The sequence below is a fragment of the Desulfitobacterium dichloroeliminans LMG P-21439 genome, from assembly GCF_000243135.2.
Lineage (GTDB): Bacteria > Bacillota > Desulfitobacteriia > Desulfitobacteriales > Desulfitobacteriaceae > Desulfitobacterium > Desulfitobacterium dichloroeliminans.
The window spans coordinates 388,358-502,719 of sequence record NC_019903.1 but is presented as its reverse complement, the minus strand read 5'-3'; the positions used below and the strand labels follow the sequence as shown (position 1 = coordinate 502,719).

At 45.7% G+C, this 114,362-nt stretch carries 128 protein-coding genes, 2 tRNA genes and 2 other annotated features (1 of these 132 cut by a window edge); of the genes, 21 read left to right on the top strand and 109 right to left on the bottom strand.

The genetic code is table 11. The features are described from left to right. Positions 1-225 precede the first annotated feature (225 nt). The 6 genes from DESDI_RS02360 to truA form a co-directional block, all read right to left on the bottom strand. Complete coding sequence (locus DESDI_RS02360; RefSeq protein WP_015261037.1) at positions 226-1,080, bottom strand: dimethyl sulfoxide reductase anchor subunit family protein; 855 nt, start codon at positions 1,078-1,080, stop codon at positions 226-228. Further along, positions 1,080-1,649 (bottom strand): 4Fe-4S dicluster domain-containing protein, encoded by a 570-nt coding sequence (locus tag DESDI_RS02355; protein ID WP_015261036.1) that lies wholly within the window; start codon positions 1,647-1,649, stop codon positions 1,080-1,082. The genes DESDI_RS02360 and DESDI_RS02355 overlap by 1 nt, the downstream gene beginning before the upstream one ends. Before the next feature lie 14 nt (positions 1,650-1,663). Beyond that, positions 1,664-3,862, bottom strand: coding sequence for a molybdopterin-dependent oxidoreductase (locus tag DESDI_RS02350; RefSeq protein WP_015261035.1), 2,199 nt, complete (start codon positions 3,860-3,862; stop codon positions 1,664-1,666). Positions 3,863-3,934: 72 nt separating this feature from the next. Then, positions 3,935-4,588: a TorD/DmsD family molecular chaperone gene (locus DESDI_RS02345; protein ID WP_015261034.1), complete on the bottom strand. Its 654-nt coding sequence runs from the start codon at positions 4,586-4,588 to the stop codon at positions 3,935-3,937. Between the two features lie 200 nt (positions 4,589-4,788). Beyond that, on the bottom strand, positions 4,789-6,426 hold the full coding sequence (locus DESDI_RS02340; protein ID WP_015261033.1) for a PucR family transcriptional regulator: 1,638 nt from the start codon (positions 6,424-6,426) through the stop codon (positions 4,789-4,791). Between the two features lie 31 nt (positions 6,427-6,457). Continuing rightward, complete coding sequence (gene truA / locus DESDI_RS02335) at positions 6,458-7,267, bottom strand: tRNA pseudouridine(38-40) synthase TruA (RefSeq protein ID WP_015261032.1); 810 nt, start codon at positions 7,265-7,267, stop codon at positions 6,458-6,460. A 422-nt stretch (positions 7,268-7,689) separates the two neighbouring features. On the opposite strand from truA, the gene acs reads away from it, so the two are divergent. From acs to DESDI_RS02310, 5 genes are all read left to right on the top strand, one after another. After that, the gene (gene acs / locus DESDI_RS02330; protein ID WP_015261030.1) at positions 7,690-9,624 is read left to right on the top strand and encodes an acetate--CoA ligase; all 1,935 of its coding nucleotides are present in this window, start codon (positions 7,690-7,692) and stop codon (positions 9,622-9,624) included. A 249-nt stretch (positions 9,625-9,873) separates the two neighbouring features. After that, the gene (locus DESDI_RS02325; protein ID WP_015261029.1) at positions 9,874-11,163 is read left to right on the top strand and encodes an L-lactate MFS transporter; all 1,290 of its coding nucleotides are present in this window, start codon (positions 9,874-9,876) and stop codon (positions 11,161-11,163) included. A 174-nt stretch (positions 11,164-11,337) separates the two neighbouring features. Beyond that, entirely contained in the window at positions 11,338-11,991 is a 654-nt protein-coding gene (locus DESDI_RS02320; RefSeq protein WP_015261028.1) for a hypothetical protein, read from the top strand. Between the two features lie 263 nt (positions 11,992-12,254). Continuing rightward, a complete protein-coding gene (locus tag DESDI_RS02315) occupies positions 12,255-13,544 on the top strand; it encodes an HD-GYP domain-containing protein (RefSeq protein WP_015261027.1) in 1,290 nt (429 codons plus the stop codon). Positions 13,545-13,572: 28 nt separating this feature from the next. Continuing rightward, the gene (locus DESDI_RS02310; protein WP_015261026.1) at positions 13,573-14,166 is read left to right on the top strand and encodes a DUF5317 domain-containing protein; all 594 of its coding nucleotides are present in this window, start codon (positions 13,573-13,575) and stop codon (positions 14,164-14,166) included. Positions 14,167-14,240: 74 nt separating this feature from the next. On the opposite strand, the gene DESDI_RS02305 is transcribed toward DESDI_RS02310, so the two are convergent. The 7 genes from DESDI_RS02305 to DESDI_RS02275 all read right to left on the bottom strand — a co-directional run bounded on the left by DESDI_RS02305 (position 14,241) and on the right by DESDI_RS02275 (position 22,783). Next, positions 14,241-14,477, bottom strand: coding sequence for an acyl carrier protein (locus DESDI_RS02305; protein WP_015261025.1), 237 nt, complete (start codon positions 14,475-14,477; stop codon positions 14,241-14,243). A gap of 115 nt (positions 14,478-14,592) precedes the next feature. Next, positions 14,593-16,845 carry a HelD family protein gene (locus DESDI_RS02300; protein WP_015261024.1) on the bottom strand — a complete coding sequence of 751 codons (2,253 nt, stop codon included), beginning with the start codon at positions 16,843-16,845 and terminating at the stop codon, positions 14,593-14,595. 325 nt (positions 16,846-17,170) lie between these two features. Then, positions 17,171-18,139: an ABC transporter ATP-binding protein gene (locus DESDI_RS02295; RefSeq protein WP_015261023.1), complete on the bottom strand. Its 969-nt coding sequence runs from the start codon at positions 18,137-18,139 to the stop codon at positions 17,171-17,173. After that, on the bottom strand, positions 18,136-19,122 hold the full coding sequence (locus tag DESDI_RS02290) for an ABC transporter ATP-binding protein (RefSeq protein WP_015261022.1): 987 nt from the start codon (positions 19,120-19,122) through the stop codon (positions 18,136-18,138). Before DESDI_RS02290 ends, DESDI_RS02295 begins: the two co-directional genes overlap by 4 nt. Positions 19,123-19,134: 12 nt before the next feature. Next, a complete protein-coding gene (nikC, locus tag DESDI_RS02285; protein WP_015261021.1) occupies positions 19,135-20,067 on the bottom strand; it encodes a nickel transporter permease in 933 nt (310 codons plus the stop codon). A 12-nt stretch (positions 20,068-20,079) separates the two neighbouring features. After that, positions 20,080-21,087, bottom strand: a complete 1,008-nt coding sequence (locus DESDI_RS02280) for an ABC transporter permease (protein ID WP_041219647.1) — start codon at positions 21,085-21,087, stop codon at positions 20,080-20,082. 121 nt (positions 21,088-21,208) lie between these two features. Beyond that, positions 21,209-22,783: an ABC transporter substrate-binding protein gene (locus tag DESDI_RS02275; protein ID WP_015261019.1), complete on the bottom strand. Its 1,575-nt coding sequence runs from the start codon at positions 22,781-22,783 to the stop codon at positions 21,209-21,211. A gap of 353 nt (positions 22,784-23,136) precedes the next feature. Here DESDI_RS02275 and DESDI_RS02270 point away from each other — a divergent pair, with 353 nt between their 5' ends. Then, positions 23,137-23,814, top strand: coding sequence for a helix-turn-helix domain-containing protein (locus tag DESDI_RS02270; protein ID WP_015261018.1), 678 nt, complete (start codon positions 23,137-23,139; stop codon positions 23,812-23,814). Then, positions 23,811-24,782, top strand: coding sequence for an IS3 family transposase (locus tag DESDI_RS02265; RefSeq protein ID WP_041219222.1), 972 nt, complete (start codon positions 23,811-23,813; stop codon positions 24,780-24,782). The genes DESDI_RS02270 and DESDI_RS02265 overlap by 4 nt, the downstream gene beginning before the upstream one ends. A gap of 86 nt (positions 24,783-24,868) precedes the next feature. On the opposite strand, the gene DESDI_RS02260 is transcribed toward DESDI_RS02265, so the two are convergent. The 34 genes from DESDI_RS02260 to tuf form a co-directional block, all read right to left on the bottom strand. Then, positions 24,869-25,309 (bottom strand): hypothetical protein, encoded by a 441-nt coding sequence (locus DESDI_RS02260; protein ID WP_041219220.1) that lies wholly within the window; start codon positions 25,307-25,309, stop codon positions 24,869-24,871. Next, positions 25,272-25,595 (bottom strand): hypothetical protein, encoded by a 324-nt coding sequence (locus DESDI_RS02255; RefSeq protein ID WP_041219219.1) that lies wholly within the window; start codon positions 25,593-25,595, stop codon positions 25,272-25,274. Before DESDI_RS02255 ends, DESDI_RS02260 begins: the two co-directional genes overlap by 38 nt. A gap of 385 nt (positions 25,596-25,980) precedes the next feature. Continuing rightward, positions 25,981-26,319 carry a 50S ribosomal protein L17 gene (gene rplQ, locus DESDI_RS02250; protein ID WP_015261013.1) on the bottom strand — a complete coding sequence of 113 codons (339 nt, stop codon included), beginning with the start codon at positions 26,317-26,319 and terminating at the stop codon, positions 25,981-25,983. Between the two features lie 26 nt (positions 26,320-26,345). Then, complete coding sequence (locus DESDI_RS02245; protein WP_015261012.1) at positions 26,346-27,293, bottom strand: DNA-directed RNA polymerase subunit alpha; 948 nt, start codon at positions 27,291-27,293, stop codon at positions 26,346-26,348. 57 nt (positions 27,294-27,350) lie between these two features. Continuing rightward, complete coding sequence (gene rpsD, locus DESDI_RS02240) at positions 27,351-27,977, bottom strand: 30S ribosomal protein S4 (protein ID WP_015261011.1); 627 nt, start codon at positions 27,975-27,977, stop codon at positions 27,351-27,353. A gap of 15 nt (positions 27,978-27,992) precedes the next feature. After that, the gene (gene rpsK, locus DESDI_RS02235) at positions 27,993-28,382 is read right to left on the bottom strand and encodes a 30S ribosomal protein S11 (RefSeq protein WP_015261010.1); all 390 of its coding nucleotides are present in this window, start codon (positions 28,380-28,382) and stop codon (positions 27,993-27,995) included. Positions 28,383-28,400: 18 nt separating this feature from the next. Continuing rightward, positions 28,401-28,772: a 30S ribosomal protein S13 gene (gene rpsM, locus DESDI_RS02230; RefSeq protein ID WP_015261009.1), complete on the bottom strand. Its 372-nt coding sequence runs from the start codon at positions 28,770-28,772 to the stop codon at positions 28,401-28,403. A gap of 174 nt (positions 28,773-28,946) precedes the next feature. Then, positions 28,947-29,060, bottom strand: coding sequence for a 50S ribosomal protein L36 (rpmJ, locus tag DESDI_RS02225; RefSeq protein ID WP_005810119.1), 114 nt, complete (start codon positions 29,058-29,060; stop codon positions 28,947-28,949). Between the two features lie 22 nt (positions 29,061-29,082). Beyond that, entirely contained in the window at positions 29,083-29,301 is a 219-nt protein-coding gene (gene infA / locus DESDI_RS02220; RefSeq protein ID WP_005810121.1) for a translation initiation factor IF-1, read from the bottom strand. A gap of 34 nt (positions 29,302-29,335) precedes the next feature. Further along, positions 29,336-30,082, bottom strand: a complete 747-nt coding sequence (gene map / locus DESDI_RS02215; protein WP_015261007.1) for a type I methionyl aminopeptidase — start codon at positions 30,080-30,082, stop codon at positions 29,336-29,338. Then, positions 30,075-30,728 (bottom strand): adenylate kinase, encoded by a 654-nt coding sequence (locus DESDI_RS02210; protein WP_015261006.1) that lies wholly within the window; start codon positions 30,726-30,728, stop codon positions 30,075-30,077. The genes map and DESDI_RS02210 overlap by 8 nt, the downstream gene beginning before the upstream one ends. Positions 30,729-30,739: 11 nt before the next feature. Beyond that, complete coding sequence (gene secY / locus DESDI_RS02205) at positions 30,740-32,029, bottom strand: preprotein translocase subunit SecY (protein WP_015261005.1); 1,290 nt, start codon at positions 32,027-32,029, stop codon at positions 30,740-30,742. A gap of 1 nt (position 32,030) precedes the next feature. Then, on the bottom strand, positions 32,031-32,471 hold the full coding sequence (gene rplO, locus DESDI_RS02200) for a 50S ribosomal protein L15 (RefSeq protein WP_015261004.1): 441 nt from the start codon (positions 32,469-32,471) through the stop codon (positions 32,031-32,033). 18 nt (positions 32,472-32,489) lie between these two features. Continuing rightward, a complete protein-coding gene (gene rpmD / locus DESDI_RS02195) occupies positions 32,490-32,672 on the bottom strand; it encodes a 50S ribosomal protein L30 (RefSeq protein ID WP_015261003.1) in 183 nt (60 codons plus the stop codon). Positions 32,673-32,684: 12 nt separating this feature from the next. After that, positions 32,685-33,182 carry a 30S ribosomal protein S5 gene (rpsE, locus tag DESDI_RS02190; RefSeq protein ID WP_015261002.1) on the bottom strand — a complete coding sequence of 166 codons (498 nt, stop codon included), beginning with the start codon at positions 33,180-33,182 and terminating at the stop codon, positions 32,685-32,687. A 24-nt stretch (positions 33,183-33,206) separates the two neighbouring features. Further along, positions 33,207-33,575: a 50S ribosomal protein L18 gene (gene rplR / locus DESDI_RS02185; protein WP_015261001.1), complete on the bottom strand. Its 369-nt coding sequence runs from the start codon at positions 33,573-33,575 to the stop codon at positions 33,207-33,209. A 52-nt stretch (positions 33,576-33,627) separates the two neighbouring features. After that, on the bottom strand, positions 33,628-34,173 hold the full coding sequence (rplF, locus tag DESDI_RS02180; RefSeq protein WP_015261000.1) for a 50S ribosomal protein L6: 546 nt from the start codon (positions 34,171-34,173) through the stop codon (positions 33,628-33,630). A 24-nt stretch (positions 34,174-34,197) separates the two neighbouring features. Next, positions 34,198-34,596 carry a 30S ribosomal protein S8 gene (rpsH, locus tag DESDI_RS02175; protein WP_015260999.1) on the bottom strand — a complete coding sequence of 133 codons (399 nt, stop codon included), beginning with the start codon at positions 34,594-34,596 and terminating at the stop codon, positions 34,198-34,200. A gap of 25 nt (positions 34,597-34,621) precedes the next feature. Next, positions 34,622-34,807 (bottom strand): type Z 30S ribosomal protein S14, encoded by a 186-nt coding sequence (locus tag DESDI_RS02170; RefSeq protein ID WP_015260998.1) that lies wholly within the window; start codon positions 34,805-34,807, stop codon positions 34,622-34,624. Between the two features lie 20 nt (positions 34,808-34,827). Beyond that, positions 34,828-35,367, bottom strand: a complete 540-nt coding sequence (rplE, locus tag DESDI_RS02165; protein ID WP_015260997.1) for a 50S ribosomal protein L5 — start codon at positions 35,365-35,367, stop codon at positions 34,828-34,830. A gap of 21 nt (positions 35,368-35,388) precedes the next feature. After that, the gene (rplX, locus tag DESDI_RS02160) at positions 35,389-35,727 is read right to left on the bottom strand and encodes a 50S ribosomal protein L24 (protein WP_015260996.1); all 339 of its coding nucleotides are present in this window, start codon (positions 35,725-35,727) and stop codon (positions 35,389-35,391) included. Positions 35,728-35,754: 27 nt separating this feature from the next. After that, positions 35,755-36,123, bottom strand: coding sequence for a 50S ribosomal protein L14 (gene rplN, locus DESDI_RS02155; RefSeq protein WP_015260995.1), 369 nt, complete (start codon positions 36,121-36,123; stop codon positions 35,755-35,757). A gap of 34 nt (positions 36,124-36,157) precedes the next feature. Then, positions 36,158-36,418, bottom strand: a complete 261-nt coding sequence (gene rpsQ, locus DESDI_RS02150; RefSeq protein WP_015260994.1) for a 30S ribosomal protein S17 — start codon at positions 36,416-36,418, stop codon at positions 36,158-36,160. Between the two features lie 23 nt (positions 36,419-36,441). After that, complete coding sequence (gene rpmC / locus DESDI_RS02145) at positions 36,442-36,645, bottom strand: 50S ribosomal protein L29 (protein ID WP_015260993.1); 204 nt, start codon at positions 36,643-36,645, stop codon at positions 36,442-36,444. Continuing rightward, positions 36,635-37,072 carry a 50S ribosomal protein L16 gene (gene rplP / locus DESDI_RS02140; RefSeq protein WP_015260992.1) on the bottom strand — a complete coding sequence of 146 codons (438 nt, stop codon included), beginning with the start codon at positions 37,070-37,072 and terminating at the stop codon, positions 36,635-36,637. The genes rpmC and rplP overlap by 11 nt, the downstream gene beginning before the upstream one ends. Beyond that, positions 37,073-37,732, bottom strand: a complete 660-nt coding sequence (rpsC, locus tag DESDI_RS02135; RefSeq protein WP_015260991.1) for a 30S ribosomal protein S3 — start codon at positions 37,730-37,732, stop codon at positions 37,073-37,075. Between the two features lie 3 nt (positions 37,733-37,735). Next, positions 37,736-38,080 (bottom strand): 50S ribosomal protein L22, encoded by a 345-nt coding sequence (rplV, locus tag DESDI_RS02130; RefSeq protein ID WP_015260990.1) that lies wholly within the window; start codon positions 38,078-38,080, stop codon positions 37,736-37,738. A 17-nt stretch (positions 38,081-38,097) separates the two neighbouring features. Next, a complete protein-coding gene (gene rpsS, locus DESDI_RS02125; RefSeq protein WP_015260989.1) occupies positions 38,098-38,379 on the bottom strand; it encodes a 30S ribosomal protein S19 in 282 nt (93 codons plus the stop codon). 19 nt (positions 38,380-38,398) lie between these two features. Then, positions 38,399-39,229 carry a 50S ribosomal protein L2 gene (gene rplB / locus DESDI_RS02120; protein WP_015260988.1) on the bottom strand — a complete coding sequence of 277 codons (831 nt, stop codon included), beginning with the start codon at positions 39,227-39,229 and terminating at the stop codon, positions 38,399-38,401. A gap of 24 nt (positions 39,230-39,253) precedes the next feature. Beyond that, on the bottom strand, positions 39,254-39,541 hold the full coding sequence (gene rplW / locus DESDI_RS02115) for a 50S ribosomal protein L23 (RefSeq protein ID WP_015260987.1): 288 nt from the start codon (positions 39,539-39,541) through the stop codon (positions 39,254-39,256). Then, positions 39,541-40,164, bottom strand: coding sequence for a 50S ribosomal protein L4 (gene rplD / locus DESDI_RS02110; RefSeq protein ID WP_015260986.1), 624 nt, complete (start codon positions 40,162-40,164; stop codon positions 39,541-39,543). The genes rplW and rplD overlap by 1 nt, the downstream gene beginning before the upstream one ends. 23 nt (positions 40,165-40,187) lie before the next feature. After that, entirely contained in the window at positions 40,188-40,817 is a 630-nt protein-coding gene (gene rplC, locus DESDI_RS02105; protein WP_015260985.1) for a 50S ribosomal protein L3, read from the bottom strand. 274 nt (positions 40,818-41,091) lie between these two features. After that, positions 41,092-41,400 carry a 30S ribosomal protein S10 gene (gene rpsJ / locus DESDI_RS02100; RefSeq protein WP_015260984.1) on the bottom strand — a complete coding sequence of 103 codons (309 nt, stop codon included), beginning with the start codon at positions 41,398-41,400 and terminating at the stop codon, positions 41,092-41,094. Positions 41,401-41,632: 232 nt separating this feature from the next. Next, positions 41,633-42,784, bottom strand: coding sequence for an elongation factor Tu (gene tuf, locus DESDI_RS02095; RefSeq protein WP_242825458.1), 1,152 nt, complete (start codon positions 42,782-42,784; stop codon positions 41,633-41,635). On the opposite strand from tuf, the gene DESDI_RS18205 reads away from it, so the two are divergent. Beyond that, positions 42,689-42,904: a hypothetical protein gene (locus tag DESDI_RS18205; RefSeq protein ID WP_242825489.1), complete on the top strand. Its 216-nt coding sequence runs from the start codon at positions 42,689-42,691 to the stop codon at positions 42,902-42,904. The two genes, tuf and DESDI_RS18205, sit on opposite strands and share 96 nt — an antisense overlap. 59 nt (positions 42,905-42,963) lie before the next feature. On the opposite strand, the gene fusA is transcribed toward DESDI_RS18205, so the two are convergent. The 27 genes from fusA to DESDI_RS01955 all read right to left on the bottom strand — a co-directional run bounded on the left by fusA (position 42,964) and on the right by DESDI_RS01955 (position 69,609). Beyond that, on the bottom strand, positions 42,964-45,042 hold the full coding sequence (gene fusA, locus DESDI_RS02090; RefSeq protein WP_015260982.1) for an elongation factor G: 2,079 nt from the start codon (positions 45,040-45,042) through the stop codon (positions 42,964-42,966). A 67-nt stretch (positions 45,043-45,109) separates the two neighbouring features. Then, positions 45,110-45,580 carry a 30S ribosomal protein S7 gene (gene rpsG, locus DESDI_RS02085; RefSeq protein ID WP_015260981.1) on the bottom strand — a complete coding sequence of 157 codons (471 nt, stop codon included), beginning with the start codon at positions 45,578-45,580 and terminating at the stop codon, positions 45,110-45,112. Positions 45,581-45,631: 51 nt separating this feature from the next. Then, complete coding sequence (rpsL, locus tag DESDI_RS02080; RefSeq protein WP_015260980.1) at positions 45,632-46,054, bottom strand: 30S ribosomal protein S12; 423 nt, start codon at positions 46,052-46,054, stop codon at positions 45,632-45,634. Positions 46,055-46,158: 104 nt separating this feature from the next. Beyond that, positions 46,159-46,410 carry a ribosomal L7Ae/L30e/S12e/Gadd45 family protein gene (locus DESDI_RS02075; RefSeq protein WP_015260979.1) on the bottom strand — a complete coding sequence of 84 codons (252 nt, stop codon included), beginning with the start codon at positions 46,408-46,410 and terminating at the stop codon, positions 46,159-46,161. Between the two features lie 91 nt (positions 46,411-46,501). Next, positions 46,502-49,969: a DNA-directed RNA polymerase subunit beta' gene (gene rpoC, locus DESDI_RS02070; RefSeq protein ID WP_015260978.1), complete on the bottom strand. Its 3,468-nt coding sequence runs from the start codon at positions 49,967-49,969 to the stop codon at positions 46,502-46,504. Positions 49,970-49,993: 24 nt separating this feature from the next. After that, a complete protein-coding gene (gene rpoB, locus DESDI_RS02065; RefSeq protein WP_041219212.1) occupies positions 49,994-53,341 on the bottom strand; it encodes a DNA-directed RNA polymerase subunit beta in 3,348 nt (1,115 codons plus the stop codon). Positions 53,342-53,928: 587 nt separating this feature from the next. Further along, on the bottom strand, positions 53,929-54,303 hold the full coding sequence (gene rplL / locus DESDI_RS02060) for a 50S ribosomal protein L7/L12 (RefSeq protein WP_015260976.1): 375 nt from the start codon (positions 54,301-54,303) through the stop codon (positions 53,929-53,931). Between the two features lie 173 nt (positions 54,304-54,476). Continuing rightward, positions 54,477-55,007: a 50S ribosomal protein L10 gene (gene rplJ, locus DESDI_RS02055; RefSeq protein WP_015260975.1), complete on the bottom strand. Its 531-nt coding sequence runs from the start codon at positions 55,005-55,007 to the stop codon at positions 54,477-54,479. A gap of 32 nt (positions 55,008-55,039) precedes the next feature. Continuing rightward, positions 55,040-55,171 (bottom strand) — a sequence feature (ribosomal protein L10 leader region). 66 nt (positions 55,172-55,237) lie between these two features. Next, complete coding sequence (gene rplA / locus DESDI_RS02050; RefSeq protein WP_015260974.1) at positions 55,238-55,930, bottom strand: 50S ribosomal protein L1; 693 nt, start codon at positions 55,928-55,930, stop codon at positions 55,238-55,240. Between the two features lie 49 nt (positions 55,931-55,979). Beyond that, on the bottom strand, positions 55,980-56,408 hold the full coding sequence (gene rplK / locus DESDI_RS02045) for a 50S ribosomal protein L11 (RefSeq protein WP_015260973.1): 429 nt from the start codon (positions 56,406-56,408) through the stop codon (positions 55,980-55,982). A gap of 31 nt (positions 56,409-56,439) precedes the next feature. Further along, entirely contained in the window at positions 56,440-56,967 is a 528-nt protein-coding gene (gene nusG, locus DESDI_RS02040) for a transcription termination/antitermination protein NusG (RefSeq protein WP_015260972.1), read from the bottom strand. 74 nt (positions 56,968-57,041) lie between these two features. Continuing rightward, positions 57,042-57,260 (bottom strand): preprotein translocase subunit SecE, encoded by a 219-nt coding sequence (secE, locus tag DESDI_RS02035; protein WP_015260971.1) that lies wholly within the window; start codon positions 57,258-57,260, stop codon positions 57,042-57,044. Between the two features lie 154 nt (positions 57,261-57,414). After that, entirely contained in the window at positions 57,415-57,564 is a 150-nt protein-coding gene (gene rpmG, locus DESDI_RS02030) for a 50S ribosomal protein L33 (protein ID WP_015260970.1), read from the bottom strand. A 90-nt stretch (positions 57,565-57,654) separates the two neighbouring features. Next, positions 57,655-58,158 carry a thermonuclease family protein gene (locus DESDI_RS02025; RefSeq protein ID WP_015260969.1) on the bottom strand — a complete coding sequence of 168 codons (504 nt, stop codon included), beginning with the start codon at positions 58,156-58,158 and terminating at the stop codon, positions 57,655-57,657. A gap of 102 nt (positions 58,159-58,260) precedes the next feature. Continuing rightward, a tRNA-Met gene (locus DESDI_RS02020) sits at positions 58,261-58,335 on the bottom strand. Positions 58,336-58,377: 42 nt separating this feature from the next. Continuing rightward, positions 58,378-58,461: transfer RNA gene (locus DESDI_RS02015), tRNA-Tyr, on the bottom strand. A 102-nt stretch (positions 58,462-58,563) separates the two neighbouring features. Then, the gene (sigH, locus tag DESDI_RS02010) at positions 58,564-59,217 is read right to left on the bottom strand and encodes an RNA polymerase sporulation sigma factor SigH (protein ID WP_015260968.1); all 654 of its coding nucleotides are present in this window, start codon (positions 59,215-59,217) and stop codon (positions 58,564-58,566) included. Between the two features lie 272 nt (positions 59,218-59,489). After that, positions 59,490-60,227, bottom strand: coding sequence for a 23S rRNA (guanosine(2251)-2'-O)-methyltransferase RlmB (gene rlmB, locus DESDI_RS02005; protein ID WP_015260967.1), 738 nt, complete (start codon positions 60,225-60,227; stop codon positions 59,490-59,492). Between the two features lie 864 nt (positions 60,228-61,091). Next, on the bottom strand, positions 61,092-61,763 hold the full coding sequence (gene thyX / locus DESDI_RS01995; protein ID WP_015260966.1) for an FAD-dependent thymidylate synthase: 672 nt from the start codon (positions 61,761-61,763) through the stop codon (positions 61,092-61,094). A 154-nt stretch (positions 61,764-61,917) separates the two neighbouring features. Continuing rightward, complete coding sequence (locus DESDI_RS01990) at positions 61,918-62,400, bottom strand: Mini-ribonuclease 3 (RefSeq protein ID WP_041219209.1); 483 nt, start codon at positions 62,398-62,400, stop codon at positions 61,918-61,920. Positions 62,401-62,495: 95 nt separating this feature from the next. Further along, positions 62,496-63,929, bottom strand: a complete 1,434-nt coding sequence (gene cysS / locus DESDI_RS01985) for a cysteine--tRNA ligase (RefSeq protein WP_015260964.1) — start codon at positions 63,927-63,929, stop codon at positions 62,496-62,498. 4 nt (positions 63,930-63,933) lie between these two features. After that, on the bottom strand, positions 63,934-64,602 hold the full coding sequence (cysE, locus tag DESDI_RS01980) for a serine O-acetyltransferase (RefSeq protein WP_015260963.1): 669 nt from the start codon (positions 64,600-64,602) through the stop codon (positions 63,934-63,936). A 62-nt stretch (positions 64,603-64,664) separates the two neighbouring features. Beyond that, positions 64,665-64,872, bottom strand: a binding site (T-box leader). 172 nt (positions 64,873-65,044) lie between these two features. After that, complete coding sequence (gene gltX / locus DESDI_RS01975) at positions 65,045-66,502, bottom strand: glutamate--tRNA ligase (RefSeq protein ID WP_015260962.1); 1,458 nt, start codon at positions 66,500-66,502, stop codon at positions 65,045-65,047. A 15-nt stretch (positions 66,503-66,517) separates the two neighbouring features. Beyond that, on the bottom strand, positions 66,518-66,997 hold the full coding sequence (gene ispF / locus DESDI_RS01970) for a 2-C-methyl-D-erythritol 2,4-cyclodiphosphate synthase (protein ID WP_015260961.1): 480 nt from the start codon (positions 66,995-66,997) through the stop codon (positions 66,518-66,520). A gap of 204 nt (positions 66,998-67,201) precedes the next feature. After that, positions 67,202-67,888, bottom strand: a complete 687-nt coding sequence (gene ispD, locus DESDI_RS01965; protein WP_015260960.1) for a 2-C-methyl-D-erythritol 4-phosphate cytidylyltransferase — start codon at positions 67,886-67,888, stop codon at positions 67,202-67,204. Further along, positions 67,881-69,050 (bottom strand): PIN/TRAM domain-containing protein, encoded by a 1,170-nt coding sequence (locus tag DESDI_RS01960; RefSeq protein WP_015260959.1) that lies wholly within the window; start codon positions 69,048-69,050, stop codon positions 67,881-67,883. The genes ispD and DESDI_RS01960 overlap by 8 nt, the downstream gene beginning before the upstream one ends. An 82-nt stretch (positions 69,051-69,132) precedes the next feature. Continuing rightward, positions 69,133-69,609, bottom strand: a complete 477-nt coding sequence (locus tag DESDI_RS01955) for a CarD family transcriptional regulator (protein ID WP_015260958.1) — start codon at positions 69,607-69,609, stop codon at positions 69,133-69,135. 182 nt (positions 69,610-69,791) lie between these two features. On the opposite strand from DESDI_RS01955, the gene DESDI_RS01950 reads away from it, so the two are divergent. Further along, positions 69,792-70,184 (top strand): nucleoside triphosphate pyrophosphohydrolase family protein, encoded by a 393-nt coding sequence (locus DESDI_RS01950; protein WP_015260957.1) that lies wholly within the window; start codon positions 69,792-69,794, stop codon positions 70,182-70,184. Positions 70,185-70,279: 95 nt separating this feature from the next. Here the strand turns inward: DESDI_RS01950 and radA are convergent, their stop codons facing one another. The 7 genes from radA to DESDI_RS01915 all read right to left on the bottom strand — a co-directional run bounded on the left by radA (position 70,280) and on the right by DESDI_RS01915 (position 77,539). Continuing rightward, positions 70,280-71,629, bottom strand: a complete 1,350-nt coding sequence (gene radA, locus DESDI_RS01945) for a DNA repair protein RadA (RefSeq protein ID WP_015260956.1) — start codon at positions 71,627-71,629, stop codon at positions 70,280-70,282. A 247-nt stretch (positions 71,630-71,876) separates the two neighbouring features. Further along, entirely contained in the window at positions 71,877-74,360 is a 2,484-nt protein-coding gene (locus DESDI_RS01940; protein ID WP_015260955.1) for an ATP-dependent Clp protease ATP-binding subunit, read from the bottom strand. Then, entirely contained in the window at positions 74,353-75,438 is a 1,086-nt protein-coding gene (locus DESDI_RS01935) for a protein arginine kinase (RefSeq protein ID WP_015260954.1), read from the bottom strand. Before DESDI_RS01935 ends, DESDI_RS01940 begins: the two co-directional genes overlap by 8 nt. A gap of 4 nt (positions 75,439-75,442) precedes the next feature. After that, entirely contained in the window at positions 75,443-75,940 is a 498-nt protein-coding gene (locus DESDI_RS01930) for a UvrB/UvrC motif-containing protein (protein ID WP_015260953.1), read from the bottom strand. A 17-nt stretch (positions 75,941-75,957) separates the two neighbouring features. Next, positions 75,958-76,428 (bottom strand): CtsR family transcriptional regulator, encoded by a 471-nt coding sequence (locus DESDI_RS01925; RefSeq protein WP_015260952.1) that lies wholly within the window; start codon positions 76,426-76,428, stop codon positions 75,958-75,960. A 253-nt stretch (positions 76,429-76,681) separates the two neighbouring features. Beyond that, the gene (locus DESDI_RS01920; RefSeq protein WP_015260951.1) at positions 76,682-77,014 is read right to left on the bottom strand and encodes a hypothetical protein; all 333 of its coding nucleotides are present in this window, start codon (positions 77,012-77,014) and stop codon (positions 76,682-76,684) included. 96 nt (positions 77,015-77,110) lie between these two features. Further along, a complete protein-coding gene (locus tag DESDI_RS01915) occupies positions 77,111-77,539 on the bottom strand; it encodes a universal stress protein (RefSeq protein WP_015260950.1) in 429 nt (142 codons plus the stop codon). A 175-nt stretch (positions 77,540-77,714) separates the two neighbouring features. Here DESDI_RS01915 and DESDI_RS01910 point away from each other — a divergent pair, with 175 nt between their 5' ends. After that, a complete protein-coding gene (locus DESDI_RS01910; protein WP_015260949.1) occupies positions 77,715-79,022 on the top strand; it encodes an MFS transporter in 1,308 nt (435 codons plus the stop codon). 92 nt (positions 79,023-79,114) lie between these two features. On the opposite strand, the gene DESDI_RS01905 is transcribed toward DESDI_RS01910, so the two are convergent. Next, positions 79,115-79,342: a hypothetical protein gene (locus DESDI_RS01905; RefSeq protein WP_015260948.1), complete on the bottom strand. Its 228-nt coding sequence runs from the start codon at positions 79,340-79,342 to the stop codon at positions 79,115-79,117. A gap of 270 nt (positions 79,343-79,612) precedes the next feature. Continuing rightward, complete coding sequence (rbr, locus tag DESDI_RS01900; RefSeq protein WP_015260947.1) at positions 79,613-80,197, bottom strand: rubrerythrin; 585 nt, start codon at positions 80,195-80,197, stop codon at positions 79,613-79,615. Between the two features lie 291 nt (positions 80,198-80,488). Here rbr and DESDI_RS01895 point away from each other — a divergent pair, with 291 nt between their 5' ends. Both DESDI_RS01895 and DESDI_RS01890 read left to right on the top strand, forming a co-directional pair. Beyond that, positions 80,489-81,712, top strand: coding sequence for an MFS transporter (locus DESDI_RS01895; RefSeq protein WP_015260946.1), 1,224 nt, complete (start codon positions 80,489-80,491; stop codon positions 81,710-81,712). 492 nt (positions 81,713-82,204) lie between these two features. Further along, the gene (locus tag DESDI_RS01890) at positions 82,205-84,346 is read left to right on the top strand and encodes a transglycosylase domain-containing protein (protein ID WP_015260945.1); all 2,142 of its coding nucleotides are present in this window, start codon (positions 82,205-82,207) and stop codon (positions 84,344-84,346) included. Between the two features lie 20 nt (positions 84,347-84,366). On the opposite strand, the gene DESDI_RS01885 is transcribed toward DESDI_RS01890, so the two are convergent. The 8 genes from DESDI_RS01885 to DESDI_RS01855 all read right to left on the bottom strand — a co-directional run bounded on the left by DESDI_RS01885 (position 84,367) and on the right by DESDI_RS01855 (position 92,286). Then, the gene (locus DESDI_RS01885; RefSeq protein WP_015260944.1) at positions 84,367-85,782 is read right to left on the bottom strand and encodes a chloride channel protein; all 1,416 of its coding nucleotides are present in this window, start codon (positions 85,780-85,782) and stop codon (positions 84,367-84,369) included. Between the two features lie 169 nt (positions 85,783-85,951). Next, on the bottom strand, positions 85,952-86,632 hold the full coding sequence (locus DESDI_RS01880; protein WP_015260943.1) for an ABC transporter ATP-binding protein: 681 nt from the start codon (positions 86,630-86,632) through the stop codon (positions 85,952-85,954). Further along, entirely contained in the window at positions 86,632-87,513 is an 882-nt protein-coding gene (locus tag DESDI_RS01875) for an efflux RND transporter periplasmic adaptor subunit (RefSeq protein WP_015260942.1), read from the bottom strand. The genes DESDI_RS01880 and DESDI_RS01875 overlap by 1 nt, the downstream gene beginning before the upstream one ends. A 189-nt stretch (positions 87,514-87,702) precedes the next feature. Next, entirely contained in the window at positions 87,703-88,476 is a 774-nt protein-coding gene (locus DESDI_RS01870; RefSeq protein ID WP_015260941.1) for a YdcF family protein, read from the bottom strand. A gap of 203 nt (positions 88,477-88,679) precedes the next feature. After that, positions 88,680-90,569 (bottom strand): aryl-sulfate sulfotransferase, encoded by a 1,890-nt coding sequence (locus DESDI_RS01865; protein ID WP_015260940.1) that lies wholly within the window; start codon positions 90,567-90,569, stop codon positions 88,680-88,682. Positions 90,570-90,685: 116 nt separating this feature from the next. After that, positions 90,686-90,820: a hypothetical protein gene (locus DESDI_RS18365; RefSeq protein ID WP_282432550.1), complete on the bottom strand. Its 135-nt coding sequence runs from the start codon at positions 90,818-90,820 to the stop codon at positions 90,686-90,688. Between the two features lie 153 nt (positions 90,821-90,973). Next, complete coding sequence (locus tag DESDI_RS01860) at positions 90,974-91,699, bottom strand: M48 family metallopeptidase (protein ID WP_015260939.1); 726 nt, start codon at positions 91,697-91,699, stop codon at positions 90,974-90,976. 50 nt (positions 91,700-91,749) lie between these two features. Then, positions 91,750-92,286 carry a nitroreductase family protein gene (locus tag DESDI_RS01855; RefSeq protein ID WP_015260938.1) on the bottom strand — a complete coding sequence of 179 codons (537 nt, stop codon included), beginning with the start codon at positions 92,284-92,286 and terminating at the stop codon, positions 91,750-91,752. A gap of 240 nt (positions 92,287-92,526) precedes the next feature. On the opposite strand from DESDI_RS01855, the gene DESDI_RS18515 reads away from it, so the two are divergent. After that, positions 92,527-92,841 (top strand): DMT family transporter, encoded by a 315-nt coding sequence (locus DESDI_RS18515; protein WP_083879829.1) that lies wholly within the window; start codon positions 92,527-92,529, stop codon positions 92,839-92,841. 13 nt (positions 92,842-92,854) lie between these two features. Further along, a complete protein-coding gene (locus tag DESDI_RS01845; RefSeq protein WP_015260936.1) occupies positions 92,855-93,214 on the top strand; it encodes a DMT family transporter in 360 nt (119 codons plus the stop codon). 6 nt (positions 93,215-93,220) lie between these two features. On the opposite strand, the gene DESDI_RS01840 is transcribed toward DESDI_RS01845, so the two are convergent. Continuing rightward, positions 93,221-94,474: a DNA polymerase Y family protein gene (locus DESDI_RS01840; protein ID WP_015260935.1), complete on the bottom strand. Its 1,254-nt coding sequence runs from the start codon at positions 94,472-94,474 to the stop codon at positions 93,221-93,223. Between the two features lie 50 nt (positions 94,475-94,524). Then, on the bottom strand, positions 94,525-95,046 hold the full coding sequence (locus DESDI_RS01835) for a YcxB family protein (protein ID WP_015260934.1): 522 nt from the start codon (positions 95,044-95,046) through the stop codon (positions 94,525-94,527). 229 nt (positions 95,047-95,275) lie between these two features. On the opposite strand from DESDI_RS01835, the gene DESDI_RS18000 reads away from it, so the two are divergent. Continuing rightward, on the top strand, positions 95,276-95,428 hold the full coding sequence (locus DESDI_RS18000) for a hypothetical protein (RefSeq protein WP_015260933.1): 153 nt from the start codon (positions 95,276-95,278) through the stop codon (positions 95,426-95,428). A gap of 120 nt (positions 95,429-95,548) precedes the next feature. Here the strand turns inward: DESDI_RS18000 and DESDI_RS01830 are convergent, their stop codons facing one another. Continuing rightward, positions 95,549-96,181, bottom strand: coding sequence for a DUF2680 domain-containing protein (locus tag DESDI_RS01830; protein WP_015260932.1), 633 nt, complete (start codon positions 96,179-96,181; stop codon positions 95,549-95,551). 197 nt (positions 96,182-96,378) lie between these two features. Then, positions 96,379-97,293: a hypothetical protein gene (locus tag DESDI_RS01825; RefSeq protein WP_015260931.1), complete on the bottom strand. Its 915-nt coding sequence runs from the start codon at positions 97,291-97,293 to the stop codon at positions 96,379-96,381. Between the two features lie 168 nt (positions 97,294-97,461). Between DESDI_RS01825 and DESDI_RS01820 the strand changes: the two genes are divergently transcribed. Continuing rightward, positions 97,462-98,304: a homocysteine S-methyltransferase family protein gene (locus DESDI_RS01820; protein ID WP_015260930.1), complete on the top strand. Its 843-nt coding sequence runs from the start codon at positions 97,462-97,464 to the stop codon at positions 98,302-98,304. On the opposite strand, the gene DESDI_RS01815 is transcribed toward DESDI_RS01820, so the two are convergent. Next, positions 98,299-98,655 (bottom strand): hypothetical protein, encoded by a 357-nt coding sequence (locus DESDI_RS01815; protein ID WP_015260929.1) that lies wholly within the window; start codon positions 98,653-98,655, stop codon positions 98,299-98,301. The two genes, DESDI_RS01820 and DESDI_RS01815, sit on opposite strands and share 6 nt — an antisense overlap. 29 nt (positions 98,656-98,684) lie before the next feature. Further along, a complete protein-coding gene (locus tag DESDI_RS01810) occupies positions 98,685-99,251 on the bottom strand; it encodes a DUF4256 domain-containing protein (protein WP_015260928.1) in 567 nt (188 codons plus the stop codon). A 137-nt stretch (positions 99,252-99,388) separates the two neighbouring features. Here DESDI_RS01810 and DESDI_RS01805 point away from each other — a divergent pair, with 137 nt between their 5' ends. Continuing rightward, a complete protein-coding gene (locus DESDI_RS01805) occupies positions 99,389-99,721 on the top strand; it encodes a CGGC domain-containing protein (protein ID WP_015260927.1) in 333 nt (110 codons plus the stop codon). Positions 99,722-99,737: 16 nt separating this feature from the next. Here DESDI_RS01805 and DESDI_RS01800 read toward each other — a convergent pair whose 3' ends face one another. The 7 genes from DESDI_RS01800 to DESDI_RS01770 form a co-directional block, all read right to left on the bottom strand. Further along, positions 99,738-100,499, bottom strand: coding sequence for an AAA family ATPase (locus DESDI_RS01800; RefSeq protein WP_015260926.1), 762 nt, complete (start codon positions 100,497-100,499; stop codon positions 99,738-99,740). Positions 100,500-100,595: 96 nt separating this feature from the next. Further along, positions 100,596-101,330, bottom strand: a complete 735-nt coding sequence (locus DESDI_RS01795; protein WP_015260925.1) for a 4Fe-4S binding protein — start codon at positions 101,328-101,330, stop codon at positions 100,596-100,598. A 90-nt stretch (positions 101,331-101,420) separates the two neighbouring features. After that, the gene (locus tag DESDI_RS01790) at positions 101,421-102,665 is read right to left on the bottom strand and encodes an MFS transporter (RefSeq protein WP_172635873.1); all 1,245 of its coding nucleotides are present in this window, start codon (positions 102,663-102,665) and stop codon (positions 101,421-101,423) included. Between the two features lie 112 nt (positions 102,666-102,777). Continuing rightward, a complete protein-coding gene (locus DESDI_RS01785; protein WP_041219641.1) occupies positions 102,778-103,542 on the bottom strand; it encodes an ABC transporter ATP-binding protein in 765 nt (254 codons plus the stop codon). Between the two features lie 128 nt (positions 103,543-103,670). Next, positions 103,671-106,025 carry an ABC transporter permease gene (locus DESDI_RS01780; protein WP_015260922.1) on the bottom strand — a complete coding sequence of 785 codons (2,355 nt, stop codon included), beginning with the start codon at positions 106,023-106,025 and terminating at the stop codon, positions 103,671-103,673. Continuing rightward, positions 106,006-107,286: an MFS transporter gene (locus tag DESDI_RS01775; RefSeq protein WP_015260921.1), complete on the bottom strand. Its 1,281-nt coding sequence runs from the start codon at positions 107,284-107,286 to the stop codon at positions 106,006-106,008. Before DESDI_RS01775 ends, DESDI_RS01780 begins: the two co-directional genes overlap by 20 nt. Positions 107,287-107,306: 20 nt before the next feature. Next, positions 107,307-107,936: a TetR/AcrR family transcriptional regulator gene (locus DESDI_RS01770; RefSeq protein WP_015260920.1), complete on the bottom strand. Its 630-nt coding sequence runs from the start codon at positions 107,934-107,936 to the stop codon at positions 107,307-107,309. A 229-nt stretch (positions 107,937-108,165) separates the two neighbouring features. Between DESDI_RS01770 and DESDI_RS18175 the strand changes: the two genes are divergently transcribed. Both DESDI_RS18175 and DESDI_RS18170 read left to right on the top strand, forming a co-directional pair. Next, on the top strand, positions 108,166-108,708 hold the full coding sequence (locus DESDI_RS18175) for a PadR family transcriptional regulator (protein ID WP_015260919.1): 543 nt from the start codon (positions 108,166-108,168) through the stop codon (positions 108,706-108,708). A gap of 13 nt (positions 108,709-108,721) precedes the next feature. Then, on the top strand, positions 108,722-109,081 hold the full coding sequence (locus DESDI_RS18170) for a DUF4180 domain-containing protein (protein WP_015260918.1): 360 nt from the start codon (positions 108,722-108,724) through the stop codon (positions 109,079-109,081). A 344-nt stretch (positions 109,082-109,425) separates the two neighbouring features. Here DESDI_RS18170 and DESDI_RS01755 read toward each other — a convergent pair whose 3' ends face one another. Then, positions 109,426-109,842, bottom strand: a complete 417-nt coding sequence (locus DESDI_RS01755) for a hypothetical protein (RefSeq protein ID WP_015260917.1) — start codon at positions 109,840-109,842, stop codon at positions 109,426-109,428. A gap of 491 nt (positions 109,843-110,333) precedes the next feature. Here DESDI_RS01755 and DESDI_RS01750 point away from each other — a divergent pair, with 491 nt between their 5' ends. Further along, the gene (locus DESDI_RS01750; protein ID WP_015260916.1) at positions 110,334-110,561 is read left to right on the top strand and encodes a hypothetical protein; all 228 of its coding nucleotides are present in this window, start codon (positions 110,334-110,336) and stop codon (positions 110,559-110,561) included. Further along, positions 110,558-110,893, top strand: coding sequence for a type II toxin-antitoxin system PemK/MazF family toxin (locus DESDI_RS01745; protein ID WP_015260915.1), 336 nt, complete (start codon positions 110,558-110,560; stop codon positions 110,891-110,893). The genes DESDI_RS01750 and DESDI_RS01745 overlap by 4 nt, the downstream gene beginning before the upstream one ends. 231 nt (positions 110,894-111,124) lie before the next feature. On the opposite strand, the gene DESDI_RS01740 is transcribed toward DESDI_RS01745, so the two are convergent. The 4 genes from DESDI_RS01740 to DESDI_RS01725 form a co-directional block, all read right to left on the bottom strand. Beyond that, entirely contained in the window at positions 111,125-111,610 is a 486-nt protein-coding gene (locus tag DESDI_RS01740) for a cytochrome c biogenesis protein CcdC (RefSeq protein WP_015260914.1), read from the bottom strand. Positions 111,611-111,776: 166 nt separating this feature from the next. Then, positions 111,777-112,619, bottom strand: coding sequence for an ABC transporter permease subunit (locus DESDI_RS01735; protein ID WP_282432555.1), 843 nt, complete (start codon positions 112,617-112,619; stop codon positions 111,777-111,779). 15 nt (positions 112,620-112,634) lie between these two features. Further along, positions 112,635-113,528 carry an ABC transporter ATP-binding protein gene (locus tag DESDI_RS01730; RefSeq protein ID WP_015260912.1) on the bottom strand — a complete coding sequence of 298 codons (894 nt, stop codon included), beginning with the start codon at positions 113,526-113,528 and terminating at the stop codon, positions 112,635-112,637. Beyond that, positions 113,529-114,362: the 3' portion of a hypothetical protein gene (locus tag DESDI_RS01725; RefSeq protein WP_015260911.1), read on the bottom strand. Its footprint extends 234 nt past the window's final position; only the last 834 of its 1,068 coding nucleotides appear in the window; the start codon falls outside the window, past its right edge; the stop codon is at positions 113,529-113,531. It lies immediately after the preceding gene.

The following is a 114,362-nucleotide window of genomic DNA, read 5'->3' as shown; positions in this document are numbered from 1 at the left end:
CGACACAACATTATACACCCTTTTCAGAGACAAGTTATACTTGCATTTTTTCCCTTTAGGTGTTTTGTCTGCCCTTTACTTAAGAATACTATTCTTAAAGCTTGTAGTCATAGATAGGGGCTTACAAAAACGCACCAAGGTCATTGCCTCGGTGCATTTTTGTAAGCTTTTTAATATCGTTAGTGTTTAGTTAGTGTTTAGTTACTCTTTTGCTCTTTTATCCTTTTACATCAAAGCTGTAATATGCATTCCCACAGCACTCACATAGAAGAGTCCTCTCCCCAAGAGTTCTCCCGCTACACCGCAGGTGAGGGCGAAAAGAATCATTTGGGGTTGAGGTGTTTCCTTTTTGCGTACTGCATTCATGATTAGAAAAATGGGAATTACCCAGCCAACTGTTGCTCTGAGCCAAAAGACGGGGCTTGCTAGGAGGTACTGGGCTGTAGCCGCACCTTCCGGTGTAACCTGCAGAAGAGAGAAATACAGGAGCGAGAGGATAGCACTGCCGATTACACTACCTAAGGCGATATTGAGCAGTTGCTTTATTTCACCAGAGGACAAGACCTTGCGACCTAAGAAGACAGTAAACAGTGTACCTAAGATGACGCTGGTCATCAGGAAGAAGATTACCGGTCCTAAGTTGTTCCAAGCGGGAACCCGGGGAAGGGTATAGATCAAAGCACTGCTGATAATCCCGAGGAAGCCTAGGCCTGAAGTCAGAGCCATGATTCCAGTCATTTTGCTACCTGGTCTTCGGGAGAGGAGTGCTAGGTAAGCCCAGGCACCAAAGGTAAAGATGAAGAGGAGAATTTCCCGACTTAACCAAGAGGTACCCAAGTGAGTTAAGGCCCGATAAGCCTCAAGAGGATGCCCTAAGTGGAAGAGGGAGGCGATCATAGCTACCGCTAGGAGTACACCGGAGACCAGAACCGACCTTTTAATAAAGCTCTGATACTCAGTGGTGGCCGTCGTTGCCAGCTTGCTTTGTTTTCTTTCCAGTAGCCACAGACAGAAAATGATACCTACCGAGGTTTGACCGAGAACGGTAAAAATAACTAATGGCCATTCCCATTGTCCCATTATACATCCCTCCTTATTTGCCTGCCTTGTTTCGGCCCGATAAATCGTATAGATGGATTCGTTACTGAAGGGTTGGGCATTCCAGGTAAGGTTTTCAGAACACCAACCTTTAGATCTAATTCTTCGTTAACCTCTACAAGCTCTAGGGCTTCTGGCACACAAGCGGCCACACAAGCTGGCTGTTGTCCTTGATCTAGGCGCTCATAGCACAGATTGCATTTTTCTACCTTTTTTAGTACAGCATTGAACTGCGGACGATCATAGGGGCAAGCCATTGTACAGAGTTTACAGCCGATACAGCGCTCCTGATCATGAATAACGATACCATCCTCACGTTTGGTATAGGCCTTTACCGGGCAAACCCGCAAACATTCCGGGTTCTCACAATGATTGCAGGCTACCGAGATAAACATCCGCGTGGGTAGTGAGAAATCCTTTTCCCGTAACTGATAAACTTGACGCCAACGAACCGAGGCATCGCTTTGATATTCATTTTTGCAGGCCATTTCACAGCCTCTGCAACCGATACATTTTTCCGAATTATGCAAGAAACCTAATTGCTTACTCATGATTTATCCCCTCCTTACGCCTTTTCTATCGCCACAAAGTTATCGTGGAAGGCAATCCCGTCCATGCCTGTAGCTTGTTTACCCATATCCGCAGGAATGGCTTTCACGGTGAAGTTCACATTGAACTTAGAATCCTTATACCATGCCTCATAGCTAACAACGACATCGGGTGAGGTTGTCTGGGTTAGGTGGGCCTTAATGGTTACTTCTCCTAAGTCATTGTAGACTCGGACCATATCCCCTTCGCCAATACCATGTTTAACGGCTAGCTCGGGATGAATTTCTAAGAAAGGCTCCGGATTAGCGGCCATCATCCAATCAAGGTTTTGGAATTGAGAGTGGAGGCCGTGTTGGGGGTGAGGTGTCATAAAGCGTATGGGATATTGGGTGGGCGCCTTCATCTCTTCGACCCAGATGGGGATAGCAGGGAGGCCATTTTGGGCAGCCCGTTCGCTATGGACTTCAAATTTCTTTGAAGGAGTACGGAAGTTGCCATCGGCCCAGGCTGCTGGGGAGAACTTCGCCTTGCGAGGTCCATCCAGTAATTCTTTGTAATCGGAAATTCCCAACATGTTAAAGACCCCATCGTTAAACTCTTTGGCTGTCCATTCTTCGGGATCACCCTCAGTAGGATAGGTGCAGGATCCAGGTTCTAAAGTGTTCATGGCTTTGGATAGGGCCATGGCGATCTCCACATCGCTCTTCGATTCGTACATGGGGTTGATGGCTCGTTGATTGATGCCGACCCAGTAATGCCAGTAGCTAGCCATGACATCCCAATCTTCAAAGTGAGTGGTCGCAGGAAGGACAATATCGGATAACTCTACTGTCTTGTTGAAGAAGGAATCCACGGTGACGACTAATTCCATGGAGTTAAACATCTTAATGATGTCGTTGGTATCAGGGTCTTGGGATACCGGATTCCGTGCAGCGAGCCAGAGCATTTTTACCGGCGGATCTGTTAAGGCTTGGACATCAGCAGCAAAGTTATTCATATTGACGGCGCGATCCGTAAAGGTACCGTTAGCCCCCGGCATTCCTACCGAGCCCTCAGGAGCGGGCATGACCATAGCGTGGTAGTTAAAGCCCCAAGTCTCCAGATGAGCGTAGTTCACCCCTCCTCCAGATTTGCCGATATTTCCGGTCATTAATCCCAAGGCATCAATGATGCGGACATTTTGTCCTCCGTTGGTGTGGCGCTGCATTCCATAGCCCACCCAGATGGAGGCCGGTTTGGCAGTAGCATACTCGTGAGCCAGTTGAATAATCACGTCTTGGGGGATTCCGGATTTTTCGGCAGCCCACTCGAGTGTAATATTCTTTTTTACATAGTCCGCCCATTCCTCAAAGCCGATGCTGTTGGCATTTACATAATCCCAATCCACCAGATCCTTATCCAAAATGTAGCGGGCCATACCAAGAGCCAGAGCCCCATCGGTACTGTTTTTAATCTGAATAAAGAGATCGGCCTTGGAGGCTGTAGAAGTTAGAATCGGGTCGATAACCACTAATTTAGCTCCCCGCTCCTTCGCCTTCATAATAAAGGGAAGGCTATGGATTCCGGTCCAGGCACAGTTTGATCCCCAAAGGATAATATAATTGGCATTAGCAAAGTCTTCAGGGTCATTATTGATAATGGTTCCAAAATCATAGGTCTGAGAATCGATACCGGCCGGCCAACAGGGGGTTCCTACCGCTCTCGTGGTGTAGCCAATACTAGACAGGGTTCCTTCAATACCGTAGTGGGTGATCCCAAAGTTGCCGGAGTATTTATCCAAACAGACGGGAAGAGTAGAACCGTAACGTTTTTTTAGACTCAGGATTTTCTCTGCAATGGTATTCATGGCTTCGTCCCAGCTAATGCGCTCCCAATTGCCCGAGCCACGAGGGGTTTGCTTCATGGGATATTTAATACGATCCGGACTGTAGACACGGCGGGTGTAGTTATATCCCTTCAGACAAAGCTTGCCATTGGTATAGGTACTCTTGGGATCCCCTTCGACCTTTTTTAGCACCCCATCTTCCACATACGAAATCTGCGCACAGGTGTCATAGCAGTTACGTGGACAGACATTACGGAATGTCTTGACTCCCGCCTGGTTGCTTTCCGCATGAACGAAATCTGATTTGGCAAGCATGTTAAAGCTAAACAACCCAGCTCCGGCGGTGACTGCTGCAGTACCACCGATAAATTGACGACGCGTGATCTTCATAATTGACCTCCTTCTTTGTAATGAAATCCCCTGGAACCTACATAGATCATGGGTGACTGTTAATGAATCACCCTAAACAGGTTTGACAACTCTCTGGATAATCTTTCCCAAGGTAATATAGAACTGTTCTCGAGTTGATGCGGATAAAGTCTGAACAAAGCTGGGGAGCCAAACAGCCAAGTGCTCATGACAAAATGCGTTATATCTATCTTTATAGACCTTTGCCTTTTGGGGTTGGTCTTTCCGATACTGCTCGATGGCATTGGACAAGAGATAAGCAGCAAATTCCAATTCTGTAGCGATGTAATCATCGGGTTCATTGCTTCGACCTGCTAAGGATAAGCCTTCCGATCGGTACCACTGACGAACATCTAGGGTGGATTTTTGCATGACCTGACGCTCTCCATAGCGGTAGACTGACTCATAAGGGGGGGCCGGTGGAGATTGCGGTCCCACGAACAGCCGATTGAATTCGTAGACCAACCTCTTTTCCCCTTCTCTTTCTTGACCCTCCTTCAGCTGATAAAGCAGCTCTTGATCTCCTGGCAGATCGCCTAACCTCGCTTCAAGCCACGACCCATAAGCTTGAGTTAACCTAGCCAGGGTCTGATCAAGGTTCTCCCCACCTGCTGAGAAAACCCGACTGAGAGCGTTCAGCATTTCGATTTGGACGGCAAGACCCAACGGCTGTGCCGTGTTCTCTGGTGAACTCTTGAGCTCTATCATAAATTCCCTCCTTTGCTTGCCTGATGTCGTGAATTATTTCTTTTATCTGACTTCACTTTACTTGTTTCCTTTTATAAAGCTTCACGAATTTTTCAAACTTCTGTTGTAATAAAAAACAAAACCCTTGCACTCCATAGGGTGCAAGGGTTTTGTTTTGTCATACTCTTTTGACTTTTGAAATTTAATGGTTCTTAGAGGGTTCACTCTTGCCACAAAGACTTAAGACGACCAATTTTTAAAGCGATAAACAAATTCATACGGTTTTCCAAGCTACCTAGATCTCGATCTAGAACCTCGGCAACCTTTTTCAAACGATAGCGCAAGGTATTAGGATGGAGATACAGCCGATCTCCTGCCAAATTCAAATCCCCATCCGAAGCGAGATAGGCTAACAAGGTCTCCTCCAGGTGCAGATTATTTTGTTGATCAAATTTGAGCAAAGGACCTAACACCTCATTGCGAAAATCCTCCAGCTCTTGTTGCTCGAGCTTGAGCAACAGTCGCATAACCCCAAGCTCCTGAAACAAAATGACTCGCTCTTGGAGATTAAACAATTGCCCCAGCTCCAAAGCGGACTTGGCCTCTTGAAAACTGCGATGGATATAGCGCGCGGATTCATAAAGAGTACCCACTCCAAACATCATCGCCCGCTCCTCATTCAGGCCCCCGGGCAATTTCAAAAGAGGACTAAGAAGTCTTTTAGCTGTAGCTTCCCATTGCCTTAAGGGTATCATACCTTCCAATGGGTAGAGGAGCACAATCTGATCATTTCGTTCTAAGAAGATGGTCCGTGGCTGGTTCCGAAGAATCATAGCCACTGTATCTAAACGCTCCTGAAAAGCCACCCTATCGGCCGAGTCAGGATCATAGCCCGGAATCTCACCAACAATCACCATGTGGGGTTTGGTCAGATCCATTCCCCAAAGCTTGCCCCGTGACTGCACCACTTCCAGTGAATCAAAGTTATTGTAAAGAAGATCAAAAAGAAAGTCCCGGTAATGCTGGCGTTCCGTATCCTCGACGGATTGAGCTTTAGCCAGTTCAAAGTAAAGCAGGACCGCTGTCTTATAGAGGAATAACCTACCCACAGGATTAAGCTCCTCATGGTCTATCCCCAAACCTATATATCCCAAAACCCCTTGCTGACCTGCCAAAGGATACCAGCTGAGAGGGACGTCCTTATACTGAGCGTCATTCCATTTTCCTAGACTAAGGGGGGTTTCCGGCATTAAATCCATGGTTTTAAAGCTGGACAGCTTCGGTGTCACGAAGGCAATGGGATTAAAGGGAAGATGCTCTCCACCTTCCCAAGCCAGTACCTTAAAGTGTTTATCCAAAAGAAAAACATCTCTACCTAGATATTTTTTAAGCTCGGTCAGAATGCTCAACCCATATCCCCTAGTGATCTGCTCTGTTAAATGCCTAGTGAAATCTTCACAGGCGCCAAGGATTCTTCCCTTTTCCCGCTCTACCCAGTCAGTCACTTGAGCACAAAAATCCTCCCAATCCATCGGAAGTGGGCACATAAAGCTCCCTTGGGTAGCGTCAGCCCGATTCTTTAGATCAAGCTGGTTAAGATAGGCTTGACCCTTCCCCTGATCATCTCTTAAGCGAAAACGAAGGAGTTTCCCCTCACATTCCAGGTTTAAATGTTTACCAACCAATGGCAACCTTAATGTCCTATCTATCGACGTGCCTTTTGGGTCACCAAAGGATAGGGTCTGTAGTGGTAATGCCAACAGCTCCTCCTGAAAGAGCGCATCTTTCCGAAGAGGTTCAAGCTTCTGCTCTTCAAGAAAACGCTGCAGGGTCACTGCCTCGGGCAACCTATGATCCAAGCTGCTCACCTCCCAATGATGCATCTTACGTTCAGTGATAAAACTCCGGAAAAATATCCTTAGGTAACTCTTCCCCATAGTGGACATAACTTAGCGTAAGGCCTCGGGGAGCTGCCGTGGGCCCTCCACGTTTCCGTTCCCCACGTTCGAGAATACCGGGAATCGCTTCCGGTGGAATGCGTTTTCTCCCCACATAAATGAGGGTGCCGGCAATAATGCGCACCATATTATAAAGAAACCCATCGCCGATACAGGTAATCCGGATCTGTCCTTGATGTTCCGTCACTTGGCAAACATAAAGCGTGCGCTCAAAGGTCTTACTATTCCCACCCACTGAGGAGAAGGCCTTAAAATTATGCCGACCCACCATCAGCTGAGCCGCCTGCTGCATCCGTTGCCAATCCAAGGGAACCGGCACATGCACAGAGTAGAGCCGTTTAAAGACATCCGCTATCGTATGGTTATCGATCTCATAATCATAACGTTTCCAACGGGCTGAAAAACGAGCATGAAAGCTATCGGCTACTTCCTGGGCATCGACGACCCGAATATCTCGGGGTAACAAGCTATTCATAGCCTTGGGGATCTTGGCTGCTGGGATGCGGGCAGCGGTGCGAAAATTAACGACTTGCCCCGTTGCATGGACCCCTCTGTCAGTCCGACCTGCCGTATTCAACGTGACTACTTCTTCCACTAGCTTAGCCCATACCGACTCCAAAGACCCTTGCACGGTCGGGCCATGAAACTCCGGCTGGCGTTGAAATCCGTGATAATGGGTTCCATCATAGGCTATTTTCAAGGCGATATTGCGTTGGGTTGATTCTGTAGTTATTTCACTCAAAGAAGTACTCCTTCATCTATTACCATTATAGTTACAGTTACTCTGCCTCTAAACTATACTATCCATACTTAGCGACAAGACTCTAGAAATCATTCGTTCTCCTCGACTTAAATGCCGATTATTAGCGTTTTTGCTTGTCTTGCTCCTCTCGTACATATTAAAACGACCGTTCAATCGCGTCAAGACACCTTTGACTCCGCAAATTTCCACCGTTCCCATTACCCTGTAAAAATCGACCATTCACCCGCCCTTAATTTCCATCTTGCCACTTGTGAAGCGGATAACCTGTCAGAATTCTCCGTTAATCTCCATTCTTTGGTTTTTTACCCTGATTCCGTGTTCTTCCCCCTGTTCCTTTGATAGAATGCAGTAAATTAAAGAACTAGAGAGATAGTTGCGGGACGATAGAGGGAGGAATACGTATGTTGGAAAGTAATTTAGAAGCTTTGCTCAATGAGAATCGAGAGTTCGCACCTCAGGAAACGTTTCGAAAAAGTGCTGTGATTCAAAGCGATGCAATATATGACCAAGGTCATAATCATTTAGCTTTTTGGGAAGAACAAGCGAATACCCTTAATTGGTTTAGCCCTTGGGAAAAAACTCTCGAGTGGAATGCTCCCCATGCCAAGTGGTTTGTCGATGGTAAGCTCAACGCCTCCTATAACTGTCTGGATCGCCATCTTAGTGATTGGCATCGCAATAAGGCAGCCCTTGTTTTCGAAGGAGAAAACGGGGATAGCCGCGTTCTCACCTATCAGGACCTCCATCGGGAAGTCTGCAAATTTGCTAATGTTTTGAAGGCAAATGGCGTTGAAAAGGGCGACCGCGTCACAATTTATCTACCGATGATCCCCGAAGCCGTGATTTCCATGCTGGCCTGTGCCCGCATCGGAGCACCCCACAGTGTGGTCTTTGGCGGTTTTAGCTACGATTCCCTACGCGATCGCGTTATTGATGCCCAAGCTAAAGCCATCATCACCTCAGACGGTAGCTTCCGCCGGGGCAACACGATTCCCCTCAAGGACAATGCGGACGCAGCACTGGAAGGGGTGGATTGTGTCAATCACGTCTTCGTTATCCAGCGCACTCATCAACCCGTCCAGATGAAAGAGGGTCGGGATCTCTGGTACCATGAGGAAATGCAAAAGGCCTCCTCGGTCTGCCCGGCGGAGCCTATGGATGCAGAAGATATGCTGTTTATCCTTTACACCAGCGGAACCACCGGCAAACCCAAAGGAGTCGTTCATACAACTGGCGGCTACATGGTCGGTGTATCCTCCACCCATCGTATGGTTTTTGACCTGAAAGAGGAGGATGTTTACTGGTGTACGGCGGACGTAGGCTGGGTCACCGGGCACTCCTATATTGTCTACGGCCCTCTTGCTAATGGTGCCACTGTCGTTATGTATGAAGGAAGTCCTGATTATCCACAGCGAGATCGTTTCTGGGAAATCGTTGAAAAATACCGGGTTTCCATTCTCTATACTGCGCCTACCGCCATTCGAACCTTTATGAAATGGGGACCCCAGTATCCCCAAAGTCGAGATCTTTCCAGTCTGCGCCTCCTTGGTACGGTGGGCGAGCCTATCAACCCCGAAGCATGGATGTGGTATTACAAATATATTGGTGGGGAAAGATGTCCTATCGTGGACACCTGGTGGCAAACCGAAACCGGGATGATCATGATGACTCCCCTTCCCGGTATTACCTCCCTAAAGCCCGGCTCCTGTACGACGCCCTTCCCCGGTGTCAAAATCGAGGTGGTGGATAGCAATGGTCAATCGGTTCCTAAGGGGAGTGGGGGCTACTTGGCCATCAAAGAACCATGGCCTGCTATGCTCCGCGGTGTTTACGGAGACAATGAGCGCTTTGAGAAGACCTACTTTGGCAACTGGCCGGGAGTCTATTTCCCCGGTGACGGCGCCAAATGGGATAAAGACGGCTACTTCTGGATTATGGGCCGAGTAGACGATGTTATCAATGTCTCAGGACACCGGATTGGTACTATGGAAGTGGAGAGCGCCTTGGTCGATCATCCCTCCGTAGCAGAAGCTGCTTGTATCGGCAAACACCATGAAATCAAAGGGCAAGCCCTTGCTGCTTTTGTCACTTTAAAGGAGGGCATCGAAGTTAGCCCGCATTTTGTCAATATCCTTAAAAAGCATGTGGCCCAAAAAATCGGAGCTTTAGCTCGTCCTGATGATATCTTTTTCACGGCTGAACTACCCAAGACACGAAGCGGTAAAATCATGCGCCGCCTCTTAAGAGATATTGCGGAGGGTCGGGCCATAGGTGATACCACCACCTTATCGGATGTTTCTGTCATCAATATGCTCAAAGCCAGCTATCAAGAGTAATCCGGACCCATAGTAAGGGCTTTGAATGGGCTTTACAAACAAAAGGCTAGGGTTTTCCCCTGGCCTTTCTCTGACTCTATTGCACATCGCTTCCTTAGAGTTTCAAAGTCTAATCTTAAAGTCTCTTGCTAAATAAGCCGGTAGCAATATCACTTAAGTCATAAATAATTCCATTTTGCTTTGGGCCTAAGCCTTTCATAATTACCGCTATAATTCACATTATTCCCTTCTAAGGAAAGGAGATAGACTATGAATAAGACGACCCGCGGGTGGACTGTGACACTAGCCGGCACGGGCATCAATCTAGCCCTAGGAGTCCTCTATACCTGGAGTGTTTTTGCTGCTGCTTTAACTGAGCAGTTTGACTGGTCTAAGACGGCTGCCTCCCTTCCCTACACCGTGGCCTGTGCAGTCTTTGCTCTGATGATGGTACCCGGCGGTCGTTTACAAGATCGCTTTGGCCCACGCTGGGTCGCTACAGCAGGTGGTGTTTTAGCCGGTAGTGGACTGATCCTGAGTAGCTTTACAGATTCTCTCTTTATCCTCATCCTAACCTTTGGCTTGCTTGCGGGCATGGGTATTGGACTTGGGTATTCAGCCGCTACCCCGGCCGCTGTAAAATGGTTTCCTCCCCAAAAGAAAGGCCTGATCTCAGGAATCGTTGTGGCTGGGTTTGGCCTCGCTTCCCTCTATATCGCCCCCCTAACTAACGTTCTCATCGGCAACTTTGGTGTCAAGGGTGCCTTCCGCATCGAAGGCTTGATTTTCCTCTTCACCATCGTTGCTCTCTCTCAGATTCTTGCGGTTCCCCTCAGCCCGGCTATCAAAAGTTCAATATCATCTCGGCAATCCACACCTTCTTCCCCAAACTCTATTCCCACCTCCACTTCCGCATCTTCAAGTGCCACTTTCCCATCCCTTGGACCTGCTGCAAATGCTGATTTTACCTGGCAAGAAATGCTAAAGGATTCCCGTTTCTATCTTCTTTGGATAATGTTTGCCGCCGGTGCCACAGCAGGTCTCATGATCATCGGTCAGCTCTCTACCATTACCAAACTTCAGACCGGAGTCTCTTGGGGTTTTGCAATGGTGGCTTTATTAGCTATCTTCAACGCCGGAGGTCGCGTATTGGCAGGCTGGCTCTCAGATCGAATCGGCAGAGGCTGGACCATGCGCATCTTCTTTACCCTGCAAGGACTTAATATGCTCGCCTTCGCTTACTATAGCAGCCCCGTCCTGATTGCCTTTGGTGCTATCATGACTGGATTAAGCTATGGCTCACTCCTTTCCCTCTTCCCATCAGCCACGTATGATTTTTTCGGCACAAAAAATGGCGGTGTCAACTACGGACTAGTCTTTACCGCTTGGGGGGTGGGTGGAGTCTTCGGCCCCCTCATGGCGGGAACCGTTGTCGATCTCACCAATAGTTATTTCTATGCTTATCTGATTGCTGCTTCACTTTGCTTAATCGCAGCTTTCCTCACGATCTTTTTAAAGAGCGAGCCCTTTGTGTATAAGAAGTGCGTAACTTCATCCTAGCCCAAGTCATATTCACAGGCGAAACCAGGTCATTCTAAGACCTGGTTTCTTTGATTGGCTAGCTTATTCTTCTTTTTAGGAAAATCAGGTCAATAGAAGAAGGGAAGTTGACGCCTAGTGTCGAAATAAGCAAACTGGAAAATGGAAAAACATCACAGTTTAGGGAGGAACTTTATGTCAGAAATGATCTGGGCACCTTGTGAGCAAGCAGTCAGAAAGGTTCGCTCCGTAATATCTACTAGCATCAAAGGCAATGCAGCTAATGAAATTGTCGAAATTCATATCCTTGCAAATTCAGATCGAAACCCAAAGCAAATCGTCCGTGATGTGGAATCTATGTTGGCTGCTCAATTCGGCATAGAAATTGACCATAAAATTATAAGTGTTGTGCAACTGGAGCAGCAAGAGGGTGAAACAGAGGTTTCTCGTCCACCTCTAAAGGGTACACAACTCCGACCAAGGCTCGCTAGTGTATCCCTCCGTACCGTCAACACGAAGGCTGAAATAAAGGTAGAGCTCTCGATTGACGAAAAAATATACGAAGGTGTTGCCTCAGGAACCTCCACAACCTACACCAAGCTCCGTCTTTTGGCGGATGCCACCATCAATGCTTTACACACATCTCTAATGAATAAGCTGGTTTTTGCCACAGAAGATGTAGTGATTTCACATCTAGGCAAGCATAAAGTGGCACTGGTGGAACTTAGCTTAATCACACCTATTGGTGAGCAAAGTTTAGTCGGTTGTGCTCTAATAAAAAATGACGAAAGAGAAGCTGTGGTCAAAGCCACTTTGGATGCTGTGAACCGCAAATTGTGGTTCTTCTAAGGGCCAAAATTGATATTTAACTTCCGTTATTTTTGGTCGGCAAAAGTAACAATTAAATGCGCTTTTTCCTAATTAGCGAAGCGGAAAATGAGCGAAGCGGTTAAACCTGATCTATTTGTAGATAAAGGGGGTAACCGTAATGAGCAAACTATACAAGGTACTTGCTATTCTTGTAACTCTTGTTCTCGCTGGTGGCGCTAACTACAAGATTTAATGTACTCTTGCCGGCCAATCTATAAATTTTGTGATTGTAGAGGATGAAAATGAAAGAACTACCTTCCAGTTTTAAAAAACTATTTTATGTCGTGGTAACTCTCGGCCTAGGGCTTTCATATTGGTTTATCTCTAACCATTCCTGGCAACGTGCCGATTTATTAGGTTTATTAGCCTTTGCTCTTTTAGCAGTGATTAGCGAATCCCTTCCTGTCTCGCTTCCGAAGGGAGGATATGTCACAGTCGGCTATGCAATTTTTATGACCTGCCTAATTCTTTTCCCTATAGGGGTAACGATCCCTATTGTTTTAGCAGCCGGTATCTTGATTTTTGGTAAGGCTGGAAAAGAACAATTGCTTTACAAAAGGATTTTTAATGCGTCACAATATGTCATTTCCATCTCGTTTGCCTACTTGATTTTTAATCTTTTTAATGCTCAGCACGCGCGATTCGATATAGTGAATCTGATCAGCTATTTTGTTGCTGCTTTTTCCTATAGTCTTCTGAATGTAACCATTGTCTCTATTACTCTTGGCGCACTGTTTGATAAGTCTCCATGGTACATGTGGAGAATCAATATTCGTTGGTCTATACCTAACTTTTTAGCCCTTGCCCCCTTGGCAATCCTTACTTCCATGATCTATCGAGAGTTTGGGGTATTAGCCTTATTCCTCTTATTCATTCCTCTACTCCTTGCCCGCCATTCTTTCCAACTTTATATGGATATGCGCAAAAATTACCTCAATACGGTCGAAGCACTTGTCACTGCCTTAGAAGCGAAGGACTCCTATACCAGCGGTCATTCCAGCCGGGTTGCCGAGTGGTCGGCCAAAATTGCAGAGGAATTAAAACTAGCTGAGGATCGCGTCGAGTTTATCAAGTATGCGGGGGTCTTACATGATGTAGGAAAAATCGGGGTCAGCGAGGACATTCTCAATAAAAAGGGGCAACTCACCGAATCAGAGTGGACGATTATTCGCAATCACTCGGCCATTGGGGAGCAAATTGTCCACAGCATTGACTTTCTCTTCGATGTAAGCTCCACGGTGCGATCTCATCATGAGCGTTTTGATGGTAATGGCTATCCTGACCGCATAAAAGGCAAGGACATACCCCTGGAAAGCCGGATTATTGCTTTGGCTGATGCCTATGACGCCATGACTTCAAGCCGAAGTTACCGAGAGTCTCTTTCCCCTGCCGAAGCTTTAATCGAATTACGGCGTGTCTCAGGTAGTCAGTTGGATCCAGATGTTGTAGTTGCTTTTGATAATATTATGCAAAGAGAAAATCCTCAAGAGCAACAATCGCCACGGAAAGACGTACAAATAGTTAAATGTTGAATGAATAAGCGAGAGAGGAAAGAAGTAAATGCTGCTTGAATCGATGATTTTAGCTGTACTCATCGGCTTTCTATCCGGCGGTAGCTTTAATTCCCTTGTAAATATTGAGGTTAAACGATTAGAGCTCTTATTTTTAGGAGCTCTTTTGCAAATCTTTGCCTTTTGGTCAGTAAAGTTCAATCTTGGCTGGTCAAGCCACTGGGTTATTCCTCTTACCCACTCGCTCTCTTACTTTTTCTTGATGAGCTTTACATGGATGAATCGATCCTTCCAGGGCTTTAGTTTGGTTACTCTGGGAATCGCTTTAAATGCCGCAGTGATTAGTTTCAATGGAGGGCTAATGCCCGTCGATCCTACCTTACTCCCAGAAGCAAGCCGACAGCTTCTCCTAGTTGGTACGGGTACCCATGGAATCCTCACAGAAACCACCCAGTTAAGCTTTCTAGCTGATATTTTCTATGCCAATATCCCTATTTTCGGAAAGCAGCTCTTTAGCTTAGGGGATGTTCTTATTGACCTAGGCATGGTCGTTTTTATAGTTAAGCAAATGCGCCGACCAACAGCATGTAATGCTGTGAAGGAGGGCGATGCTCATGTTAAATCAGAAGTTTTCAAGCCATAATTATGACAAAAGCGCGACAGTTATATGACCGTCGCGCTTTGTCATTTCGTTAATTAACAAATAGCAAGCTCTGATTACTCCTCTTCTTTTATCCGCCTGATATACTCCATAAGATCATGGACGTATCTGAAGCGATAGACATCTTCATCATGAATGGTAATTTGGAATGTCCGCTCACATTCAATAATCAGTTTGGCAAGATCCACCGGCTTGATTCCGTATTCGCGGTTCAACTCTGTGTCCGGGGTAATATCTTCATCGTCAATACCAATTATCTCAGCCAAAATCGAGGCTATCTTTTGGAAAGCCAAGCACCTCACTCCTTAACGCAAACTTCCGTAGTCGCTGTCTTACGTTGTCAATCGATCAATATATTTAGTCTTTTCTTCAGAAATAAGCTTCGCATTATACTATCAGTTGCGCAAGTTACTCGGCTGATAGCAAGGGGCTGATATCCCCGGTGTAAAACAAATTGAGGCGATGTAGCGCTCTGGTACAGGCGATGTATAAGAGATTCCTATCATCATCACTGTGATAATGTTCTGCATCCACATCGCAGATGAGTACCCCATCAAATTCTAGGCCTTTGGACAGGTACACAGGGATGATGAGTACACCTATTAAATCGACGACCGTATCACTGTTGATCAGTTGAAGGGGTATCTTATCCTTCAGTCGCTCATAGATAGCAATAGCGTCTTTCTCTGCTTTGCAGATTATCCCGATGGATTGATAATTCTTTTCCTGACAGGTATTAACCTCGTTGAGGATTAGCTGATCGAAAGCCGCTTGGTTTGGAGCTGTGAAGACCTCCGGTACATCTCCCTTTCTGCTAAAACTGTTGAGGGTAGAACCCGGGCTAAGAAACTGAGCGCTGTATTCCAATATGTCTTGTGTACAGCGAAAACTCTTAGCCAAGGTGACTAGGGTCGATTTTTCTTTGTCTAAGATTTGAGCGACCCGGGCATATAGATCCATACTTTCCTGTTTACCAATGGTTTGATGGATATCACCTAATACGGTATAGCGGGCTTTGGGAAACAATTCTTTTAGAATTTCGAAATGAATGGGATAGTAATCCTGAGTTTCATCGATGACCACCTGTTTTATAGCTTTAGAATCAGCGTTACCCTTAGTTTTTAATTGCAGGAAAGTCAGAGCTAGAGCGTCATCATGCTGCAATTCTTTCTTTTGCAGGTTTTTACGCGTCAGGTTCAGGATATCCTCGATGCAATCCGGCAATTCGAGACCTTTGGCTAAACTATAAAAATAGTTTTTATCACTGAAAAGCTTCCTATAGAGTTCAAAACAATCCAACTCTGTAAACTTACGAATGCTCTTAATCAGGACTGTGCTTTCCTGAATGGATAACATCCGGGCCACTTCTTCCACTTCAAACTCATGCTCAGGTTTTTGAGCAATGATGTTTCTTAGCTTTTCCATGCGCTCTTTGCGCTCTTTATGAACGGACTTCAAAATCGATTTTTCCAAGCGCCGCAAACGGAGGCTTAAAAGAACCTCTGGGTTGCTTTGTAGAAGTTGGGATTTTAGTAGCTGCCAGCTGACCAAAACTCTTCCGTCATAATAGATATCCGTAAACTGGAGCCAGCGCATCGGTAGATCCGCGGTGAAACGGTTTAATATTTCTACAAACTGGCTGGACCCTTTGAATTTCATGGCTTCTTTGGCTATTGTTCCCTCTGCCTGCCTGTCGGAGGTAAGCACATATTCCAAAAATTGATTCTTGGTCTGGATATCCTCTCTCTGCAAAAGGTTACTAAGTATATCATCGAACAAAAGGGAATTGACTTGGTTCTCCCCCAGCTCGGGCAAGACATTGGCGATGTACCGTTCAAAAAGCCTGTTGGGTGAGATCACCACGATATTGTTGTGAGTTAATTTCTCGGTCAGCCCCTGATACATTAGATAGGCTGCTCGGTGCAAGGCCACTGAGGTTTTGCCGCTTCCGGCCGCCCCTTGGACCATCATCAAATCTACTTCCATGTCCCTGATGATCATATCCTGTTCTTTCTGAATGGTTTCGACGATGGTTTTCATTTGAGAGGAAGCATTTTGGGAGAGGAGTTTCCTAAGAAATTCATCTATAATCTGAACATCGGCATCAAAATAGTATTCCAGTTGGCCCCGCTTGATTTCATACTGGCGTTTTAAATTCACCTGCCCGGTGATCCTGCCGCCAGGTGAATCATAAAAAGCTTCTCCTAGGGTAAAGCGATAAAAGACGCTGGAGATTGGAGAACGCCAGTCATAGACAGCCATTTCATAGCTTTGCTCTTCATGAAGTGATGACCGCCCAATATAAAATTTTTCGAAGTCTGCCACACCGTCGAACTTAAAATCAATCCGGGCAAAATAGGGTGAATCGATCAATTTCTCTAAGGCCTGGATTTTCCTGGCTTGTTGGTCATACTCTGAGAGTTTATCTGACACTTGGTTAGCATATTGGCTAAAGTTGACAAGGTCGGAAAAACTGTCCTTGGACCAAAGGTTCGCTATCGCATGTGAGGTATCTTCCCTCAGTTCCTTCTTGGCCGCCATAATGGCTGCCTTGCTTTCTTCGTTTTCCCGTCTGATGACAGCTAACTGCTCTTCAGCTATGGCTATTGTATGCTCTAGATTCTTCACTTCAAAAACTTGCTCCGACTGACTCTTCTCCAATATTCAAACCCCCTCCAGCATTACCATGTACCTTCTGGTAAGTATCATACACACTCTAGGCAGGAATTATAAGGCTAATATTTTCGATAAAAAAGTGGTATAATATAAGTGAGGAAAAGATCCTTAGCAAGTGATATTTCATTTCGTAAATATAAGGAGTTGTCTCTCTACTTTGTGTAGATTGACAACTCCTTTTTTTGCTTATCAGAGAGTATCACTGTCACGGTGCACCAACGACTGCGCCCCCGCGGTATATCTGAAGGACTGGGACTGGGCGATGCCGGGTTTGGCTTGGATGGGTGCCGTAAAAATCCGGTATTCCTCCCTAGTCAAACAGATGACAGGCGACCCAGTGTCCGGGCGAAATCTCTTTCAGCTCCGGTGTTAGGCTCTTACACTGCTCCATTTCCTTAAAGCAACGAGAGCAGAAGCGGCAGCCATCAGGTGGGTTAATAGGGCTAGGCACATCTCCCTCTAAGATAATCCGTTGCTTTTTCTTCTCTGGATCAATGATGGGTATGGCAGATAGTAACGCCTGGGTATAGGGGTGGAGAGGATTAGCATACAACTCCTTCTTAGGGGCGATTTCTACTAACTTTCCTAGGTACATTACCCCGACTCGGTCGCTGATGTGCTTAACCACGTTCAAACCATGGGCGATGAAGAGATAGGTCAGTCCAAATTCATCCTTTAAATCGGCCAAGAGATTCAACACTTGGGCCTGAATGGATACGTCCAAAGCAGAGACCGGCTCATCACAGACGATCAGCTTGGGCTCCACCGCTAGGGCTCGGGCAATCCCAACCCGTTGGCGCTGACCTCCGGAGAATTCGTGGGGATAGCGATTTCTTTGGTGCTGGGCTAGGCCCACACAGTTCAATAAATAGGTAACTCGTTCCTCCACTTTATTAGCCGGAAGCAGATTATTAATGATAATCGGCTCGGCAATAATGTCCCCCACGGTCATGCGTGGATTGAGCGAGGCATAGGGATCCTGAAAAATCATCTGGATATCTTTACAATAAGCTCTCCGCTCGTTTTCCTTCAGGGCGGTGAGATCTTTTCCCTCAAAAATCATTTTTCCGCTGGTTGGACTATGGAGATTGACAATAACTTTTCCCAGGGTGGTTTTGCCACACCCGGATTCACCCACTAAACCAAAGGCCTCACCCTTTTGGATGGTGAAAGAAACTTCATCTACAGCCTTAAGCAATGACACGGTTTTGCCAAAAAAATTGCTTCCCACAGAAAAGTGCTTGGAAAGGTTTTGAATATCTAATAATACTTCGCTCATTGGGCATTCAATTCCCCTTCCTTAGTATCTTCATACAAAAAGCAGCGTACCTTATGCCCGTCGATCTCTTGAAGTCTCGGCATTTCTTTAGTGCAACGCTCCATCGAGCGGTCACAACGATCTGAAAAAGAGCAACCGGGGGGCATGTTCAAGGGATTGGGAACCATGCCTTTAATCATATACAAACGATCATCACTGTCATCATCAATCTGAGGTATGGAGTTGAGCAATCCGACTGTATAGGGATGGAGAGGGTTTTTGAACAGGGTTTTGACGTCAGCCTCCTCAACAATTTTGCCACAGTACATGACGATGACCCGGTCGGCTGCTTCCGAAACGACACCGAGGTCGTGGGTAATCAACAGGACCGCCATATTGAACTTTTCGCGCATGTGATAGAGCAAATCAAGAATCTGGGCCTGAATCGTCACGTCAAGTGCTGTAGTCGGCTCGTCAGCAATTAAAAGCTGTGGCTCGCAGGACAAAGCCATGGCAATCATAACCCGCTGGCGCATTCCACCGCTCATTTGGTGAGGATAGTCATTGGCTCGATCGGCTGCCGAGGGTATGCCCACCATGTCCAACAACTCTATAGCTCTTGCCAAAGCTTGCTTTTTGTCCAACTTTTTATGGATCATGAGACTTTCCATGATCTGGTCCTTGATGCGCCAGACCGGATTCAAAGAAGTCATCGGCTCTTGAAAGATCATAGAGATTTTGTTGCCCCGGATAGCTCGCAACTCTTTTTGGCTCATCTGGGCCAAATTCTGCCCTTCAAACATAATTTCGCCACCGGCGATGCGACCAGGTTTCTGTAAGAGTCCCATAACTGAAAGAGAAGTGACGCTTTTACCCGAGCCGGATTCGCCAACAATAGCGAGTATCTCACCTTCATCGACTGAAAAACTAATATCATCGACCGCTCTAACGGTACCACGTTTCAGTTTAAATTCTGTTTTTAAGTTTTTTACTTCCAATAACATTGTCTCATACCCCTACTTTATTCTGGATTTCGGATCAAGAGCATCGCGAAGCCCGTCGCCCAGTAAGTTGAAGGCCAAAACGGTAGTCGTAATCGCAACACCTGGGAAAATCAAGGTATAGGGTGCGGTAAAAATAAAACCTCTTGCCCTTCCTAACATATCGCCCCACTCAGCAAAAGGCGGTTGGACACCTAAGCCTAAAAAGCCAAGAGCTGCTGTATCAAGTACTGCGGTGGAAATTCCCAAAGTGGCCCGTACAACAATTAAGGAGATGATATTCGGTAAAATATGCTTAAAGATAATACGGCTGTCTTTGTTACCGATGACTTTAGCCGCTTGCACATAATCGCTTTCTTTAATGGATAAAATGCTGCCCCTGACGATACGGGCATACTCCGGAATGGAAACCAACCCGATTGCAATGACCGCCTTATCTATGCCCTTACCTAGGGCAGCCATGAAGGCAATCGCCAACAGGATGGAAGGGATAGCTAAAATCATATCCATAAACCGCATAATGATCGTATCTGTTCGGCCGCCGCGATACCCAGCTATGGCACCTAGGATGACACCGATGGTGAGAGAAATGGAGACCGCCGCTACCCCAACAGAGAGAGAAATCTTCGTTCCATCAAGAACCCTGCTAAACATGTCTCTTCCTAATTGGTCTGTGCCAAACCAATGTTCTGAGTTCGGTGGGGTGAAACTTTTCGACATATCCGAATAATTGGGATCATAAGGCAAAACTTGAATCCCTAAAAGTTCACTGGCCCAGACCACGAGGGCGATGAGAACCAATATGATTATGATACACAAGCCAACGACCGCGGCCTTATTCTGCTTGAGTGTATACCACATTTCCTTGAGCTGCGACTCTGGTTTTTCCACGTATTCAGCAGCCTGCATCAGATGAACATCTGAACCTGAACTCGTATCCTTTTTCATACAAGCAACCTCCTACTTGGAATATTTAATACGTGGATCTAAAAAGGCATAGATCACGTCAACTAGCAAATTCATAAGCACAAATATTGTGGCAATAAGCAGGACAACTCCCTGCACTACCGGAAAATCGGACTTCAGAATGCAGGCAACCGTATAAGAGCCAATACCCGGCCAGGAGAAGACTGTTTCCGTCAAAACTGCTCCACCGAGCAGACTCCCCAACTGGAGGCCAATCACCGTCACAATCGGAATCAAGCCATTGCGAAAGGCGTGCTTACGAACGACATTCACCTCGGAAACCCCTTTAGCTCGTGCTGTCCGAATGTAATCCTGCTGCAAGGTCTCTAGCATGCTGGAGCGAGTCATCCGTGTAATAATGGCCATAGAATACATGGCTAGAGCGACTCCCGGCAAGATCAGATGCTGAAGTGCATCCGTAAATGCCTCCATATCTCCGGCGATCAAACTGTCAATGAGATAAAACCCAGTAACATCCATAGGCCTTAACAAAGGATCGATTCTCCCGCTGGAGGGAAGCCAATAGAGTGTACCTGAGAAAAAAATAATCAGCAAAATACCCAACCAAAAGATGGGCATTGATACCCCAACTAAGGCCAGAAACATACCCGCGTTATCAAATAAGGAATTCTTTTTTACCGCGGAAATAATTCCGATTATAATTCCAACTACAGAAGCCAAAACAATAGCAACCATTGCTAATTCGATGGTGGCCGGAAAGCGTGCCATAATTTCTTCAATGACAGGCGCCTTTGTATAATAGGAAGTTCCCAGATCGCCTTGGACAGCGCCTACAATAAAGTTTAGATATTGAAGAGGGATGGGATCATTTAACCCGTTAGCCTGTCTCCAAACATCAACTGATTCTTGAGTCGCATGCTGACCTAACACAATCGGGGCCGGATCAGGTGATAAAACGCGCATAATAAAGAAAACAATAATGGATACACCAATTAGTACAGGAATCAACATCAAGATTCTATTAACGATATACTTTAACATCTCCAACACCCTTCGGCTCTTAAGATATAGAAAACTCGGCGGAAGATTCTGATGAAAAAGCAAAACCGGGAACCGGCACAAAGACCGGTCCTCGGCAGCCAACTTCTTTCCTTTTACCTTATTATTCTTTGGATACCCCAGCAAATGGAGTAACACCAGTCATATGGTACAAGAAGTTTTGAACTTTAGGGCTATAAGCTGCAAGGGTCTGTGCATGGGAAAGGGGGAGCCAAGCAGCATCTTCAGCGGCGATTTTCTCGAGATTGGTATAGATAGCGTTGCGATCAGCGCCTGCAGGAGCTTTGATACCTTCTTCAATTAAGGCATTGAATTCTGGGTTATTATAACGAGCCACATTCATCGTAGGATCTTCATGAGCTAACAGATACATAAAGTTGTCCGGGTCTCCGTTGTCACCGATCCAACCATAGAAGCAGATGTCATAGTCACCAGCTTTTACTTTTTCTTTATAAGTTGTCCAGTCATAGGAGTCGATGGTAGCGGTTACGCCAACTTTAGAGAGGTAGCCTTGAATAGCCTCGGCAAGGGCTTGGCCAGTAGCCGCATTATAAGGTCTTGGATTAGTATAAGTAATGATGTGGACATTAGTTAAGCCAGCTGCTTTGAGAGCCTCTGTAGCAGCGGCGGGATCATAAGCGGCTTGCGCAATACTTGCGTCATAGCCTTCCATAAAGGTGGGTAATACGGAAGTTGCAGTTTCAGAATAACCTTGATAGAGGCTTTCTACTAACTCAGGAACATTGATAGCCTGAGAAACAGCTTTGCGGACCTTAGCATCATTAAAAGGTGCTTTGGAGGTGTTATAAGCCATGTAGTTGATATTCATACCAGGAGCTTGGAATACTTTATTTCCTGCGCTAGTGATTTGATCAACGACAGTAGCATCGATACCATCAATCATATCGGCCTCACCGTTGTTTAAGGCAACCACTCGAGCTGAGTTATCTTTGATGAATTTAAAGATAACATTTTTGGTCAGAGCCTTTTCGCCCCAATATTCTTCATACCGTTCTAAAACGATGTTCTCATCTTTTGCCCAACTAACGAACTTGTAGGGGCCTGTTCCCACGGGAGCTTGGTTAAGATTGTTACTTTTTTCTTGTAAAGCCTTAGGACTAACCATAGGAGCAGCCATAACCATAGCCAGGTTATTGAGGAAAGGGGTGCTAGGAGCTGTCAGATTGATTTTAACAGTATTCGCATCGACAACTTCTACATCCTTAACTGATCCATAAACGAAAGAGCCATAAGCCATATCCGGGGTAGCTTGAGGTGGAATTTGGCGATCGATATTGATCTTCACTGCTTCAGCGTTGAAATCAGTACCGTCATGGAACTTGACGCCCTCTTGGAGCTTGAAGGTATAGCTAAGTCCATCTGGACTTACTTCCCAACTTTTCGCCAGTGAAGGTTCAACTTTGGTTGAATCATCAGCATACTTTAAGAGTCCCTCATAGAGGTTGATCATGACCTTAGCGGACTCACCATCGTCCACAAGGGCTGGATCGAGCCCTCTTGGCTCGGCGCCTTGAGCGTAGATTAAGGTCTCTTTAGCCTTATCTACTTTGTCCCCTGTGTTTGTGCTACCTGCATTGCTTGCTCCGCAGCCTGCTAATGATACGCCGACCAAAAGCATGCTTAAGGCAAGAGCTATAAACCGTTTCCCTTTTTTCACATTCTTCTCTCCTTTTTTATATAATAGACAACCTACGTTTTATTTTATCACTCCATGGTTCCATGTCAATGATTCTGAGCAAGAAATTAAGCACACTTGTCCTTCTGGCGCACACAAGGGATAGGGGCAGTGACGGGGGAGTACAGACAAAGGAACCGATCACTTATGTAGTCGGTTCCTTTGTCTGGTTATCTTTGATTCGCCATCTTTGTTGATTTCTTATCGTTCTTTATAGGCTCCCCTGGGGAAGCGAGCACCCCTTAAAGGGCAGGAAGATGACGTTCCCGTGTTTTGATATGCTCCTCCTAAAGTAGACCATGGAAATATCCAAAACTACTTTAGGAGGATTTTTTATGGCTAAATCACCGCATAATGCCGAATGGAAGCTGAGAATTGTTGAAGAGTATCTATCTGGACAAGGTTCTTATGAATCACTTGCAAAAACATATGGAATAGGTGAAACAACGCTTAAAGATTGGATTCGCAAATACAGAGAGCAAGGTGCAGTATGCTTTGTGAAAGGAGAGGGTAACGCTCATTACAACAAAGAATTCAAGACAATGTGCGTCGAAGCTGTTCTTCGAGGAGATGGCTACGTAGATGACATCGTAGCAAAATTTAATATTTCAAACAGAAGCGTTCTCTGGCAATGGATTAAGCGTTATAATGCCAATAAAGAGCTCAAGGACTATGCTCCGAATAGGGAGGTCTATATGGCATACGCAAGAAGAAAAACAACTCTGGAAGAAAGAAGAGAAATTACTGAGTACTGTATCTCTCATGGTAAAGATTATAAAGGTACAGCTGCCCTTTATGATGTTTCCTACAGTCAGGTCTACACCTGGGTAAAGAAATATCTCGAAACTGGTGAAGATGGACTCACAGACAAGCGTGGCAAGCACAAGACAGATGATGAAGTCGGTGAGTTGGAGCGTTTACGCCGAGAAAACTTTCGCCTAAAGCGCCAGCTGGAAGAAAGGGATATGGTTGTAGAGCTGTTAAAAAAAGTGAAGGAATTCGAAGGGATGTGAGGTTGGGGAGGCTACGTTTTGAATCCAAATATCTTGCAATACAGCATTTTCATAGGGAAAAGAAGTGGAGTATTCGCTGGATGTGCCGACAACTGAATCTTGCTAAGGCTGCATATTACAAATGGACTCACCGTGCTGTGCCAAAAGCCGAGCAAGAGAATATCCAGTTAGCTGAGTTGGTTAGAGAGTATGACGACAAATTCAACCATATTCTCGGATACCGCCGTATGACAGCCTGGATAAACCATTTTAACGGAACATTCTACAGCAAGAATAGGATTCACCGCATCATGAAAGTCCTCAACATCCATTCTGTGATTCGAAGAAAGCAGAGAAAATACTCTTATGCTTCTCCCGAAACTACTGCGGAGAATATCTTAAAGCGGGATTTCAATGCAACCAAACCAAACGAGAAATGGGTAACGGATGTAACCGAGTTCAAATGGTATGAAGGAGCGATTGTGCACAAGTTGTACCTCAGTGCTATTGTGGATCTGCACGATCGCTCTGTGGTGGCATATGTATTAAACAAGCGCAATGACAACAGGTTGGTATTTGATACCTTTGACCGTGCAGTGGCTGCAAATCCGGATGCAAAGCCCTTGTTTCATAGTGACAGGGGCTTTCAATACACCAGTAAAGTTTTTCAGATGAAGCTCAGAGAACAGCAGATGGAGCAATCGATGTCACGTGTCGGTCACTGCCTCGACAACTGTCCCACTGAGGGCTTCTGGGGAATCATAAAAGCAGAAATGTTCAATCTAAATAAGTTTGAAGACGAAGCAACTCTTAGAACAGCAATTGATCAATACATACATTTCTATAACTACGAACGGCTTCAGGAGCGATTCGGAAACCGCACTCCTATGGAAGTACGGGCTGCTGCACTTGGAACAGATTCTCCAGTACAATATCCTATTTCCGAGAACAAACGAATTTTGAAGTACAAGGAAAAGTATGCTGCATAAAAGAATAAGCTACCACCTTATTTGGTAGTAGCTTGTCTCATAAACCTTGTTTATTTATTTCCCTGGTCCACCTTGACAAGGGCAGATCATTTCTCATAGGTAAAACGCGTCGTGCGTTTTGTATAACTTGACTTGGGAGGAGTTGAACTCGGTAAATAACTTTGCGTCTTCGGATACTGCGGGGACTGCGAATACAATGGTAACGGTCGCGAATGTAACGATTGTGGTGCCTGTAAAGACTGTGGTGCTCGTAGGGGCTCTGGACGCACTATAGCTCTTACAGGGACGGTGAATTCCTTTAGGTTCATTGCCTGCTTTGTTATTTCTACTGTGATATCAGCGTGTAGTTGATGACCAAAGAAATAGTTATTTAATGTCTCCTCACTCATTGCTGCCAGACTTTGCGAGATATGCTTTTCAGTCACTTCAATGATTTCCTTGCGAAATTCCTGGTAACTTGGATAAAAACGCAAAAAACCATCGAACACTTCATTGACTTTCTGGCCCAGGCTCGCATAAGGCATCATTAGCCCTGCCCCTTTCTCTATCCGTTATCCTTAAACATAATGGGAGATCAGCCTCTGCTGAAGGTTTTATCTGCATTGCAGCCTTGGTTAGCTCAACTGTAATATCCACATCGAGCTGATACTTTACAGCTTGGTGTCCAAAGCCGCACCTATCCATTGAGTATTTACTCTGCGCCATTCGTTCTTCAGTAAGCTCAAATATCTCTTTTTGGTATTCACAATACATCGGATAGAGTTGCAAAAAATTCGTCATGGAATCTCTTATTTTTTGGCTTAAGCTAAACATAATACATCATTAGCCCTTACCTCCAATAACTTTAGCCCAAACTATGCGAATTTTAATCACCATTTCATACATCTTACAGATAGTATACTTTTGAAACCCATATTCTACAACCATTATTTTCCATTTGCATTCGTCATTATTCAAATTTACTGAGCATCAAGCCCCACATAGAAGTAGATTTCTCCTAAATATATCTAACGCAGAGAGCCTTACCTAAAATTAACAAACTATCCTAGTTTATTCGCTTTCTTTCTACATGAGTATATATGCTTCGCAAGTCAAACTATGCCTATAATTGTGGCTTATAAATAAAAAAAGCCAGGCTGCTTATAACAACCTGACTTCACTTCTTATCTGACCAAGAATGTGTTACGAACGTGTGTAATTAGACGAGTTCAATAAGAACCATTTCTGCAGCGTCTCCGCGGCGATACCCGACCTTCATAATCCGGGTATATCCACCTTGGCGATCAGCATACTTTGGAGCGATGGTTTCAAATAATTTGGTGACCACATCTTCTTCCATCAGATAGCTCATAGCATGACGACGTGCTGCGAGATCGCCTTGTTTACCGAGAGTAATCATCTTCTCAGCAATAGCATTTACCTCTTTGGCACGGGCCTCTGTGGTTTCAATGCGCTCGTGTTTTAAAAGGGAAGTTGCTAGGTTGCGAAGCATTGCGCCTCTGTGACCCATGTTTCTTCCCAATTTACGGTAAGCCAATGTTGTTCCCCTCCTTTTGCACCGAATTAGTCCTCAGCTTTGCGGAACCCCAAGCCGAGGTCTTTCAACTTAGTCTCCACTTCTTCCAAGGACTTGCGACCGAGGTTACGCACCTTGATCATGTCCTCTTCCGTCTTTTGGGTCAGTTCCTCTACTGAGTTAATACCGGCCCGTTTCAGACAATTGTAAGAGCGGACTGAAAGGTCAAGATCTTCAATCGTCATCTCCAGAATTTTGTCCTTCGCTTCTTCTTCTTTCTCGACCATGATCTCAACATTGTTGAGCTTATCGGTGAGTCCAATGAAGAGACGCAGATGCTCACTGAGAATCTTCGCAGCCAAACTGGTCGCTTCTTCTGGAGTGATACTGCCGTTAGACCAGACTTCAAGGGTTAGCTTGTCATAGTCTGTGACCATGCCGACACGAGTATCTTCAACAGTGTAATTGACCTTATAGATGGGTGCAAAGATGGAGTCAATGGGAATGATTCCGATGGCTTGGTCAGGCTTCTTGTTTTTATCAGCCGGAACATAGCCCCGTCCTCTTTCGGCAGTCATCTCCATGAAGAGACGACCATCCTTATCCAAAGTTGCGATCTTCAAGTCCGGGTTGAGGACTTCAACGTCAGCATCGGTGATGATATCACCGGCCTTGATGACTCCCTCTCCTTCGGCTTCGAGACGCAGAACTTTGATTTCATCCGTATGCCCTTTTAAAGCAAGGCTCTTGAGATTCAGAATAATGTCTGTGACATCTTCTAAAACCCCCGGTACTGTAGAAAACTCGTGGAGTACCCCTTCGATCTTTACAGATGTGACTGCAGTCCCAGGAAGAGAGGATAGGAGAATTCTTCTCAAGGAGTTGCCTAGAGTAATCCCATACCCTCTTTCGAGAGGCTCAACGACAAATTTAGCGTATGAATTATCGTCAGTACGTTCGACACATTCAATCTTGGGCTTCTCGATTTCTAACATCGGAATGCACCTTCTTTCTCGGGAACTTGATATCAACAAGCCATCCTAAGCTCATGATTAACGGGAGTATTTCTCAACAATAAGATGTTCCTGGATGGGCATTTGAATATCGTCTCGAGCAGGTAGTTCAATGATAGTTCCTGTAGCAGCTGTAGCATCCAAGCTCATCCATTTCGGTGGAGTCCGATCCAAATTGGATAGGATTTCCTTCAAACGCGGTGAAGATTTGCTGGCCTCTTTAACGCCAACCACATCCCCTACGCGTACAAGGAAGGAAGGAATATCTACACGGCGGCCATTCACTGTATAGTGACCATGGCGAACCAGTTGGCGAGCTTCCGGACGAGACGTTGCAAAGCCAAGTTGGAATACAACGTTGTCAAGACGACGCTCTAAGAGACGAAGGAGATTTTCCCCGACGACCCCTTTTTGGCGATTAGCCTTATCATAGTAGCTGCGGAATTGTTTTTCCATAACGCCATAGATACGGCGAACTTTTTGTTTTTCACGCAACTGAATACCATATTCAGTTGGCTTTTTGCCACGGCTTTGACCGTGTTGACCAGGAGCATAAGCACGACGATCAATCGCGCATTTGCCTGTATAACAACGATCTCCTTTAAGGAAGAGCTTCATACCCTCCCGACGACATAAACGACAAACTGGGCCTGTATATCTTGCCATGATGACACCTCCTTCTTATACTCTTCTACGTTTCGGAGGCCGACAACCGTTATGCGGAATCGGCGTCACGTCTTTAATCATATTAACCTCTAAACCTGCGGCTTGGAGGGCACGGATAGCAGCCTCACGGCCAGCTCCCGGTCCTTTGACGAAGCATTCGACTTCTTTCAAGCCATGTTCCATAGCAGCTTTGGCAGCGGTCTCAGCAGCCATCTGAGCAGCATAAGGAGTGCTCTTACGAGATCCTTTGAAGCCAAGTGCGCCTGCACTAGACCAAGAAATCACATTACCATTAGTATCGGCAATCGTGACCATGCTATTGTTAAACGTTGACTTAATATGGGCAACGCCTGTAGCAATGTTTTTGCGCTCCCGACGTTTTGTGCGTACAACTTTACGCGCCATCTCAGTAATCCCCCCTTACTACTTTTTGCGTTTTGCTCCAATAGCTCTGATTGGACCTTTACGGGTACGAGCATTCGTCTTCGTACGTTGTCCACGTACAGGAAGCCCACGACGATGACGTAATCCACGATAGCAACCGATTTCCATCAGACGCTTAATATTAAGGGATACTTCCCGACGCAAGTCACCTTCAACTTTAATCTCTTTATCGATAACTTCCCGGAGGCTATTCACTTCCTCTTCGGACAAGTCACGAATACGAGTATCCGGGTTGACGCCGGTCTTGGCAAGGATTTTGTGTGCGGTGGGAAGACCTATTCCATAGATATAGGTGAGGCCCACTTCAACACGCTTTTCCCGCGGTAAATCTACTCCAGCGATACGTGCCATCTAAACTTTACACCCCCATAAGCTGTTACACCAATAGGACTCAAATCCCATGGTTGTTATTATTAACCAAACAAACCATCCGCAACAAACTCTAGTTAAGCAAGTAGACAGCTCCCGCTACATTGGATCTAGTGCTAGTTCCAACCAGCCGCGCAACGGTGAGTCTCCTACGTCTTATCCTTGCCTTTGTTTGTGTTTCGGGTTTTCACAAATCACCATGACTTTGCCATGGCGCTTAATGACCTTGCATTTTTCACAGATCTTTTTCACAGAAGGCCTTACTTTCACCGTAATCCCCTCCCTTTGGTCCTTACTTAAACCGATATACAATCCGCCCGCGAGACAAGTCATAGGGAGAAAGCTCCACAGTAACCCGGTCTCCCGGCAGAATGCGTATAAAATTCATCCGGATCTTCCCAGATACATGTGCTAACACTTTGTGTCCATTGGACAACTCCACTAAAAACATAGCATTTGGCAGCGGTTCCAGGACCTTTCCTTCAACTTCAATAACGTCTTCTTTTGACATGTTCAGCCCTCCTCCGGCACTCCATCGGGTGTATTTAACTCCGAGTTAATATCTCAGGGCCATTTTCCGTAATGGCTACAGTGTGTTCGAAATGGGCAGATGCTTTACCGTCCTTCGTCACGACAGTCCAATGGTCACTTAGGACTTTCACTTCGTAAGCTCCCAAGTTAACCATGGGTTCGATAGCCAAAACCATCCCGATTTCGAGTCGTGGCCCTCGGCCTGGCTTACCGTAGTTAGGAATCTGCGGATCCTCATGCATCGCCCGGCCAATTCCATGACCGACATAGTCTCGTACAACGGATAAGCCGTGGGCTTCTACATGGGTTTGTATAGCATGCGATATATCCTGGAGGCGATTGCCTTTGATTGCTTGGGGAATTCCAAGCATTAAGGCTTCTTCAGTAACTCGCAACAGCATCTGCCGTTCTTCAGATATCTCGCCTACCGGCAAGGTGATCGCTGAGTCGCCCACATATCCATCAAAAACCGCACCACAGTCAATACTGATAATATCTCCAGATTGCAAAGTCCTTAAACCGGGGAAACCGTGAACCACTTGCTCATTTACGGAAGTACAAAGGGATGAGGGAAATCCATTATAGCCTTTGAAGGCAGGTATCGCACCGCATTTTCGGATATACTCCTCGGCGATTCGATCTAACTCCCCTGTGGTGATCCCTGGCTGTACGTTTTCACGCATCAGCTGGAGAGTATCTGCCACAATCTTCCCTGCTTTTTTCATCCGTTCGATCTGAGAAGGGTTTTTCAGCTCAATCATGATTGTGCTCCAAGGTCTCAACAATGTCTTGCAATACTAGCGCAATGTCTTGGTCCCCGTTAATCTCCCGCAAAAGTCCCTTGCCTCGATAGTAGTCAATGAGAGGTTGCGTTTGATCGTTATAGACCTGCAATCGGTTTTTCGCGGTTTCCAAGGAGTCATCGCTTCTTTGGTAGAGTTCTCCACCGCATTTGTCGCAAACTGCTGCATTAGCGGATGGATTAAATACCATATGATAGGTTGCTCCACACTGCCGGCAAATCCGGCGTCCCGTCAGACGCTCAAGAAGCTTAGCTTCAGGAACTTCGATATTGATAACGCCATCGAGGTTCAGCTTCAGATCATTGATGATCTTATCTAAGGCATCTGCTTGAGCGACTGTCCGTGGAAAACCATCTAACAAAAATCCTTTGCTACAATCGGGTTCGGCTAATCGCTCAGCGACAATCCCGATGGTTACCTCGTCTGGAACGAGGGAACCGGCATCCATATACTCTTTTGCTTTGATGCCTAGGGCAGTTCCTGCTTTTATAGCAGCTCGGAACATATCCCCGGTAGAAATATGAGGAATTTGATACCTCGTAATTAAATCGGCAGCTTGTGTTCCTTTTCCGGCCCCAGGCGGTCCCATGAGGATTACTCTCATAGTTTACCTCCTTACTTCATGAAACCTTGGTAGTGCCGCTGCATAAGCATGGACTCCAGTTGCTTCATGGTCTCAAGTGCTACACTCACGACGATTAGGAGTGAGGTACCACCTAATGAAATGTTTTGAATTCCAGTCAGTCCGATGATTAAACTCGGAAGAACTGCAATCAAGGCGAGAAAGGTTCCGCCAGCCAGAGTGAGGCGGCTTAAAATCTTAGTAAGATAATCGGCCGTAGCACGACCGGGGCGAAGTCCAGGTATAAACCCGCCATACTTCTTCAGATTATCTGCCACATCCACCGGATTAAAGGATACCGCGGTGTAGAAGTAGGTGAAGAAGATGATCAGCACTGCATACGTGAATAAATATGGGATCGAGGTCAGTGAGCCATTCATAACAAACCACTTGTTAACGAACTGAACATAACCAGAGGTTGCCGGCATCCAGGTTGCAATCGTACTCGGAAATGCGAGCAAGGAGATTGCAAAGATGATGGGGATAACCCCGGCTTGGTTGACCTTCATAGGAATATGTGAGGATTGACCTCCATATGTCCGACGTCCGACCACACGCTTCGCGTATTGAACTTGAATTCTCCGTTGTCCTTCTTGGATGAAAACAACTCCAGCGATAATCGCTGCGCCGATGACAACCAGTCCGAGAACGGAAAGAGCATTGATTTCGCCAACTTTGAGGAGTCCGGCAATGTACTTAATCGCATCAGGTACTCCAGCCACAATCCCAGCGAAGATGATCAAGGATATCCCGTTACCGATCCCATTCTCCGTAATTCGTTCTCCCAACCACATTAGGAAGGCTGTTCCAGCGGTAAGGATTAAAGCTACTAGGAGATAGATGGCCCATTCCATTCCTGGTTGAGGAATGACGAGGGCTCCCCGAAGACCGAAGGTCATACCGAAACCTTGGACAAAGCCAAGAATAACAGTTCCATAACGGGTATACTGAGTGATTTTCTTCCGACCGTATTCCCCCTCTTTAGCTAAACGCTCTAGATAGGGAATGACAATCGTCAAGAGCTGAAGAATAATCGAGGCTGTAATATAGGGCGTAATACTTAGAGCGAAGACCGAAAACCTTCTAAACGATCCACCAGAAAAAGTATCTAAGAAATCATATAAAGTACCCGTTCCCAACATCTGTGACAGAACGTCATGGTTGATGTAGGGAATCGGAATGTGAGCGCCAATTCGGAAGACAAGGAACATCATTAAGGTGAATCCGATTTTTTTCCTGAGTTCTGGAACATTCCAGGCGTTTTTCAGGGAATCGACAATCATCTTATTCCACCTCGACTTTTCCACCAGCAGCTACAATCTTCTCTGCTGCGGATGGGCTGACTTTGTCAACTTGTACAGTCAGGGCTTTGGTCAGTTCTCCTGTTCCCAGTATCTTCACACCATCTTTGACTGCCTTGATGAGTCCCACTTCGAAAAGGCTTTCGTAATTTACGACTGCCCCATTTTCAAAACGCTCCAAATCGCGGACATTCAATACAATAAACTCTTTTTTGAAGATATTTGTAAAGCCACGCTTTGGCATCCGGCGGGCTAGAGGCTGTTGGCCGCCTTCGAATCCAGGGCGTACTCCGCCACCAGAACGAGCCTTTTGACCTTTATGACCCTTACCAGAGGTTTTACCTGTGCCGGAACCGATTCCGCGACCCAAACGTTTAGGCGCTTTTGTTGAACCTTGCGCAGGCTTAAGTTCATGCAATTTCATGCTCGTCAACACCTCCTTCTATTCTGCGACGTTTTCCACCGCAACCAAGTGTGCGCATTTGCGAACCATCCCTAGGATACTCGGTGTATCGTCATGAACTACACTAGAACCCATTTTCCCTAAGCCGAGGGCTTTGAGGACTTTGTGTTGGTTCTCTGAATACCCTATTGGGCTTTTTACAAGTGTTACTATAATTTTCACTGCTAACCCTCCCTAACCCAGAATTTCTTCTACGGTTTTTCCGCGGAGTTTAGCAACATCTTCCGCCCGCTTCAGAGATTTTAAGGCAGTCATTGTAGCATTCACCATGTTATGTGGATTTGCTGATCCTAAAGACTTGGTGAGAATATCCTTTACGCCTGCCGCTTCAAGTACAGCACGAACTGCACCGCCGGCGATAACGCCGGTACCTTTGTGTGCCGGTTTCAGAAGTACTGAACCTGCTCCATAGTTGCCGACGATTGGATGAGGAATTGTTGTGTTAATCATAGGCACTGAAACCATATTCTTTTTGGCATCTTCAATGCCTTTGCGAATGGCTTCAGGTACCTCTCCGGCTTTACCGAGTCCAGCTCCGACATTGCCGTGGCCATCGCCGACGACGACGAGTGCGCTGAAGCTGAAACGGCGTCCCCCTTTGACAACTTTTGCCACGCGGGCAATGTGAACGACTTTTTCAGTCAACTCTTTACTTGCATCGATATTCGCCAATGAATTTCCCTCCTTTACCGTGTCTTAGAAGTCTAGACCGGCCTCACGAGCTGCTTGTGCCAGAGCCGCGATCCGTCCGTGATAGATGTTTCCGCCACGGTCGAAAACCACTTTGGAAACTCCTTTTTCTTGTGCTCGTTTGCCAACCAATTCGCCAACTTTTTGCGCTCCTTCAATGTTGCCTCCTGCAAGATTTGCAGCTTTAAACTCTGGGTCTAAAGAAGAAGCAGCCACTAAAGTCACTCCTAGTTCATCATTGATAACTTGAGCGTAAATATGGTTCAGGCTCCGGAATATGGCCAAGCGCGGACGTGACGCTGTGCCGAATATGCTTTTCCGAACGCGCATATGCTTGTTCATCCGAATTGCTTTACGGTTAATTTGCTTGATCAAAGGAAACTCACTCCTTTCATTGTTGCAAGAGTTTTTGCCCTTGCCTTACGTCTTATTTCTTTTTAGCGCCAGCTTTACCAGCTTTACGACGGACGATTTCGTCAGAATACTTGATTCCTTTACCTTTGTAAGGCTCGGGAGGACGTTCTTTACGAATCTCAGCGGCAAAATCACCGACAAGCTCTTTATCCATACCCTTAACAATAATTTTGTTTTGGGCAGGAACTTCGAAGTCGATTCCATCAAAAGGAATCAGCTCAACCGGATGAGATTTACCGACTGAAAGAACTAATTTATTACCTTGCTTCGCAGCACGGTAGCCAACTCCAACCATGTCCAAGCTCTTGGAAAAACCATTCGTAACTCCTTCAACCATATTAGCGATCAGAGTACGGGTTAAACCATGCAGGGAGCGGCTGAGTGGCTCATCGTCAGGACGAGTCACGACGATTTGTTGATCTTCTAGAGCAATGTTGATATGCGAATGCATTTCTTTTGTTAAAGTTCCCTTAGGTCCTTTAACGGTGACAACACTGCCTTCTATTTTGACGTCGACGCCACCAGGAATACCAATGGGCCGCTTGCCAATTCTAGACATTCTCTGCACCTCCGTAGTATGTGATTACCAAATGTAGCAGAGCACTTCTCCGCCAAGGCCTTCTTGACGAGCCCGTTTATCGGTCATTAGACCTTTGGATGTGGAGATAATAGCCACACCCAGGCCACCTAAGACCTTCGGTACCTCATCTTTTTTAGCATATACGCGCAGTCCGGGACGGCTGATCCGTTTCAATCCGGTGATCACGCGCTCACGATTCTGGCCGTATTTCAGATAACAACGGATTACTCCCTGCTTATTATCGGAAATGTATTCAAAATCTTTGATGAAACCCTCTTCTTTTAGGATTTCAGCAATCGCTTTCTTGACATTGGAAGCAGGAACTTCAACTTTATCATGATAAACCGTACCTGCATTTCTAATGCGGGTCAAGAAATCTGCAATTGGATCTGACATTGCCACTAGAGTCTTCCCCCTTCCTTACGCCTTACCAACTGGCCTTCTTCACGCCAGGAAGTTCGCCTTTGTAAGCTAATTCCCTGAAGCAAATCCTGCATATTCCGAACTTGCGGAGATATGCGTGGGGACGGCCACAGAGTTTGCAACGGTTATGGTAGCGAACTGTATATTTTTGTTCACGCTCATTGCGCACGATCATTGACTTTTTAGCCACGCTCTAGGACCCTCCTTTTTCTACTTACGGAATGGCATTCCGAGCATTCCGAGTAATTCACGAGCTTCCTCATCGGTTCCCGCCGTTGTGACGAAAATGATATCCATACCACGGAGCTTATCGATCTTATCATACTCGATTTCCGGGAAGATAAGCTGCTCTTTAACTCCGAGAGTATAGTTACCGCGTCCATCAAATGCTTTATCGGATACACCATGGAAGTCACGAACACGAGGTAACGCAACATTCATTAAACGATCAACAAACTCATACATACGATCGCCGCGTAAAGTTACTTTCGTTCCGATCGGCATTCCTTCACGAAGTTTGAAAGCAGCGATGGACTTTTTCGCCTTGGTTACAACAGGCTTTTGTCCGGTGATCTTCATCAAATCGCCGACGGCAGCGTCGATTGCTTTAGAGTTTTGGATGGCTTCACCCACGCCCACATTGATAACTACTTTTTCGAGTTTGGGAATTTCCATCACATTCTTATAGTTGAACTTCTGCTGTAAAGCAGGAGCTATTTCACTGGTGAACTTATCTTTTAGACGAGCCAACTAAGGTCCCTCCCTTCTCGATTACTTTTTATCGGGCAGGTTCACGCCGCATTTTTTACAAACGCGGACTTTTCCAGCCTCAGTTTCCTTCACGCTGACCCGAGTTACGCTATTGCACTCGGTGCAGTACAGCATGACATTTGAGCTGGCGATCGGTGCTTCTTTCTCAAAGATTCCACCTTGAGGCATGCTTTGAGTGGGTTTGGTGTGGCGCTTTACGATATTAACCTTCTCAACGACCACGCGACCCTTTTTCGGTAAAACTTCCAAGACTTTGCCTTTAGATCCGGCATCTTTTCCAGTGATCACCATAACCATATCGCCTTTTTTAACGTGTATCTTTTGCTTTACAGCAGCCACTTCATTCACCTCCACTGGTATGGGGTCTTAGATTACTTCCGGTGCGAGAGAAATGATTTTCATGAAATCTTTATCGCGCAATTCCCGGGCTACGGGTCCGAAAATACGAGTTCCCCGCGGGCTTCTATCATCCTTAATAACTACTGCAGCGTTTTCACTGAAACGGATATAGCTGCCGTCTTTGCGTTTGATCTCTTTTTTTGTGCGAACCACAACTGCTTTGACGACATCTCCCTTTTTGACAACGCCGCCTGGTGTTGCTTCTTTAACTGAAGCAACAATAATATCTCCAATTGATGCATAACGGCGCATTGAGCCACCGAGCACCTTGATGCACATCAGTTCTTTAGCTCCTGAATTGTCTCCAACTCTGAGGCGAGTTTGAACTTGGATCATCTGTTGACCCTCCTTCCGAATTAAAAGTCAGTTCTTAGAGAGCGATGGCTCTTTGTGTAATTTCAATTACACGCCAGCGTTTGTCCTTACTAAGAGGGCGAGTCTCCATGATGACAACGGTATCGCCAGTCTTGGCTTCGTTATTTTCATCATGAGCTTTAAATTTCTTGGTTTGAGTAATCGTTCTATGGTACAGCGGATGGCGAACTTTCATTTCGACAGCAACTACGACTGTTTTTTCCATCTTATCGCTGACAACTTTACCGGTTCTAACTTTACGTTGGGCTCTTTCCATGTTAAAAAGTCTCCTTTCCAACCTTAAGCACGGTTAATTTTTAATTCGCGCTCACGGAGAATGGTCTTGCCGCGGGCAATCCCTTTCCTAACTTCCCGGATTCTGGAAGGATTGTCCAGTTGTCCGGTAGCCAGTTGGAAACGCAAATTGAACAGTTCCGTTTTGAAGCCATCAATCTCCTTAAGGAGTTCTTCATCGGTCATATCACGGAAATTCTTAGTTTTCATTTGCGTCACCTCCTTCTACTTCTTCGCGACGAACAATCTTACAACGAATCGGAAGCTTATGCATAGCGAGTCGAAGTGCTTCTTTAGCAATATCTTCAGGCACACCAGCCAATTCAAACATCACGCGACCGGGTTTAACAACGGCAACCCAGTATTCCGGGGAACCTTTACCGCTACCCATACGGGTTTCAGCAGGTTTCGCCGTAATCGGCTTATCCGGGAAAATCTTAATCCAAACCTTACCGCCACGTTTAATGTAACGTGTCATTGCAATACGGGCAGCTTCAATTTGGCGATTTGTAATCCATGATGGCTCCAAAGCCACTAATCCAAACTCGCCAAAGGTAATTGTGTTACCGCGAGTTGCTTTTCCATGCATCCGGCCACGGTGTTGTTTCCGGTGCTTTACTCGTGTTGGGACTAGCATTTATTTTCCTCCTTCCACCTGAGCGACCTTCTTGGCGGGAAGAACCTCTCCTTTATATATCCAAACTTTTACGCCAATCTTTCCATAGGTGGTATTTGCTTCAGCAAATCCATAGTCAATGTCAGCACGAAGAGTATGGAGGGGAACTTTCCCTTCGCTATACCATTCGGTCCGTGCAATTTCAGCGCCGCCTAAACGTCCGCCACAGGAAATCTTGATTCCTTGAGCACCTTGACGCATAGAACGCTGAACAGTTTGTTTCATAGCTCGACGGAAGGATACCCGTTTTTCCAGCTGTTGAGCAATACTCTCAGCAACGAGTTGGGCATCTTGTTCAGGCTTTTTCACTTCAACGATGTTGACAGCTACTTGCTTTCCGGTCATAGCTTCTAATTGTTTGCGGAGATTTTCTACTTCGGTACCACCACGACCGATTACGATTCCCGGCTTAGCCGCATGAATCGAAACCTTTACACGGTTAGCAGCCCGTTCAATCTCCACTTTAGGGACACCTGCTTGGTGTAATTTGTTCTTCACAAATTTACGGACCTTCAAATCTTCATGAAGGAGTTCCGAGTAGTTTTTATCTGCAAACCAACGGCCTTCCCAGTCAAGAATGACTCCAACTCGGAGACCTTTAGGATTTACCTTTTGACCCACGTTTTAACCCTCCTTCTTTTCTCCAACAACTACGGTGATGTGACTGGACCGCTTATGAATCTGATCAGCACGTCCCATAGCCCGAGGTTTAATGCGCTTCAAGGTCGGTCCTTCATCCACATAGATTTCTTTGACATATAGAGCATCTGTATCCATTTCGTAGTTATGTTCTGCGTTAGCAACTGCAGATTTCAGAACTTTGGTTACAGACTCTGTAGAACCCTTGGGGGTGAATTGAAGAATCGCGAGAGCATCTTTAACGGCCTTACCGCGAATAAGATCGACTACTTGGCGCACCTTACGAGGAGAGATCCGTACGTATCTTGCGATCGCTTTGGCTTGTTGCATTTTTTCAACTCCTCCTTTTAGCGTAGGCCGCTGGATTTTTCACTACCAGCATGCCCTTTGTAGGTGCGTGTAGGAGCAAACTCACCGAGTTTATGTCCTACCATGTCTTCCGTAATATAGACGGGAACATGTTTCCGTCCATCATGAACCGCGATGGTATGTCCAACCATTTGCGGAAATATTGTTGAACTTCTGGACCATGTTTTCAGGACCCGCTTCTCACCGGAGGCATTCATTCCTTCCACACGTGCGAACAAGCGTCCTTCTACATAAGGCCCTTTTTTCAGAGATCGACTCATTTAATTGGCCTCCTTTCGATTACTTCTTGCCGCGTCGTTTCACGATGAAGCGATTAGAAGGATTTTTCTTCTTACGGGTCTTCGCTCCAAGGGCCGGTTTACCCCAAGGTGTAACAGGGTTCCGTCCGATAGGGTTCCGTCCTTCACCACCACCATGTGGGTGATCATTCGGGTTCATTACGGCACCACGTACGGTAGGACGAATTCCTAACCAGCGTGTACGACCAGCTTTACCGATGTTAATGTTCTCATGTTCAAGATTGCCGACTTGACCAATGGTAGCTCGGCAGTCGATATGAACCATCCGCATTTCACCGGAAGGAAGTCTCAAGGTTGCATAACTACCTTCTTTAGCCATGAGCTGAGCAGAACCACCCGCTGAACGGACAAGTTGAGCTCCTTTGCCAGGCTTCATTTCGATATTATGAAGCAAGGTACCCACAGGAATGTTCTTGATAGGCAGTGCATTTCCAACTTTAATATCGGAATCCGGTCCGGAGACAATCATTTGACCAACTTTTAGGCCATTAGGAGCTAAGATATAAGCTTTATGACCATCCAAGTAATGGAGCAGAGCAATATTTGACGAACGGTTTGGATCATATTCAATAGCTGCTACTTTAGCTGGCACGTTATCCTTAATGCGCTTAAAGTCGATCAAGCGATATTTACGTTTGTGACCGCCGCCTTGGTGACGAACAGTGATCTTACCTTGATTATTACGGCCGGCTTTGACTGTCAGCGGCGCGAGTAAAGAGCGCTCTGGTGTTGTTTTTGTAATTTCTTCAAAAGTCGATACCGTCATTTGACGACGACCAGGAGTATACGGTCTAAATCCTCTTAATGGCATGGTTTTCCCTCCTTTGCTTCAAGCTTACAGGCCAGCAAAGCCTTCAATGCGATCTCCAGCTTTAAGCGTAACAATCGCCTTTTTACGGTCTGCTGTTTTACCTACATATTTACCAACACGTTTCTTTTTACCATCAACGTTGAGTGTCCGAACATCAAGGACTTTCACCTTAAACATCTTTTCCACAGCTGCTTTAATCTCAATCTTGTTGGCAGCTTTGTCCACCAAGAAGGAGTACTTGTTTTCCTCAATAAGTCCAACAGACTTCTCGGAAACTACTGGACGCTTGAGTACATCACGAGCATCGCGCATTACGCTAACACCTCCTCCGTTTTCATTACCGCTGCCTTCGTCATCACGATGACATCGGCATTGAGAAGATCGTATACATTCATACCTTCAACCGGAGTGGTCTTGACCCCTTCGATATTACGGGCAGTACGATCGATAGCTTCAATAAATTCGTCAGTGACAAGTAAAGCCTTTTTGCTAACATTTAAAGCTTTAAGAACCTTAACCATTTCACGGGTCTTTGCTTCGCTCAAGCTCAAATCTTCCAATACGATCAATTGCTGTTCGTTAACCTTGGAAGAAAGGGCTGACCGCAAAGCCAAGCGGCGTACCTTCTTAGGAAGGCTAAAACCATATTTGCGTGGTTTAGGTCCGAAGAGGATTGCACCACCTCTCCATAGCGGAGAACGAATGCTACCGGCACGGGCGCGACCTGTGCCTTTTTGACGCCAGGGTTTACGACCGCCTCCGCGAACTTCACCACGGAGTAATGTAGAGTGGGTACCACGTCTTTGACTAGCTAGTTGACCTACAACGGCTTGGTGAAGGACATGGACATTGGGTTCAATCCCAAATACATATTCATTCAGCTCGAGCTCTCCAACAGGAGAACCTTGCATATTAACTACTTGAACCTTTGGCATTGCTATTCCTCCTTTCTTACAAGTTACTTCGCCTTAACAGAAGGCTTCAGAATAAGCAATGATTTTTTAGCACCGGGTACAGCACCTTTAACAAGAATCATATTCTTATCCGCATCCACCCGAACGATCTTCAGGTTTTGAACAGTAACCCGTTCTCCGCCCATACGTCCTGGCAGGTTGCGGCCCTTAAATACACGAGCCGGGCCTTTCGCGCCGAGGGAACCAGTGCGGCGATGATACTTAGAACCATGCTTCATGGGTCCGCGACTTGCGCCGTGACGTTTGATCATCCCTGCGAAGCCTTTACCTTTTGAGATTCCGACGACATCTACTGCATCTCCTGCAGCAAACACATCTGCTGTGATTTCTTGACCGATTTCGTAAGCATCCACATTGTCCACACGGAACTCACGAATCCAGCGCATTGGCTTCACAGAAGCCTTTGCAACATGTCCTTTTTTCGGCTTGTTTGCGAGTCTTTCCCGCAAAGCGCCAAATCCAACTTGAATTGCGTTGTAACCATCTGTTGCAACGGTTTTCTTTTGGACGACAAAGCAAGGACCTGCTTCGACCACAGTTACAGGAATCAGATGTCCATCTTCCTCAAATACCTGGGTCATTCCAACTTTTTTACCCAAAATTCCTTTCGACACGATTGCCACCTCCTGAACACTTTGAAGTGCGCCAGCCCTAAGCCGGAGCACGAGAGTGTCCCAAATTTAGATTGTTTATTTTGAAGCTTGAACCCCCGGATTTCCGGTCCACACCGCCGGGTGTTTCGCGCTACAAACAAAAAGTATTATACCATAAACTCTAAACGAACGCTAGTTTTTTTGGATGTCTGAATCTTTAAACTTTCAAATACATCCTACTTAACCAGCGTTTCTTATGAAGAGCTTATGACAAACATGATTGTTTCGATTATAATCAGGTTTTAATCTCGATATCAACGCCCGCAGGCAGATCAAGACGCATTAAAGCATCAACAGTCTTAGAAGTAGGCTCGAGAATATCGATCAGACGTTTATGAGTCCGCATTTCAAACTGTTCACGAGAATCCTTATTGACGTGGGGAGAACGAAGAATGGTATAAATGCTTTTATCAGTGGGAAGGGGAATAGGTCCACTGACACGGGCGCCAGTTCTCTTGGCCGTTTCAACAATCTTCTCAGCGGATTGATCTAGAATCTTATGATCGAACGCTTTAAGACGGATACGAATTTTTTGACTACTCATATAAAAACCTCCTAAATTTTGTCCCGTTGCACGGGTATTGGGTCTTGAAATTCCCCGATGATCAGCGGAGTACCTCTCAACGGCAACCTTCAAGATCAGTGAGTTATGTCATACCAAACAGAAAGAAGGATGACACAACTTGTTCAGACATGAGTCAGGATGCCACAGTCAACTGTGGCATCCCTTATCACTAGACTTAAAGTCTATGCCTGCACTAACTAACGAATTATAACTATTCGACGATGCTTACTACAACTCCAGCACCAACGGTACGTCCACCTTCGCGGATAGCGAAGCGAAGTCCTTCTTCCATAGCGATGGGAGTGATCAGTTCGCAAGAGATAGTCACACGGTCACCAGGCATAACCATTTCAGTTCCTTCAGGAAGGGTTACAACGCCGGTAACGTCGGTTGTACGAAAATAGAATTGTGGGCGATAGTTGTTGAAGAATGGAGTATGACGTCCACCTTCTTCTTTACTGAGGATGAATACCTCGCCAGTAAATTTGGTGTGAGGTTTGATAGAACCGGGTTTAGCAAGTACTTGACCGCGTTCGATATCTTTACGATCCACACCACGAAGAAGAGCTCCTATGTTGTCCCCAGCTTGAGCTTGGTCAAGAAGCTTACGGAACATTTCAACACCAGTACAAACGCTCTTACGAGGAGCTTCAGTCAAACCAACGATTTCAACTTCGTCACCGACTTTAATAACTCCGCGCTCTACACGACCAGTAGCAACCGTTCCACGACCGGTAATCGTGAACACGTCCTCTACGGGCATGAGGAAAGGCTTGTCAGTAGCACGTTCTGGATTAGGAATATAGGAATCAACAGCATCCATGAGGTTCCAGATCTTACCACACCATTCGCAATCGCGTTGTCCGCAACCGCATTGGAGAGCTTTGAGGCCTGAACCAGGAACGATGGGGATATCGTCGCCAGGGAATTCATACTCACTAAGGAGTTCACGAATTTCCATTTCAACGAGTTCCATAAGTTCCGGATCATCAACCATGTCAGCTTTATTAAGCCATACAACGATATAAGGAACACCTACTTGACGAGCAAGCAGGATGTGCTCACGAGTTTGTGGCATAGGGCCATCAGCAGCAGACACTACGAGGATAGCTCCGTCCATTTGCGCAGCACCAGTGATCATGTTTTTAACATAGTCGGCGTGGCCTGGGCAGTCAACGTGTGCATAGTGACGATTAGCAGTTTCATACTCAACGTGAGAAGTAGAGATGGTGATACCACGTTCTCTTTCTTCAGGAGCCTTGTCGATTTGATCGAAGGCTTGAGCAACTGCGCCGCCAGCTTTGGAAAGAACAGAGGTGATTGCGGCGGTAGTGGTGGTTTTACCATGGTCAACGTGACCGATGGTTCCAACGTTAACGTGGGGTTTATTACGTTCGTATTTTTGCTTTGCCATTTTGAATTTTCACTCCTTCTAATAATAGAATACTTTTTTATTTGGGCGAGGCTCTCCATCTTCAGTTAAAAACCGAAGCACTTGAACCTCGCATCTCGAACAATCGTCTTTCGAATCCCGAATTTCGATTAAGCGCCAGCGCGTTTAGCAACAATGCCTTCTGCGATATTCTTGGGCACTTCTTCGTAGTGGTCGAACATCATGACGTAAACTCCACGGCCTTGAGTCTTGGAGCGAAGGTCGGTGGCATAGCCAAACATCTCTGAAAGCGGGACGAATCCACGCACGATTTGAGCGTTTCCTGTAGCTTCCATTCCTTCAATCCGTCCGCGGCGAGAGTTAATATCGCCGATGACATCACCCATATACTCTTCAGGCACCGTGACTTCAACCTTCATGACTGGTTCGATAATTGCAGGATCTGCTTTGGCTGCTCCAGCTTTGAAGGCCATGGATCCAGCAATCTTAAACGCCATTTCGGAGGAGTCGACATCATGGTAGGAACCGTCATAGACTGTAGCTCGGATATCCATAACAGGGTAGCCCGCTTGGATACCGTTCTGCAGAGCTTCTTCGATCCCTTGTCCGATTGGGGCAATGTATTCCTTCGGAATTACGCCACCCACAATCTTATTAACGAATTCGAAACCTGTGCCTTGCTCCATAGGTTCGAACTCAACCCAGCAGTGTCCGTATTGTCCACGTCCACCGGATTGACGTACGAATTTACCTTCGGCTTTAACAGCACGACGAATCGTTTCTTTATAAGCAACTTGAGGACGTCCCACATTGCACTCGACTTTGAATTCACGTTGCAAACGATCCACGATGATCTCAAGGTGAAGCTCACCCATTCCTTCGATGATCGTTTGTCCGCTATCTTGGTCGGTATGCATTCTGAAGGTAGGATCCTCTTCAGCCAAACGAGCTAGAGCTGTACCCATCTTCTCCTGGTCTTGTTTCGTCTTAGGCTCAATAGCCACGTTGATAACAGGATCAGGGAAAGTCATAGATTCAAGAATAATCGGAGATTTATCATCACAGAGGGTATCCCCTGTGCTGGTATCTTTTAAGCCGACTGCTGCCGCAATATCTCCCGCATAAACCTCGGCAATTTCTTCCCGATGATTCGCATGCATTTGGAGAATCCGACCGATTCTCTCTCTCTTACCCTTGGTTGAATTATAAACATAGGATCCTGAACCCAGGACTCCCGAGTATACCCGGAAAAATGCCAATTTGCCCACGTAAGGGTCAGCCATAATCTTAAAGGCCAAGGCTGAGAATGGTTCCGCATCATTGGAGTGACGCTCATCAGGCTCGCCGGTCTCTGGATGTACCCCTTTAATAGCAGGCACATCAAGAGGGGATGGCATGTAGTCTACAACCGCATCAAGCAGCGGTTGTACCCCTTTGTTCTTGAATGAAGACCCACAGACCACAGGGATGAACTTTAATCCGAGGGTTCCTTTACGGATTCCAGTCCGAACCTCTTGTTCTGTCAGTTCTTCACCTTCGAGATATTTCATCATGAGCACTTCATCCGTATCAGCAACTGCTTCAAGGAGTATCTCACGATATTCGTTGGCTTTGTCGACTAAGTCTCCGGGGATATCGGCAACGTCACTGGTGGTGCCTAAATCGTCCGTATAAATCATAGCCTTCATGGTTACGAGATCAATAATTCCTTTGAATTTATCCTCTGCACCAATCGGAATTTGAATCGGAACTGGGTTAGCACCTAACCGGTCAGCAATCATTTTTACTCCCCGGAAGAAATCTGCACCCATACGGTCCATTTTGTTGATATACGCCATACGGGGTACTCCGTATTTATCCGCTTGGCGCCAAACCGTTTCAGATTGAGGCTCAACACCGCCGACAGAACAGAATACTGCCACAGCACCGTCGAGTACACGCAGCGAACGTTCTACCTCTACTGTGAAGTCCACGTGCCCTGGTGTATCAATGATGTTAATGCGATGATTTTTCCAATGGGCAGTGGTCGCCGCAGAAGTAATGGTAATCCCACGCTCCTGTTCTTGAACCATCCAGTCCATGGTTGCTGCGCCATCATGAACTTCCCCAATCTTATGCACACGTCCAGTATAGAACAATATGCGCTCAGTCGTGGTTGTTTTGCCCGCGTCAATATGGGCCATAATCCCGATATTCCGGGTTCTTTCTAATGGTACTTGCCTTGCCACTGATAATCCCCCTTTCTGCCATAGTCATTCCCAGATGTGATGATTTTAAGCATATGCTTTGATCATCCTACCAACGGAAATGCGCAAAAGCCTTATTGGCTTCGGCCATCTTATGAGTGTCTTCTTTTTTCTTAATAGAACCGCCAGTATTATTAGCAGCATCCATCAGTTCACCGGCAACCTTCTCTTCCATAGTCTTTTCACTGCGTTTGCGGGCATAAGCCACAAGCCAGCGTAGTCCTAAGGTTTGACGACGATCAGTGCGAACTTCGATGGGCACCTGGTAGTTAGCTCCACCCACTCGGCGTGCTTTTACCTCTAGTACCGGCATTACATTCTTGAGAGCGGTTTCGAACACTTCAATAGGATCTTTACCGGTCTTCTCTTGAATAATATCGAATGCATTATAGCAAATGGACTCTGCAGTACCTTTTTTGCCATCCAACATAATTTGGTTAACAAATTTGGTCAGTGTCCGGTTCTTATAAATCGGATCAGGCAGAATCTCACGCTTAGCAATATATCCTTTACGTGGCAAATCATTTCCCTCCTTTACTACGCGATTCGTATTTTCCTCGTTTTAGACGGCTTACTTCCCTTTTTTAGGACGTTTAGCACCGTACTTCGAACGAGCTTGCATCCGTTTTTGAACACCTTGTGTATCAAGAGCTCCACGAACGATATGGTAACGAACACCCGGAAGGTCTTTCACACGACCACCACGAACAAGGACAACACTATGCTCTTGCAGGTTGTGTCCAATGCCTGGGATGTATGAAGACACTTCAATCGCATTGGTTAAACGTACACGGGCAACTTTACGAAGAGCAGAGTTCGGCTTCTTCGGAGTTGTGGTGTAAACCCTAGTACAAACCCCACGTTTTTGTGGAGATCCTCCAGATGCGAATTGCTTGCGTTGTAAAGAGTTATAGCCCCATTGCATAGCAGGAGCTGTTGATTTCTTCGCTAACTTGGAACGACCATGACGAATCAATTGATTAATCGTCGGCATAACTACACCTCCTTCCTAACATGAGAACATATCAAAGGAATTGCTTGCTTCAGCATAAAGCAAGCAATCCCCAAAACTAACGTAAGATTTCGGAGCTTCCTCGTCTATTCGGTCAGTAGTGCTGCTACTGCGGCACCTACTTCAATCCCGCAGGCCTTACCTAAGTCAACCATAGTCTGGACATCTTGTACGTCAATTCCATGATTTCGACATTGGTCGAGGATGGGACGAACCACATGGCCCTCGGCATCCTTAGCCACATAAACGCGGAGTGCACTCCCTTTTTCCAGAGCCCGTTGAGTTTGCTTGACTCCAACGGTTCTTCGATTGGAATTTTTTAAGGCTTCATCAAGCATGAAAATGCTTTCCTCCTTATGTTTAACGAAAGTTCAACAGAAAAATATCTGCATTTCCTCAAATCGTTAAATCACACACAGTATTTTATCATTAGGTGTTCACAGTGTCAAGATTTTCAGTCTCTTTCTCATCCATATCCAAAACTTTTACATTACGATAACGAGACATACCTGTACCCGCTGGAATGAGCTTGCCGATAATGACATTTTCTTTGAGCCCCAGAAGCGGATCCACTTTTCCTTTAATAGCTGCTTCTGTAAGCACACGGGTCGTCTCCTGGAAGGATGCTGCAGAGAGGAAGGAATCGGTAGCCAAGGAGGCTTTGGTGATTCCGAGAAGTACCGGACGTGCTACGGCTGGTTCTCCGCCAGCTTCGATCACCTTGGTATTTTGTTCCTCAAAGTCAAAGACATCAATGAGACCGCCGGGTAAGAGAGTAGTATCCCCAGCTTCCTCCACTTTAACCTTGCGGAGCATTTGTCTAACCATGACCTCGATGTGTTTATCGTTAATATCCACCCCTTGGAGGCGGTAAACGCGTTGAACTTCTCCTAAGAGATAGACTTGAACCCCACGAATTCCTTTAACCTTAAGCATATCATGAGGATTGATACTTCCTTCAGTCAGCTCATCCCCAGCTTCGATACGATCGCCTTCGCGAACTTTTAACCGGGAGCCATAGGGAATAGTGTAAGACATGCGCTCTTCATTGTCGCTCACAACTTCCACTTCACGACGTCCTTTGACCTCGCGAATGGTCACTGCCCCTGCATTTTCAGAGATAATAGCTTGACCTTTGGGTTTACGAGCTTCGAAGAGTTCCTCAACACGCGGCAAACCTTGAGTAATATCATCCCCTGCCACACCACCGGTATGGAAGGTACGCATAGTCAACTGTGTCCCCGGCTCACCGATGGATTGAGCAGCGATAATACCAACGGCTTCTCCCATCTCCACGTGATGACCGGTTGCCAGGTTACGTCCATAACACTTGCGACAGACACCATAACGTGTCTTACAGGTGAGCACAGAGCGAATGATGACTTTATCGTAAACTTCGGCAATCTCATGAGCTTGTTCTTCAGTAATCTCTTCGTCAGCCGTGGCCAAGATTTCTCCTGTCTCAGGATGCTTCATATCTTCTAGTAAGAAGCGGCCCACTAAGCGTTCTTCCAGCTTTTCGATGACCTCTGGGCCGTCTTTGACATCATCCACCATAATACCTACGGTGGTGCCACAGTCTTCATCCCGAACGATTACATCTTGAGATACGTCGACGAGACGACGGGTTAGATAACCTGAGTCAGCGGTCCGTAGTGCGGTATCAGCCAAACCTTTCCGAGCTCCGTGGGAGGAGATGAAGTACTCCAAAACTGTCAAGCCTTCACGGAAGTTAGCTTTAATCGGCAACTCAATGGTCCGGCCGGAAGGATCAGCCATAAGTCCCCGCATACCGGCCAACTGGCGGAGCTGTTGGATATTACCCCGAGCACCAGAGGTTGCCATCATATAGACTGGATTAAACTTATCCAGAGTGTTCATCAGGGCCTTCGTTACGGTGTCGGTCGCTTTCGTCCAAATCTCAATAACCTTTTCGTAGCGTTCTTCATCCGTAATCAGACCACGACGGAATTGCTGCTCTGTCTTATTGACAAGGCCATCCGCATCCGCCAGAATCTGTCTCTTCTCATCGGGCACGGTAATATCGGCAAGACCAACGGTCATTCCGGCCCGCGTGGAGTATTTAAAGCCTAAGCTTTTAATACCATCGAGCAAATCAGCCGTTGCCTTATAGCCGCCGACACGGTAGCATTTGGCAACGATGTTGTTCAAAGTCTTTTTCCCAGCTACTTCATTGATGTAGCCTACTTCAGGGGGAATAACCGAGTTAAAGATCAAGCGACCAATGGTAGTTTCCAGGAGTTCTCCATTGGGCTGGCGAACCTTTATCTGCGCCTGCAGATTGACTTCTTTCATTTCATAAGCCAGCACCCCTTCATCCCGATCCTTGAAGATCTTTCCTTCGCCAAGAGCTCCCGGACGTTCCATGGTCAAGTAGTAAGAACCTAAGACCATATCCTGAGTAGGCGAAGCAACGGGACGACCATCTTTGGGATTCAAGATATTGTGAGCAGAAAGCATTAAGAGTCGCGCTTCTGCTTGAGCTTCAGCAGATAGGGGAACGTGTACAGCCATTTGGTCACCATCGAAGTCCGCGTTGTAGGCGGTACAAACAAGAGGGTGAATCTGCAAGGCACGTCCTTCCACAAGTACGGGTTCGAAGGCCTGAATACCTAAACGGTGAAGAGTCGGAGCCCGGTTGAGAAGAACAGGATGTTCTGTGATGACTTCTTCCAAGACATCCCAAACCTCAGAGCGTACCCGTTCCACCATGCGTTTCGCGCTCTTGATATTGTGAGCATGACCTTCTTTAACCAGCTTCTTCATAACAAAGGGCTTGAAAAGCTCCAAGGCCATTTCCTTTGGAAGACCACATTGATGAAGTCGCAAATTTGGTCCTACTACGATAACCGAACGGCCTGAGTAGTCAACCCGTTTTCCTAAGAGGTTCTGGCGAAAGCGTCCTTGCTTTCCTTTCAGCATATCGCTTAAAGACTTTAAAGGGCGATTTCCCGGTCCGGTCACAGGGCGACCCCGACGACCATTATCAATCAACGCATCTACGGCTTCTTGTAGCATCCGTTTTTCATTGCGAACAATGATATCCGGTGCTCCTAGATCCAGAAGACGCTTAAGGCGATTATTCCGGTTGATGACCCGACGATAGAGGTCATTGAGATCAGAGGTGGCAAAACGTCCACCATCAAGCTGAACCATCGGACGGAGCTCTGGGGGAATGACCGGGACAACATCCATAATCATCCAGCTGGGATGATTACCTGATTCCTTGAAGGCTTCCACCACTTCTAAACGACGAATGGCACGAATTTTCCGTTGGCCGGATACTTCCTTCAGTTCGGTTCTCAATTCCTCATTGAGCTTATCCAAGTCCATCTCGACAAGAAGGGATTTAATGGCCTCTGCCCCCATACCCGCTTTGAAGTCATCGCCGTATTTGTCACGGTACTCCCGATATTCGGTCTCCGTGAGGAGTTGCTTTTTCATTAGGGAAGTGTTACCCGCATCTGTAACGATATAGGAAACAAAGTAGAGAACTTTCTCCAGCGATCGAGGAGACATATCTAAGAGAAGTCCCATCCGGCTGGGGATACCTTTGAAGTACCAGATATGGGAGACGGGAGCTGCTAATTTAATGTGGCCCATCCGTTCTCTCCGTACCTTGGAACGGGTGACTTCTACCCCACAGCGGTCACAGATAATTCCTTTATAGCGAACTCGTTTGTATTTTCCACAATGGCACTCCCAGTCACGGGTTGGCCCAAAGATTTTTTCACAAAAAAGCCCTTCACGTTCCGGTTTTAGGGTTCGATAATTGATTGTTTCAGGTTTCTTAACTTCACCATGAGACCACTCTTCGATCATCTCCGGCGAAGCAAGACCAATACGCATCCGGTCAAAGTTGTTGACGTCTAGCACGGTTCTCTCTCCTTTCACCCGGGTCTATTCCAAGTCGTCCTCATCAAAGCTAGGAGCTTCCTCTTCGATCACTTCGTCCTCTTCATCAGAGAACTCCTCCGCTTCTCCTTCACGAGCACTATGAGCTATAGGAGCTGGTAGTTCCTCGTGAAGATCGATGCCTAGCTCTTTCGCTGTCTCAGTGACATCTTCTTCGATCTCGCGGATTTCAATCTCTTCATCATCTTCGGAGAGAACACGAACATCCAAGCATAAGCTTTGCAATTCTTTAATGAGAACTTTAAAGGATTCCGGAACACCCGGTTCAGGGATATTCTCACCTTTGACGATGGCCTCATAGGTCTTAACCCGACCGACCACGTCATCGGACTTGACAGTAAGAATTTCTTGTAGGGTATAGGCCGCCCCATAAGCTTCCAGAGCCCAAACCTCCATCTCCCCGAAACGCTGACCGCCGAATTGAGCTTTACCGCCCAAAGGCTGCTGCGTAACCAAGCTGTAAGGTCCTGTGGAACGAGCATGGATCTTATCGTCTACCAAATGGTGCAGTTTCAAGAAGTACATATATCCGACAGTAATTTTATTGTCGAAGGGTTCTCCTGTCCTACCGTCATAAAGAACGGATTTACCGTCTTCAGGCAGTCCGGCTTTTTTCAACGTCTCAAATACATCGGCTTCCGTAGCTCCGTCAAAGACCGGGGTAGCAACACGAATTCCGAGAGCTTTAGCCGCCCGACCAAGGTGAGTTTCCATAACCTGCCCGATGTTCATCCGGGAGGGAACACCCAACGGGTTCAAGACGATTTCTACTGGGGTACCGTCCGGTAGGAAGGGCATATCCTCTTGCTTCATGATGCGTGAGATAACCCCTTTGTTTCCGTGACGTCCGGCCATTTTATCCCCCACGGAGATTTTCCGTTTTTGAGCGATATAAACACGAACCAATTCATTGACCCCAGGAGCCAGTTCGTCTCCGTTTTCACGGGTAAAGACTTTAACATCGACGATCTTACCGGCCTCACCGTGAGGTACCCGGAGGGAAGTATCACGAACTTCACGGGCTTTTTCACCGAAGATGGCTCTCAGGAGGCGCTCTTCGGCAGTTAGCTCAGTTTCACCCTTCGGTGTAACCTTACCAACTAGAATATCCCCAGGGCGAACCTCCGCACCAATGCGGATAATACCTCGTTCGTCCAAGTCTTTCAGAACATCTTCTCCCACATTAGGAATATCGCGAGTGATTTCCTCAGGTCCTAGTTTGGTATCCCGAGCATCGGCTTCGTATTCTTCAATATGAATGGAAGTATAATAATCTTCCTTAACCAGCTTTTCGCTGATCAAGATAGCATCCTCGTAGTTATAGCCTTCCCAGGTCATAAAGGCAATCAGCACGTTGCGACCGAGAGCCAGTTCACCATGATCCGTAGAAGGGCCATCTGCAACGATTTGGCTAGCCTCTACCCGCTCACCCTTTAGAACGATAGGGCGTTGATTGATACAGGTTCCTTGGTTGGAGCGCAGGTATTTCAACAATTTATGCTTTTCTAAGGTTCCGCCATCGTGACGAATTATGACCTCCTCGGCAGTGGCACGCTCAATGGTACCTGCCTTGGTGGCTAAGACACAGACTCCGGAATCCTTGGCTGCCTTGTACTCCATTCCCGTTCCCACATAAGGAGCATCGGTGCGCAAAAGAGGTACCGCCTGCCGCTGCATGTTGGCACCCATCAGGGCACGGTTGGCATCATCATGCTCTAAGAAGGGAATCAAAGCGGTCCCGATGGAAACCATTTGCTTCGGAGAAACGTCCATATAGTCAATTCGTTCGGGTGCCACTAGGACGAAGTCAGGACCATGACGACCATCAATCTTATCGTCAATAAAGGTGCCGTCCTCTGTTAAGGGCGCATTGGCCTGTGCCACAACGAATTTCTCTTCCTCATCAGCCGTCAGATAGTCAATCTGATCAGTCACTCGACTATTGACCACCTTGCGATAGGGTGCTTCGACAAATCCATAAGGGTTAATCCGACCATAGGTACTCAAGGAACCAATCAAGCCGATATTAGGACCTTCAGGGGTCTCAATCGGACACATCCGTCCATAGTGCGAGAAGTGAACGTCACGAACTTCAAAACCGGCCCGCTCACGACTCAAACCACCAGGTCCCAAGGCACTGAGACGACGCTTATGGGTCAGCTCAGCCAATGGGTTGGTCTGATCCATAAACTGGGACAACTGGCTGCTGCCGAAGAATTCTTTAATAGCGGCGACAACCGGACGAATGTTGATGAGAACCTGCGGGGTGATGACATCCACGTCTTGAATTGTCATCCGTTCCCGAACCACCCGCTCCATACGGGATAAGCCAATCCTGAATTGATTCTGGAGTAGCTCACCAACTGAGCGGAGTCGACGATTGCCGAGATGATCGATATCATCCTTATGACCTTCCCCAGCCATCAGATTCAGCATGCGACGCAAGGAAGCGATAATGTCTTCCTTAGTCAAATGATGGACCTCTTTGGGAATGTCAAGGTTTAATTTCTTATTTAATTTATAGCGACCAACCTTCGCTAGGTCATAACGTTTGGCATCAAAGAATAAAGCTTCTAAGAGAGAGCGCGCACTATCCACGGTCGGAGGTTCGCCCGGACGCAGACGTTTGTAAATCTCAACTAGTGCTTCCTCGGTGGATTCCGTATTATCCCTTTCTAGAGTAATTCGGATATGCTCATTATCATCAAACAGCTCAGTGATCTGACCATTGGTAGCATAGCCCAAGGCCCGAATTAAGACGGTGGCCGGAAGTTTACGGGTTCTGTCCACACGAACAAAGATATTATCATTGACGTCGGTCTCAAATTCTAACCAAGCCCCGCGGTTGGGAATGACAGTGGCACCATAGATCTTCTTACCGCTGGGATCAATACTTTCAGCATAATAAACTCCGGGAGAACGAACCAGCTGGCTAACGATAACCCGCTCTGCTCCGTTAATGATGAAGGTTCCCTTGGTGGTCATCAAAGGAAAATCTCCCATGAAGACCTCTTGCTCCTTCACTTCTCCTGTCTCCTTATTAATGAGACGAACTTTGACACGCAGTGGTGCAGCATAGGTTACGTCGCGTTCTTTACACTCTTCCACTTCGTATTTGGGCTCTCCTAAGCTATAGTCAATAAATTCCAATACGAGATTTCCCGTGAAATCTTGAATGGGAGAAATGTCCCGAAACATCTCTCTTAAGCCCTCATCGAGAAACCACTGATAAGAGTTTTGTTGAATTTCGATTAAATTTGGCATGTCGAGAACTTCTCGAATTCTGGAATAGCTCCAGCGTTCCCGCGTCCCTACCTTAACAGGATAGAACATGTACGCTTCACCCCTCAAGTGTGATGTCCTCGCCCGAGGATATAGGAAACTTACTTCTGACGGAGTAGTATGACTCCCTCAGACAATATAGTGACACAAACAGCCAAAAGCAAGGCCTCATTTGTAAAACCTCGCTTCACTGTCTATGGAGATCCCTTTTGCGTGATAGTCTCAATCAAATGACAATCTCCCCATCGTCACCTTTATTTAGTATCCAATGAAATCTTTCCATTGAAATGTTACTGTCTGGAAGTGTATGGATAAATAGACCATTTTATGTACAGTAACAATTATTAAGGATATCAATATTATTCCTCAATGTCAAGGGGAATTGATTCTTTCTTTGCTATATTTTGGTCCGTAATCCGTATTTATTCTTCCATTATACCTATATCTATTGAGAAATTCAATCTAATAGCCGGTTCCGCTTCCTCCTTCGACGTTTTCAGCGGGAAGATTTAAGTGACACTATTCGTTTCGTGTAACACTTCTCGTGTCAAGAGTATTACAAGAGCAATCAGAGCGTTTACTGAAATAAAAAAGAAGCCCTCCACAGTGGAGAGCTCCTTTTTTTGTCTATGGTTAAATTATTTAACTTCGACAGTTGCACCAGCTTCGGTGAGCTTAGCTTTGACAGCTTCAGCATCGTCTTTGCCGACTTTTTCTTTAACAGGCTTTGGAGCTCCGTCAACGAGTTCTTTAGCTTCTTTCAAGCCAAGACCGGTGATTTCACGAACAACTTTGATGACGTTGATTTTGGCAGCGCCAGCATTCATGAGGATAACATCGAATTCTGTTTGCTCTTCAGCAGCGGCAGGAGCAGCAGCACCAGGAGCAGCAGCTACAGCAACAGGAGCAGCAGCACTTACACCAAATTCTTCTTCGAAAGCTTTGACGAGCTCAGCAAGCTCGAGTACAGTTAAGCCTTTTACGGCTTCGAGAATTTCAGCAGTTTTAGACATTGAAATTTTCCTCCCTAATATCACTTCAAATTATTTTTTTGAATCATCTTAGAATCCATTATTTATTCAGCTACGATACCATCTGGGCAGTGCCCGGCATCCTAACCAGAACATCGTACCTCAAAACACGCACATCGATGGTCAAACATCGATTCTCGTACTTCGAATCTTGCTTATGCTTGGGCCTCTTTAAGCTTACGCACTTCTTCCAAGGCATAACCCATTTTGCGGATCGGTCCTTGAAGTACATTGGCCATGCCAACGAGGGGTGCTTGCATTCCTCGTAGGACTTGGGCAAGCAGAACTTCGCGAGAAGGCAGTTCAGCTAAAGCTTTCACACCTGCTTCATCAATGACTTTTCCTTCAACCACACCCGCTTTAATAGCGAATGTCTTAACCTTTGTCGCCTTAAGAAATTCAGCTAATACTTTAGCAGGAGCCACCGGATCAGCACTGAACGCAACGGCTGTAGGTCCTTCAAGATATCCATCTAAACCTTCAATACCGACTTCATGAGCTGCACGGCGCACCATGGTGTTTTTTAAGACGCGGTAGTCTACACCAGCTTCACGCAATTGAGCACGTAATTGTGTGACTTGGGCAACGGTCAAACCGCGATAATCGGCGAGAACAACCCCTGTTGAGTTTTGGAACTTTTCCTTAATCTCAGCAACCACCAGTGCTTTTTCTTCGATATTTGGCATTTAAGTCCACCTCCTTCCGAACGATACGACTCACACTCATTAAAAAACCTCCGCTTGACTGCAGAGGTTAAGAAGGCCCAATAATTTAAGGCTATCTCTTCAACCTCGGCAGGATATTAAGCTACAAGAGCCCCTGCTGTCTACAGTGGAAGGCTATTCAATTCGTTTAGAGTATATCTCATCTATGCAAACCTGTCAAGAAACATTCCAAACATTATGTGGAATGCAAATTACAGTGCTTTGACTGGGCTAATCCGAACTCCAGGTCCCATGGTAGAGGACACTGTTGCGCTACGGACATATTGACCCTTCGCAGCAGCCGGCTTTGCTTTAAGCAAGGTCTCTGCCAGAACTTTATAGTTCTCAAAGAGTTGCTCTTCGCTAAAGGATACTTTGCCGATTGGAGCATGAATGATACCGGCTTTGTCAGCACGATATTCAATCTTACCAGCTTTGATCTCTTTGACAGCCTTTTCAACATCAAATGTTACAGTACCGGTTTTAGGGTTTGGCATAAGTCCTTTAGGACCGAGCACACGACCCAGTTTACCGACCATACCCATCATATCTGGTGTTGCCACAACGACATCAAAATCAAACCAACCTTGCTCAATTTTGGCGATCATGTCTTCAGCACCAACAAAATCTGCACCAGCAACCTCTGCTTCCTTAGCTTTTTCGCCTTTAGCGAAAACTAAGACGCTACGAGTTTTACCGGTTCCATGGGGAAGCACAATAGCTCCACGGATTTGTTGATCGGCATGACGTGTATCAATACCGAGCTTAATTGCTACTTCGACAGTCTCGTCAAACTTTGCTTTAGCAACCTTTTTAACGATAGCTAACGCTTCAGCTGGCTCATAAAGAGCAGCACGGTCATAAGCTTTAACCGCTTCTTGATAGTTTTTTCCTACTTTGGCCATTCTTTAACCTCCTAGTGGTTCTTCGGGACTAGCCCTCCCACTTAAATATTTAACCTTCGACGATAGTGATTCCCATACTGCGTGCAGTGCCTTCAATCATGCTCATAGCTGCTTCAACACTTGCTGCATTGAGATCCTTCATCTTGGTTTCAGCGATTTCGCGAACCTTGGTTTTGCTGACTTGAGCCACTTTTTTACGGTTAGGCTCTGCAGAACCCGACTCAATGTTGGCTGCCTTCTTTAATAAGATAGATGCCGGGGGAGTTTTGGTAATAAAGGTAAAGGATCGGTCTTCATAAACGGTAATTTCAACCGGAATAATCAGTCCCGCTTGATCCTTAGTGCGCTCGTTGTATTCTTTGCAGAAGGCCATAATGTTGACCCCGTGCTGACCAAGAGCTGGACCAACCGGAGGTGCCGGATTTGCTTTACCTGCGTTGATAGCTAGTTTTACCAAACCAACGACTTTCTTTGCCATAGTTACACCTCCTTAATAGGGTAATTACTAGTTAGTCGACTTTTTCGACCTGTGCAAAATCAAGTTCTACCGGTGTTTCCCGTCCAAACATCGAGACAGAAACCCGGAGCTTTCCTTTATCTCCAAGGATTTCACCAACAATAGCGATAAAATCCTTAAAAGGACCAGAGGTAACACGCACGCTTTGACCTACCGAATAATCCACCCGCGTACGGACTTCTTCTACACCCATTTGGCGCAAGATGGCTTGAACTTCATGGTCTAATAGGGGTATTGGTTTCGCACCGGTTCCGACAAAGCCAGTCACACCCGGAGTATTGCGCACCACATACCACGAATCGTCCGTCATATCCATTTCCACCAGGACATAGCCTGGGAAAACCTTACGCTTGGCGATTTTCTTTTTCCCATTTTTGATTTCAATCTCATCTTCCATAGGAACAAGAACACGGAAGATCTTATCCTCCATATTCATAGACTCTACGCGTTTTTCAAGATTAGTCTTCACCTTATTCTCGTAGCCAGAATAAGTGTGAATAACATACCAGTTCTTAGTCATATTTCGAACAGGAACCTCCAATACAAGGCCCCAAAACAACTTGCCAAAAGTATTTGGGCAACCTGTTTGAGTACCTATCCGAGAATCTTAGTTACAAAAATACTAAATCCACTGTCTACAATCCATAGCAAAACAGCTACGAAAGCAACAGCGATGAGGACCACTCCTGTGTAAGTCAAAAGCTGTTTACGGTCTGGCCAGTGTACTTTCTTAAGTTCACTCCATACTCCTTTGAAGTACTCTAACTGCTTCTCTTTTCCAGGAGCATTCGTTTGCTTTTTAACTGCGCCCATCCAATCACTTCCTTACAACTCTGAGTCACCAATACTGACAACGCAGCCCGGCGTACAGACATTTGGCAAATACAATCAACAATACTTAGCGATTGCCTTAGTTGCTTTAATCTTTCAGACAGTACAAAGAAATTAACCCCTGCAAAGCACTTGCTTACTTGGTTTCTTTGTGAGATGTGTGGGACTTGCAAAACTTACAATACTTTTTAACTTCTAAACGGTCCGGATTGTTTTTCTTATTCTTTATAGAAGCATAATTCCGGTTTTTACATTCGGTACAAGCTAAAGTAATGCCAACACGCATTTACGAACACCTCCCTGGGCACGACTAAAAAATCCGCATTCAATCCATGCTCATAATACATTATCACATGAAAATTAGCATGTCAAGATTTTATTCCCAGATCCCTTTCCGCTGCCTTTGAGCCTCTTTCTGCAGCGCCATAAAATCTTCAACATATTTCACATTGGGTGGATAAGTAGCTACAGTAGCATGCCCTTCGCGAAGAAGAAGTTTGTTAACCATTTCTCCGTTGAGGTAGACATAGGCGAGAAGTCTATCATACTTATCCCGCTCTTCCACATCCAGTTCAAGCTCCACTTTTTTATCATCCAGTAAATTCCGAGTAAACTCTGCAGCTACTTTTCCATAGGGTACAACACGATCAGGATTGTTGGGAACGGATTCAGGGGTATCGATACCGATGAGCCGTACTCTTTCTATTTGCCCTTCCATCCTCAGTATGATTGTATCCCCGTCAACAACCCGTTCTACTGTATAGGGTCCTGTTACTAGCGTTTCCGCATCTTTTTCCGGATTCCCATCAAGATCAGCGATTGCCACGAACAAGGCGATCAAGCAAACAAGTCCCACAGACAGTATTTTTCTACTACTCATATCAACTCACCACAATCCATTGTTTCTTTTAAACAGGCATTAATATCTATGTTCGCCATCTAAAAATGGCTTCCGGAATTCTCCGAAAGCCCTTAGTTTACTTGGTTGCGGGAGCCGGATTTGAACCGACGACCTTCGGGTTATGAGCCCGACGAGCTACCGCTGCTCCATCCCGCGACGATAATCAATAGTGGAGGCATGAATTTCAAAATTAGAGTTTGGTGGGTAGGGATGGATTCGAACCACCGTACCTTTCGGAACAGATTTACAGTCTGCCGCCTTTAACCACTCGGCCACCTACCCTAAATCGAAGCACTTATTTATTATATACTATTTACTCGAAAAAATACACCTTTATTTAAATAAAATAAAAAACCGACTAAATCAGTCGGTCAACTATTCCATTTAGCCATCGCGACGTTCTAAATAGCGCTCAAGTTTCCTTTTAACTCTTTGAAGAGCATTATCAATGGATTTTACGTGTCTATGTAGATCTACAGCAATTTCTTGATATGATTTTCCTTCCAAGTAAGCCATAAGTACTTTCCACTCTAAGGAACTGAGAATTTCGCCCATCTTTTCTTCGATATCATCGAATTCTTCTTGGCTAATGATTAATTCCTCAGGATCGGTTATTTTTGTGCCCGAAATTACATCCAGCAAGGTTCTATCCGAATCTTCGTCATAAATTGGCTTATTTAGGGACACATAAGAATTCAAAGGGATATGCTTTTGTCTGGTTGCAGTCTTAATCGCTGTGATAATCTGGCGAGTTATGCACAGCTCCGCAAAAGCTCGAAAAGAGGAGAGCTTGTCACCACGGAAATCTCGAATTGCTTTGTAGAGCCCAATCATTCCCTCTTGGATAATATCTTCACGATCTGCCCCAATGAGGAAGTATGATCTTGCTTTTGCTCTGACAAAGTTCTTGTACTTATTAATTAAATATTCCTGTGCTAAACAATCACCGTTTTTGGCCAGCTCTACGACTTCTTCATCCACTATGACTTCAATCGTGTCGCACTCTACCAACACTTCAAGTTGGGCGTTTACTGTCAAAGCGTTCCCTCCCGTATCATGGTGATGAAGATATTTCATTAAGTATCGCTATTGCTCTTGTCCGCATGAACATTACTATTATACCTTGGGAAATTCAGAAGCGTCAAGGCGAAGTTTTAGATGTTCTGTCGTCTCATGTACTCTACAAGCTGAGTCTGGGTTAATTGGACTAGGGCCTTTGTATTATAGGACCCATTTTACCCTGTCCTATGTCTCAATTCGGTAACTATTGGTATGGCCCTGATGCAATTATGAAATAAACGATTTAATCCCTATTTTCCGCTCCGCTGACGGACAACTTCATATAATAAAATGGATCCGGCGACACTGGCATTTAAAGAATTAATCTGACCCCTCATGGGAAGGCTTATTATTTCATCACAGGTTTCCTTGACCAGTCGGCTCAAGCCCTTTCCTTCACTGCCTACAACAATCACTCTAGGGCCTGTAAGATCTGAGCGATAAACCTCAGTTCCACCTGCTTCGGCTCCAGACACCCAACAACCAGCCTTTTGGAGGTCCTTTAAGGTCTGGACTAAGTTCCCTACCCGAGCTACCAAGACATGCTCTATGGCACCTGCAGAAGTCTTAGCTACGGTTGAGGTAAGCGATACGCTACGGCGCTTCGGGATAATCACCCCGTGGACTCCAGCTGCATCGGCAGTCCGAATGAGAGCACCTAGATTATGAGGATCTTCTACTTCATCCAGAACAAGGATAAAGAGATCTTCTTCCTTTTCTTTTGCCAAAGCTAGGATGTCCTCCACCTCAGCATATTCTCGAGGAGAGGCGTAAGCTAAAACACCTTGATGCTTGGCTTTCTCTGTCAAGCGGTCCAAGGCGACTTTGTCGACAAATTGGAAGGGAATTTGCTGCCCTCGAGCATGGCTAACCATGTCTTGGAAGCGACCGCCAGTGCCTTCTGATTGGAAGAGCAGTTTGTTGACGGGCTTACCTGATTGGAGGAGTTCCCAGACGGCGTTACGGCCGTATACGATTTCTTCGTTCATGCGTTAGGGTCAGTCCTTTCATTAGCCTCCGTTTGAGGCGTTTGGGTAGAAGAGCATTTTGTCGTAATTCTCCAGGATTTTGTTTTACCCCGCTCACTCCGTAAGCTGCGCGCACCCGTTCTAATCGCTCAACCTATCCACTGCGTCTGGTTCCACGCTAAATCGCCATCCCGAAAAGCGGGCGAGCTTTTCGCACTTGTTTGGCTCTCTAGCGTGTTGGAAACGTCCTGTTTCCAACCAGACTCCGTGGTTAGATTTTCGCGAAGAACGGGTAGCTGCTCGCTTAAAGCCGTTCTCTCCGCTAAAACAAAATCCTTGGGTTTGCTCACACGGTATAGAACTTGCAACGAAGCAACTCAAAATACTGCAGATAGACTAAGAGCCAAAGGCGATTTTAGTACCCGAGCAGATAAGGAAACTTGTCATTCTAGTAAGGGATACCTTTGCCGTTCATGCGTTCGTTTAGTAAGAATATGTAACTTGTTTAGTGTCTTACAAAGAATTACTTAAAGCCTTGAAAGCCTACCTAGATAACCTTCAGAGATAACCCAAGGATTTTGATTTACAAGAGTGAGCGACTTTTAAGCGAGCGGAAACAAAACTTCGCGAAAAGCATGCAGCGGAATCGGGTTGGAAACAGGACGTTTCCAACCGGCTACGAGAACAAGTGCGAAAGCAGTGCTTTCGAGGAGCCGATTTAGCCGGGACGAAAGCCGGATGAGGCTTTCGCCCAAGCCGCAACGCCACAGACGAAAACTTAGCGGCGCAGGTACCGATGGAGCGGAGAGCTTGAGCGATTAGTTTTGTCCGCGCAGCTTACCGAGTGAGCGGGGTAAAACAAAATCCTGGAGACCCCTCACGAAGCTACTTCCTAAGCCCCTTTATCCGCCCACAACTCATAGCCCCTTCGTGACAAACGCCTTGAGTAACGCAAGTCGGGCCGGCTTGCCCAAAGACATTAGGAGCCACTTCCCGTGCGAGCTCGAGCATTCTTTCAGCGAGGATGCGAATCTCCCATTGGGCGCGCATGCAGGTTCTATGTTCGAAGAAGTTCATTAAGGAGCGTGCATTAAAGGTTGCCATTAAAGAGGTGGTGCAGGCGTTGGGCAGGATATAGCGCGCATCTTCTGCCGGAGCTACGTCCAGTAAGGCCTGGTATTCCTCTTGGAGAGTGTTCATAACCTTTTCAAAACGCTCTAGAGCTTGGGGATTTCTACGAATGCTAGGGGGAGTGACAAATTCAAAGCCACTTTCTTTAACATATCGCTGGGAGCGTTGTGAATAGCTAGCGATCCGATGGCGAACCAATTGATGGGACAAAGCCCGGGATACACCATCGATGGAGAATTGAAAGCTAATGTGCTCAAAGGGTGAAAGATGGCCCATGGAGCGCAATTTTTGGACAAAGTCGGCCACCTTTTCATCATCTAATCGTTCCAGTAACTCGGGAACAGGATCAGGCGAGTAACATAAACGAGCTGCCGCCGCAATGACTTTCTCCGGGTCCGGGGTGTATTGAATCAGTTCAACGTTCAATTCTCTCTCCTCCTAACTTCCTCTCTAAATCTCTCAAATCTCTCTAAGTCCCTCGAAGTCTATCTATGTACCTCGAAATCTCTCTAAGTTCCTCGATAACCTCTTAAAACCTTTCCCAATAGTATTAAGGGTTTACACTTTATTCCGTATCATTTTAACAATCCATCTCATCCATCACGGATTGCCCACTTTGGACCGGTTCATCGCTGGCAGCATCATCATCTTTGAGGCTATTACCGCTTGGCTTTTCCTCATCACCTTCAATAATGAGCTCGTCCACCTGTTCAAAAGCCCAAAGCATTCGTTCCGTCCTGTCTGTGAGCTGCCAGAAGCCTACAAGGGCCTCAAAGGCAGTGGCATGGCGGTAGGTCACTACATCTGTGCTTTTCGGATGACCTCCTTTAGCATTTCTCCCGCGATGGACTACGGATGTTTCCTGCTCGTCCAAGTGAGGAAGTATTTGATGAAGGAGCTTGGCTTGGGTTGCAGCACGAACATATTTGGTAGCGAAGTGATGGAGATCATTTACCTTTTCATGACCACTGTTGAGGAGATGTGTCCTAACCCAAAGTTCATAGACAGCATCCCCCAGATAGGCTAGGGTAAGGGCATTCATTTCCTGCCAGGATCTTGGCATGGGTTCGGGCAGAACGCCCTCCCTCCTTTCTATACTCACCATTGTTTTTCAATCTATAATCTATCGAATTCTGTCGACTCGGCTACTTATCCACCCTATTTGATTGTCCAGCGCGCACCTTGGGGGGTATCCTCGAGGACAATTCCTAGATCTTTTAGGCGATCCCGAATGAGGTCGGACATCTCCCAGTCTTTCTTCTTCCGTGCGATAGCCCGCACTTCTAAGAGCAGGTCCATGACCTGATCCAGTTTTTCATTTCCGGCTTCCGCGCTGTTGGCAGGATGAGCGAGGTCAAAGCCCAGAACATCAGCTAACTCCCAAAGGGTAGCTCGGGCTTTTTGGAGGCCAGCCGAGCCGTATGGATAAGCTTGAACATGGGCGTTAATGACTTTGCCAAGCTCAAATAGGCTCGCATAAGCTAAAGCGGAGTTAAAGTCGTCGTCCATGGCACTCTCAAACTCGCGCTGCGCTTCTTCTGCGGCAGCAATTAGCTTCTGGTCATTCGCTTCATCTGCAGGTTTTTCCCCATGGCGCCCAAGAGCCTCATCGGCCAGGCGAATGCTGGTTTGCAAACGTTCCAGACCTTTCTGGGCCATCTGCAGGTTCTCATCATCAAAATCCAACGGACTGCGATAATGGGTGCCCAAAAGATAGAAACGGATAACTTCCCCAGAGAAATGTTCTAAGATTTCCCGGACCGTAAAGAAATTACCTAAGGATTTAGACATTTTCTGCTGATTGATAGTTAGGAAGGCATTATGCATCCAGTAACGAGCGAAGGTCTCCCCGTGAAGGTAGCCTTCCGATTGAGCGATTTCATTCTCATGATGAGGAAACACTAAATCACCGCCGCCGCCATGGATATCAAAGCCCGCCCCCAGATATTTGAGGGACATGGCGGTGCACTCTATATGCCAACCCGGACGACCTTTTCCCCAAGGACTTTCCCAAAAGGGTTCCCCCGGTTTAGCACTCTTCCACAGGGCAAAATCCATCGGATTGTGCTTACGTTCCTCTACTTCTACTCGAGCTCCAGCTTGCATATCCTCAAAGTTCCGTCCCGAGAGCTTTCCGTAATCAGGGAGCTTATCCACAGCGAAATACACGTCACCCTCCACAGCGTAGGCTAAGCCAGACTCTTCCAGACCTTTGATAATCTCAATCATCTCCGGTATATGATCCGTAGCCTTAGGGTGAATGGTTGCGGTCATTAAATTCAGGGCCTTGGCGTCTTTAAAGTACTCTTCAATATATTTTTGGGCCAACTCTAAGGGATCTATACCCTCTTCGTTACCCCGGTTAATGATTTTATCATCAATATCCGTAAAGTTCTGCACAAAGGTGACATCATAACCCTTATACATCAGATAACGACGAATCATATCAAAGACAACGAGCATCCGTCCATTCCCGACATGGAAGTAGTTGTACACAGTGGGGCCACAGGTGTACATGGCCACCTTGCCTTTCTCCCGGGGTTTAAACTCTTCTTTCTGGTGGCTCATTGTATTAAATAGTCTCAGTGGCATGAATTCAACTCTCCTTTTCTGCTAGTTTCTTCTCCAACATCTCCACACGTCGAACTAAATAGAGAAGGGTTTCTTGATCGGGATCTGGCATTTCTTCGACCCGAATCTCTTTGTTACAGATGTTTTTCGTGCGCAATTGCAGTTCTTTCATGGGGACCCCGTGCTGAACGACTACTTTGCCAGGTATGCCAACCACCGTCGTGTTACCGGGTACAGGTTTTGTAACCACCGAACCCGCACCTATTTTAACATTATCACCAATTTTCACGGAGCCTAGTATTTTTGCACCAGATCCTATAAATACATTATTCCCAATGGTGGGGTGTCTTTTGCCTTTTTCTTTACCGGTTCCACCTAAGGTTACCCCTTGGTAGATCGTCACATTATTCCCTATCTCTGCTGTCTCACCAATGACCACACCCATGCCGTGATCGATGAAGAGTCCCTGTCCGATTTTGGCACCGGGATGAATCTCAATCCCCGTAAAAAAACGCGAAGTTTGGGAGATTAAGCGCGGCAACAGGACCATTTTCTTTTTGAATAAATAATGGGCAAACCGGTGGGCTATCAAGGCATGCAGGCCAGGATAGCAAAAAATAATCTCCACTATGCTTTTGGCTGCCGGATCACGTTCGCTTATCGCTTGGATGTCTTGCTTCACTTGGCGGAACATTATTAATCACCTTCAATCAAAAAATCGGATAGGATATAAAGATATAAAAAAGAAACCCTTCGTCCAGAGACGAAAGGTTTCCGCGGTTCCACTCTGATTGAACAGTTTCCCGTTCCACTCATGGCCTTAACGCAGCCTTACGGAGAATGGCCTAGCCATTCATCTCACGCTCCGGGATGCACTTCAAAAGATCCTTGGGGATGGTTTCCACCTGCTCCATCCTCTCTTGAGCAAAGGACTCTTCTTACTCTTTCCCTTCATCACGCTACCTACATATAATCGTTGCACAAAATGCAGATCTCTGTTTTCCAAATTATAAACGTTGCATTATATGCAATGAGGTTCCTGTTGTAAGTATAGAGAATCAAAAGAATGGTGTCAATATACGAAACATACCTTAAAGGATGAAATTGTTGAGATGATTTATTCAAGGCCTGGTGCGTTATCCCAACAGCTTCTTCGACCCTTCTAAACGACTCATTACATTGTCCAGCCCTAAGAGAGGTACGATATCGTAAAGCTCTGGTCCATGCATTTGCCCGGTCAAAGCAATTCGAATCGGCATAAAGACTTGCTTTCCACCTAATTTTAACTCTTTTGTCACCTGCTTGAACAAGGGCTTGACCGTATCCACCGTGATTTCATCTAAGCTTTTTAACTTCTCTACAAAAAGGTCTAAGACAGAGGTCACTTGTTCCCCTTGGAGAATTTCTAAGGCTTCACCTTCCGGAGCAGGAGCCTCTCCACCTCGGACATAGTGAATATAATCCTTGACTTGAGCCAGGTAATCCAGATGATTGATGATGGCTTGAACATAGCGGGTCGCCCAAGCTCGATCCGTGTCCGAGATTTCTTCGCGAGGGATGATTCCTACCTCTTGCAAATACGGTAGGGCGAGATCCGTCAAGCGCTCAGGATCAGCCTTTTTGATATAATGAGCGTTCATATAATTTAATTTATTAAGATCAAAAACCGCCGGGCTCTTGGAGACCCGATCGAGAGAGAAGGCCTGAATCATTTCTTCAAGGGTGAAAAACTCTTCCTCTCCAGCAGGAGACCATCCCATCAGAGCAATGAAGTTCGCGACCGCTTCTGGCAAATATCCTTTTCCCTGATAATCGATAACAGCTGTATCCCCATCCCGTTTGCTCATTTTTTTCCCTTCAGTGTTGAGGATCAAGGAGACATGAGCAAATTCTGGTGGGGTAAGCCCTAAGGCCTGGTAGATAAGAATTTGCCGAGGAGTATTGGAAAGATGCTCTTCCCCGCGAATAACATGGGTCACCTTCATGGTCATATCGTCAATGACCACCGCAAAATTATAGGTAGGAATACCGTCGGATTTTACAATGACATAATCCCCGATTCCGTCACTTTCAAAAATGACCTCGCCCCGGACCCGATCGCGGATCACAATCTGCTGCCCTTCAGGCACCCGGAAACGAACCACCGGCTTACGGCCAGCCGCTTCGTATTTCTGACGATCTTCGTCTGTAAGATGTCGGCATTTACCTAGATAACGAGGGGTATCCCCTTTGGCGATTAATTCCTGACGCTCTTGCTCCAGCTCTTCTTCCGAACAATAGCAATGATAAGCATCGCCACTGGCCATGAGCTTGTCCGTGTATTCGTGATAAAGGGCTAGGCGCTCGGTTTGTCGATACGGTCCGTTGTCGCCACCCACTTCGATTCCTTCATCCCACTGGATATTCAACCAGCGTAAGGCTTCGAGGATATTATGTTCCGATTCCCGACTGGATCGCTCTAAGTCTGTATCTTCACTGCGCACGATAAATACCCCATTTTCCTTACGGGACAACAAATAGTTAAAAAGAGCGGAACGTGCACCGCCGATATGTAAGGGCCCCGTTGGGCTGGGGGCAAAACGAACTTTAAGCATAGATATCCTTCCTCCTTAGACATTCTTAACTAGAAGCACCACAGCCTGAGAACTCATTCCTTCTTCTCTACCTTCGAAGCCTAGGTGTTCTGTGGTGGTGGCTTTTACTGAGACACTCCCCAGATCCATCTTAAGAGCGCGAGCTAAATTCTCGCGCATTTGTGGTATATGGGGAGCGAGTTTTGGGCGTTGGGCCGCGATGATGCAATCTATATTACCGATTTTATAGCCACTTTCCGCCATTAGTCCCATGACTAGTTCGAGTAGCTTTATACTGGAGATCCCCCGATATTGCTCATCAGTATCTGGGAAATGTTTTCCCAAGTCACCCAAGGCCAAGGCTCCGAGAAGCGCATCCATGATAGCATGTGTGAGAACATCGGCATCAGAATGACCCTGCAACCCCTTTTCATGAGGAATCTCGATTCCACCCAATATCAGCGGACGGCCTTCCATCAGAGCATGAACATCGTAACCAATCCCTACTCTAAGCATCAATCAGACTCCTTAACCTTATTTAATATGATTTAGTACATTTAATATTTTGGCCTTATTCGCTTATTTGCTGCGATTCTCGAACCAAGTGTTTTTAGTATGTTTCTTTTACTCTAACTGAAGCATCACTAAAATGATTCAAGGTGAATGCAAGCGAATCAAGGGACCTGTCCCCGTTATTCACGTATTCATGTTATTCACTTTTCAGCGCTTGGCTAGGATGCTTTCGGCTAAGTCCAAATCCTCTGGGGTCGTGACCTTAATATTCTCTAATGATCCCATAAGAGTTTGAACGGGGTGACCCAGCCATTCTACTAAGGCTGCATCATCCGTTGCCATATATCCTGACTCGACAGCCCTTTGATGGGCTTCTTCAAGAAGAACCCGATCAAAGACTTGCGGGGTCTGGACGGCCCTGAGGGTGTCACGAGGAGGGGTCTCGAGGACTTTGCCCTGAGAATCCACCTTCTTGATCGTATCCTTGACCGGAATCGCCATAATTGCCGCCCTAAATTTTTCCGCCTCTGTCAAAAAACGGTTTAATTCTTGACATGTCAAAAGGGGGCGAGCCCCATCATGGACCGCCACCCTTTGGATTAACGGGCTGAGAGCCTTTAGCCCCGCAGATACTGATTCTTGACGTTCTTTGCCACCGATAACGATGGAAGAAACCTTTTGCAATCCCTCGGCTTCAACTAACTCACCGATAGTTTGCAGATCCTCTCGGGAGGCGACAATAACTATTTCACTGATTAGCTCAGATTGTTCAAAGAGAGCTAGGGTATGTGCGAGAAGCGGTCGTCCCCGTAAAGGAATGAATTGCTTATGGATTGATGCTCCCATGCGCTTTCCTTGACCTGCAGCAGGGATTACAACACCCAGCTTAACCAAGGGCATCCACCTCATTCGTCGCTGACAGGCCAATCGACTTTTTTTCATGGAGGGCTTTCGGTTTAGCGAAAATCATGCGTCCTGCAGCAGTCTGCAAAACACTGGTGACTAACACAGTTATAGTTTGTCCCATATATCTGCGACCGGTATCAACCACGATCATGGTGCCATCATCCAAGTAGGCTACCCCTTGGCCGGGTTCCTTGCCCTCCTTCATCACTTGAACTTCCATCTCTTCTCCAGGAAGTACGATGGGCTTGACCGCATTGGCCAGTTCATTGATATTGAGGACCTTTACCCCTTGTAACTCCGCCACCTTATTGAGGTTATAGTCATTGGTGAGAATCGGCGCGCCAAGATTTTGCCCTAAGCGAACCAATTTACTATCCACTTCCGCGATATCCTCAAAATCCACTTCCATGATTTCCACATTGTTGGCTAACCTTTCTTTGGAAATCTGGTTCAGGATATCCAGCCCTCGGCGACCACGATTGCGCTTTAAGAGATCTGATGAGTCTGCGATATGCTGCAGTTCTTCAAGAACAAAGCCTGGGATGAGAAGCGTACCCTCAAGAAAGCCGGTCTGGACGATGTCCGCGATGCGCCCATCGATAATCACACTCGTGTCCAAGATTTTATAATTGAGGGCAGAAGCATCTGAGCCTTGCCTTAGATGCCCATCTTTACCTTTACCCTTATCCCCTTTGTCCCCCTTAAATCTCGGAAGAAAATTGAAAAAGCCAAATATTTCTTCTTTGCGTTTAACTCCAATAATCAAGCCTAAGTAACCTAATGAAGCACTTAGAATTATGGATATCACACTACCAATAATAGGGATGCCATTTAAGGCATTGCTTAATAAACTAGCAATTATAAGTCCGATGATAATACCAAGAGCACCACCAATTAACTCATGGGTGGGAACTTTGTTCATGCGAGCGTCAAACCATGTCATCATCTTTAAGAAACCTCGCATACTTGATGGAGCAATCAGGAACCCAACACCAGCGAAAATTACCGCCATCGCCACAAAGGACCAGATGGGAGAAATCGGCCATCCCAATGATTGCAATACATTAAGCCTCAATAGAATAGCATTAAGATAAAAACCTAACGCTCCAGCTAAAACCGTGATGATACCGCGTACAATTTTGCGAATCATCATTTCACCTCCTTTATTATTATTTTGGCTGAATTCTTTTTCCATTATACTCGCAATTACCATATATTTTCAATTCTAAAATTTAGGCAAGAAGTCCCTTTATTCGCTGCGTCATCTCGTCAGCTTTTACACCCTCGGCCAAAACCAATTCACTGACCATGATTTGACAGGCATTGTCATACATTTTTTTCTCTCCAGTCGAGAGACCTTTTTCATGATCCCTCTGAGAAAGACTGCGCACCACCTCCGCTATTGAATAAATATCGCCGCTCTTGATTCGATCCATATTGGCTCGATAGCGTCTATTCCAGGCTAAAACAGGAAGGGTGCTTTCATTCTCAAGAATCTTAAGCACCTGAGGTACCTCATCAGATGAAATCACTTCCCGAATACCTAGCTGGTTCACATTACTTAAAGGAATAAAAACCTTCATATTCCCGATCGGAATATTCATGACATAATAGTGATGGGACTCTCCAAGTACCTCTCTCTCTTCGATGGCTTCGATCACACCTGCTCCGTGCATAGGGTAAACTACTCTATCTCCGATACAAAACATTGAGATCCCCCCTTATACTCATTATAGCAACAATTGAATAAGGGGTCAAAAATTTTTTAATTATATCATAGACAAGCATCCCTGTCAATTTTTTGTTTTCCCTGGCAAGTATGTAGAAAATTGACAACTCTACCAACCGCTCGTTATAATTAAGGGGTCAGAAAGGAGTGAGGAAACTACTTATGGATAATCTCACAGATCGCTATCAAACTCTCGTGCAAACCCTCCTGATTCGTCACCAAAGCATCTTAGATATCATTACCAAAGGGCAGGAAACCTCCTCTCGAGTCAATCGAGCTGTGGTAAAGGCAGTGACCGATTGCGGCTGCTTAGGTATTGACGCCCATAAAAAGCCGATCCCGGAAGAGGCGAATATGAGTGACTTGAAGGATTTGCTCGACAGCCAAATTGATGGGAAGCTTTGCGAAAACTGCCAAGACATCATCGAGGCAGAACTAGGGGAACAATTCTTTTATATAGCTGCTTTAGCCAACACCTTGGATATATCCCTAAGCGAGGTCCTTGCGAAGCAAGAAAAGAAGCTCTCCACCCTGACCATCTTTAACCTCACCTAAGCCCACTCAATTCTGACGTACCTTTCCACACCCGACAATCAAGAACGAATATGAATTTTTACCGTATCTTTTTAAAGGTACGGTATTTGTTTTTTCTAAGGCTCAAACATTTCCTGAACTGCTTCTTCGACAGTTTTTACGGGAATAATCGTAAAACTTTGGGTGCCTTTTACAGCGGAAATATTGACTTGCGGGAGGATGCAGCCTTCAAAGCCTAATTTCATCGCCTCTTTCACCCGATTCTCAATCTGAGCAATTCCTCTCACTTCACCCGTAAGTCCTACTTCACCAATGAAGGCATAGCGCTTCAGAGGCCGATCTCGCATACTGGAGGCAATCGCTGCAATGCAGGCTAAATCAACTCCTGGCTCATCGATGCGTATCCCACCGGCAATATTGATGAACACATCCTGAGCTCCCAGATGGAAACCCACTTTTTTATCAAGCACCGCCAAAAGCATCAAGACCCGGTTGTAATCAATTCCCGTGGCCGTGCGACGAGGTGGTCCGTAGGTCGTTGGGGTGACCAAGGCTTGAATTTCTACTAACAGTGGTCGAGAGCCTTCCATGACCACCGCCACGGAGGATCCCGGTGCAGTGGAAGAGTTCTCTCCTAAAAAAACCCGAGAGGGATTGGGAACTTCAATCAAGCCATCTTCATGCATCTCAAATACCCCAATCTCATTGGTAGAACCAAAGCGATTTTTCACAGCCCTCAACAAACGGTACACATGATGGCGATCCCCTTCAAAATAGAGAACCGTATCTACAATATGCTCCAAGACCCGAGGTCCGGCAATGGCTCCTTCTTTTGTTACATGACCCACCAAAAAGATGGGGATTTCCTCCTCTTTGGCTAAGCGCATGAGGAAGGCAGCACCCTCACGGACCTGACTCACACTCCCTGCTGCTGCCTGCAGTTCTTCCAAGACCATGGTCTGAATAGAATCCACAATCAAGAGCCCCGGCTTCATAGCTATAGCTACATCCCTAATTACATCGAGTCGGGTCTCCGTCAGAATATGCAAGTGGGATTCAGTAATTCCTAAACGTTCTGCTCGCAGTTTGATCTGCTTTTCCGATTCTTCTCCGGAAATATAGAGGACATCCATCTTTTTTGCCAACAACCCGGCTGTTTGCAGAAGTAGGGTAGATTTACCAATCCCCGGTTCCCCACCTAAAAGAACGAAGGAACCCGGCACAATGCCTCCTCCTAAGACTCTGTTCAGCTCTTGGCAACCGGAGCTTACTCTTTCTTCTTCCTGAAGCTTAATCTCGGTCAACGGCGTCGCCCTAACCCCTGTGGAAGTGCGTTTAGAGGGGGAACGCTCCAAAATCTCCTCCACTAAGGTATTCCATTCCCCACAGCCTGGACATTTACCTAACCAACGAGCGCTTTCTTGCCCGCAGGCTTGACAAAAAAACCGCGTCTTTATCTTCGCCAAATGAGCGTCCGCCTTTCTCTAGCCACCGATCACCTCAGCCTTGCCTTCATAGGTCAATACGTTTGGTCATCGAGTTTTAAGTCCAAGTACCAATTTTAACTAAGTATTCGATAGTTCATCAGCAGAAAGTTCTAGGCTAACCCTGAAATTAGGCTAGCCTAGAATAGCATATTTTTATTTTACCATAACTCTTATCCAGTACCAAAATTTAAGTGCTAATAATTGAAGTGATAAATTTCATGGAGAATTATTTTTCAGAAGTCACAGCCTTCTTGCTTTTGCGAGCCTTTACGCCGGAGAATTTAATTTTATCCTCTTCAGCCGTCACCTTGATCTTGTCTCCGGGTTTAAACTCGCCGAGGAGGATTTTTTCTGACAAACCGTCTTCAATCAAGCGTTGAATAGCTCGACGGAGAGGACGGGCACCGTAGGTTGGGTCATTGCCCTCCTTAGCGATAAGCTCAAGAGCACTCTTCTCCACTTGCAGATCATAGTCCTGTTCCTTCAGGCGGGTGCTGACTTGCTTCATCAGGATCTCGGTAATCTTCAACAAGCCTTCACTTTGCAGTGAGTGGAAGACCACAGTCTCATCAACCCGGTTAAGGAATTCCGGACGGAAGGTCTTTTTCAAATCTTCCATGACCCGCGCACTCATATTCTTATATTCTGTCGTTTCATCGCGGCGGTTAGCAAAGCCCATAGCTTCCTTCTTCATCATGGAAGCACCCACATTGGAGGTCATAATAATGACTGCATTGCGGAAATCTACGGTTCTGCCCTTGGTATCGGTCAGACGGCCATCCTCTAAGACTTGCAGTAAGATATTGAAAACCTCAGGGTGAGCCTTTTCAATCTCATCCAATAAAATGACACTATAGGGTTTACGGCGGATTGCTTCAGTGAGCTGACCCCCTTCATCATGGCCGATATAGCCGGGAGGCGCTCCCACCAGGCGGGATACTGCATGCTTTTCCATATACTCGGACATATCGATGCGTACCAGTGCATCTTCCTCACCAAATAACGCTTCAGCCAAGGCACGAGCAAGCTCGGTCTTCCCTACCCCAGTCGGTCCTAAGAAGATAAAGGAGCCCACGGGACGTTTGGGGTCTTTCAGGCCTGCTCTGGCCCGACGTACAGCCCGGGACACAGCTTTTACAGCGTCCTCTTGTCCGACCACCCGTTGATGGAGGGTGTCTTCAAGGCGAAGAAGTCGTTCACTTTCTTCTTGAGCCAGCTTCTTTACGGGAATTCCTGTCCAGCTTGCGACGATCTGAGCGATGTCATCGGCAACCACTTGGCTTTCGCTAACATCCCGCTTACTTTCCCAAGAATTGCGCAGTTGGGCAAGCTCTTCCCGAAGCTTGTGTTCTTCATCGCGGAATTTCGCAGCCTTTTCAAATTCCTGACTGGATACCGCCGCTTCCTTTTCACTCTTGAGAGCTTCAATCTTTTCTTCTAAGGATTGGAGATCCGGAGGCGCTGTAAAGGCTGTCAAACGCACCCGAGAAGCCGCTTCATCCATCAAGTCAATGGCCTTATCCGGCAGGAAACGATCAGAGATATAGCGATCGGACATCTTCACCGCAGCTTCAATCGCTTCATCGGTAATCTTCGTCCGGTGATGGGCTTCATAGCGATCCCGCAGACCATAGAGGATTTGAATCGCCTGCTCAACAGTAGGTTCACCCACCTTAATAGGTTGGAACCGCCGCTCGAGGGCCGGATCCTTTTCAATATATTTTCGGTATTCATCTAAGGTTGTGGCGCCGATGCATTGCAGTTCGCCACGAGCTAACGCCGGTTTCAGGATATTAGCGGCATCGATAGCCCCCTCCGCTGCTCCGGCACCGATTAGGGTATGGAGCTCATCAATGAAGACGATAATCTTGCCATCCACCCGGATTTCTTCCATGACTTTCTTGAGGCGTTCTTCAAATTCTCCACGATATTTACTGCCGGCGACCACAGCGGAAAGATCCAGAGTGACCACCCGTTTGCCCGCTAAGGTCTCAGGTACTTTATTAGAGATGATCCGTTGGGCCAAGCCTTCCGCAATGGCAGTTTTACCCACCCCCGGTTCACCGATCAAAACCGGGTTATTTTTGGTCCGACGACTGAGCACTTGAACTACCCGCTCAATCTCATCCTCGCGGCCAACCACCGGATCCAACTTCCCATCCCGAGCCTGTTGAGTCAGGTCGCGGCCGAACTCGTTCAAGGCCGGTGTGTTCGAGGGTCCGGGATTCTTTGCATTAACATTTGCAGGGGCACCGTTCGGCATCGGCGTATCATCAGGCTGTCCGCCCAACAGCTGAACCACTTGCTTCCAAATTCTCTCCGGGCTCACCCCAAGATTACGGAGGACTCGTGCGGCGACTCCTTCACCTTCCATTAAGAGGCCGAGCAGGAGATGCTCTGTACCTACATAAGTCACCCCATGACGGCGAGCTTCTTCGTTAGCTAATTCTAAAATCCGTTTCACCCGGGGAGTGAGACTAACCTCGCCGGCATATGGCTCTCCAATACCGGTTAAATTTCCAATTTGCTCCCGAATCTTTTCCGGCGTTACCCCTATTCCCAGCAGCGACTTAGCTGCAATTCCTTCACCTTCATCGACTAAGCCGAGTAGAAGGTGCTCTGTCCCAATGACATTAGAGCCCATGCGTTGAGCCTCATCTGCAGCAAGCTGCAGAGCTTTTAATGCCTTTTCGGTAAATTTTTCATTCATTTTGGTTTCCACCTTCCTTATTGGTCTCTTTCACTTCACTCATGGCCATGCGCACAAAGTTGGCCCGCTGCTCATCCCGTTGCTCCGGGGTGAGTTCTTTTTCTAAAATATATTGCAAGGAAGCAGGCAGGGTCTCGACTAGCAAGGTGCTAAAGCTACGCTGGTGGGGAGGAAGTATACCCATGTCTACCCCCAGCCGATCTAGGGATAAGCTTTGTAGAGCATCCTCCGATTTGAGTAGTCTGGCATTTTCTAGCGTACCCCTTGCTCTCCAGACTTTATCTTCAAGAGTGAGTCGAGCCTCTCGGCCCAAGCCCTCCCGAGCATGAACTTCTTGCTCAACGATCTGACGAGTCACAGCTTCCAGATGGGTCAGGGTATCCTCTTCACTCTTGCCCAACGTTATCTGATTGGATACCTGATAGATATGCCCAAAGGCTTGAGAACCTTCTCCGTAAAGCCCCCGCACCGCTAAACCCAGATGATTAAGGGCTCCCAGTAATTGCTGGACCCGATGGGTCATGACAAGTGCTGGTATATGGACCATCACCGAGGCCCGCATGCCTGTTCCGACATTCGTGGGGCAAGCGGTCAGATACCCTTGGTTTTCTCGATAAGCCAGATCTAAGCGATGTTCCAACTCATCATCTAGGGTATTCGCCATGCGAAAGGCCTCTTCTAACTGATTCCCCGGAAGGAGGATCTGAATTCTGAGATGATCCTCTTCATTCACCATCACCGAAACTCGATGATCGGGATTTATGGCTACCCCCCGAGCTCCTCTTGCACTCACAAGGGCCGGACTGATTAAATGCTTTTCGATAAGGACATATTGCTCAATCGCGGTCAAATCCTTAATCGAATAATAGGTAAGCTTCTGACCATCAATCGCCAACTTTTCTAGTTGCTGAGAAAGCTTCTCCTCAATCTCTTGAGAGGCTTCCTGAGAAAGTCCCAAAGGGAAAGGAACTCCCTCCAGATTACGGGCTAGACGAATTCGGCTGCTCAAGACCACAGGCATATCCGGCCTTTCCTTCATCCATTCACTGTGTTTTAACAAGTGTTCTTTTCTCTCCATCGTCTCACTCCCCCAGCTTCTGCTCGAGTTCACGGATTTGATCGCGAACCGTCGCAGCTGCTTCAAATTCTTCATTGCGAATGAGTTGCTGAAGCTTTTCCTTAAGTTTTTTGACCTCCATTTTTTCCCGGAGGGACGCTCCTTTGCGAGCAGGAATCTTACCTACATGGTAGCCACCCCCGTGGATTTTCCTCAGGATGGGCTCCAGCTCCGACTGGAATTTATCATAGCAGCCACTGCAACCCAGCTTACCGGCTTGGGTGATTTCAGAAAGCCGACGTCCACATTGCGGACAGGCTTCTTCCTGCAAGGCTTTAGAGTTGGTCGTCACACTAAAGAGCGACTGCAAAAAATCTGGAATGATTCCCGGGTTGAAGACGAAGCTTACTTCCGGGGCGTTTTTGGCGCATTGATCACATATAAAAAGTTTGACCATCTCTCCATTGTCTATTTTGGTGATTTGGACATTTGCCTCTCTTTGCTGACAATGTTGACATAGCATGTGGTTCCCTCCTGTTCTCAGTGCAAATCCTCGCGACCTAAGGTCAGCAGGATTCTCTTCATGATATGGGCCCGAAGACTATTGGTTTTGATATTTTCCGCTCCCAAGCTGTCTCGATGGAGAATCGTCTTGATAATTTCTTCTTCTCGTCGCGTGACAATTTCATCTTCAAAGAGACGTTGCAGGAGATCATTCGTTCGGTTCTCTGTTAACTGATTGCCGATTAACTGTTTCATAATGCTTTGGAATTCCTCATCATCACTAAAGCTCAAGCGAACAATCCTTAGATAGCCACCACCACCCCGACGGCTCTCCACCAAATAACCTCGATCTATAGAAAAGCGAGTTTCCAGTACATAATTGATTTGAGATGGAGCGCAGGAGAATTCCTCAGCAAGTATCCCTCTTTGGAGGGTGATAAAACCCTCTGTCGATTGCTCAATGATTCGCTTCAAATGCATCTCAATACGGTCCGCAAGATTTCCCATATACGACACTCCCTCGACCATGACATTCTTTGACTTTATGACCTTCTTTGACCTTTAATATTATTCTAACTCAAAATGCTCTTTTTGAAAAGACTCTAAAGAGTCTTTCATAGATTTTTTCAACGAATTTCTAGCCTATCTTTAACAGAATCCCCTCGTCCTCATTCTTCATACCAAAAAACGCAACAAAATAAGAAATGAGAACACTTGGGAATCCTAAATCACATCAATAAAAAAACTTCGTCTTCGCCTCTTAAGCAAAGACGAAGTATACCCACGTCCCCAAGGTAATACACCCCATCACCGATAATAAGATATACACTTTTGTCCCTGACCAAAAAGGCAGCTGATCAACCTCGTCATCCTGATCATTCCCGTCGTCTCGCTCATTATCATCTCGAGCACTCTGCTCACTCCTAACCCAAGCCTCATGACTTAGAGAGCCGGACACGTTCTTTGGGACTGCCAGATCGATTGTTCTTCGTAAGGGGCGTTCCGTCCGAGCGGATAGATCCTCCCAATCAATCGTTCCTTTTAATAAATAGTCAATCTCTTCAGGTGTCAACCGAATCTCTTTTTCTTTCATAGCTATCTTTCGCTCCTGTTGCTGGGTTAATCTTGCACTTTTGGGTATTCTTTATTAAAGTAAAAAAACCCTGCTCCTGAGAGCAGGGCTAAAGTCCTATTTTGTGAGCAGGACCGGGCAGGTTGCCTTTTGTAGAACGCGCTGACTGACGCTACCCAGGACAGATCCTGTAATCGGTCCATAGCCGTGACTACCGATGACCACCAAATCAATCTCATCCTGCTTGATCTGATCGAGGATCTTCATGACGGGATGGCCGATTTCTAAAACGGTACGAACAGGTACATCTCCTTTATCAATCCCCGCAAGGGTAGCCTCCAAGGCTAATTCAGCATTTTTCAAAATATCTTCTTGAGACATGGTAAATCCATAGGATACGGTATATCCCCAAAGGGCCTGTGGTGTATAAGTAACATGCATGAGAATAACTTCTGCTCCAAATTGTTTAGCAAGTTCAAGGGCTGTCTTATAAGCGCGCACCGAAAACTCTGAGGCATCGGTTGGGACGAGTATTCTTTTGTACATAGATAATCCCCCCTTCTATTGAAAGACTCCTACTCAGGAATTCTTTCTTGTGTCTAATTTTAAGTAGTTATTTTTCAAAAAGCAACTTATAATAATAATTTGGAACACTCATTGATAGATATCCGCTCATAGCCCTACAAATATCTCGTTTAACAAACAGAAAGAAGTGGAGAACTTGCAGTTCGCTTTAAAAACATCACGCTATGGCTGGAGCAGTTGGAGCATCTTAGTCATAGCCTTTATTACTGTCTTCTTTCATCGATTATCGGTGGGTTCAGTCGCTGATCAGCTGACCCAAGAGATCCCCATGAATGCCTTAACTCTGGGGAACCTGACCGCTATGAACTACTACGCCTATGCCCTGATGCAGATTCCCGTAGGGATCCTAGTCGACCGCATCGGCGTTCGCAAACTCAACTTCTGCGGGCTCTTGATTACCGCAGCAGGAAGCATTCTCTTTGGTTTAGCTCATAGTCTAGAGATTGCCTATCTCTCGCGCTTTTTAGTCGGCATCGGCTCCTCGGTCATCATCGTCTCGATCTTTAAGATTCAAGCCACTTGGTTTCCCCTCTCACGTTTCTCAGCCCTTTCGGGGCTTACCTCCTTCTTTGGAAACTTTGGCTCTTTACTCGCTCTCTACCCACTGACATTTGTGTCCATGGCCTTTGGCTGGCGAAATGTCTTTTATTGGATGGCGGCCGTCTCTCTGGTGCTTGCCCTCTTAGTTCTTTGGGGAGTACGAGATGCTAAGCCCAAGCTTGGAGATCCTGCCCAAAAAGAGTTAAAGAAAGCTTCCTTGCAAGTCGTGGCAACTAGTAAAATCACCTCACAAGAACAGATCAACACACCTGAGAAAAAGTCGGTCCCCTTTATGAGGTTCTTAAGAGAAAGCTTGCGCAGTGTCCTAAGAAACCCTCGGACCTGGCCAAATGTCCTCACACTCTTTGCCTTTACCGGTTCCAGCACCACCTTGCTGGGGCTTTGGGGGATTCCCTTGATTACGCAAATCTACGGCTTGGATAAAGTGACCGCTGCCGGCTATGTGACCTTCGCTACCTTTGGCTTTATTCTCGGAGCTCCCCTCGTCTCCCTATGGGTGCGCTTGCTGAAAGGGGTTCGCCCCGCCCTCTTAGCCGGTACGGGCCTTAATCTCCTGCTTTGGATCTATATCACCGTGATCGCCTCTGGCCGGCCGCCTATTCAGCTCTGGCCTGTACTTTTCTTTCTATTTGGGCTCCTGATTATGACCCATATCCTTGCCTTTTCTAATGTCACTGCTGTCAATTCCTTAAAATACAGCGGCATTGCTACGGCTGTGACCAATATGGCCGAGTTCATCGGTAGCTCTATCGCCAGCCTAACTATCGGATTAGTGCTCGACCATAGCGGTAATACCAGCGCTGCTTGGTGGGTCATTCTGTTCATGGCTACCTTAGGCTTTATAGCAGCACTCTTAATGAAAGAACAACCGATCGGAACCTAATGACTCTTAAAGAAAAAACCCTTATTCTTTGAGCATCTGCTCTATGAATAAGGGTTTTCGCATATTGGGAGGTTTAGGTTTTTATCCGTTAGTTAAAAATCATAACATTCTGTACATGGTCTTTGAACTGTGGATGGCTCTTTTTTAGTTATGAAGTTATAGATTGCTCCAATCAGTGAAAAGGATCTCATATTTTCTAGGGCGCAATCATACATACATTGGTATTCAGATATCGGATACATTTCATCCATGATTTGTGCATAGGTTTTGCCTTCTTGCATCCCTGCAGTGATTGCTTTAATCTCTTCTCTATTATACATAGTATCATCCTCCTATTAAAATAACCCCTCTGTTTGTTTTCTCTATCTGTGTTATCTTTGATTTCATTATAGCTCCGAATAGGAGAATATGTAAAATCCGAATAGCAAATACGTTGAATAGCTTTTTCTTATACATTCTTCAACATAGATGAGTAACATCCAGAACAATCCAGAAACAAGCTTTATAAAAGCGAAGAACTCCAATTGGAGTTCTTCGCTTTTAGGACTTCTGTATCGTGTTCAATTGGGTCATCGACCAAAACCTTCGCATTAATACACTTCAGGTAGAGGTTTGAAGTAACCTTGAGGATGTTCACAAGCTGGGCAAAGATCAGGAGCGTCAGCACCTTCATGAACATATCCACAGTTCTCGCATTTCCAGGAGAGCTTTTCTTCTTTTTTGTAAAGGGTACCGTTTTCCAGGTTTTTAGCCAAGTTTGCATAGCGATTCTCATGATGTCCTTCCACAGAGGCTATCTTGCGGAAAGCCACAGCGATATCTTTAAAGCCTTCCTCATCCGCAATATCTGCGAATTTCGAGTAAACTTCAACTTCTTCCCCTTCTCCGGCAGCGGCGGATTTAAGGTTCGCCAAAGTATCCCGTAGGTTGAGCGGGTACTCCCCCGTGACACGGAAGGATTCCGCTTGGTCTCCTGCATATTTTTGCAAGAACTTATAGAACACCTTCGCATGTTCTTTTTCATTATCGGCTGTGGAAATGAAGATGTTTTGAATCGCTTGATGTCCTTCATTCTTAGCTACACTGGCATAATAAGTGTAACGATTACGCGCTTGGGACTCCCCTACGAAAGCATCAACCAAATTTTGAAATGTCCTCGAATCTTTAAAATCCATCAAAACAAACCTCCCTAGTTACTATTATTTTAGTGTGCCAAGTTCTGATTAACTTCATACTATGCAACTCACTACTTTGTTATTTTCTTCATAACCGCTGCATTTTCCTGCATCTTCCTTAAACTTTTTAAAGTAATTATTATTTTCATCTGCCTATAAGCTTTTCTTTTACATGCCTTAACTCACCTGTTATCTCTACATTTTTCCAGAGGGATAGATTGTTATTTTCCACTTGGAGTGGTAAGTTATTAGAGCGTCCACAATTATTTTGCAAAGAGGTTGTAACTATCTATGGAGTCTCAACAGTTAACTAAATTAAACATCCCACGACCCATACTTATCTTAATCCTTGGCGGTTTTATCCATTCAGTGGGTAACTCTTTTATGTGGCCACTGAACAGCATTTTTATGCATAATATTCTTGGGCGTTCCTTGACCGAAGCAGGAGCGCTAATATCTCTGCAAGCCTTGGCTACTTTAGTCGGACAGTTTATCAGCGGTGTCCTAGCAGATCGCTTTGGCTCACGCCGCGTTATGATTTACGGATTGATCGGAGCGATTGTTCCTTTAGTCTTAATCGGCATCTTCCCCATCTGGGAAGTGTATGCCCCCGGCATTTTGTTTTTCGGCTTCGCTATTGCCTTCATCTTCGTTCCGATTAACGCCATGATTTTTACCCTTTGGCCCGAGGGCGGACGTCGGGGTTTCAATCTTCTTTACGTTTTTAACAATGCCGGAGTAGCAGTAGGAACCGCTTTAAGCGGATTCATTGCCGCTATATCCTTTAAGCTGGTTTTCCTCCTTAATGGTTTTTCATTTTTTATCTACCTTCTCATGGTGCTCTTTCTCCTCCCCCTTGCTGATACACTGGGAAAACCCCTAACCCGGTCCAAGGTCAAGGCACCTATTTTTCATGACCGAGGGTTTCCTGTCCTCATCGCTCTTTGCGCCGGAATCTTCCTTATGTGGGGTGCCTATATTCAGATCAATACCATTCTCCCCGTGACTATGACCAACTTAGGCTATTCCTTACCCCAATACAGCATCCTTTGGACCCTAAATGGGATCATTATCGTAACCTTCCAACCTGTCATAAGCTGGCTGATCCGCCATTGGGCGTCCACCTTCTCCCGTCAGTTTTATTTATCTTGCATCTTTTATGGACTGGGCTTTCTCATACTCATAGCCAAACTCCCCTATCCTTCCTACTTAATCATGATGCTCATCGTCACCCTAGGGGAGATGCTGGTTCTCCCCGGCGTTCCTGCCGCTGCTGCTCTCATCGCTCCGGAAGGGAAAACCGGGACCTATCAGGGGGTCGTAGCCGGTGCCGCCTCTGGAGGGCGGGCTCTCGGCCCCATCCTCGGCGGATTGGCCTTTGATTTGTATGGTGGGCATATGGCTTGGTGGCTGGCCCTGACCTTTGTTGTTCTGTCGATCATTCCTTTCTATCTCTATCAGCGCCGAGAAAAGACCTTTAGTCAAAAAACAGACATGTACGAGCAAGCGATTTGAGAAGTATTAAAGCCAATCCACTACTCCTTTGTCGGGGGAATACAAAAAGCGAGATTGTTTTTGGCCAAGGTGAACTTAGTCATGACTATTATCTCCTGATGAAGGGGCGAGTAGAGGTAAGTTTAACATGAGCCTCGCTATTTTATCGGGGAAACCATTCATGGTAATTATCCTCACTTAACCTCCGCAAAGCGTTTAACTGATATCACTGTTGAGTTACTCGATAGTTCCTTTGACCCAGGCACAGATTATTTGCGAAGCAACTATGAACTCATGAAGAATGAATTTGCTCTTACCCCCAAAAAGCTTTAAACCAAAGCGTATAGCTTATTAAGCACCACTAACAGAACCATCAGTCGCCAGAAGACCGATGGTTTATTTGTTTGTTTCGCAGTCTGTAGGTAGTCTGTATTATTTACTTGTCACTCCGAATAGAGTATCTAAGATTCTTTATTTAAACTTATTGATCTGAAAAGGAGGCCAAGACTTCTCATGAAAAATTCCCCTGATTCTAAAGGGAATTGGCTAGCCCTGCTTGGTAAAGCCTTAACAAAATTCCGCAACCTAAAGGTTCCAGCCTTTTATAAAAAGCCTAAGTTTTGGCGTAACCTAGTCCTTCTTATTCTCTTTGTTTCCCTGTCTGGCTTGGGCGCCAGTACTTATTGGATCTCCACTCTCGATGTAAGCAAGCTGGAAAGCCCCCTAGCTAAGCCCACCTTCATCTATGACCAAGAAGGTAACAAGATCTCTGAGCTCTCTTCCTCTCGAATTGAGCCCATCACCCTTGACCAAGTTCCCGAGCACGCCCAAGAAGCCATTATCGCCATCGAAGATAAGCGCTTTTATGAGCATCAAGGTGTAGATCTCCGAGCTATCCTCCGGGCCTTAATCCGAGACCTTAAGACTCAGGATTTCTCCGAAGGCGGCAGCACCATCAGTCAACAGCTGGCCAAGAACCTCTTTCTGTCCTCAGATAAGACTTTAAGCCGCAAGCTAAAAGAAGCGGGCTATGCCATAAAAATTGAAGCCACCCTCACTAAGGAGGAGATTCTCGAAGCTTACATCAACCAAATCTACTTCGGAGAGGGACGCTGGGGGATTCAAGAAGCCGCGCGCTTCTACTTCGGCAAAAATACAGAAGAACTCACCCTGACCGATTCCGCCCTTCTGGCCGGGATTTTAAAAGGCCCCAGCATCTATTCACCTTTGAAAAACAAAGAACTGGCCTTAGAACGTCGCAACCTGGTTCTCTCCCTCATGCAAGACCAGGGTCTGATCACGAAGGAAGAGAAAACCCAGGCCGCCGTTGCACCCATCGCTCTGCGCACCGAACCTTTGGATAATTTATCGGGGAAATATGCTCCCTATGTGGATTATGTCATTGAGGAAGCGATCACGCGCTTAGGCTTTACAGAGGACCAACTTCTTACAGGCGGCCTGCAAATCTATACTCAAATGGATCTGAACGTCCAGCAAGCAGCTGAGGCCGTTTATAAGAACGATCAATTTTTCCCCAAGGGCAAAGAAGATCAACCGGTCCAAAGCAGTATCATCCTTATCGACCAGCACACCGGCGGCATCCGAGGGCTAGTGGGCTATCGGGGAGAGAGTGCCTTTCGCCAGTTTAATCGCGCCTCCCAGCTGAAGCGCCAGCCCGGCTCCGTTATAAAACCCTTTATGATCTACGGTCCCGCTCTCGAAAAGGGCTATCGGCCAGATAGCTATCTCTATGATGGCCCCCTCACCATCGATGACTATTCACCAAAGGACTGGGATTACCAAACCCGAGATTGGGTCACCATGGAGGACGCTATCGAGCAGTCCTGGAATATCCCCGCCGTCTGGTTACTCGATCAAATCGGTATCGAGACAGGAAAGGCCTTTGCCCAAAGAGCGGGTATACCCTTTGCCAAATCGGATAACCAACTCAGCCTCGCACTTGGCGGACTCACCGAGGGAGTCTCTCCCCTGGATATGGCTCAAGCCTACACCGCCTTTGCCAACCAAGGGGTCATGCATACCGCTCATGCTATCACCAAGATTACTACCTCTGACGGTTATCTTCTAGCTGAAGGGAAGAATAAAACTGTCCAAGTCACCGATTCTTACAACGCCTATACCATGACCCTTCTTCTCCAAAATGTCGTAGAACAGGGGACTGCTCAGAAAGCTGCCCTAGGCAATCGACCGGTGGCTGGTAAGACAGGCTCTGTAGAGCTTCCTCCCATAGAGGAGTTCGCTGGCATTAGCACGGGCCAAAAGGATGTCTGGTTCGTCGGCTACACCCCCGAGCTAACCGCAGCGGTCTGGATGGGCTATGACCTAACCGATCGGGAGCATTATCTCACCACCTCTGGCGGTTCCGGACCCGCCGTTGTCTTCCAAGAGGTCCTCTCTCAAGCCCTCAAGGATACCCCCGTCAAACCCTTTGATGTTCCTGAAGGGTATGTGAAGTACTGGGATATCTGGCCCGAGAATAATTGGGGCGAAGATGAGGGCGATGAGGATGACGACAAAAAGAACGATAAGAACGACAAGAACAATAAAAAGAAGAACAACAAAAATAAGGAACAAGACGAAGAAAACTATGATGACTCTTGGGCAGACTTCTTTCAAGGTTTATGGGGGAATTAAACTTGGTTGGGGCTCACTTCCTAAAGGGGTATCGAACGCCTATATCTGCGGCTCTGAAAGAGTTTTGCCGTAAAAACACTTTGCTCTTCTAGGCTGTTGTGGAGGGTAAAAGCCACGACACTGGTTATCATCAAGGGGAGTACCAGAGAATAGTCCGTCGTCATTTCCAGCAATAGGACAATGGCTGTCAGGGGAGCCCTACACGTTGAAGCAACAGCTCCTGCAATTCCGAGTAAAGCATATAATCCCGGAAATGGGGCTAACCCCGGAACGAATAGGTGAAGAATCACACCATATGCTCCGCCAAGCATCGCACCACCAAAGAGTACAGGACCAAAGATTCCACCAAAGAACCCAGAGGATATGAGCATACTATGCGCTAGCAGAAAGATGACGAGGAGCATCAATAGCGAAGCAAGGGATAGTTGACCGAGGAGTGCCTTCTCTATCCCTTCAAAACCACTAAATCGGATATACGGAAAATAAACAGCTGCACCCCAAGCGACGAATATACTGATGAGCATCGCAGGATATTTGGATAGATGAAACTTTTTCCAAATGGCCTCGAACCCGTAGAGTGTTTTTATATGGATAAAGGCATAGCCCCCACACAATAGACCCAACAGGAGAAAAAAAGGAATCTCCGCAACCGAACTCCAAGTATACTCCGGAACCATAAAGATCGAACTCCGGCCAAACATCCATTGACTCATTAAGGACGCGGAAAAAGATGAGATGATAATAAGGCTAAAGTACTGAGTACTATATCTGTGCAAAAGGATCTCGATAGCAAATATCATACCTCCGATCGGTGCGTTGAACAATGCTGCAAGACTTCCTGCCGCCCCACAAGCCAATAGGGTGCGGGTTTTCATTGGACTTTTACGAAGGCGCATCGCCACTTGATTGGCTACTCCAGCACCGAAATATACACTAGGACCCACACTGCCAACGGGTAGACCCATAAAAAGGCTGAGAATACTCCCGACAGTATTTAAAACCACGTCTTTTTTACCCATAGAGATTTCTTTAATATATCCTGCGATCATGACATCAGCGATGCCCTTAGGCTTAGCCCACCACAATAGAAGGGCCGTTACAAATAATCCGAAGAGTGCTAACGAGAGACTACCGATGTATGTCGCTATACCGAGCTTCGAGATCATCCCAAGGACGTATTCATTAAGGAAACGAGGCAAAAATCGGATGGCACCTGCCCCGAGACTAGCCAAAACTCCAATCATTACGGCTAGACAAGAAAGCCAAACGAATTGTGTCCGTTTTAATTTTCTCAGTAAATATCTCTTTTGGTAACTTGACATCTGTTCCTCACAATTTCCCATTCTACGAATTATTTTTAGTCTCCCTTTGACCCAGCCTTCGGCATCCGCATTATCAGTTTCCTGGATATGAACAACAAAACTCTTGAAGCTCATATTCATTCCCCTGCTAATGCCCGTCTACTAATTATAGCTCTCATTTACCAAACTTTGTATAGTATTTTGTCGTTTGGTTAATCTGTCAGGGTCGCTTACTACACGGAATCCCATGGCATCCCATCAGGGACTATAATGCCACACACGATGAAAAGGAATACGATCTCGGTCACCCCTCCTGTTCGGTTAGATATCCGTCCAGAATATTGACTACGCGTTGGGCGTGACGGGCAATGTCGATATCGTGGGTAATCATAATGATGGTTCTTCCTTCATGATGAAGCTCTTCGAAAAGCTCCATCACTTGGGCTCCCGTCTTTTGATCCAAGGCACCTGTCGGTTCATCCGCAAGGAGAAGGGTCGGCTCAGTAACCAGTGCCCGCGCAATAGCTACCCGCTGCTGCTGACCACCAGAGAGCTGATTCGGCAGATTTCTTAACTTGTCGGCTAATCCTACCTGCTCAAGCTTTTTTATAGCCTTCTGTTTACGCTCAGATGCAGAGAGGCCAGCATAAATGAGCGGAAGCTCGACATTTTGCAGCGCACTCAACCTCGGTAAGAGTTGAAAACTCTGAAATACAAAGCCTACTTCCTTATTTCGTATAGAGGCAAGTTCGGTTTCATCCAGATCGTCAATATTATTGCCGGAAAGCAGATACTTTCCTGTGGTCGGCACATCCAGACAGCCAATGATATTCATCATCGTCGATTTCCCAGACCCCGAGGGGCCAAGGAGCGAGAGAAACTCCCCTGAGTTCACGACTAAGTTCACGTTATGCAAAACTTCTAATTCTTCCTCACCCATCATGTACTTTTTTGAGATATTTTCCATCCGAAGGACCTCAGCCATTAATCCTCACCTCCGGGCCTATTCATCCCGCCTCCTCGAAAATCCATACCGGCATTAGGTGTCGTCTTTTTATAAAGAATCGCCTCTTCGCTTATTACACCACTTTTAACCTCTACCGTTGTTCCATCATTGATCCCAGTTTCTATTGCAGTGTGTATCACCGTATCCTTCTCACCCTTTTTTATAACGTAGGGTTTATTATTCTCATCAAACTGAATCGCCACCATAGGCAAGGTGATGACCCCGCTCACCTGATCGCTTATCACCTTCACCTCTGCCGACATGCCGATGCGAACCTTTTCATCTTTTTCAAGGTCGATGGTTGCCGTAAAAAAGGTTACTCCATTGATAATCTGTCCTTCTTTCGATAGGGAGCGGATCGTTCCTTTGATTTCCTTGTTGATTGCCCCGATTTTAATGGAGGCTTCTTTCCCTTGGTCTAAGGACGCGATATCGTATTCATCCACCTTAACCTTTACTTCAAGGTGTTCATAATCGACAACCTCTAATAATTGGGTACCCGCCATCACCTGAGCCTTCTCTTCCACATTCAGATGAACAACTTCCCCAGGAATCTTCGCTTTGATTTCCTCTCCGAAGGTGGTCTTAATTAGGACGGCACCCTCTTTCACCAGGTCTCCTTCTTTTACTTTGATTTCAGAAACCTGCAGCATCTTATCAGACATTACATTCTGACGATCCTTTGTCTCAACATTCCCTGAAAAAGAATAATAGGTGGTAATGTCTCCTGTTTTAGCAGCCACGCTTTCGTAGTCTAAAGGAGCTGGCTTCAGAAAAGAGGTCCATGCCACTCCAGCAACAACCGCTGCTATAATACCAAAAATAATCCATTTGAATTTGGACTTCCCTTTTTTGCTCATGAATTTTGTGACCTCCAGCTTTATTTTAAGGATTCATCACGAAATAGGGCTATATGCTATTTTTCTCCAAGAGCACCAAAATTATAGGGATCCAAAAAATAAAAAAGAAAAGCCCTCGCGAGTAGACTAAATTAAAAATCTACTCGCGAGGGCTTTGGTATCTGGATAGCTAAAACGGACATTATCGCCTCACCAATCGAAAAGAATCGACTTCACCACAGCAAAATACTCCCGAAGATAAGAATTGGGCCGGATATACCATGGGGTAGAGCAAGTAACTCCCACGGGATTTAGCCCATTACGCTGGGCCAAAACCTTCGAGCGAAACATATGAAAATCGCTGGTGATGACCAGCAGTGGCTCAGCAGGATTGAAATCCTCTACTTGGTCAAGCAGAGTACGTGAATATCGGAAATTCTCCGCAGTGCTGGTCGATTGATCCTCCAAAAGAATCCGCTTCGAGGAGATCCCGTGCTCCTTGAGATATCGAGCCATGGCCTCAGCCTCCGGAATCGTTTCTCCCGGTCCTTGACCCCCGGAGACCACAACCTTCATCTGGGGATTTTTCTCCAGAATCCTTAGACCCTTATCCACCCGCTCCCAAAGGGTCCAAGAAAGTTCATCCCCATTTAGACCTGCTCCCAGGATGATTAAGTACTCCACTTGCTCTGGCACGGAATCCTTCGTATTCCAGAGAAGCAATCCCTCAATCAGGACAAAGGAACTCACAAGCAGAACAATCCCCCAACGGATTAACCTACGGAGAAAGGGAAAACGATCCCTTAAATGAGTTTTCACCCCATCCCCAAAGATTCCCCACAGCAACAAAAGACTTCCTACCCCAGCAGGCAGGACAGTTCCTAGGTTGATTCCCCCGTTAAGTCCAACCACAATGATTGTATCGAGTATCCCGACGATCCCCACAAGAATACAAAGTCGAGAAAACCATTTTCGATTTAGCATGTTTACTCCCTTACTTTAACAAGCACCGATTCATAATTTATCTACCTTTTCAACCTCCAAAACTACATCGGCACTTATTCCTGAAACTCCGCCTCCATTTTAACACATCTACTATGCTTAGTTCAGGATGAATCGATTAAAAAAAGATACCCATGGCCAAAAAGGTCATGAGTATCTTGGTGGAGTTATAATGATTAGCATCCTTAGGCGGTTATTGTCACACCTGTCTCAAATACTTTATCACGGGCAACCAATTTAACTTGGTATTTCCCAGATAAGCCGGTTTTATTGATGAAGGTATCGACGTTACGCGGGTCTTCCTTTTGGAAGGTCCCAACACACATAGCTTGGAACACTTGGGGTACGGTGTTTATAGGATAGCGTAAGGTTTCACCCGTTTCGCTAACTAGAAGTAGTTGAGCCATTTCACCCGTTTCAAAAATCGCATTAAAGTAAAAACGATCTTCTTCTTCAACGATGTTGGCGAGATAATCCTCCGGAATGAGCTCGCCGGTTTCCGCGGCCTTAATCTTCATCTTCGTAGTTTCTGTATCAAGCAAGCTGCCGAGAATTTGCCCTGCACCTAGCTCAGCAGTTTCATTGGCGTAGTAGAGGGGGAGTTTCTCTGCCCGATAATAGTTACCGACAATCTGCATCTCATACACTAACTCATCATCGATTAATTCGCAGGTTATGGAATTAAACTCAAATTTATGGTCCTTAAGTTCTGGTGACATGGATTTAATAACGGCCATTCCTTCACAGGGTTCACCATTTTCATAACCGATACCACCGGAATGAACCAAGTAATGTCCTTCATCATAGTATTCCACGTTGCAGATATAGGGGGAGAAGAAATCGGCACCCCGCTCTTTACCATATTGCCATACTTGTTCAATGGTCATCTTCTCTGTGTCAATCCGGTAGCGGACTCCGCGTGTATAATTGTCCTTATTAGGAAGGTATTTCTCCTTATTCTTAGAGCGGAAATGTCCATTATCGAGGAGCATAACATCACCATCGGGAAGAATGACGCAGGCATGTTGCTCGTACTGCCATTCAAAACCTTCTCCAACGGGGGTGAAGAAGTACTTTTCCACCATTTCCTGTGGCCAGCCTTCAGGGTCACCGATAACCCAGTTCAGTTTACCACTTTCGAAGTCGATGTTAATCACCGCATCCTGGTGTCGTCCGGAGAAGGTAAGACTATGGGTCTTTTTGTCATACCAAACCGCATTATTATGGAACCAATCGTGAGCGTCCTGGCTACCAGAACCGGCCACATCTTGGGGAAGAACCGTTTTATAGTCCCAAGTTTTTAAGATATTACCTGTATTAGGGTCGATGAGTGCACACATGTCCTCTACTGTATGGGAATGACCATCAAAGGTGAGCACCAAAATGTTTCCGTCCTCCATCACGAATTGGTCATGGTGGTACCCACTGGGAACGCGATATTCTTTGAAAATCTTACCACTAAAGGCCATTTCATAGAGCCCTGAGGTAAAGTACGGCATTTTTACTAAACGTTCGGTACCGACCAAAATATGACCGTTGGGCATCCGTTTCATATCAAAGGATAAAGCAACCGTGGTGTGCCAGCGGACGTCGCCAGCATAGTCGATCCCCACCGCCATCGTCCGGGAAGTCGCTGAGGTGATAAACATGAGATTGTCTCTAAAATACTCAGGTGTGGTTTTGATCTTGGTTGCCGGTACAACCTCCGGATGCAGTGGCCCGGTTGTGATGGTGATAGAATTTCTCTTACCATTCTTCAGGATAATTTCAATAGTGTTATCATAGCCGGCATACAAGCCGTAAATCGGAAGAACATGCGTTGTATTGGCCGGAAACGTATGACAGATATCCCCAGGCTGTTCCTTACCTTTTACAAGGATCGTAACTTCAGTAGCTATCGGAGTTTTAAACATAACCATGGCCGTCAAAGGGCAAATCTCGTAAGGGTTAACTTTGACCAGCGGGTTATTCAAGGTGTAGTGACCCGCCTCGAATTCAGCTAAGTAGGCTTGTTCCCGCTCCTTTTGTCGAGTAATGATATGGGGTACGAAGTCGTATTTAATTTTCTTATCCATTTTCCCACAACTCCTAACACAAAATGTACTCGTTCCTATATTCACATATTACCATGTAATTGTCACCTCATCTAACAATTCTTCGGTGGCACTATCCACAAGAAAACGTTGTATCATCACTCAAATATCTCCATATCATCAGGACTTTTATCTTCAGGTGAGCCAGTTTCAATCGTCTCTTGATCTTTAGTTCTTTGGCTAGATTGACTTTTGGGTTGAGCTTTATCGTCAGGGGTGGCCTTCTTTTTCAAAACACTTCACCTCTTTTGCCGCTTTCCCTCTCATTATTAGCCAATCGAACTTGTATTATCCTCCGGCCCTTGGATTAAAGTCCCTAGACATAACCAGAAAAACCAGCAGGGGTAAACCTACTGGTTTTTATAGAGTATACCTTTATTTACAAATCAAATAACTAAGCCATGCCCCTTTTCCTTCAACCATCTGCGATGGAGAGCGTGCTCTGGACAATAACAGGCTACATTCTCCCAAAACTCCGAGGAATGGTCCATATGCCGAAGATGAGAAAGCTCATGAATCACTAAATAATCCAACACCGGCTCTGGAGCCATGATGGCCCGCCAGTTCAGATTAATATTACCAAGGCTGGAACAGCTTCCCCAGCGGGTTTTTTGCTCTTTTAAGCGGAACTGGTTATAGCTTACCCCCATTTGCTGGCTCCAGTTATTTAACTTCTGGAGAAACACAGTTCGGGCTTTTTGCTTATACCACTTCTCAATGATTTCTCGAAGGGCCTCTTGCCGCTGTTCCCCCTGGAGTTCTTGGGGGATCTTGATTTCTAAAACTTCATTTTCCTTCTTATATAAGGCACGGATCATTTTCTGAGGGGTATCCATGATCTCTAGGGTTAGCTCTTTTCCCACAAAGGGAATCTTCTCCCCTGTCTCATATACCCGTTGGGGTTTAACCATTGTCTCTTGAAGCTTGGTCCAATTCTGAATAATCCAGTCCCGATTCTTATCGATAAAGGCTTGGATCTCTGATTTAGATGTACGAGCAGGCGCTGACACTCTGACCTTTTCCGGCGTCACTCGAATCGAAATCCGCTTGATTCGTCGGCTTCTTCTTTCTTCATAAGGAATCACAGTGTTTCCTAGCTTCAAAGAAGGCATTTTATCCTGCTCCTAATAATTTAATACTCATAGGCAGATTTCAGCTGAACCTACGAATCACTTGATCCCCAGCTTCCCTTAAAGACGATTTGTGACAGGTCTTTCCTTGGGCGAGGATTTCTTTCCTCAGCCGGGTAGCCCAAGGGAGTCATGGCCAGAACACGAACATCTTGGGGAACCCTTAAAATCTCCCGTACCTTTTCTTCTGAAAACAGCCCTTGCCAGCAGGTGCCTAACCCTTGTTCTGCTGCTGCTAAGATCAAATGCTCCATGGCCAATCCCGCATCCAGCATCATGTAGTCCTTGCCTTCGTATACTTCCGACTCCGCAGGAACCGCACAGAGTACGATGATGAGTGGCGCTTGGAGTAATGCTTTACGACCAGGATTTGTCTCTGCATAGGCTGTGGTCAAGGCTTGCTTCTGAGCTTCACCCTCTACAACGATAAAGCGCCAGCATTGGAGGTTTTTCCAAGAGGGCGCCAAACGAGCACACTCTAGAACGTAGTCCAGCTTCTTCTGCTCGACAGGATCGGGTTTATAAGATCGCAAGCTCCGTCTCTTTTGAACAAGTTCCAGAAAATCCATTATCTATCCCTCCACTATTATATTCCTCGCAAAGATTTATATTTATGCTAATGTGATTCGCGAAAGCTTGGGGAAATCCTTCATTGTGCAAGATAAAAGCCTGGCCTACAATTCGTATCGAATTTAACTTTTTAGAAACTATATTCAAAGCGCCCTCGCCATGTTAAAATACACACGTGTGTGTATAGGAGTTCTTTCACTATCCTTAAAAGCTCTTTATTATGATTTGGCAGGTGAAGATTGTTGGGATATATATATTTAATAGGATCTATATTGGTAGGCACATTTGCCACTATATGTCTTAAGTATTCAAACGGATTTAAAAAGCCATTACCCACAATAGGAAACCTGATAGGTTTCTTTTTGAGTCTATGGCTTTTATCTCTGTCCGTATTAACGGTTAAATTAAGTATAGCTTATGCAACATGGTCGGGACTAGGTATTATACTGGCAGCGGTTTTGGGAAATATTTTGTTTCATGAAAAACCTTCAAGACCCAGCCTATATGGCATGGGCTTAATTATCGTTGGTATGGTTCTTATGAATATTTTTTGATAGGTGATGAAAAATGGGATATTTATATTTGGCATTTGGTCTTCTAGGAGAAGTAGCAGGTACAGCCTTTTTAAAAAGCTCTTCCGGATTTTCAGTCCTAATTCCTACCGTATTATGTGTGCTATCTTATATTGTATGTAATCTTTTCATAGCAAAGTCATTATTTACAATAAAAATGAGCGTTGCCTATGCAACTTGGTATGGTGCCGCTGTGGGAATAGCAGCCCTTTTATCAGTATTTGCCTATCATGAGAGTATTTCACCTATGGCTGTAGTAGGTCTAGTATTGATTATTGGTGGCATAGTACTTGCCAACATAGGTGATGTTAATGAGAAGTCTGAAAGTGTTCCTAATGTTAACAAAGAAGGTTAGTCCCATTTATTTATTTTTAGTCTCCCTCTGACTTAGCCTGCGGCTTAAGGAGAGGAGCTGGGTCCCACGCATGAGGATCTCCGCCCCATACTTATTACGGATTTCATCCACGGTGCGGTCTAACTCAGTCGCCTCTTGGACATCTTCTTGGAAGAGACATAGCTGTTCCATACCTTTTTGCAAACGGCTGGCAGTTATGCCTAACAAACGAATCGGTTTACCCTTGGGCCATTTTTCGAAGAGCTTGAGGCTCTCTTGATAAATCACATCGGTGAGCTCCGTTGGTTCAAACAAAGTAGTAGAGTAGGTACGGGTTTTAAACTCCGGATCCTTGATTGATAAGGTTATGGTTTGAGTCCTAGCCTTCTCCTGGCGGACCTTCCTTCCCACACTGTCTGCTAGGGAAAGCAAGACCTCAGCTACCTGCTCAGAATCAGTTATATCTTGCGGTAAGGTTAACGAACGCCCAATGGAATGATCCTTGACCTGGTCTACCGGAGTTACAGTCCGCTCATCTCGTCCATTGGCCCAGGCGTGAATCTTCTTCCCATAGATGCCAAAGCGCTTCTGTAGAGCGTCCCCAGAGGCTTGCGCCAAATCGCCTAGGGTCCTAATTCCCATGGCCTCCAATTGCTTTTCTGTCTGCGCACCGATTCCGGACATTTCCCCCACCCGCATGGGCCAAACCTTTGTTTGCAGATCAGGGGAAGCAAGAACTGTAAAGCTACGAGGGATCTTAATTCGAGTTTTCGCATCGCGCCGGTAATCGCTAGCTAGCTTGGCAAATACCTTGCAATAGCTTACTCCCACCGATACTCCGAGGCCTAATTCCTCGAAAATCTCCTTCTGTATCCTGCGAGCTATTTCCTCCGTACTTCCGAAAAGCAAATGAGAGCCTCGGAAATCTGCAAAACACTCATCTACAGAGACGACCTCGATATGATCATCATCTGTATAGCGGCCGACGATCTGCCACATCTTTTCGCTAAGCTCAAGATATAATCGAAAATCCGGTGAAAGAACGATAGCCTCTGGACAAAGCTTCTTAGCTTGAAACAGAGGCATCGCTGTTTTCACCCCATACAACCGAGCTTCGTAGCTGGCCGTCAGGATGATACCCGTCCGATTTTTTGGATCTCCCGCTACCAGCAAAGGCTTCCCTAGTAGCTCGGGGTCCACTGCCTGATGGCAGCTGGCAAAATAACTATTAGCATCGAAGAGGACGATATCGAGGGGCTGTGGTGAGCTGTCCGCTGACATCATATTCCCTTCTTTCCCATCGTGATCAAATATCTTCCACATGATTATTTTTAAGATAAAGCTTTTTGGGTATTTTCCTCAAGAATCCGTTTCAATTCATCCGGATTATCCAAATCCCTTTTCGGTAGGATATAGGCACTAATAGAGCTATTATAAAGATAGAGGTTATCTTCATCCTCTCTAATAGCTTGAATACCTGCCCAGTTCAATTTTGTCTCACCCCGAGCTGTTGTATCAACGATTCCCTCGTCAGCCAAATCCATGTGATGTTCACAGAATAGGTCATCGTTGCGACCCGCTCTTAGAAGTGTTTTGCTATTGCGCGTAACATAACGGTAAAAGTATTTAGGATAATAAATAAACCATAAAACGCTAAGTAGAGCAAACACAATAAAGACTTCTTCAGTGGGTCGGTTCCCAGTTAGGGATAAAAAGGCCGCGAAAGCCATAAAAATGACCGGTCCTAAAAAGCGTTGCTTTTTCAAGGCCTGTTTAGCCGGCTCGGAGTTTTTAATATGAAATAGGTTAAACTTCAAATAATCCTCTTCGGACAAAGAATACGTAATTTCCATGAGCCTCTCCCTTTCTCAGCCATTCTTTAAACCGTCTCCAACAAATTATACCATAGAGAGTTGTCCCCTTGTTGATCATACCTCCCTGAATTCTCTAAAGACTATCCTAATCATTCAAAATTGCTGATTCCAGGAGAAAGCTAAATTATTGGATTGATTTGGCATCATCAATGCTTCTCCCTTTGGAAAACCTAGAGTTGACCCAATTGAATTAAAGGAGGGATTATTCTTGAGTAAGGGCAAAGCAAGAAGACAAGAATTAGCCAATAAATTTCCCGAAATGGACCAACGTTTTCAAGAGCTTAAATCCGAGATCAATGGCCCCCATGAACGCTTAGGTGACACCGCCAAGGAACAAAAAAGCGCTAAGTATCCAACTTGATATGCAAGAAAGGAGAGCTGCTGAAGGCTCTCCTTTCTTATATCTCAACGGTATCTTACGGCCCAAAATCTTTATCTTATGGGGCTACAAGGAAATATTTCCTCTATGTAATGGGCTGAATTATAGTCCTATAGAGAACCGTAATCCCTTTTCAGCGTTTAGCATCTTTTCTCCATCAATCATCTTTTCACCTTTTATCATTATCTTTCCACCGTGCATTCCCATACCGCCCGGTAAAAAAGTCCCTTGCCGTAAGGCTTCCTCTTGTACCTCTAATTGAGCTGCTGCAGCATCTACCCAGGTCTTAATCTGTTCTTCGGTCAGCTTACCCTCACTTCTCATGGCTTCTTCTTGAGCATTAAGCCGGGTTTGAGCGTTTTCCACCCATGTGGCAATCTGTTCCTCAGTTAGAGGTTCACCCTCGTTGAATTTTATGTTTTCACGGTCCATCATTCCCAATCTCGGTCCCATTCCCATGCCAAATCCTTCGACTTGACCGTTGTCCAGTGCTTCCTCTGATCGTTGCTGACGTTCTTCCATGAACTCCTTCATTTTATCCCCTTGTTCTTGGGTAAGTAGCCCAGCTTCAACTTCTTTGTCCACGATTTGCTGATGAATACTGAACATCTCTTGAGTCAGGGCCTTGATCTCTGCGAGCTTCGTGGAATCTACTGCTTCAGCACCCCAGGCCACAGCGGCACCCCCCAGCAACATGGCTGCACTAAGCACTCCGACGACAATTTTTTTCTTCATGAATAAAAACCTCCCGTTCCATTTTTGAGCCACTTAACTCATGAGGCTCTACTCATAAGATAACCGCCGCAGCTGAAAATAAGCTGAGTGCTTACTTAAGGTTAACTTAAAGTGTGTTTCTAGGGCGTTCTTTCACAAAACTTTACTAGTTTTTAATAAGACTAGTTTTTTAATAAGTAGCTCTTTAAGTTCTACCCTTAGTTCACCTTACCGTACTGAGGGGCATAAAGGACCTTGCCCGCTTGATCGGTAATGATAACCTCATCCATCCACATCCATTCATCTTCATGCGCAGGCTCCGCATTTTCATCTAAGGCAAATTTATCAAGGATTTTCTTGTGGTTGAGGCCTAGAGTATCTGTTGCTATAACGGACATGGTCAAGGTTTCCCCAGCGGAAAGAATCCATTGCTTATCAATCTCAGTCCATTGGCCTCCTGTATTTAATGGTTCTTCAGAAACAACTTTTCCGTCAACATCGATGATAAGGCGTGCTTTCTCGATAGTATTGTTTCGTACTGGCTTTACGTCGAGGCTCAAATTTCCTTCGAAATTATATTCACCCGATAATTGATTGGGTTGCTTACTGTATATCTTCGTCTCACCTCTCCGCTCAAATCGAGCATAAACATCAGGCAATACATTCCCCCGTAGGTTTTCAGCAATCTCCATCTTTTCTGTTCTCTCAATACCACTGTCTACCAATACGACCTTAGCTTCTATAGGCTCAAATAAATCTGCTCCTAGCGTGCCGGTAAAGGTTGTTCCGTTTTTGCTCATGTCCACACTCTCATCTGACATATAGAGGGTGACGTGGGTATCTGCCTTGGTTTCCTTTGGTGTAATTTTGAAGGTTATAGGAACGGTTAGCTTGTCGCGATCAAGCTTCCCCAATGAATAGTCATAGCTATCGAGAATGCTTGATTGGCGTTTAAGCATGGAATCAATATTTGTGTAGATAGTGCTCATCTCTCTTGACTGGTTCATTTCTATAGAGGCAAGCTGATTCTGGGTATTCCTCAAATCATTCTGCAAATCTCCTAGGCGAGAAAGCGACATGGCCTGTAAAACAATGAGGAGGATAATTAACATTGGCACAAGATTCTTTTTCATATTGACCCCCTAGTTACATCTTTTTTCTCATCTACTTTTAGTTCTATATGTAGAGGATTATTCCTCCAACCTCCCTTTACTAAAACAAGTCGTGCAATAATTGTCCTGTTATAGTAGAATTAAAAAATCTACAACGGTCAATCAATACTATGCTGGGAGGTACACACAATGAAACTAGACAGTGAGACTTTTATGATTTTTGATGGGGCTATGGGCACCATGCTGCAAAAATACGGCCTTAACCCTGGCCAACCCCCTGAGGTATTTAATATCACGAGGCCGGAAGTTATTGAAAGGATTCATAGTGAGTACATCCAAGCAGGTAGCCAGGTCATTACCACCAACACCTTTGGTGCGCTGGAAAGCAAATTAAAACCGACCGGATATTCCGTAGAGGAAGTCATCCAGTCGGCTGTAGCCATTGCCCGCAAGGCGGCTGGAAACCATTTGGTTGCTCTTGATATAGGGCCAACCGGCGAGCTCCTAGAACCAATCGGCGATGTAACCTTCGAAGAGGCTTATGATGTATTTGCACGTCAAGTCAAGGCTGCCGCCTCAACCGGCGAAGTCGATCTTGTCTTAATCGAAACCTTCTTCGATTTAGAAGAAGCAAAAGCGGCGATCCAAGCGGTTAAAGATCATTCTTCCCTACCGGTTATCTGTACTTTCACCTTCCAAAAGCAAGGAAAAACCATGATGGGACACGACGTCAAGACTGTTGCCACTACCTTAGAGTCGTATGGCGCTGATGCGATTGGCATCAATTGCTCTGTAGGTCCCAGTGAAATGCTCCCTTTCATTGAAACCCTAGTCTCCTCCACCCAACTACCGATTTTGGTTCAGCCCAACGCCGGCCTGCCGAAGATAATTGACGGCCAAACCGTCTATGATATTGAACCTCAGGAATTTGCCCAGTTCATCAAAGCCATGGCCGACCTCGGGGTAAAATGGTTCGGTGGGTGCTGCGGAACAACTCCTGAGTTTATACGAGCCATCCGCGAAGTATTATAGTTTCTCAACTACTGCTAAAGGCGCGAAATCATCAAGTGTACAGACCTCTTTAAAGTAGGTTAGCAGAATAAACATATCCCGCGGCTCTTCAAACTCATCTACATTCTCGATCTTGATTTGTTTCTCAGCCAAGAACGTCTTTAGATCCAGATCCTTATCATTTTCTTTCTTGATCAGAGCATGATAGTCATTCACTAGCTTCTGCAGTTTTGCCTGATTATCGTCATTGACTTCGATCTCTGGGAAACGATAATTTGTAGAGTTCTCACCAAAATAAACCATAAATTCAAGGGTTGATGCCGCAGCCGCTACCGCTTCTTCTTCAGGTTTTAACATAATATATTTCTTCATAAAATCTCCTCCAATTATTAGCTGTTCCCCTAGACTCTGAGCAAGCCACGGAAGCCCCTAACACCATAGTAGGATTCCGCTCCGTTGTGGTACACAAAGACCGTGTCGTAGCGACGATCACCGAAGATAGCTCCACCAAGCTTCCTAATATGAGCAGGTGTGCTTAGCCAACTTGATGTTTTCGTGTCAAACTTACCAAGTTCCTGCAGCTCCCTGTATTTTTCTTCTGTTAAAAGCTCAATGCCCATGTCTGCAGCCATATCAACAGCACTAGTCTGTGGTTTATGTTCTTTTCTTGACTCCAAGGCTTCACGATCATAACAAACACTTCTGCGCCCTTTAGGACTTTCTGCAGAACAATCACAAAAAATGTATTCACTCGTCTTTTCATCGTAACCGACCACATCCGGCTCACCGCCGGTTTTTTCCATTTCATTGAGTGACCACAGGTTACCAGCATTTCCTTCCAGTTTCGTTTGGACTTTTGCCCACTCAAGACTTGGATGGAGATTCATGTTCTTCGCAAAACGGACTTTTAGGATACCGATTAGTTCTTCTTGTTGTTCTGGTGATAACTCCCTTTTCATGTTTGTCATATGAAACCTCCTGGTACCATTATTTCTTATTCTTGTGGGTCTTCATCTTTGCCGTATAAAAATTTCAAATAGCGTTTGCGGGAGGTACGTGTAGGGGGTATAATTTCCTCATAGAAATATAGAGGAGGAAGTAGTTTATGAAAGTTGGATTAATTCGCTGTCTGCAAACCGAGGATATGTGCCCTGCTACGACCTGTCTAAAGGTTATGAAAGAAAAAAAGTTTACCTTTGCCGAAGTAGAAGAGGATATCGAGGTCGTTGGGGTAAATACCTGTGGTGGCTGTCCTGGAAAAAAAGCAGTTACGCGAGCCGCAGAAATGGTTAAACGAGGTGCTGACACTATTGCCATCGCATCCTGTATTACTAAAGGAAGTCCTATTGGTTTTCCCTGCCCTCATGCTGACCAAATGAAGCAAGCAATTGTCAGAAAAGTAGGCGACACCATAAAAATAATCGATTACACCCATTAATTCATATTGTTAGTTTCTAGTATGTTTCATCCAATAACAGCTTAAGCATTTTCTGAGGTTTATTTAAAAAGGTGCGCATTATCTGATAATGCTCTGTTTCTTCATAGCTCACTTGGTCAATCTTATCTGTAATTTCATAGAGTACTGCGTCTGGATAGGCCATGATTATTGGGGAGTGGGTAGCAATTATAAATTGAGACCCCTCCTTTACTAATTCATGCATCCTCGTGAGCATCGACATTTGCCGAGATGGGGACAGCGCAGATTCGGGTTCATCCAGAATATATATCCCTTCACCACTGAACCTATTAAGAAATACAGCAAAGAAGGATTCTCCGTGTGATTGTTTATGTAAAGAAAGACCGCCATAGGAATCGATGATGCGCGGTCCAAAAGCTATCTCCGTATCCAAATCGTCAATATTGGAAGCTAAATTATAGAAACTTTCTGCTCGGAAGAAAAACCCGGTCCGAGGCTTGCGTACACCTTTAACTACCTTCACATAGTTAGCTAAGTCAGAATGAGTAGCTCGAGAAGAAAAATTAAAGTTTTTCGTTCCCCCCTCAGCGTTGAAACCACAGGCAACAGCTATGGCTTCCAAAACTGTCGACTTCCCAGAACCATTTTCACCCACAAGGAATGTCACTTTTGGATGGAGCGATAACGTATCTAAATCTCTTAGAACCGGCAAATTAAAGGGATACTGAGAGAACGAAGGAACCTTATCTCTATCTAATTCAATTGATCGAATATAGCGGCCTAGTTCTTTTGATTGCATCACTTATCATCTCCCTTATACAATCCGGTCGTCAGCCACAACCCCGATAATATGGGGATCATTACGTCGGCACAGATCTATCTATTGGGTACAAACCTATTTTTGGGAGAGTCCAAATGAAAACTTCACGGCACCTTTTGCACATACATCAACGCACTGACCACATAATATACATTCCGAGTTCTCCATAGAACCCTGTTCTACCATGGTTGAAACCGGAAGGCTCATGGGACATTTTCTCTCACACAACTTGCAGCTTGTGCATTTGTCTTGAATCGGACGGAGCTTCAGGGATGGGATGGGTAGAACTGATTTAATCTTTGAGCCTATGACCATAAAAGGAGCCATCCAGCAGACATAGTGGCAAAAAGCTCGTCTACCGGCAGTCAGCGCCAATACTACAATAAGCCCCACAAAAAAGTAGTAGACGATATAGCCATACTTGTCTGAGACTGAAATCCCATCTTGGATCTGATAGAAGAAGTCGATAGAACTTAATCCGCCTGCCAGTATTGCCAAAACGATAATGGCTAGGATCCACGGCACCCAAATAAAATACTTGATCCAGTTTAGCTTTCCCCCAGCACACTTTTTATCTACCGCCAGTGTGCAACCTTCTTGGAGGCCTCCGGCCGGACATACCCAACCGCAAAAGCCTCTCCCCAAAAACAGTGAACTAATAAACATTAATCCAAACACGATAAAGCTGCCGACAACCACCCCTTGGCTGGCACCTTGAATGATCAGAGCCGGTGAAAAGTAGTAAATTGTAATCGGGAAGAGGAGAAACGAGATAAGCAATAAAATGCTTCTGATTTTCTGCCTTTTCATCCAACTAATCCTCCTTCTAGAATCCGCATATGGATGAGGCTACCCGAAGGTAAAACACTACATCTTTATTAGAGTCATCCCAGATTGTGATCATTGACCCTGTTTCTGATCAAGTTTCCTCCACCCTGTTTCCGGAAGGAACAGGGCTCCTAGAGCTGATAGCAACGGAATGAATGTAAAAATCAGCATGGAAGTACATTCACCTAAACTTGCCGGAATTGCACTATATGCAACTGGAAAAGCAAAAACGACAAGATTACTAATTCCGATAATAACAGCCATGGCTCCACCGACAAACTCCGCAGTTGCTCCTTCTAATTCCATCGGTATTGTAATCATCACAGAAAACCATGAAGCCATTCCAAAACCAAAAACGCCCACACTAAGATAAAGAAGTGGACCGAAGGGTAAAACAATGCAGCCTATTCCCCCAAGCACCATGAGGAGATGCATCGGCCAAGTAAACGGCTTGCGTAAACCAATAGCACTTGACACAATTCCGCAGGCAATACTTCCGAAGGCTCCGATTAATGGCATGAATCCGGTTATGGAGCTGGCCGTCGCTATATCAAGACCTTTGACTTGTTGAAAAAACGAAGGCAAAAAGGTCATGAATCCTTGAAATGTCCATACTGCCCCGCAGTGTGCAGCAAATAAAAGCCAAACCTCCTTTTTCTTCAGGGCTAGGCTGAGTCCCATCTGTTTATTTACTGAAGACTGTTTCTTTACTTTAGTCTGTTTTCTTATTACTGATAACTCACTCTTACAATGCAATAACACCATCCAGACAACGGCAAGAACCAAGGCGCATGCCCCATAAAATGATAACACAACGCGCCAGCTACCAAAAAAGACGAATAAAGGTATCGTGATCATGAAGGCAATGGCCATACTTAAATAGCCCATAGCCGTATAAAGCGAGTTGACAAACTGATGTTCCTTCGGGGGGAACCATTGATAGATTAATACAGATGCCGCAGGAGTTCCTATGCCCAAGCCTGCTCCGATGGCGATACGCGTAATCATCAAAAACAGATAGTCCCGGACAAATAATCCTCCGACCCCTCCCAACCCGGCCAAAACCGCCGATAAAATCATGGCCTTAGTCGCACCGAACCTGTCAATGATAAAACTGCCGGCGAACATAAAAAACGCCAGCATCAAGGATATTATCGACATGAGGGAACCGGCTGAAGAATAGTCAATCGTTAATTCCGTCTTAATTGTGGTCAATAGCGGTGAAGGTCCCAGCCAATTAAATGTGCTGGCCAGCTGTAATAAAATAAGCAGAATCAGTATTCCCCAGCGATACTTGGAGAAACCACTTTTAGACATAGATAATGCCATATAGCTCCTTCCCGTCTCGTTCTGTTGAACAGCTCGTGTGCCCTATGAATTCTATGACATACTTCTTCAAATAGTTGCTTATTTCCTTTAAATCCTCCGCCTAAAATCCCTGCCCTTCTAACCACTCAGCAAGCCTTTTCTCACGCAATACTTGCTTCCCGTCATCAATCTCGTATTGGCCAAGGTTTAGTTCATCATTTATACTTCCATCCATCAGGAAGATTACTCTACTCGCCCGGGCAGCCACCTTGGCATCGTGGGTCACGATGATTACGGTTGTCCCTTCCCCATTGACCCCATTGATACTATCCATGACTTCCTTGGTGGTACTGCTGTTCAGGGAGCCGGTCGGTTCATCCCCAAACAGAATGTCGGGTTGATTGATCAAGGCCCGACAGATAGCGGCCCTTTGCAACTGCCCTCCAGAGACCTTTTTAATATCATGACTCCCCACCCCGGCAATCCCCGTCTTGCTCATAAGCTTCTCGGCCTTTTGATTGACCTGTTCCCGAGGAAGCTTACCCGACTTAAATCCCGGCAGGATAATATTATCCCGAATTGATAAATTTTTGAGTAGATAGGAGTGCTGAAAGATAAATCCCATCCGGTTGAGTCTTACTTCACTGATTCTTTTATCATCCAGCCGGGCAATATCTTGACCACTAAAAACCACCTGACCGGAAGAAGGCCGATCCATACCACTGATACAATATAGTAAAGTAGATTTTCCCGAACCCGACTGCCCCATGATGGCCAAGAATTCTCCTCTCTCAACATTTAGATTGATATCGTTCAGCACTTGGGTCTCCCCAAAATGTTTTGATAAATTCTTAACCTCTAAGATGGATAGGGGTTCATTGTTCATTAGCACTTTCACAATAACACCACTTCTTTCCCTTTGATTTACATGGATTACTCAGATATGCTCATATATGCTTTGAATATGCTTTTAAGAGGTAAGTGTGAAATGGGGCCTGACCCCAGTTCGCACTTTTACTCATTAATGTACTTCACGATGGTGTATTTGCGGATAGAACCCAGAACTATCCAGGTCACCAGCAGGATGAGTGCCAACAATCCCCATGGACACAAGATATATTCGATGATTGGGTTGTTCATCAGTTCTACTTGCTTAATCCCCAATCCAGCTAGGCTCAAGGCAGCGTTCACAATCTTCTCTCCTAGGATATCCGTGAAGAGAATCCCTGCCAGAATACCGATTAGAGAAACGGCTCCAATCTTTATCAGGTATTGCACACGGATATCCCGTTCAGAAAATCCAAGGGCTTTTAAAATTGCGATTGCCGATCCATCCTTGGCCAAGCGTAGTTTCAAAAACAACACGATAATGAGCATAGCCAAACAAGCGCCCATCAGGACCGTGGCCAAAACAATCGTCCTCAACTGTCTTGAGACACCACCCAAGGTCTGGTCGATAAATTCCTCCATGGGATCCACTGTTACCCCAGTTCCTAAGATTCCCGACCATTCCTGAGCCTTGGCCTCGACTTGCTCAGGGTCCTGAAGATGAACGGAAAATGTATATTTCTCAGCCGGAACTCCCAAGAAGTCAAAATGGGACTTGGCTGTAAAACCGCCGCTGGTCACATCCTGATAAACTCCGGAGATCACGAATTCCTGCTGTTTGTCGATAAAGGACAGCACCATGGTCTCCCCGGCATCTTTTCCGATTTTACTGGCATTGAGATAGGAGATTGCAATCTCCTTTTCCCCCTCAGGGGCCCGTCCCTGTAGATACTTCAGTTCATTTCCTGAGTTGTCACCTCTGTCGATATGCAGATTCATAAGCTCCCCATCAGCATCTGTAGTCTGGACACGCACTCGACCATATTCATAATAATTCTTCACCGTAGCATCATTGACCAAAACCTGTTTGACACGAGCATAATTGCTTTCCAGCTTTTCACCATTTTCTACTTCGATCAAGATATCCTCTAAGGAGCTACCCATATAGGTTATAAACTCAGGAGCCTCAAAGGTATTCAAGAGATTTACAGGAACCATCATCATCATAAATGCTATCATCACGACGGCAAAGACAATGACCCACTGTTTAAAATGGTAGAATACCTCGCGAAGGCTCAGCTGCCAGTTAATTGGCAGTCTCTTGGCCCGATGCAGTCCGTCCTTGCTACCGCCTTGCTCGTTTTCAAATCCTTTTCCCCTCACCAGTGCATCAACAACAGTTACCTTTTTGATTTTCTTCAACACCCTGGCACAATAAACGTTGATAAGCAGGAAAACAAGCCCGCCCACAACAAGGGCTAAGAGGATTGTGAAAAGCGAAAGCCTTACATTCCCAAAGGTTGTACTGATATGCTTAGTAAATATTCCGCTCAGAACGAAGGCTAGAATCGTTCCGGCACTTACCCCGACCACAGCTAAGGCACGGTACTTATGTAGATAAAGGTCCCGAATATTGCTGAAGGATAACCCGATGGCTTTCATGGTGCCAATCTCACCGATATCTTCCTCCAAAGCCGCCATGATGGTATATCTAACGCAGATAAAGGCCACTAAGATTAAGAGGAGGCTGACCAGTAGCAAGACAAAAACCGTCACGATATCCGTCAAAGCACTCAGCATAAAGATTATGGTATAGGTTACAGCCTGCCCATTCTGCGGCAGACCGGCATTCTCATAGGCAGTCTGGAAATTGGCAGCCTCTTTCGTATCGCTAAAATACCCTTCGATCAGGTATTCATTCTCGCCAATCTGACCTTCCAGCCCAGCAAAATCTTCATCGTTTAACAAAATTCTTGTGGAGGAGGTCATGGTTGAATTCATCTGCGCATCCAAAACAAACTCGGCAATGACAAATTTTTGCGTGATATTATTACTGGATAAAATGACCTGATCCCCGATTTCCATGCCGTACATTCCTTTTAAAAGAATCGGCATCCCCACTTCACCTTTAGCCAGGCTGACCTTCTCATGCTCAGCATTCAGAAGCAAATCCTTGGCCTCATTTTGCTTGACCAGACCAATATCGAGACGGCAGTCGGCCAGATCGTAAGTACCCTCGCGACCCACGATCGTCAGGCTTTCACCGTATACATTCACCATGGTGACAACCTGCCCATCCGTGAGGCCTTCGTATCCTGACATAAATTCCGTAATTTCTTCCTGCTGGATCTCTCCCTTGTGCATCTGCAAAAAATGAGGCGGTTGGGCCGTTGCATAGAGCTCCGAAATCGCTGTAAAGGTTTGTACCGCCATCACCACAGATAACACCGCCAGACAGGCCGAAAACATCATGAACAAAAGCAAGGTAAGATTGATAATTTTGTTTCTTAAAAAATCGTTTTTAATGATGAGCCAGTTCATAGGTACTCCTCTCCATCCCTTGGATGCTCTTACGCGAGCCAAATATAAAGGCAAAAGCAAACATGACTATTCCTGTAATTATGAGCATAAGGCCAATGCCCCGTCCTTCTCCTGTACCAATGAGCTGTCCGATACTCCCGGCAAGCAGTCCCTCATCCATCAAGAGCGGGCCAAACACATAATCCGCCAGTACCCCACAGACCGCATAGGCCACCACATAACCCGTCTGAGTAAGTACACTGATCATTCCCCAAGCCCTGCCCTGTACATCATTAGGTATCCTCTTACGGATCAGCACATCGGCAGAAGTATTCACAAAAGGCAATGCTGTAAAGAACAGCATGCAGTACACCACCAGTAACCAGCTATTCGTTGTTGTCCCAGTCATGGCCATAAAGATACCCGCAACCATCAGTGAAATCATCAGAATTCTAGCATAATTGCCCCGTATATTTAAAACACCAATGAGCACACTCCCGATGAGCATGCCGACTGCACTCACTGACTCCATAATCCCCAGGGTCTTCGCATCTGTAAAAGCCAGAATCATGGGCACCATGAGCGTCTGAATAAACGCGACAAAGAAACACATGAAAAACATCAACACCACTAAACTGCTTACCCCTGCGTCGCGAGTAATGCTCTTCATCCCTTCTGCGAACTCCCGGAAGAAATTAAAGTTATTCGTAGAGGGCTTCATTACTTGAATCCTCTTCCGAACGAACCCTACAGCCACGACGGTAATCAGAATCGTCGCCATATCAATCAATAAAATGGCGCTGATGTCTGAAACCGAGAGGATAACCCCTGCTATAAAAGGTGATAGCAAATACTTAGAAGCTCCCGCCATCTGCACCAAGCCGCTTGCTTTTGCGTAGTCCTCTTCGGAAAGAAGATCTGTAACCGTAGCCTTATAAGCCGGTTCAAGCAAAGCTAAGAAAATGGAGCTGATGGTTACACCAATAAATACTGGCCGAACTCCCCCATGGCCCGTCTGGATGCTAATCAGAATTGAAAGCAGGCCTAAGGCAGAGAATGAATCACCAAGAATCATCATCAACCTTCTATCATAACGATCAGCAAGAATACCGCCCAGCGGACTCAGCAGAATCGTCGGCAGATAGGCCAAGAGTGCTGCCACCGACACCCAAGTAGCACTCCCTGTCAACTGGTACACATAAATCGCCACCGCAAACGCCGTCATCCCACTGCCAATGCTGGAGATTAGTTGACCGATCCATAAGATCATAAACTGTTTCAACTTGCTCCCCCCTAATTAAATCATCCCCAGTTTTGGAGATACATTTGAGTAAAGTAATCTTCAGGGACATTCAACATCCTCTCCAGCATGGCAATTAAGGCCACCATCATCTTCCCCTGAGCATCGGCATCGTCCGTGGGAAAAATCCCTTCATCCGTTAAAGTTAATGTGCTTACTAGGAAAATCTGCATGTACTCTAAAGGATATCTGCAGCTCCAAACCTTCTTTTCAATACCCTCTTCAATAATCTCGACCAGAACGGGAGCGATGACTGTAACCATCTCATGCAAGGACTTCTGATGCAATAAGGCATTTTCCCCTTTGTGCAATTCATCTAATAGTTCACCGTTGACCTGATCCTCGACTCGCATGGCCAAGAACGTGTGCATCAGTTTTTCTTCCGGACTGAACTCACTTTTCTCAAGGATACCTTGAGCCCTGCTGACCAGAACCTCCGTGACTCGTTCTACTATCGCATCCAACACGTCCTCCTTGGACTTGAAGTAGTAATAGAAAGTACCTTTGGCAATGCCGACTTCATTCAAGATGTCATTAACAGTACTCTTGTCATAGCCTTTTGCATGAAAGAGCCTCTCCGCCGCATCCAGAATCTCACTTCGTCTTTCATCATACTCTTTTATAACTCTCATATCGTTCACTCCAATTATATATCGACCGACCGTCGGTCTATAAGTAAGAATAGTATATCTTTTCCTTGCTGTCAACCCTGCTTGGCAATTTAGCGACTAATATTTTTGGGATAATCCTTTACGTTGATTACCCTGTGCAAATTGGAGCTGAATTCTAATTAATCCTATTGACTACATTCATAACATAGGTTACTATTAACCTATGTTATGAATGTAAAGGAGTGTCGTTATGTCAATTTCATTTGCAATACTTGGCATCCTCAGTTGGAAGCCATCTACCGGCTATGAGTTGAAGAAGGTGTTTCAGGAATCTTCCTTTATGTATTGGTCCGGCAATAATAATCAAATCTATAAAGCCTTGCTTCAGATGCAGAATGAGGGATTGGTTAACCCCGAAGTTATCCATCAGGATAGTGCACCCTCTAAAAAATTATACCGGATAACAAAAGAAGGATTGGATGAATTAAAAAAATGGGTACTGTCATCCCCAGAAGCTCCTGAATTTAAAAAGACGTTTCTGATCCAACTAGCCTGGTCGGACGTTTTGAACAATCAGGAATTGAATGAACAGCTCTCAAGATATGAAGATACCGTAAGAGTACAGTTACTCTTAGAACAGGAAAAAAGCAGACGGTCCCTTAACTCACCCAACAGAAATGACCGGGAAACCTTTTTATGGGATATGCTATATCAGAATTTAATATCCTCATATCAAGCAGAATTAGACTGGATCAACCAAGTCAGACAAAAACTATTTGAGAATGAAGTATAGAGGTGAAAGAAGAATGGACTATCAAATTATTAGCAGTAATGATAAAAAATATTTAGAAATAATCTCTAGCACCACTCCCATGCGTTCAGAAAGCGATGCCTTAGAGCTGGTGTCTCTATGCGGTGAAAATGATACCGATCTGGTTATGATCCACTACGCCGCTTTGTCCGAAGACTTCTTCGAGCTAAAAACAAAAGTTGCCGGTGATATTCTCCAGAAACTGATGAATTACCGCATCAAAGCAGTTGCCGTTATCCCTGATGAAATCATCCAAAAAGGAAGATTTCGTGAGTTAGCTCTCGAAATGAACAAAGGACCTCATTTCCGAATGGTTGCCAGTAGAGAAGAAGCAGAAGCATGGCTTTTACAATGAAAAAATATATGCCATTCGAAGGGCTAATCTTGCTCCCCCAAATTCGTCACCAGGGGTCTGTTGACAAACGCGGTAAATAATGGCTATTAAGAACAATTAGCAAAGTTAACCGAGAGATTTTTCTGCAGACCCAACATCATCAGCCCAATACGCGGATATATGTAACGCAGCGTACAGCCATTAGGGCAGATGCAGCAGTCATTCAGAGCATCCTAGCGGAAATCCTCAATGGCAAATAAAACTTGGCACTGGTGCGAAATTTGGCTTACACCCAGTCGATCATCCCTATTATGCGATGCCGAGCGCCTTCAAATTTAGAGGTCTCCATCTGCGGCCCCTTAAGATTAATAAACTCTATAATGTTCCTCAAGTTTGTCCAGACTAGTGAAATATTCTCCTTCATCTAAAAATCCATCTTGCTTTAATCCATCTAGCATTTTCTTATATTTCTGATACAGCTCGTGGTTTTCATTTTTATCAGCTTTCTTCTTGCGTATCTCGATTACTTCTTCAAGTTGAGAATTACTCAATACCTCTATGTCTCTCAACTTAATCAATCCTGATTCATCTTCTTTCGTAAATAATCGCTCATCAGCTTTATTTATTTTTGATCCTTTATATACTCGTTCTAACGTATAAAGACCGGGGCTTAAAACTCCTACTAAACCAAACAAATACGCATAGATTTCTGCCCCACCAATGATTCCTCCAATGTTCAAACCTATGAACCCCATTATTAGCGAGAGCACTATTAAAACCATATTTATCCCCCTTAAATCTTAAAAGGTACCTGTTTACAGCAATTCAATAGACATTTTTTGCAAATAGTCAATCATTCGCTGATTCTTAGTAGGCATAACTACTATCTGTAAAATAGGGAATTTTTCTCAACTTAAGCAAGGACGTAATTGTCGTTTCATCAGATATTATTTCATCAATAAATGAATCTATATGAATTAGCATTTTTATTAAGGGTTTTCATCTCTTTTTCTATCAAAGGGAGTGGGTTTCTTTGACAGCATAATTCAGTCATCCTTTACCTTTAATTCTTTCTGGTGAACATTTCCCCTAACGTCCAGCGGTTCCCGAAGCCTCTTACTGCATTCATATATTCTAAGTTTCGGGAACGGCGTGTTGTACTCCGTGCTCCAGAGAATTACAATTGATTCCATGCACATCCGACAATAACCTTCTATATTCTGTAAAATGGACATAATATTTATTGAAACTAACTCGTTAGGGATGGTATGATATGGATAAGAAGTATCATGGTGAGGAGATGGATAAAATGCCAATACCTCAAAAAAAAGAGGACACAACCTTTACTGAATTTATAAGCAAAAATAAAGATGTTATTGATAAGATTGCGAGATCTAATACCAGAATTAATAAATCCGGTCTCACAGTAATCCCAAAAGATGATACTTGGCTTGACGAGACAGAGTGGGATGAGATGTACAACAATCTAAAGAAGAAATGATCATTAATAATGGTGATGTCTGGTTTGCAAAGTTTCCTCTTGAAGAAGATACTTCTCAGTTCCTCCCTAGACCAGTAATAATTCTAAACATTGAGCGTCTTGAAGTTTTAGTAATAAAGGTAACAAAAACCCAGCCTCGCGAAAATGATAAATATGATATTCCAATAAATTATTGGCAATATACTAACTTAAGATTCAAATCTACCGCTAGAGTATCAAAAGCTATAATATTGAACCCCTCACAGCTTGACTTTAAGATTGGAACACTTCATCCTATTGATTATGCAAATATTCAAGAAGCATTCATACGATTCATTACTCAGAATAACTGACGCATAGGGCTCCGAATGGATGCCCTTTTTTATTTTAATGACCCTAATACGTACTACCTCAATAACATACCCTCCAAAACGCATTGTAACTCTACTTCGACACTCTCCTCCCGAATCCTACCTTAAAGTGCAAATTATCCCATTCAAGGCAATCCATATCCCTGAATCTACACTTGCTCTCCCCAAAAAATAAGCTTTGCCTAAATCATCTTAGGCAAAGCTTATTGTGTATCACGAATGAAGTTGCTGTTCTAGTCTTCGGAAGCCTACATACATGGCAATCCGCCATGGAAAAATCATGCTCAAGGCTAAGATGAAAAAGATTCCGCTCATCTGAGCAGGCTCGATGAGGATCACATCCGGCAAGACCATCTTCCCGACCATGCGGATCACCATTAAGCCGAACAACACCACTAAAAACAACTTTGAACGCTGGAGATAGATTCGATTGTCCCGCACCTCGAACTTAGAGGTTTTAATCAAGAGTATCGAAAAAAGCATCCCCATCGCCACGGCACAGATCAACTCGGCCTGGGTAGGACGGAACATGGGCAGGATAAACATACTCGTTCCTGTCGCCATGAACAGGGGAGGCAAAATAAGCTTCTTGGCTTCCACAGGTTTGCTCATGCTTTTGGCCCGGATCAGATTGGCCATAACAACCATCATCACGGATGCCAAGATAGGACCTGTCATTAAAATCCCTTTTGTCACCATAACATCAATCTCTAATCCCTTTCTGCCAAAAGCCTAGTTTTCTAGACAATTCTTTAACCTCTAACCTCTAACCTCTCCACTTCACCTATTTAAAACCTTCAGCCTTATATGACCCTCACTCTTAGAATGCCTTTGGTTGATTGCAAGGGAATCTAATTACCTTGTCTTAGATATCCTTCTTCGAGAACTTCCAGGTGGCGAGGGCCACAAAGGTCAGCATATAGAGAGCGATATAGATAAACATCCAGGGGCTGGCCGGTTGACCGCTACCGGAAAGGCTGGCGGCGGACATGGCACTTCCCGCCAGTTCCGAATTAGGGACCATGACTCTCTCCATGGTGGTATAGATGGTTTGAAAGGGAGAGATTAGGCTGATGAAAATCCCTGTACTGATGATGGAATCGCTATTCAAATAGCCACCTATCATCTCGACCATGCCGCCCACATTCCCTAAGATGTAGATGAAGATGACCGCGATACCATTAGCCACTGCCTTTAAGGATACCGAGCCGTAGACCGTGAGGCAGAGCAGGGCCACCGGTAGCAAAAGATAGAGCAACCAGCCTTTGAGAATCTGCCCAAAGGTCAGGCTTAGAATCGTGTCAAGACCATAGAAGGAGCCAATCACCAGGATCAAGGTGAAAAGCACTGTCGCATAAAGGCTAGCTAAGATGACTAAGCCGAAAAGCTTACCCAGAATGTATTCATAGCGCTGAATCGGGCGGGCCAGAATGCCATGAATTAGCCCGGACTCCAGCTCGGAAGCGATGGCACCGGAGCCCAACATAATGGTGAGCAAAGCGATTAGCATCGAGGAGAATTGAAAACCCATCCGCGTGACCATCTGCAGGGCAAAGGGTCGGAATTGCTCTTGCCCCATCCCATGGGTCACTGGAGAATTAGGAAAATAATTGAGCATGATTGTCCAGAATACCAAGTAAAGAAGAGAGACAATCCCCATCACAATGAAGGTCTTTTTACGAATGGCTTCTTGGAGTGTTGTAACAATAATCGCAGTGATGGCTTATTCCTCCTCTCCCACAAGCTGCAAAAACACTGATTCGAGGGTTTCATGGCGGGGAGTCAGTTCATAAAGAGTTGCCCCTTGGGCTATAAGACGGTTGGCGAGGACCGGAATTTCTCCGTAGTCTCGGAGAACGACGAGGAAGGTATCCTCACCTATGCGTTCCACAGATTGCTTCCCCTCACCCATTAAGGTCTCTTCACTTACACCCTTGGCCCGCAGGGTCAGGGAGATTTCACCCCTGAGCAGTTCTTCCATGGAAGAGGATTTCACGACCTTGCCCTTATGAATAAAGGTCACACTGTCGCAGACTGCTTCCACTTCACTGAGTAGATGGCTATTGAGGAACACGGTGGTTCCTTCATTTTTGAGGGAAAATATGATGTCCCGCACCTCTTTGCGTCCGATGGGATCAAGAGCCGAAGTCGGTTCGTCAAGAAAAATCAGCTGGGGATCGGGGAGCAAGGCACAGGCTAAGCCAATGCGCTGTTGCATCCCTTTGCTGTAGGAACCTACCTTATACTTCTCCTGTCCTTCCAAACCCACGAGCTGCAAAACCCTGGAGATTTTCTCGTTTTTGTTCTTAAGGCGGCTTAACTGAGCATGGAAGTTCAGAAGGTCTAAGCCCGTCATCCAGTCCTGGTATCGAAAGAGTTCGGGAAGATAGCCGAGCTTTTCGCGGGCTGTCACATCTCCTAGGGGTTTTCCTAAGACGGTGCCCCCTCCGGAGGTGGGAAAAATAAGGCCCAGGAGCATTTTGATACAGGTACTCTTCCCTGCCCCATTACGACCCAGAAAACCATATACCTGACCTGCTTCCACCTCCAGATTGATGTGGTCACAAGCGGTCTTATTACCATAGACCTTGGTCAATCCCTGTGTTTCGATGATCATTTAACGTACGCTCCTAGCGATTTTTGCCAGCTCAGTATCTGTCTTATTACCTGTTAAGGTATAGAGGTTGCCATCCTTAGTCCAAATCAGTAGGGAAGCGTTCTCATAATCTATAGTGGACATATCTTCCATAGCCTTTTTATGGGCCTCCAAAAAGGCCGTATATTGATCTTCACCGTGCTTAGCAATAAACTGAGCTTTAAACTCGGCTACTTTAGCTTCATCAACTTCTCCCTGAGCATGGTTTAGGTACTTGCTAGGGGCTTCCGTTCCGGTCTGGGTCATAGGCATATCTTGAGAAAAGCCCTCCATCATACCCTTTAAATCGGTTAAGGTATAGACATAGCCCTTTTGATTGCCTAAGTCCACTACACGACCAAAACCTTCGAAAACAGGCAGATAAATATGGTTGCTATCCGATTCAATCTCTGCTAATTGCTGACGCAGATGGGTGGGAAGAACCGGCAGATTCAGCATTACCTCTCGCAGCTCTGTCTTGGCTGCTTCCGGAGCATCCAGATGGGATTTTTGCGAAGCTGTAAAAAGAACATCCTCATACTTCACCAAAGCCGCCCCTGAAGACTTTAAGGTCATCTCGGCATTGTCTAAAGCAGGGGTCAGCTGTTTCGGACTCTTCAGGGTAGCCAGCATCGCGTTGATTCCCTGCACATTTAGAGTGAACTTGAACTCACTGGCCTCGAGGGCTGAGATTGCCGGAGTCTGTCCCTCCAACTCCTTAGGCAGGCGCAGTCTAAAGGCCTTGAAATCCTCCGCCTTCGCCAGCTCCACTACCTGATGCTGGGGTTGCGACACGACATTGATGGGAGATCTATG

What these genes read in the sequence shown, in the direction of transcription:
- rplK (WP_015260973.1), bottom strand. Translation starts at nt 56,408, where the DNA reads ATGGCAAAGAAAGTCGTTGGTTTGGTAAAACTAGCTATCAACGCAGGT.
- DESDI_RS01820 (WP_015260930.1), top strand. Translation starts at nt 97,462, where the DNA reads ATGAAACTAGACAGTGAGACTTTTATGATTTTTGATGGGGCTATGGGC.
- DESDI_RS18170 (WP_015260918.1), top strand. Translation starts at nt 108,722, where the DNA reads ATGGACTATCAAATTATTAGCAGTAATGATAAAAAATATTTAGAAATA.
- DESDI_RS02290 (WP_015261022.1), bottom strand. Translation starts at nt 19,122, where the DNA reads ATGTTATTGGAAGTAAAAAACTTAAAAACAGAATTTAAACTGAAACGT.
- nikC (WP_015261021.1), bottom strand. Translation starts at nt 20,067, where the DNA reads ATGAAAAAGGATACGAGTTCAGGTTCAGATGTTCATCTGATGCAGGCT.
- DESDI_RS02350 (WP_015261035.1), bottom strand. Translation starts at nt 3,862, where the DNA reads ATGAAGATCACGCGTCGTCAATTTATCGGTGGTACTGCAGCAGTCACC.
- rlmB (WP_015260967.1), bottom strand. Translation starts at nt 60,227, where the DNA reads ATGAACGAAGAAATCGTATACGGCCGTAACGCCGTCTGGGAACTCCTC.
- DESDI_RS01925 (WP_015260952.1), bottom strand. Translation starts at nt 76,428, where the DNA reads ATGGGAAATCTTGCGGACCGTATTGAGATGCATTTGAAGCGAATCATT.
- map (WP_015261007.1), bottom strand. Translation starts at nt 30,082, where the DNA reads ATGATTGAGCTGAAAAACCCTTCTCAGATCGAACGGATGAAAAAAGCA.
- rpsJ (WP_015260984.1), bottom strand. Translation starts at nt 41,400, where the DNA reads ATGAGTAGTCAAAAAATTCGTATCCGTCTTAAAGCGTTCGATCATAAG.
- DESDI_RS02025 (WP_015260969.1), bottom strand. Translation starts at nt 58,158, where the DNA reads ATGAGTAGTAGAAAAATACTGTCTGTGGGACTTGTTTGCTTGATCGCC.
- DESDI_RS02320 (WP_015261028.1), top strand. Translation starts at nt 11,338, where the DNA reads ATGTCAGAAATGATCTGGGCACCTTGTGAGCAAGCAGTCAGAAAGGTT.
- DESDI_RS01810 (WP_015260928.1), bottom strand. Translation starts at nt 99,251, where the DNA reads ATGACAAACATGAAAAGGGAGTTATCACCAGAACAACAAGAAGAACTA.
- DESDI_RS01890 (WP_015260945.1), top strand. Translation starts at nt 82,205, where the DNA reads ATGAAAAATTCCCCTGATTCTAAAGGGAATTGGCTAGCCCTGCTTGGT.
- rplV (WP_015260990.1), bottom strand. Translation starts at nt 38,080, where the DNA reads ATGCAACAAGCCAAAGCGATCGCAAGATACGTACGGATCTCTCCTCGT.
- rplL (WP_015260976.1), bottom strand. Translation starts at nt 54,303, where the DNA reads ATGTCTAAAACTGCTGAAATTCTCGAAGCCGTAAAAGGCTTAACTGTA.
- rpsM (WP_015261009.1), bottom strand. Translation starts at nt 28,772, where the DNA reads ATGGCACGTATCGCTGGAGTAGATTTACCGCGGGAAAAGCGTGTTGAA.
- DESDI_RS02355 (WP_015261036.1), bottom strand. Translation starts at nt 1,649, where the DNA reads ATGAGTAAGCAATTAGGTTTCTTGCATAATTCGGAAAAATGTATCGGT.
- rbr (WP_015260947.1), bottom strand. Translation starts at nt 80,197, where the DNA reads ATGGATTTTAAAGATTCGAGGACATTTCAAAATTTGGTTGATGCTTTC.
- secE (WP_015260971.1), bottom strand. Translation starts at nt 57,260, where the DNA reads ATGGGCGCAGTTAAAAAGCAAACGAATGCTCCTGGAAAAGAGAAGCAG.
- DESDI_RS01875 (WP_015260942.1), bottom strand. Translation starts at nt 87,513, where the DNA reads ATGAGCAAAAAAGGGAAGTCCAAATTCAAATGGATTATTTTTGGTATT.
- DESDI_RS01750 (WP_015260916.1), top strand. Translation starts at nt 110,334, where the DNA reads ATGGATAAGAAGTATCATGGTGAGGAGATGGATAAAATGCCAATACCT.
- DESDI_RS01855 (WP_015260938.1), bottom strand. Translation starts at nt 92,286, where the DNA reads ATGGATTTTCTGGAACTTGTTCAAAAGAGACGGAGCTTGCGATCTTAT.
- DESDI_RS02075 (WP_015260979.1), bottom strand. Translation starts at nt 46,410, where the DNA reads ATGCTTGATGAAGCCTTAAAAAATTCCAATCGAAGAACCGTTGGAGTC.
- rplJ (WP_015260975.1), bottom strand. Translation starts at nt 55,007, where the DNA reads ATGCCAAATATCGAAGAAAAAGCACTGGTGGTTGCTGAGATTAAGGAA.
- DESDI_RS01895 (WP_015260946.1), top strand. Translation starts at nt 80,489, where the DNA reads ATGGAGTCTCAACAGTTAACTAAATTAAACATCCCACGACCCATACTT.
- DESDI_RS01805 (WP_015260927.1), top strand. Translation starts at nt 99,389, where the DNA reads ATGAAAGTTGGATTAATTCGCTGTCTGCAAACCGAGGATATGTGCCCT.
- DESDI_RS01795 (WP_015260925.1), bottom strand. Translation starts at nt 101,330, where the DNA reads ATGAAAAGGCAGAAAATCAGAAGCATTTTATTGCTTATCTCGTTTCTC.
- rpmG (WP_015260970.1), bottom strand. Translation starts at nt 57,564, where the DNA reads ATGCGTGTTGGCATTACTTTAGCTTGTACCGAATGTAAAAACCGGAAT.
- rpsK (WP_015261010.1), bottom strand. Translation starts at nt 28,382, where the DNA reads ATGGCGCGTAAAGTTGTACGCACAAAACGTCGGGAGCGCAAAAACATT.
- DESDI_RS02295 (WP_015261023.1), bottom strand. Translation starts at nt 18,139, where the DNA reads ATGAGCGAAGTATTATTAGATATTCAAAACCTTTCCAAGCACTTTTCT.
- DESDI_RS01785 (WP_041219641.1), bottom strand. Translation starts at nt 103,542, where the DNA reads ATGAACAATGAACCCCTATCCATCTTAGAGGTTAAGAATTTATCAAAA.
- rplO (WP_015261004.1), bottom strand. Translation starts at nt 32,471, where the DNA reads ATGAAATTGCATGAACTTAAGCCTGCGCAAGGTTCAACAAAAGCGCCT.
- DESDI_RS02255 (WP_041219219.1), bottom strand. Translation starts at nt 25,595, where the DNA reads ATGTTTAGCTTAAGCCAAAAAATAAGAGATTCCATGACGAATTTTTTG.
- DESDI_RS01905 (WP_015260948.1), bottom strand. Translation starts at nt 79,342, where the DNA reads ATGTATAATAGAGAAGAGATTAAAGCAATCACTGCAGGGATGCAAGAA.
- DESDI_RS01770 (WP_015260920.1), bottom strand. Translation starts at nt 107,936, where the DNA reads ATGAGAGTTATAAAAGAGTATGATGAAAGACGAAGTGAGATTCTGGAT.
- DESDI_RS02360 (WP_015261037.1), bottom strand. Translation starts at nt 1,080, where the DNA reads ATGGGACAATGGGAATGGCCATTAGTTATTTTTACCGTTCTCGGTCAA.
- DESDI_RS01870 (WP_015260941.1), bottom strand. Translation starts at nt 88,476, where the DNA reads ATGCTAAATCGAAAATGGTTTTCTCGACTTTGTATTCTTGTGGGGATC.
- DESDI_RS01960 (WP_015260959.1), bottom strand. Translation starts at nt 69,050, where the DNA reads ATGATTCGCAAAATTGTACGCGGTATCATCACGGTTTTAGCTGGAGCG.
- DESDI_RS01915 (WP_015260950.1), bottom strand. Translation starts at nt 77,539, where the DNA reads ATGTACAAAAGAATACTCGTCCCAACCGATGCCTCAGAGTTTTCGGTG.
- DESDI_RS01745 (WP_015260915.1), top strand. Translation starts at nt 110,558, where the DNA reads ATGATCATTAATAATGGTGATGTCTGGTTTGCAAAGTTTCCTCTTGAA.
- rplW (WP_015260987.1), bottom strand. Translation starts at nt 39,541, where the DNA reads ATGCGCGATGCTCGTGATGTACTCAAGCGTCCAGTAGTTTCCGAGAAG.
- rplN (WP_015260995.1), bottom strand. Translation starts at nt 36,123, where the DNA reads ATGATCCAAGTTCAAACTCGCCTCAGAGTTGGAGACAATTCAGGAGCT.
- rpsD (WP_015261011.1), bottom strand. Translation starts at nt 27,977, where the DNA reads ATGGCAAGATATACAGGCCCAGTTTGTCGTTTATGTCGTCGGGAGGGT.
- rpsS (WP_015260989.1), bottom strand. Translation starts at nt 38,379, where the DNA reads ATGAGTCGATCTCTGAAAAAAGGGCCTTATGTAGAAGGACGCTTGTTC.
- acs (WP_015261030.1), top strand. Translation starts at nt 7,690, where the DNA reads ATGTTGGAAAGTAATTTAGAAGCTTTGCTCAATGAGAATCGAGAGTTC.
- DESDI_RS01815 (WP_015260929.1), bottom strand. Translation starts at nt 98,655, where the DNA reads ATGAAGAAATATATTATGTTAAAACCTGAAGAAGAAGCGGTAGCGGCT.
- ispF (WP_015260961.1), bottom strand. Translation starts at nt 66,997, where the DNA reads ATGCTTAGAGTAGGGATTGGTTACGATGTTCATGCTCTGATGGAAGGC.
- DESDI_RS01885 (WP_015260944.1), bottom strand. Translation starts at nt 85,782, where the DNA reads ATGAGCTTCAAGAGTTTTGTTGTTCATATCCAGGAAACTGATAATGCG.
- DESDI_RS01835 (WP_015260934.1), bottom strand. Translation starts at nt 95,046, where the DNA reads ATGGAAATTACGTATTCTTTGTCCGAAGAGGATTATTTGAAGTTTAAC.
- DESDI_RS02245 (WP_015261012.1), bottom strand. Translation starts at nt 27,293, where the DNA reads ATGTTAGAAATCGAGAAGCCCAAGATTGAATGTGTCGAACGTACTGAC.
- DESDI_RS02325 (WP_015261029.1), top strand. Translation starts at nt 9,874, where the DNA reads ATGAATAAGACGACCCGCGGGTGGACTGTGACACTAGCCGGCACGGGC.
- DESDI_RS01740 (WP_015260914.1), bottom strand. Translation starts at nt 111,610, where the DNA reads ATGGTGACAAAAGGGATTTTAATGACAGGTCCTATCTTGGCATCCGTG.
- rplD (WP_015260986.1), bottom strand. Translation starts at nt 40,164, where the DNA reads ATGCCAAAGGTTCAAGTAGTTAATATGCAAGGTTCTCCTGTTGGAGAG.
- DESDI_RS18175 (WP_015260919.1), top strand. Translation starts at nt 108,166, where the DNA reads ATGTCAATTTCATTTGCAATACTTGGCATCCTCAGTTGGAAGCCATCT.
- nusG (WP_015260972.1), bottom strand. Translation starts at nt 56,967, where the DNA reads ATGACTAAGAACTGGTATGTTATTCACACTTATTCTGGCTACGAGAAT.
- DESDI_RS01860 (WP_015260939.1), bottom strand. Translation starts at nt 91,699, where the DNA reads ATGCCTTCTTTGAAGCTAGGAAACACTGTGATTCCTTATGAAGAAAGA.
- gltX (WP_015260962.1), bottom strand. Translation starts at nt 66,502, where the DNA reads ATGCTTAAAGTTCGTTTTGCCCCCAGCCCAACGGGGCCCTTACATATC.
- DESDI_RS01990 (WP_041219209.1), bottom strand. Translation starts at nt 62,400, where the DNA reads ATGCCAAGATCCTGGCAGGAAATGAATGCCCTTACCCTAGCCTATCTG.
- DESDI_RS01880 (WP_015260943.1), bottom strand. Translation starts at nt 86,632, where the DNA reads ATGGCTGAGGTCCTTCGGATGGAAAATATCTCAAAAAAGTACATGATG.
- DESDI_RS01920 (WP_015260951.1), bottom strand. Translation starts at nt 77,014, where the DNA reads ATGAAAGAAAAAGAGATTCGGTTGACACCTGAAGAGATTGACTATTTA.
- rplB (WP_015260988.1), bottom strand. Translation starts at nt 39,229, where the DNA reads ATGCCATTAAGAGGATTTAGACCGTATACTCCTGGTCGTCGTCAAATG.
- DESDI_RS01935 (WP_015260954.1), bottom strand. Translation starts at nt 75,438, where the DNA reads ATGGAGAGAAAAGAACACTTGTTAAAACACAGTGAATGGATGAAGGAA.
- DESDI_RS02270 (WP_015261018.1), top strand. Translation starts at nt 23,137, where the DNA reads ATGGCTAAATCACCGCATAATGCCGAATGGAAGCTGAGAATTGTTGAA.
- DESDI_RS01955 (WP_015260958.1), bottom strand. Translation starts at nt 69,609, where the DNA reads ATGTTTTGTATCGGAGATAGAGTAGTTTACCCTATGCACGGAGCAGGT.
- DESDI_RS01950 (WP_015260957.1), top strand. Translation starts at nt 69,792, where the DNA reads ATGGATAATCTCACAGATCGCTATCAAACTCTCGTGCAAACCCTCCTG.
- DESDI_RS01730 (WP_015260912.1), bottom strand. Translation starts at nt 113,528, where the DNA reads ATGATCATCGAAACACAGGGATTGACCAAGGTCTATGGTAATAAGACC.
- DESDI_RS01930 (WP_015260953.1), bottom strand. Translation starts at nt 75,940, where the DNA reads ATGCTATGTCAACATTGTCAGCAAAGAGAGGCAAATGTCCAAATCACC.
- DESDI_RS01840 (WP_015260935.1), bottom strand. Translation starts at nt 94,474, where the DNA reads ATGTCAGCGGACAGCTCACCACAGCCCCTCGATATCGTCCTCTTCGAT.
- cysS (WP_015260964.1), bottom strand. Translation starts at nt 63,929, where the DNA reads ATGCCACTGAGACTATTTAATACAATGAGCCACCAGAAAGAAGAGTTT.
- secY (WP_015261005.1), bottom strand. Translation starts at nt 32,029, where the DNA reads ATGATTGTCGATTCCCTGAAAAACGCCTGGAATGTTCCAGAACTCAGG.
- infA (WP_005810121.1), bottom strand. Translation starts at nt 29,301, where the DNA reads ATGTCAAAAGAAGACGTTATTGAAGTTGAAGGAAAGGTCCTGGAACCG.
- DESDI_RS01940 (WP_015260955.1), bottom strand. Translation starts at nt 74,360, where the DNA reads ATGAATGAAAAATTTACCGAAAAGGCATTAAAAGCTCTGCAGCTTGCT.
- DESDI_RS01830 (WP_015260932.1), bottom strand. Translation starts at nt 96,181, where the DNA reads ATGAAGAAAAAAATTGTCGTCGGAGTGCTTAGTGCAGCCATGTTGCTG.
- DESDI_RS02280 (WP_041219647.1), bottom strand. Translation starts at nt 21,087, where the DNA reads ATGTTAAAGTATATCGTTAATAGAATCTTGATGTTGATTCCTGTACTA.
- DESDI_RS01845 (WP_015260936.1), top strand. Translation starts at nt 92,855, where the DNA reads ATGGGATATTTATATTTGGCATTTGGTCTTCTAGGAGAAGTAGCAGGT.
- DESDI_RS01865 (WP_015260940.1), bottom strand. Translation starts at nt 90,569, where the DNA reads ATGGATAAGAAAATTAAATACGACTTCGTACCCCATATCATTACTCGA.
- rplF (WP_015261000.1), bottom strand. Translation starts at nt 34,173, where the DNA reads ATGTCTAGAATTGGCAAGCGGCCCATTGGTATTCCTGGTGGCGTCGAC.
- DESDI_RS02260 (WP_041219220.1), bottom strand. Translation starts at nt 25,309, where the DNA reads ATGATGCCTTATGCGAGCCTGGGCCAGAAAGTCAATGAAGTGTTCGAT.
- DESDI_RS01825 (WP_015260931.1), bottom strand. Translation starts at nt 97,293, where the DNA reads ATGAAAAAGAATCTTGTGCCAATGTTAATTATCCTCCTCATTGTTTTA.
- DESDI_RS02345 (WP_015261034.1), bottom strand. Translation starts at nt 4,588, where the DNA reads ATGATAGAGCTCAAGAGTTCACCAGAGAACACGGCACAGCCGTTGGGT.
- DESDI_RS02315 (WP_015261027.1), top strand. Translation starts at nt 12,255, where the DNA reads ATGAAAGAACTACCTTCCAGTTTTAAAAAACTATTTTATGTCGTGGTA.
- DESDI_RS01790 (WP_172635873.1), bottom strand. Translation starts at nt 102,665, where the DNA reads ATGTCTAAAAGTGGTTTCTCCAAGTATCGCTGGGGAATACTGATTCTG.
- rpsL (WP_015260980.1), bottom strand. Translation starts at nt 46,054, where the DNA reads ATGCCGACGATTAATCAATTGATTCGTCATGGTCGTTCCAAGTTAGCG.
- cysE (WP_015260963.1), bottom strand. Translation starts at nt 64,602, where the DNA reads ATGTTCCGCCAAGTGAAGCAAGACATCCAAGCGATAAGCGAACGTGAT.
- DESDI_RS01755 (WP_015260917.1), bottom strand. Translation starts at nt 109,842, where the DNA reads ATGGTTTTAATAGTGCTCTCGCTAATAATGGGGTTCATAGGTTTGAAC.
- rplA (WP_015260974.1), bottom strand. Translation starts at nt 55,930, where the DNA reads ATGGCCAAAGTAGGAAAAAACTATCAAGAAGCGGTTAAAGCTTATGAC.
- rplP (WP_015260992.1), bottom strand. Translation starts at nt 37,072, where the DNA reads ATGCTAGTCCCAACACGAGTAAAGCACCGGAAACAACACCGTGGCCGG.
- rpsQ (WP_015260994.1), bottom strand. Translation starts at nt 36,418, where the DNA reads ATGGAAAGAGCCCAACGTAAAGTTAGAACCGGTAAAGTTGTCAGCGAT.
- DESDI_RS01800 (WP_015260926.1), bottom strand. Translation starts at nt 100,499, where the DNA reads ATGCAATCAAAAGAACTAGGCCGCTATATTCGATCAATTGAATTAGAT.
- DESDI_RS02210 (WP_015261006.1), bottom strand. Translation starts at nt 30,728, where the DNA reads ATGAGAGTAATCCTCATGGGACCGCCTGGGGCCGGAAAAGGAACACAA.
- DESDI_RS01780 (WP_015260922.1), bottom strand. Translation starts at nt 106,025, where the DNA reads ATGAACTGGCTCATCATTAAAAACGATTTTTTAAGAAACAAAATTATC.
- DESDI_RS02310 (WP_015261026.1), top strand. Translation starts at nt 13,573, where the DNA reads ATGCTGCTTGAATCGATGATTTTAGCTGTACTCATCGGCTTTCTATCC.
- rpoB (WP_041219212.1), bottom strand. Translation starts at nt 53,341, where the DNA reads ATGTTCTATCCTGTTAAGGTAGGGACGCGGGAACGCTGGAGCTATTCC.
- rpmC (WP_015260993.1), bottom strand. Translation starts at nt 36,645, where the DNA reads ATGAAAACTAAGAATTTCCGTGATATGACCGATGAAGAACTCCTTAAG.